The sequence below is a fragment of the Streptomyces exfoliatus genome (assembly GCF_000725545.1).
GTDB classification, from domain to species: domain Bacteria; phylum Actinomycetota; class Actinomycetes; order Streptomycetales; family Streptomycetaceae; genus Streptomyces; species Streptomyces exfoliatus.
Genome location: NZ_JNZP01000010.1, coordinates 55284 through 166142 on the forward strand (window position 1 = coordinate 55284; position 110859 = coordinate 166142).

Sequence of the window (110859 nt, forward strand, 5' to 3'; positions counted from 1 at the left end):
AGAACTTGATGTCGATGAGGACGTCGTGCTCGCCGACCGGGCGACGCGGGACGGTGGTGCGCTCCAGGGGCGCGTTGGCGGCGGGGGCGGCGTAGGCGGGGACGGTGGTCACGTTCGTGGTCATGCATCCAGGCTGCCGGAGGACGTCGGCATCACCCAGCCACCTGTTCTGCCTACGTCCAGCGTGCCTACCACTGGCAGGGACAGGAACAGACGTCCGTCCGGGCGTACGACCTGGGATAATCGGGACGCATGGATCTCAGTGCCGAACTCAGCGAATTCCTGCGCTCGCGCCGGGCCCGGCTGAAGCCGGAGGACGTGGGCCTGCCGGAGTTCGGGCGGCATCGCCGCGTACCGGGGCTGCGCCGGGAGGAGCTCGCGCAACTGGCCGGGGTGTCCGTGGCCTACTACACCCGGCTCGAACAGGGCAACGGGCGCAACGTGTCCATGGAGGTCCTGGACGCGATCGCGCGGGCCCTGCGGCTGAGCGACTCCGAGCGGGCGCATCTGACGCACCTGGCCAAGCCGACGGCGAAGAAGAGGCAGCAGCGGGCGGCGATCGCCCGCCCCCAGCAGATCCGGCCCGGTCTGCGGCACCTGCTCGACTCGATGGACGGCGTCCCCGCCCTCGTCATCGGCCGGCGGCTCGACCTCCTCGCCTGGAACCGGATGGCGCGGGCGCTGCTCGGCGACTTCGACACGATGGAGCCGGACGAGCGCAACATGGCCCGTCTCGTCTTCCTCGGGGACAACGCGCGCTCTCTCTATCTGGACTGGGAGAGCAAGGCGACCGAGGTGGTGAGCGTGCTGAGGCTGTACGCGGGCTGCTATCCGGACGATCCCGCGCTGCTTGCGCTGGTCGGCGAACTGTCGGTGAAGAGCGAGGAGTTCCGCTCGCTGTGGGCGGCGCACACCGTCGCGGACAAGGGGCACGGGACGAAGCGGCTGCGGCATCCGCTGGTGGGCGAGATGACGTTGGGCTACGAGAGCCTGAAGGTGGCGGGCGGGGACCCGGACCTGGTGCTCGTGACGTACCAGGCGGAGCCGGGGTCGCCCTCGGCGGACGCGCTGCGGCTGCTCGCGCAGTGGGGTGTCGACGAGCCGGTGGACCTTCGGCAGTAGTTCCGGCGTAGCGGAAGGCCCCCTCCCGGGAGCGGGAGGGGGCCTTCGCACGTGCTGTCAGACCGCCGAGCCGGCCTTCCAGTCCGCCCAGCTCATGTTCCAGCCGTTGAGGCCGTTGTCGGGGGCGATCGTCTTGTCCTTGGAGTTCTTGACGATCACGACGTCACCGACGATCGAGTGGTCGTACAGCCAGGCCGCCGTCTGGTTGGGGTCGCCGGCGCCCTTGACGTCGTTGAGGCCGACGCAGCCGTGGCTGGTGTTGGCCGAGCCGAAGATCGAGTCCGGGCCCCAGTAGTTGCCGTGGATGAACGTGCCCGACGTGGACAGGCGCATGGCGTGCGGCACGTCCTTGATGTCGTACTCGCCCTTGCCGTCGTCGTCGGTGAAGCCGACGGTGGCGCCGTTCATCCGGGTCTCCTTGAACTTCTCGGAGATCACCATCTGACCGTTGTAGGTCGGGTTCTCCGGGGAGCCGGCGGAGATCGGGATGGTCTTGACCGTCTTGCCGTCCTGGGTGACCGTCATGGTCTTGGTGGCGACGTCGACGGTGGAGACCTGGTTGCGGCCGATCTTGAAGGTGACCGTCTTCTGCTGGACGCCGAAGACGCCGTCGGCGCCCTCGACTCCGTCGAGCTCCAGCTTGAGGGTGACGGTCGAGCCCTCGGTCCAGTAGTCGTCGGGCCGGAAGTCGAGGCGCTGGGAGTTGAACCAGTGCCCGACGACCTCCTGGCCGGAGCTGGACGAGACGGTGATGCCGCCCTGGACGGCCTTCTTGTCGGTGATCGCCTTGTTGAAGTTGATCGAGACCGGCATGCCGACGCCGACGGTCGAGCCGTCCTCGGGCGTGAAGTTGCCGATGAAGCTGTTGGCCTTGGAGACGGTGGTGAACGAGGAGTTCTCGTGGGCCTCCAGGCCGGCCGCGTCCGTGGCGGTGGCGGCGATCTTGTAGACCGTGGCCCGCTCCAGCTGCTCGGACGGCTTCCAGCTGAGGCCGTCGGCCGCTATCTCGCCCTTGACCACGGTGCCCTCGGCGGAGGTCATGGTGACCTCGGTGAGCTTGCCCTCGGCGACGGTGACCTTGGCGTCCTTGTTGATGGACGCGTTCTGCGTGCCGCTCTTGGGCGAGATCGTGATCTGCGCCTTGGAGGTCTTGGCCGCCTCGGCCGCCTCGTCGACCTGTGCCTGTGACGGTGGGGTCGCGGATCCGGAAGCGCTGCCGCCGTCGTCGCCGTTGCACGCCGAGAGCACCATTACGCCGCCGAGCACCGCGGCCGCGACCGCCAGGCTCCTGCGGCGCTTGCCGTCCGTCATCACACGCATCTCCATCGTCGCCGATTCCTGCCCAACGCTTACCTAAATACCCACGAGACCCGGTCCGGTTCCGGAACGGGACGGATTGTGGGGAACGCCACTGATCGACACGCACAGGCGGTGCGTCCGGTTCCCCGGGCCAGGCAAAAGGCCCCGGGACGGTGTCCCGAGGCCTCCGGGCAGGGCGTCCGCCGGCCTCACGGCCGGTGGCGCTCGCCCCTACGACCGGGCGTCGTCATCCGTCTCCTCCGCGGATTCCGCGTACTCGGCGTCCTCCGCGTCCCCATCTTCCTCGTCGAGGTCCCACTCCAGCGCATCGGGGTCGTACTCGACCTCCTCACTGCTCCAGGAGGCCTGGACCATGTCGATGCCGGGGACGTCGCGGATGAGGTCGAAGGGCTCGATGAGGTAGGCGAGGGCCTCGGCGCTGTCCTCGCGGACGGCGGCGCGGGCGGGCACGCGCTCCTCCTCGGGCATGAACTCGTCGGCGCCGATCCGGGCCTCGGCGGCCTCGGCGAGTTCGGCCGGTCCGTCGACCTCCAGAACCACATCGACGCGAAGGCGTACATAGCGTGCTGTCTCAGAAGTGCTCATGGGTCGGAGCGTAAGGGGCCGGGGGGCCTCGGCTTTCCCGCGACCCGCTGTGTTCATTAGCATCGGCGCACCGACCAATTCGCGGTTTCCGCAAGGGGGATCGAAATTTCCGTGTCCGCCGCCCCACGCCCACTGCTGACCGCCATCGCCGCGGGCACGCTGCTGTGCGCCCTGTGGTTCGTGCCGTCCGCGAACGCCACCGACGAGGGGGGCGGGGCCCGCATCGGGCTGACCCAGGACGATTCCGCCGCCTCGGACGACGGGCGCGTGGCGGAGACCGGAAGCCTGGGCACCACGCCGTATCTGTTGGGCGGTACGGGGTTCCTCGGGGTCGGCGCGGGCTTCGTGGCGCTCGCACTGCATCGCAGGGGCCGGGCGGCCTGAGCGCCCCCACACGGCGGAAGCGCCCGTTGCGCGACGGAAGGGCCCGCCCGGGTGACCGGGCGGGCCCTCCGTGTCGGCGGACCGTCAGGCGAGCGGGCCGGTGACCGGCTCCACGGCGGCGACCAGCTTCCCTTCCCGTACGAAGGTGTCGGCGGCGGCCAGGTCGGGGGCGAGGAACCGGTCGGGACCGGGGCCCTCGACGCCGGCGGCGCGCAGCGCGTCGATGGCGGCCTGCGAGGCGGGGGCCGGGGTGAGGCCCTCGCGGAGTTCGACACCGCGGGTGGCGGCGTACAGCTCGACCGCGATGATCCGGTTGAGGTTGCCGATCGCGGTGCGCAGCTTGCGCGCCGCGGACCAGCCCATGGAGACGTGGTCCTCCTGCATCGCGGAGGACGGGATGGAGTCGGCGGAGGCCGGGACGGCGAGCCGCTTCATCTCGCTGACCAGGGCGGCCTGCGTGTACTGGGCGATCATGAGGCCCGAGTCGACGCCGGCGTCCTCGGCGAGGAAGGGCGGCAGGCCGTGCGAGCGGTTCTTGTCGAGGAGCCGGTCGGTGCGGCGCTCGGCGATGGAGCCGAGGTCGGCGGCGGCGATGGCGAGGAAGTCGAGGACGTACGCGACGGGGGCGCCGTGGAAGTTGCCGTTGGAGCGGACCTGGCCGTCGGCGAGGACGACCGGGTTGTCGACGGCGGCGGCGAGCTCGCGCTCGGCGACGAGGCGGGCGTGCGCCATGGTGTCGCGGCCGGCGCCGGCGACCTGCGGGGCGCAGCGCACCGAGTAGGCGTCCTGGACGCGGGGGGCCTCGCCGGCCTGGGCGTGGCCGGTGAGGCCGGAGCCCTTGAGCACGGCCAGCATGTTGGCGGCGGAGGCGGCCTGCCCGGGGTGCGGGCGGATGGCGTGCAGCTCGGGTTCGAGGACCTTCTCGGTGCCGAGGAGGGCTTCGAGGGAGAGCGCGGCGGTGATGTCGGCCGACTTGTAGAGGGTGTCGAGGTCGGCGAGCGCCATGATCAGCATGCCGAGCATGCCGTCGGTGCCGTTGAGGAGGGCGAGGCCCTCCTTCTCCTTGAGCTCGACGGGCGCGATGCCGTGGGCGGCGAGCAGCTCGCCGGCGGGCTTCAGGACGCCGTCGGGGCCCTCGGCGTCGCCCTCGCCCATGAGGGCGAGCGCGCAGTGGGAGAGCGGGGCGAGGTCGCCGGAGCAGCCGAGGGAGCCGTACTCGTGCACGACCGGGGTGATGCCGGCGTTGAGGACGTCGGCCATGGTCTGCGCGACCTCGGGGCGGACGCCGGTGTGGCCGGAGGCGACGGTCTTGAGCCGCAGGAACATCAGGGCGCGCACGACCTCGCGCTCGACGCGCGGGCCCATACCGGCGGCGTGCGAGCGCACGATGTTGCGCTGGAGCTGGGCGCGGAGTTCGTGGCTGATGTGCCGGGTGGCGAGCGCGCCGAAGCCGGTGGAGACCCCGTAGACGGGCTCGGGCTTGGCGGCGAGCGCGTCGATGACGTTCCGGGCGGCGGCGAGCGCCTGGACGGCCTCGTTCGACAGCTCGACGCGGGCACCGTGGCGGGCGACGTCGATGACGTCCTGCGGGGTCGTGCCGGACGTGCCGAGGACGACTGTCTGCATATCCATATTCAGCAGCGTACGGACTGAAGACCGACCTGTCACTAGGTGACTTTGTCACTGCCCAGCCAGGGGGCGGCCCCTTACCTGCCCGATGATCGGTTACGCGTCCCCAGTCTGCCGCCCCGGAGCGCGACGATCGGCGTGGCGGCGCGCGCGGAAGCCCTCCTGATGCGCCGAAGTCGAAGGGGGCGGCCCGGCCCCGGCTCAGCGGCCCGGGGAGGCGAAGCAGCCGGCCTTCGGCCCCGCCGATCACTCCCGGTGGAGCGAAACGGGTGGACAACTCCCCAGCAGTAGGCCGTTTTTGAGATGTGCAGTAGCGGTCCACCCGGTCCGCCGAATGCTTATCCTTGCGATCATGACTGACCAGTCTCCGGAACCCTCTGCGTGCCCTGCCCCCTCAGGAGAGCTCCGCGCCTCCCACGATGACCGTGAAGCAGTCGTGGAGCAGCTGCGTGATGCGGCAGCCGAGGGACGAATCGATCTCGATGAGCTGGATGCACGCCTGGAGCAGGCGCTGACGTCGAGGACTCAGGCCGAGTTGGCCGTCCTGACCGCCGACCTGCCGAGGCCGAATCCCGCTGGGAGTCAGTTGCCGCTGGTGCTCAAGGGCGGCATGTATGGCGCGTCTCGAGGTCCCGGGCGCTGGGAGGTTCCCGGGCACGTGATCGCTCACGGAGGCGTGGGGGGCGTGAAGATCGACTTCACCCGCGTTGAGTGCCGCCTCAAGGAGGTCGCGGTGGAGGCGTACGGGGAGACATCTGGTGTCACGATCGTCATCCCCGACGGCTGGACCGCGGAGACCAGCGGTATGGATCCCGGCGTCGGCGGCCTGACGGACAAGACCACTCCCGACCGACTCCCGGGAACTCCGCTGATCCGGCTCACCGGGTCCGGCGGCGCGGGAGGAGTGGTCATCCGCCATCCCAGCCGCCGAGAACTGCGCAAGCTGCGCAGCAACCCGACGCCGAGCTAGGAATCGCCGGCGACGCGGAGACGAACGGGCCCGGCCCGGCGACGGTCACGAGTCGCTGGGCGCGACCGGCAAGGGGCGGGTCCTTGGGGTGGCCGCGTCTGGTGGGCCTCGGGTGAGTTCGCGGTCAGGCCGTTCCCCGGCCCCTTGGGCACGGGCTTCACTCACACGAGCCCTCTTCACTCAACGTGCCCACCCCGACACGCCTCGTGCTGTACGTTCACGCAAAACGGCCCCCGCCGACGGTTGCACCCGTCTGCGAGGGCCTGAACCACCAGTGGAAGCAGCCACCTGTGATCTACCGGCACTTTAACGCGCCCTCGCGCGCCTTCACCCAGTTCTCGCACGAGCTCATCCGGCATCCTCGGCTCAGTTCCGACGCCGTCCGGCTCCTCACCTGGCAGCTCTCCCTCCCCCAGAGTGCGCGCGAGTCCCTCTCCACCTCCGCCCAACGTGCCCGGATCGGGGGACACGCCTTCACCCGCGCCAAGCGCCAACTGAAGGAAGAAGGGTTCGTGCACGAGCGGCGGGTCCAGGTCGCCCGGGGGCGCTGGGCCACCCAACAGCTCGTGTCCAACACCCCGCTGACGGCCGATCAGGCCGTCAAGCTTCTCTCCCGGACACCCGCCCCCACCTGCACCGACCCCGTAACCCCGCAGGTCCCACCGAGTACCCCCACACCGGCCGCCGGTCAGCCAACCACCCCGCCCACCGACGGTCATCCAGACAAACAGCCTGGGGAAGACACCTCCAACCTTCCGGCCCGGACGGCCGAGCCCGCCGACTCGGCGCCACCGCCTCCGCCTTCGCCTCCCTCGGAAGACGCCCGCGCCCTCATCGGCGCCCTCCCCCTGCTCTCCCCCGCCCTTCGCCACATCCCGCCCGGCATGCGTGACGAACTCGCCCACCTCGCCGCCCGATGGCTCGACGCCGGCCACACCTCCACCGACGTCCACGAGCACATCCTGCGCGGCCTTCCCGGCGCCGGGACGCCCGTCCACCGGCCCGGCGGCCTCGTCCGGTACCTCCTGCGCCGGCCGCTCGCCGACGAGACCCTGTGCCCCGAATGCGCCATGAATTCCTCCGGGGAAATCGCCGGGCGAAATCCACAAACGGAATCCGCCGGAACGGCGTCAGGGCCGCCATATCGACTCAACTGCTAAATTCCGACATTTGCGGGCGAGAACTTACCGGTTGCAGGCGCCACGCACGTATCCACGACGGTCTTTTCGCCGGCCGCCGAGCCCTTGACGCAGAGCCGCCCTCCCCTCTCCCTCAGATCGAGGAAGAAACCGGTGGTCACGCCCGTCGACCGGAGGCCGTGGATGCGCTCGTCGATGTAGCCGAGGCCGTTCAGAACCTTCCTGACCTGGCCGGGAGCGGGGTCCTTCAGCTTGAGCAGCGCCTGGGTGAGGCGCTCCTCGTGCAGGCCGCTCGCGCACAGGTCGCGCGCGCTCAGCTCCACCTCCGGACCGGCTGTCGGCGCGGTCGGCTCGATCGGGTCGGCCGGCGGCGTCTCCCCCGGCGCGATCGGGAGTTCGTCCGCGCTACTCCCAGGACTACTAGGCCGGTTGGCGGGCGCATGACCGGAAGGGCACGGTCCGGCGACCGCGTCCAGCATCACGGCGAACGCCGCGCTCCGCGCGCTGTCGACCGCGGCGCTCGCACTACCAGCCATGTCGTTCGAGGCGCGCCCACCGCCCGTCTCGCCGGCCGGACCGCCACCGCAGGCCGTGAGCGTCACGGCGGCGAGGACCGCCGCCGCGAGGGCGAGTCGCGGGCGGCCCCGCGTGCGTGCCGCCGGTCGTTCGGCCGGTCGCACGGACGGGCTGTTCGAGGCGTGGGGGCGCGTCATCCGCACAGTCTCGACCCCGATAGCTCACTCCGCATGAGTACCCCTACTCATTGCCATTTCGGCCACTGGCCGGAATTGAATGTAAATCACTTTCGCTAATTGAGCGAATTGTATTCAGCTCCTCTCAGGCTCTTGTGAACGCATCCTTCGGCGCCCTAAGGTCCGCAGCGATCGGCAAACGATCAACTCGATGCATGAGGGGGAATTCGTGCGCAGAACCGCTCTACCCGTCATCGCCGCGCTGTCCATGGCGCTGCTGCTCCCGCAGAACGCCACCGGCATCACGCCCGCCGCACCGCAGGCCGCCGGAGCCGAGATCGTCGACCCGCCGGCCGCCACCGGCGACTTCCAGGAAGTCGGCCCGGGTGTGTACTCGACCGACAGCAAGACCTTCGAGATAGCCGAGAACGACGCCGGCGTCGGCGCCATCGGCCGCAGACACAGCGTCACCGCGCAGGCGGACGGCGTCGCCAGACCCCAGTCGGCCCCCGCGAGCCGCCCCGACATGGGCGTCTTCGGTCCCGGCTGGGAGGCGGAGTTCCTCGGCGGCGAGCTCAACCAGAAGCTGGAGCAGCAGGGCGACGCCATCGTCGTCACCGACCTCAACGTCGGCGAGTCCGTGCGCTACCTGCTCAAGAGCAGCCTCGACTTCCCCGACGGCGGCGGGGTGAAGAAGTACGAGACCGCCGAGGGCGACAAGATCACCGACACCACCCGGTGGGACTCCGCCACCGGAACCCTGGTCTCCACCATGGTCGAGACCCTCAACGTGAACCTCTCGGTGGCGGACGAGGGGCAGCCCGACGGCGGCACCGAGGTCGGCGACGAGCCCGTGGCCGCCGCGAGCCTCCTGCCCACCCGTACCTGGAAGCAGGCCGCTCCCGGCGTCAACGCCTGGCGGGTCACCAGCGCGGGCAACGCGGCCTACGGCGTCTCCACCGTCTCCTACGACTCCAAGGGCCGGATCTCCACCATCACGGAGCCTGCCGTCGGGGAGGCCCTGAAGGAGACCGTGGCGATCAGCTACGCGAGCACCACCACGGCCTCGGGGACGGCGCTCGGCGACTACGCGGGCCGTGCCAAGGAGGTCAAGGTCACCACCGGTGCCACGACGCAGACCGTCGCCCGCTACACGTACGACGCCTCGGGCCTGCTGCGCTCGGTGACCAACCCGGTCCAGAGCAGCGCCGCGGTGGCGTCCTACGTGTACGACTCCACCGGCCGCGTCTCCGACATCGTCTCGCCGGACCACGGCGACTGGGACCTGACCTACCCGGCGGCGTCGGCCTCGCCGGACGTCCTGCCGACCGGGCCCGCCCGCCCGGCCGCGGACGCGCCGATCGAGGGCGCGACCGGGATCACCGACCCGAACGCCGTCGCTCCGCCGGCCACGGACATCGGCCCGGGTGAGATCTCCGACCCGGAGGCCTACCCGCGCAAGTGCAGCTGGGCCCGTCACTGGCTCTACTACTGGAAGACCGGCTGCGCCGCCTGGGCCGCGCACTACGGCTGGCACAAGCCCTACTTCAAGTACACCAAGACCGGCTACCGCGTCGTGGGCATCAACTACGACGGCTGCAGCACCCCCGGCCCGAACGTCAGCAAGCCGGGCGGCTGGAACTTCCGTCCCGCGTGCGACATGCACGACTACGGCTACGGCCTGATCGGCAACACGTACAAGGGTTACGCGTACTACCTCGACCGGCACAAGAAGGTCGCCGTGGACGACGTCTTCTACACGACGCTGCGCGACAAGGTGTGCTCGGGCTACTTCTGGAAGAGGGCCTGCCGCGCCACCGCGTGGACCTACCGCCAGGGCGTCCGCGCGGGCAACCCGAAGAACGGTGCCAACCGCACCTGATCGACGGCTCGACCGCTGACGGAGCATGCCCCGGGGCGTCAAGGGCCGGGGGGCGAACCCATCGCCGCCCGGCCCTTTCCCCTCCGCGCGCCGCGCCGCGCCCTCCACGCCGCGCCGCGCCCCGCACCCCGCGCGCCGCGTCCGGCTCTCCGTCCTCACGTTTTCGCGCCTGTGCGCTGCCACCGTCTCCACGGGCTGAGCCATGCCCTCGTTCCCACGGGCTGAGCGATGTCCTCTTTCTCTCCGAGGCCACTGTGAAGAAGAAGATTTGGGCCACGGTCATCACCGCGATGACGACCGTGTCGCTCGGCGCGATGCCGGCCCAGGCCGCCGCGCCGCTGAGCACCTCCACGACGGCCGACGCGGCCGACGGGATCATCGACCCGCCCCTGTACGACGCCACCGCCGCCGGCGGCACGGTCCGCGTCAACGTCGTCACCGAGAACCGCACGGACATCCCCGACGCGGCGACCGCGGGTGAGACGAAGCAGTCCTTCTCGACCCTGCCGGTGGTCACCCTCAAGGTCGACCGCGCCGGCCTCGACGCCCTGGCCGCCAAGCCGGGCGTGGTCAGCGTCACCGAGGACACGCCGGTGCCGCCGTCCCTGGACGGGAGCATCCCCCTGATCGGCGGTGACAAGGCCCTCGCCGCGGGCAAGACCGGCGCGGGCAGCGCGATAGCCATCCTGGACACCGGCGTCGCGACCCAGCACCCGTTCCTGAAGGGCCGCATCAAGGCCGAGGCGTGCTTCTCCCCGAGCGACCCGGACCTCGGCGCCTCCAGCCTGTGCCCCAACGGGACCGACCGGCAGGAGGGCATCGGCACCGCCGACTCCGAGGCCGGGGCGTGCGCGACCGCCTCCGGTTGTGACCACGGCACCCACGTGGCCGGTATCGCGGCGGGCAACGGCGCGGGCCTCACCGGAGCCCCGGCCCGCGGTGTGGCCCCCGGCGCCGACCTCATCGCCATCCAGGTCTTCAGCAGGTTCGACTCGGACGACTACTGCGGCGGCTCCGCCCCCTGCGTCCTGAGCTTCACCAGCGCCCAACTGGCCGGTCTGGAGAAGGTGCTGCAGCTGCGTCAGGCCGGGACGCCCGTCATCGCGGCGAACCTCAGCCTGGGCGGAGGCCGTTACACCAGCGACTGCACCGCCGACCCCCGCAAGCTGGCCATCGACAATCTGCTCGGCGCCGGTGTCGCCACCGTGGTCGCGGCCGGCAACAACGGGTACACCGACGCGGTCAGTGCCCCCGGCTGCGTCTCCTCCGCCGTGACCGTCGGCTCCACCACCCCGGACGACGAGCTGTCGGCGTTCACCAACCGGGGTCCGCTGCTCGACCTGTTCGCGCCCGGCACCGGCATCGTGTCCTCCGTCACCGGCGGCGGGTACGCCCCCAAGAACGGCACCTCCATGGCCGCACCGCACGTGGCGGGCGCCTTCGCGGTGCTGCGGCAGGCGTTCCCCACGAAGACCGTCACGGAACTCCAGGCGCTCCTGAAGTCCAGCGGCAGGAGCATCGGCTACACCGGTGCCACCACCCCGCGCATCGACCTCGGCCAGGCGCTCGCCCCGAAGAAGACCGGCATCGTCGACTTCAACGGTGACGGCGTCGAGGACATCGCCATCGCCGACCCGGCGGCCACCGTCGGCGGCGTCACGACCGCCGGTACGGTCTGGGTCACGTACGGCGGAGGCAAGGGCACCGCCGGGATCAACCAGAACCTCGACTGGGTGCCGGGCGGCGCCGAGCAGAGCGACTGGTTCGGCGAGGAACTCGCCACCGTCGACTACGACAAGGACGGCTACACCGACCTGGTCGTCGGAACTCCCTCGGAGGACGTGGGCTCCGCCGTCGACGCGGGCTTCGTCGACATCCTGTACGGCGCCGCCGGCGGTCTGGGCACCGGCACCAAGAAGAACACCCACCTCGAACAGGGCCAGGGCACCGGCGCGATCGCCGGTTCGGCCGCCGAGGCGGGCGACCGCATGGGCCACGCGATCGCGGCCGGCACCACCAGGGCGGGCGTCCCGTACCTGCTGATCGGCAACCCCGGTGAAGCCCTCGGCGCCCACACCGGCGCCGGCAGCGCCTTCTACGTCCACGGCAGCACCAGCGTCACCATCCACCAGGACAGCGCGGGCGTCCCGGGCAGTGTGGAGAAGGACGACAAGTACGGCTTCAGCGTGACCGGCGACGCCAACTTCCTCGCCATCGGCTCTCCCGGTGAGGCCATCGGCACCGACGCGAAGTCCGGCGGCGTGGCCCTCTTCGACCCCAACAAGCTCGACGCCGAGGGCAAGCCCACCCCGCTGGCGGGCCTCGACCAGGACAACGCGGCGATCTCCGGCGGCGCCGAGCCCGGTGACGAGTTCGGCTTCGCGGTGGCCATCGCCCCGTTCCGCGCGTCGACCGCCGCCACCGCGTCCGAGTCGATCCTCGCGATCGGTTCGCCCGGCGAGGGCGTGGTCGTGGACGGCGAGAACCGCCTCAACGCCGGCCGGGTCGTACAGATCCGGATCAAGCCCGACGGCACCTGGAGCTACCTGCGCGAACTCAAGCAGGGCACCGCGGACGACACGGTCTCCGGCACCTCCGAGACCGGTGACCGCATGGGCGAGACCCTGGCCGCCGTCAACACCGCCCCGGACGCCGTGAGCACCTCGGCGTCCATGCGGCTCGCCGTCGGCACGCCCGGCGAGGCCATCGGCACGGTCACCCAGGCGGGCGCGGTCCACACCTTCTCGCTCGCCGGTTCGGCCGGGACCAACGACCGCTGGATCGAGGCGGGCGACGGCGACGGCATTCCCGGCACCCCGGGCACGAAGCAGTACCTGGGCAAGAGCCTGTCGTTCACCGCCACGCGCCTGTACGTCGGCATGGCGTACGGGCCGAACGCCGGCGGGGCCCTGTACGCCCTGCCGATGTCCAACGTGACCGTCGGCGGGACGGTCGCCCCGGTGACCGCGTACAAGCCGGGGACGGGCGGCGTGTCCTCGGGCGGCGTCCGCTTCGGGTACGCCTCGCGGTAGCGGGAACCCCGCGCTCCTGAGGGAGAGAGCCCCTCGAAGACCCCACCCGGTCTTCGAGGGGCTCTCCCGTCAGGGATGGTCCGGCGGCTCCACCGGCGGCGCGTCCCTGAAGCGGCGGCGGTCGCGGGCGCCGGGAGGCGCGTCGGCGAGGCGGACGACCGTGCCGTCCCGGCCCGCCACCACCGGCTTCGCCGAACGGGCCGCCTTGGCCTGGTACTGGGCCGCGTCGGCGAGCCGGAAGAGTCGGCGCGCCGACTTCAGGGGGCCGATGGGGTCGCCGGTGGACGCCACTCCGCAGGCGACGCCCTCGCCGAGTTCCAGTTCCGCGGCCCGTACGCAGAGCTCCTCGGCGACCGCGACCACCTCGTCGGCCGTCGGGCCGACCGTCAGGAGGCAGAACTCGTCGCCGCCGAGGCGGGCGGCGAGCGCGCCGGGGAGCCTGGCGCCGCACCGGGAGAGGACGGAGCCGAAGCGTTCGAGGAGCCGGTCGCCGACGGCGTGGCCGTGGGTGTCGTTGACGCGCTTGAGGCCGTTGAGGTCGCAGACCAGCAGGCTGACGACGGAGCCGTCCGCGTGGTAGCGCTCGATGGCCTCGTCGAGGCGGGTGTCGACGGCCCGGCGGTTGGCGAGTCCGGTCAGGGGGTCGGTGAAGGCGAGTTTGCGGACCTCCTCCAGGCGTTCGGCCTGGGCGATGCCCGCCGCGACGACGGCCGCGAGCACGGTCGCGAAGTCGGCGTCCGCGCGGGTGAAAGGTTTCGTCTGGGGTGGCCTGGCCACGTACAGCTCGCCCCACGCCCGCCCGTGCAGCACGATCGGCGCCACCACGCAGCAGCCCCGGCCGCGCCGGCGCAGGCCGGTCACCCGGCCTGTCGACACCGGGTCGCCCGCGGTCTCCACCCAGGCGTCCGGCTCGCCGCCGCCCGCCCACTGCTCGTGCAGGAACTCGGTGATCTCGGGGAACTGGTGCACGGGATACGTCTCCGAGTCCGGGAACTCCTCCTCGCCCGGGGCCCGCTCCCCGGCGTTCACCAGGACCTTGAGGCGGCCGTGGTCCCGCTGCCAGACCGACAGGGCGGCGAAGCTTCCGTCGAGCCCGTCGCAGGACCCGAGCGCCGCCGCCCGCCAGAACTCGCGTGGAGTGTGCGCCGCCGCCATCCCCTGCGCCAGCGCCACTACGGCCCGCAGCCGCCCGTCCTCACCCATTCCTCCAGCTTAGGGAGGTTTGACCCGTTTTCCCTTTCGAGACGTCACCGTAAGTGACATTTAGTGCAAAATGGGAAAATTGAGTCGCTGGATCACTCGCCCGGCCAGTTCGGCTTCCGCTTCTCGTTGAAGGCCGCCACACCCTCCGCCCGGTCCCCCGAGAAGGCCACCGAACGCCAGGCCGCGTCCTCGACCTCCAGGCCCGCCCGCAGGTCGAGGCCCTGGCCGAGCCGCATGGCCTTCTTCGCCGCGCGCAGCCCGACCGGCGAGTTGGCCGCGATCCGCCCCGCGAGCTCCAGGGCGGCGGTCCGCGCGTCGTCCGCGAGGAGGTCGACGAGGCCGAGGTCGCGGGCCTCCGCCGCCTCCACCCGGCGGGCCGTGAAGACCAGCTCGGCGGCGCGCGCCGCGCCCACCCGGCGCGGGAGCAGCTGCGTACCGCCGCCGCCGGGGATGACGCCCACGGACACCTCGGGGAGGCCGACCACGGCGGTCGCGTCGGCCACGATCACGTCGCAGGCGAGCGCCAGCTCGAAGCCCCCGCCGAGGGCGAAGCCGTGCACGGCGGCGACGGTCGGCATCGGCAGCTCCAGGACGCCGGTGTAGGCGGCGCGGGCGGTCGGCCGCTGGCGGACCAGCTCGGCGTCGGTGAAGGAGTTGCGCTCCTTGAGGTCGGCGCCGACGCAGAAGGCCCGGTCGTTCGAGGAGGTGAGGACGGTGACGCGGACGGCCGGGTCGGCGGCGAGGGCCTCGCAGGCCGCGCCGAGGGAGCGGGCCATCTCGGAGGAGACCGCGTTCATCGCCTTGGGGCGGTCGAGGACCAGTTCGGCGACATGGCCCTCGCCCCCGTCGGCCCCGCCCTTTCGGACCACCACGAACTCACCGAAGCGCTGCTCGGACATGACCGCACACCCTCCCGACCAAGACCCACCTGTTAACGGCTGTTAACCGGTGCTCGTCGGAGATCCTAAGTGGGACGGCGGGTCAGGAGCCAGGGTTCGACGACGCCGAGGCCACGGACCGGGCGCTGCCACATCGGCTGGAGCGCGAAGCGGTACGTGGCGGCCTGGCGGCCCTCCTTCTCGGCGCGGGCCGCCTGCTCGGCCGCCTCCGTCTCCGAGACGGGCGCCTCGCCCGTCCTGGACAGCTCCTCGGCGAGCGCGCCGTCGACGAGGACGGCGTCCTTCGGCGCTATCGAGGTGAGGCGGCTGGCCAGGTTCACGGTGGTGCCGAAGACGTCGCCCATCCGGGTCGTCACGGTGCCGAAGGCGATGCCGACGCGCAGCGCGGGCATCGTCTCGTCGTGGCTGAGGGTCTCGATCAGGCGCAGCGCGATCTCGGCGGCCGTGCCGGCGTCGTCGGCGGCGTACAGGACCTCGTCGCCGAGGGTCTTGATGAGCCGCCCGCCGTGCGCGGCGACCAGGTCGGCGCAGGTCGTCTCGAAGGCCTCGACCAGCTCGCCGAGCTCCTCCTCCTCGAGGCGGCGCGTGAGCCGGGTGAAGCCGACGAGGTCCGCGAAGCCGACCGCGAGCCGCCGGTCGACCATCTCCTCGTCGTCGGCGGCCTGCACGAGCACCCGGCCGGTGGCGGCGGCGAGCTGCCGCCGCCAGACGTAGATGAGGAACTCCTCCAGCTCGGGCAGGAGCAGCTCGACCAGGGGGTACGTGACCTCCGTACGGGTCATGCCGGGCTCGGGCGGCTCGGTGAGGCCCTCCAGGAAGGAGTCGATCTGCCACTCGGCGAGCCGGGCGGTGGTCTGTCCGGTGGAGCGGGCGACCTGGACGGCCATCGGCTCGCTGAGCAGCCCGGCCTCGACGAGACCGGCGAGCCGGCGCAGGGCGAGGACGTCGGCCTCGGTGAGCGCCTTGGCCTGGCCGATGTCGGCGAAGCCCATGGCGCGCCAGAAGCGGGAGGCGAGCTCCATAGAGACGCCGGCGGTGCGGGCGGCCTGGAACGGGGTGTAGCGACGTTCGGCGCCGAGGATGAGCTGTTCGAGCCGGATGGCGAGGGGATCGTCGGTCGGCTCGGCCGTGTGGTCGACCTCGTGATGCGGTGTGGGGTACGTGGGAGGGCCGGGCGCGTCGCCCGTGTTCTCGTCGTCGACGGTCACCGGCCGCCTCCTGCCCGTTCCCTGCCCACTTGCCCTGCCGATCTGTCGCCTGGATCGCGCTCAACGATACGACAGGTGTGCGCTGGCTCACGCGCGAACGGCTGCCGCCTTGGTCCTGGGCCGCCCCGGCGAGGGGCTACGTCCGTAGGTGGACGATGTCGCCCGCTCCCACCGCTTCCGTGCCGCCGCCTTCCGTGGCGATCACCAGGCGGCCGTCGCCGTCGAGGGCGACCGCCTCGCCTTCCAGCATGCGCTCTCCCGGCAGGTCGGCCCTGACGCGGCGGCCGAGGGTCGCGCAGCCGGCCGCGTACGCCGCCTGCAGGCCGGAGGCCTCGGGGTCGCCGTCGGCGCGTACCCAGTCGCCGTACCACTGGGCGAGGGAGCGCAGGACGGCCCGCAGGAGGGTGTCCCGGTCGGTGGAGACCGCGTCGGCGAGGAGGAGGGAGCCGGCGGTGGGGACGGGCAGCTCGTCCTCACGGAGGGTGACGTTGATGCCGAGTCCGATGACGATGGCGTCGTCGCCGGCCCGCTCGGCGAGGATGCCGCCGGTCTTGCGTTCCTCGCCCGCGACGGAAACAAGGAGGTCGTTCGGCCACTTGAGGGACATGTCGACGCCGGCGGCCTTCGCGAGGCCGGTCGCGGCGGCCACTCCGGTGAGCAGCGGGAGCCAGCCCCAGCGGTGGACGGGCACGTCCGGCTTGAGGAGGACGGAGAGGAAGAGCCCGGAGCGTGCCGGGGCCGTCCAGCTGCGGTCGAGGCGGCCGCGGCCCGAGGTCTGCTCCTCGGCGACGAGCACGGCTCCCTCGGGCAGCTCGTGGGCGCGGGCGGTGAGGTCGTTGTTGGTGGATCCAGTGGTGTCGACCACGTCGAGCGAGGTCCACAGGCCGTCGGGGAGGACGAGGGCGCGGCGCAGGGCGGTGGCGTTCAGCGGGGGCCGGTCGAGGTCGGACCAGGGGCCGCCGGAGCCTTGGGAGGACGTCATGCAAGCCAGAGTAGGTGTGGCAAAGACCGCAGTGCCGAACCGTATCGGCGTGGATACGCTACGGCTCAGTAGCTCAGTAGTAGCCCATTCGTAGTCAACGAACCCCCCGTGACCAGGCAGGGAGCCGCATCCCGATGTCCGAGCCGGCAGAGCAGTACGAGATCGACATTCACACGACCGCAGGCAAGATCGCGGACCTCAAGCGCCGTATCGACGAGGCCACCCACGCCGGCTCGGAGCGTGCGGTGGAGAAGCAGCACGCGAAGGGCAAGCTGACCGCGCGCGAGCGGATCGCGCTGCTCCTCGACGAGGGCTCGTTCGTCGAGCTCGACGAGCTGGCCCGGCACCGGTCGACCAACTTCGGGCTGGAGAAGAACCGGCCGTACGGCGACGGTGTCGTCACCGGCTACGGCACGGTCGACGGACGCCCGGTGGCGGTGTTCTCGCAGGACTTCACGGTCTTCGGCGGCGCGCTCGGCGAGACGTACGGCCAGAAGATCATCAAGGTGATGGACTTCGCCCTGAAGACGGGCTGCCCGGTCGTCGGCATCAACGACTCCGGCGGCGCCCGCATCCAGGAGGGCGTGAGCGCGCTCGGCATGTACGGCGAGATCTTCCGCCGCAACGTCCACGCCTCCGGGGTGATCCCGCAGATCTCCCTGGTCGTCGGCCCGTGCGCGGGCGGTGCCGTCTACTCGCCCGCGATCACCGACTTCACGGTGATGGTCGACCAGACCTCGCACATGTTCATCACCGGCCCCGACGTCATCAAGACGGTGACCGGCGAGGACGTGGGCTTCGAGGAGCTGGGCGGTGCCCGGACGCACAACTCGACGTCGGGCGTGGCGCACCACATGGCGGGTGACGAGAAGGACGCCATCGAGTACGTGAAGTCCCTGCTGTCCTACCTTCCGTCGAACAACCTCTCCGAGCCGCCGACCTTCCCCGAGGTCGCCGAGACGGAGGTGTCGGACGAGGACCTGGAGCTGGACACGCTGATCCCGGACTCGGCGAACCAGCCGTACGACATGCACAAGGTCATCGAGCACGTGCTCGACGACGGCGAGTTCCTGGAGACGCAGGCGCTGTTCGCGCCGAACATCCTGACCGGCTTCGGCCGCGTCGAGGGCTTCCCCGTCGGTGTGGTCGCCAACCAGCCGATGCAGTTCGCCGGCTGCCTGGACATCGACGCCTCGGAGAAGGCCGCGCGGTTCGTCCGGACCTGCGACGCCTTCAACATCCCCGTCCTGACCTTCGTGGACGTGCCCGGCTTCCTGCCGGGCGTGGACCAGGAGTACGGCGGCATCATCCGGCGCGGCGCGAAGCTGATCTACGCCTACGCCGAGGCCACCGTCCCGCTGATCACGGTCATCACGCGCAAGGCGTTCGGCGGCGCCTACGACGTCATGGGCTCCAAGCACCTGGGCGCCGACCTGAACCTGGCCTGGCCGACCGCGCAGATCGCCGTCATGGGCGCGCAGGGCGCGGTCAACATCCTGCACCGCAGGACGATCGCCGCCGCGGAGGACCAGGACGCCGAGCGGGCACGGCTGATCCAGGAGTACGAGGACACCCTGCTCAACCCGTACACGGCGGCCGAGCGCGGCTACATCGACGGCGTGATCCTGCCCTCCGACACGCGCCCCCAGATCGTGAAGGGGCTGCGTCAGCTGCGCACGAAGCGGGAATCCCTGCCTCCGAAGAAGCACGGCAACATCCCGCTCTAAATCCACCTCCAGGACCTCGAAGGAGTCGCTGTGATCAAGGTCGTACGAGGAAACCCGACCCCGGAGGAGTTGGCCGCCGCACTGGCGGTGGTTCAGGCGCGGGCCGCGGCCACGGCGGCGGCGTCCGCCGAGAGCGGCGGCCCGGCGGTACCGGAGGGCTGGTCGGATCCCTCGCGTATCGCTCGGTCGGTACGGCCCCGTCCGGGCCCCCGGGCCTGGGCCAGGTCGTACTGGCCCGTATAGGCGTACTGGCCCGTACAGGCGTCTCAGCACGGTGAAAGGCCGGACCCCCTCGGGAGGGTCCGGCCTTTCACACGTCCCGGTCACGTACGGCGCAGGAAGACGCCGGCCAGGACGGCTCCGGCGGCGACGATCGCCGCGTTGACGAGGACCGCGAGGCCGATGCCGTCGAGGAGTACGGGCGAGGTGACGACGACGGCGCTCATGATCGGGGTGCCCATGGTGATGCCGATCTGCTGGGTCATGGTCGCGAGTCCGGTCGCCGTGCCCTGCTCGTGGTCGGGGATGCCGGAGGTGGCGGTGACCATGAAGCCGACGATCGCGAGCATGTTGCCGACGCCGCCCGCGAAGGTCGCGGCGAGCAGGAGTCCGAGGCTGCCCCGGTCGTCGCCGAGCCCGTACAGGGCGAGGGTCGCGACGGCCTGGAGGAGGCCGCCGGCGACGAGCGCGGTACGGGCGCCGAACCGGCCGATGAAGCGGGAGGCGAACACTCCGCCGATGACCGTGCCGGCGCCGAGCACGCCGAAGGAGAGCCCCGCGGCGAGCGGGGAGAAGCCCAGGACGTCCTGGAGGTAGAGCGTCATCAGGAACACGAGCGAGGTCTCGGTCGCGAAGGCGACGAGTCCGGCGAGGTTGCCCCAGACGACGGTGCGGCGCCCCAGGATCCGTACGGGCACGAGGGGCGAGGTGGACCGCCGCTCGACGAACCAGAAGGCGACGAGCAGGGCGACGCCGACGACCAGGGCCAGGGGCTCGGTGGTCAGTCCGTAGACGAGGGCGAGGAGTCCGGCGGTGACGGTGATCGCGCCGGGGACGTCGAGGCGGGGCCGGACGGCCGGGCGGCTCTCCCTCAGGACGACGGGGGCGACGAGGAGGACGGCGAGCACCACCGGCACGTTGACGAGGAAGGCCCAGCGCCAGGAGAGCAGGTCGGTGAGGACGCCGCCCAGGATCGCGCCGGTGGTGAAGCCGGCGGACATCAGCGCGCCGTTGAGGCCGAGCGCACGGGCGCGCAGCGGGCCCTCGGGGAAGGAGGAGGTGAGCAGGGAGAGCCCGGCGGGGGTGACGGCGGCGGTGGCGAGGCCCTGGGCGACGCGGGCCGCCATCAGTGTCTCGGGGCCGGTGGCGAGGCCGCCGACGAGGGAGGAGACGCCGAGGAGGGTCATGCCGCCGAGGAAGAGGCGGCGGCGTCCGACGACGTCGGCGACGCGCCCGAAGAGGAGGGTGAAGCCGGCGGCGGCGAGGGCGAAGGCGGTGGCGATCCACTGGAGGCCGCCGAGGGAGAAGCCGAGTCCCTGGCCGATGACGGGGAGGGCGACGTTCAGGATCGAGAAGTCGACGGCCAGCATGAACTGGGCGACGAGGAGGACGACGAGGACGAGCCGCATCCGGCCGGTCATGCGGTCGTCAGCGTGGTCCACGTGTTCCACGGGCTTGGGGAGATCCAGGGCAACCATGGCGTTCGACCCCTTAATGGGAGGCTGGTTCCGTTAAGATGTCCCGTACGGTAGCAGAGTCGATGGACTTAATGGAACAGGAGACCCGTTTGACCGAGAGCCAGCCGGTCCCGCACGACACCGCGGCCACCCCCGGCACCCTCCGTCCCGGCGGCCGTACCGCGAAGGTCCGCCGCGCCGTCCTCGACGCCACGCAGGACGCCCTCGCCGACACCGGCTTCCACGCCCTGAACATGGACCGGATCGCCGCGAGCGCCGGCGTCGGCAAGACGACCGTGTACCGCCGCTGGGGCTCCCCCGTCGGCCTGGTCACCGACCTCCTGCACGACATGGCCGAACAGTCCCTGCCCGCCGCCGACACCGGCGGCCTCACGGGCGACCTGCGGGCCAACGCCGAACTCGTACGGGACACCCTCACCGACCCCCGGATGGGCGCCGTCTTCCGCGCGGTCATCGCCGCGGCGGCCTGCGACGAGGAGTGCGCCCGCGCGCTCGCCGCCTTCTACCGGACCCGGCTCGCCGAATGGGCCCCCGTCGTCACCAGGGCGGCGGCGCGCGGCGAGGTCCCCGAGGGGACCGACCCTGTCGAACTGCTCCGCGCCGTCTCCGCACCGCTCTACTACCGCTTCACGATCACCCACGAGGAGCTCACCGGGGCCGTGACGGAACGGGCGGTCACGGCGGCGCTCGCGGCGGCACGGGACGGGGCGTTCCTCCGCGAATAGTCCTTCGGCACCGGGGCGCCTGAGTATCCGTACTCAGGCGCCCCGCCCGTCCCGGCCGCAGGATCGGAGGCATGCTGTGGTCCGACCCGAAGAACCAGCCGCCGAAGTTCCTGCGCGACATGCAGGCGATGCTCCGCCGCACCGGCGTCCTGCTGGCGCTCGCGATGGTCGTGGCGATGGTCGTGGTCGGCGCGCGCTAGGGTCCGCCGTCCGGATCCGCCCGGCATGATCCGAACGGGAGTCCCTTGGGCGCCCTCAGCGGCCCGCACTGGCTACGCTGCCCCCATGACTGCTGATCCGCGCCGTGTCGTGCTCGCCTCCGCCTCCCCCGCCCGGCTGGGTCTGCTCCGGCAGGCCGGTCTCGCCCCCGAGGTGATCGTGAGCGGGGTCGACGAGGACAAGGTCCACGCCCCGACCCCGGCCGAGCTCGCGCTCGCCCTCGCGGAGGCCAAGGCCGCCCATGTGGCTGCCCGGCCCGAGGTGTTCGGCGCCCTGGTCATCGGCTGCGACTCGGTGCTCGAACTCGACAAGCAGGCCCTCGGCAAGCCGGCCGACGCCGAGGAGGCCACCGCCCGCTGGAAGGCGATGCGCGGCCGGGTCGGCATCCTCCAGACCGGTCACTGCGTGTACGACACGGCCGCCAAGCGCTTCGAGTCGGCGACGGCCTCCACCGTGGTCCGCTTCGGCGAACCGACGGACGAGGAGATCGCGGCGTACGTGGCGAGCGGCGAACCGCTGCACGTGGCGGGCGCGTTCACGCTCGACGGGCGCTCGGCGCCGTTCATCGACGGCATCGACGGCGACCCGGGCAATGTGATCGGCCTGTCACTGCCGCTGCTGCGCAGGCTCCTCGCGAAGCTGGACGTACGGATCACGGACCTCTGGGTCTGACATCCGTACGCGGATCACGCGGCTGCCGGGGCCCCTTCGCCTGCCGTGGGGGCCCCGGTGACCGCGTCCGTACCGGCGGCTTCCTTGCCGTACGCCACGAGGGTGAGCACGATCAGGCCGAGGACGACCACCAGAAAGGTGAACGCGGGCCAGCCCAGCAGGCCCACCGCCACCGCGGCGAGGATTCCGTGCACGACGGCGCAGCCGACGAGCAGCCCCCGGCCCGCCCGGCCGGGGCGGCGGTCGCGGATCCCCGCCAGGAGGGCGACCAGGCCGCAGAGGGCGAGGGCGATCCCCGAGCCGATGCCAAGGGCCCACGTTCCGGTGTACATCGCGTCGGGGTCCAGGCCGTCGAGGGACATCGACTGGACCTTCACGAACCGTGCCATCACGGCGTTGATCGCGACGATGCCGGGCGCTTCGAGGAACAGCACCGCCGCCGTCACGAGGGCTATCGGTCTGCGGGCCACCTCGGCCACCCCCTGGGTTGGACTGTTACCGACAGTACGAACGACAGCGCGAAGGCTACTGGCCGGTAAACCCCTGGACAAGAGTGCGAGCGCGACCGGCGGAGGCGGACGGCGCGGCAAAGAATCGCCGACCCATTCGTAGGGACTCGACAAAGAATCCCGAATGGCGACTGGCCGTGCGAACAGAGACCTGCGCCACACCTCGGAGCTACTGTGCCGTAAAGGAACCCTGCGTACCGTGGTGCGACAAGGGAATTCACGACCCGAGCGGGCCCGGGGTCACGCTCCGTGTGGGCAAGCTCACCACTGGGGACGGGTCGAAAGGCCGTGTCGGCAGTCCCTAAACTCAGCTTGTTTCAAGGAGGGAGCCATCGTGCGCAAGGTGCTCATCGCCAACCGTGGCGAAATCGCTGTCCGTGTGGCCCGGGCGTGCCGGGACGCGGGTATCGGCAGCGTGGCCGTGTACGCCGAGCCGGACCGGGATGCTCTGCATGTCCGGGCCGCCGACGAGGCGTTCGCTCTGGGCGGTGACACTCCGGCGACCAGTTATCTGGACATGGCGAAGGTGCTGCAGGCGGCCAAGGACTCCGGGGCCGACGCGGTCCACCCCGGTTACGGCTTCCTGTCGGAGAACGCCGAGTTCGCGCAGGCCGTCCTGGACGCCGGTCTGACGTGGATCGGTCCGCCGCCGCAGGCGATCCGGGACCTGGGCGACAAGGTGGCGGCGCGTCACATCGCGCAGCGCGCCGGCGCCCCGCTCGTCGCGGGTACCCCCGACCCGGTCTCGGGCGCCGACGAGGTCGTCGCGTTCGCCAAGGAGCACGGGCTGCCGATCGCGATCAAGGCCGCCTTCGGTGGCGGCGGCCGCGGTCTGAAGGTCGCCCGCACCCTCGAAGAGGTCCCGGAGCTGTACGACTCCGCCGTCCGCGAGGCCGTCGCGGCCTTCGGCCGGGGCGAGTGCTTCGTCGAGCGCTACCTCGACAAGCCCCGGCACGTCGAGACCCAGTGCCTCGCCGACACCCACGGCAACGTGGTCGTCGTCTCGACCCGTGACTGCTCGCTGCAGCGCCGCCACCAGAAGCTGGTCGAGGAGGCGCCCGCGCCGTTCCTGACCGAGGCGCAGAACGCCGAGCTGTACGCGGCGTCGAAGGCGATCCTGAAGGAGGCCGGCTACGTCGGCGCCGGCACGGTCGAGTTCCTCGTCGGCACGGACGGCACGATCTCCTTCCTGGAGGTCAACACCCGTCTCCAGGTCGAGCACCCGGTCACCGAAGAGGTCACCGGCATCGACCTGGTCCGCGAGATGTTCCGCATCGCCGACGGCGAGGAGCTCGGCTACGGCGACCCTGCGGTGCGCGGTCACTCCTTTGAGTTCCGTATCAACGGCGAGGACCCGGGCCGCGGTTTCCTCCCGGCCCCCGGCACGGTCACCCTCTTCCAGCCGCCGACCGGCCCGGGCGTCCGTCTGGACGCCGGTGTCGAGTCGGGCTCGGTCATCGGCCCGGCGTGGGACTCGCTCCTCGCCAAGCTGATCGTCACCGGCGCCACCCGCGAGCAGGCCCTCCAGCGCGCTGCCCGCGCCCTGGCGGAGTTCAAGGTGGAGGGCATGGCCACGGCCATCCCGTTCCACCAGGCCGTCGTGGTCGACCCGGCGTTCACCGCGGACCCGTTCCGGGTCCACACCCGGTGGATCGAGACCGAGTTCGTCAACGAGATCAAGCCCTTCGCGCCGGCCGGCGCGGACGCGGACGAGGACGAGTCGGGCCGCGAGACGATCGTCGTCGAGGTCGGCGGCAAGCGCCTCGAGGTCTCCCTGCCGTCCTCCCTCGGCATGACCCTGGCCCGCACCGGCCTCGCCGCCGGTGCCAAGCCGAAGCGCCGCGCCGCGAAGAAGTCCGGTCCGGCCGCCTCCGGCGACGCGCTCGCCTCCCCGATGCAGGGCACGATCGTGAAGATCGCGGTCGAGGAGGGCCAGGAGGTCAAGGAGGGCGACCTCATCGTCGTCCTGGAGGCCATGAAGATGGAGCAGCCGCTCAACGCGCACCGCTCCGGCACCGTCAAGGGCCTGACCGCCGAGGTCGGCGCGTCCGTCACCTCCGGCGCCGTCATCTGCGACATCAAGGACTGACCGTCGCACCGAGTACGGTACGAAGGGCCCGCAGGCAGCCGCCTGCGGGCCCTTCGCCGAGGGGAGGGTGTTTCCACGCCATGCGAGCCGACGCACGCCGCAACCACGAGCGACTGCTCATCGAAGCCCGCGCCACCTTCGCCGAACAGGGCGCCGACGCCTCCCTCGAGGAGATCGCGCGCCGCGCGGGCGTCGGGATCGGCACCCTCTACCGCCACTTCCCCACCCGGGCCGAGCTGCTCAACGCCGTCTTCCAGGAGGCTCTGACGGCGCTCCTGCGCCGCTCGGCGGAGCTGGCCGGGGCCGCGGAGCCGTGCCGGGCGCTCGTGGAGTGGCTGCGGGCCCTGATCGCCCACGCGGGCGAGTACCGGGGGCTCGCGCACGCGCTGATGTCGGCCTCGTACGACCGGAGTTCGGCGCTCGCCGGATGCAGCGAGCCGCTGCGGGCGGCCGGTGAGCGGCTGCTCGGGCGCGCCCGTGAGGCGGGCCAGGTGCGCGCCGACGTGTCGATCGGCGATCTGATGCAGCTGACCAACGCGATCGCGCTGGCGGCGGAACAGCGTCCGGACGATCCGGAGTTGGCGGACCGCCTGCTCGCGCTGACGCTCCGGGGAATCAAGCACTGAGGACTCGAGGTCCGGGGAAACCGGGACTGACGTCGTCCCGGGTGTACGGGCGCCGGCGGCCCGGGACCTTTGGGGGAAGGTCCCTCGCACCCCTCAGCGGCGGCGCATGTCCGCGACGCGTGCCGTGCGCTCCAGCGTCTCCGCGGCCATTCCCCCGCCAGGCCCCCTGAACTGACCGGCCGCCATCCGCCCGCGCTGGACGGGGAGCGGCATGTCACGGCGGGGCCGGACGCCCGGGGGGTGCTGCTCACCGCCGGCCGCGCCGGGCCCGGCGCCCGTACCCGCCACGGCGATCTGCACGCCCTGGTCGGCGAGGGCCTGGAGCTCGGTGGCCGCCCGGTCGTCATGGGCGGGCGGCTCGTCGGTGACAAGGCGGGTGATGACGTCCGTGGGCACCGTCTGGAACATGGTGTCGGCGCCGAGCTTGGTGTGGTCGGCGAGGACCACGACCTCCGCCGCCGCCTGGACGAGCGCCCGGTCCACGCTCGCGGAGAGCATGTTGGAGGTGGACAGGCCGCGCTCGGCGGTCAGTCCGCTCCCGGAGAGGAAGGCGCGGGAGACCCGGAGGCCCTGGAGCGACTGCTCCGCCCCGCTGCCCACGAGCGCGTAGTTGGAGCCGCGCAGGGTGCCGCCGGTCATGACGACCTCGACCCTGTTGGCGTGGGCGAGGGCCTGGGCGACGAGCAGGGAGTTGGTGACCACGGTCAGACCGGGCACGCGGGCGAGCCGGCGGGCCAGCTCCTGCGTGGTCGTCCCGGCGCCGACGACGATGGCCTCGCCTTCTTCGACGAGGCTCGCGGCGACGTCGGCGATGGCCGTCTTCTCCGCGGTCGCGAGATGGGATTTCTGCGGGAAGCCGGATTCTCGCGTGAATCCGCCCGGCAACACCGCACCGCCGTGGCGGCGGTCGAGGAGTCCTTCTGCCTCCAGTGCCCGTACGTCTCTCCGTACGGTCACCTCCGAGGTCTGGACGACGCGGGCGAGCTCGCGGAGCGACACGGCCCCATTGGCTCGCACCATTTCGAGGATCAACTGGCGACGTTCTGCAGCGAACACGAAACTGACAGTAACGTGACTGGCCGATAGTTTTCAGCACTATGCGCCGAATTGCTGAATATGCGCATGGGCGAGGCCCCCAAGTGGTATGGGGGACCCCGCCGTTGATCGTCCGGCGCCTGGGCTATGCCCGGGCTTGCCGGGGGTTGTCCGAGTCGGCGAACCGTTCCCGCAGGCAGGGACGGGTGCCGGGCGTCCGGCTAGACCTCGCCCGCCGTCTTCCGGGTGTGCAACTGCCGTGCCACTTCCGCGATCGAACCCGACAGGGAGGGGTACACGGTGAAAGCATTTGCGATCTGTTCGACCGTCAGATTGTTGTCGACCGCGATCGAGATGGGGTGAATCAGTTCGCTCGCCTTCGGGGCGACGACACAGCCGCCGACCACGATGCCGGTGCCGGGACGGCAGAAGATCTTGACGAAGCCGTCCCGGATGCCCTGCATCTTCGCGCGCGGGTTGCGCAGCAGCGGGAGCTTGACGACCTTGGCGTCGATCTTGCCGGCGTCCACGTCGGCCTGGGTGTAGCCGACGGTGGCGATCTCGGGGTCGGTGAAGACGTTCGACGAGACCGTCTTCAGGTTGAGCGGGGCCACCGCGTCGCCGAGGAAGTGGTACATGGCGATTCGGCCCTGCATGGCGGCCACCGAGGCGAGCGCGAAGACGCCGGTGACGTCACCGGCCGCGTACACGCCGGGGGCGCTGGTGCGGGAGACCCGGTCGGTCCAGATGTGACCGGAGTCCTTCAGCTTGATCCCCGCCTCCTCCAGACCCATCCCGGCCGAGTTCGGGATCGCGCCGACCGCCATCAGACAGTGCGTGCCGGAGATGACCCGGCCGTCGGCGAGGGTGACCTCGACCCGGTCGCCGACCCGCTTGGCGGACTCGGCGCGGGAGCGGGCCATGACGTTCATGCCACGGCGGCGGAAGACGTCCTCCAGGACGGCGGCGGCGTCCGGGTCCTCCCCGGGGAGCACCCGGTCACGGCTGGACACCAGGGTGACCCGGGAGCCGAGCGCCTGGTAGGCGCCGGCGAACTCGGCGCCGGTGACGCCGGAACCGACCACGATGAGCTCCTCGGGGAGCTCCTTGAGGTCGTAGACCTGCGTCCAGTTCAGGATGCGCTCGCCGTCCGGCTTGGCGTCGGGCACCTCGCGCGGGTGGGCGCCGGTGGCGATCAGCACGGCGTCGGCGGTCAGCGTCTCCTCGGTGCCGTCGGCGGCGGTGACGACCACCTGGCGGGACCCGTCCATCGCCTGCCGGCCGGAGAGCCGGCCGCGACCGCGGAGCACGCGTGCGCCCGCCCGGGTGACGGAGGCGGTGATGTCGTGCGACTGGGCGAGCGCCAGGCGCTTCACCCGCCGGTTGACCTTGCCGAGGTCGACGCCGACGACGCGGGCGGCCTGCTCCACGTGCGGGGTGTCGTCCGCGACGATGATGCCGAGCTCCTCGTAGGAGGAGTCGAAGGTGGTCATCACCTCGGCGGTGGCGATCAGGGTCTTGGAGGGCACGCAGTCGGTCAGGACGGACGCGCCGCCGAGGCCGTCGCAGTCGACGACGGTCACCTCCGCGCCGAGTTGGGCGCCCACCAGGGCCGCCTCGTATCCGCCGGGTCCGCCGCCGATGATCACGATCCGGGTCACTGGGATCTACGCCTCGCGTCTCGTTCTGCCGGGGGGTCCCCCCGCTGGGGTGCAGTGCGTACGCCATTGTCCCGCACGCTTCAAAGTGCGTACCCCATTCTCCCGCACGCCCGGCGCGGTCTCACGCCGGGGGCCGTACGCCCGGCGGTCCCGGGACCCCACGGTCTCCACCTCGGAGTTCGGCGGACACCCCGCCCCCTCCCGTACCCTCGGTGCCATGTCGCTCTACGCCGCTTTCGCCGGCAACCTCGACGCGCGGCTGATGAGCCGCCGCGCACCGCACTCCCCGCTGCGCGGCACCGGCTGGCTGAACGGCTGGCGGCTGACCTTCGGCGGCGAACAGATGGGCTGGGAGGGGGCGCTGGCCACCATCGTGGAGGCCCCCCGCTCGCAGGTCTTCGTGGCGCTGTACGACATCGCGCCGATGGACGAGGACTCGATGGACCGCTGGGAGGGCGTCGGCCTCGACATCTACCGCCGGATGCGGGTGCGGGTGCACACCCTGGACGGCGAGGAGGCCGCCTGGGTGTACGTGCTCAACGGGTACGAGGGCGGGCTTCCCTCGGCGCGGTACCTCGGCGAGGTCGCCGACGCGGCCGAGTCGGCGGGCGCGCCGCACGACTACGTGATGGAGTTGCGCAAGCGCCCCTGCTGAGGGTGTACGAACACCCCAGGGGCGGGGACGGGGGTACCGGTGCGCCTTTTGTCGGAAACGACAAGACAACGATCGCATGTCCGTCGGCATCGTCATCTACGCGCGTAGGCAATCTCCGGCTACGCTGCTGCGCGTACCAAATCCGTCCGGGGCCCACCTCGGACCCACCCTCCCCGAGGCGAGAGAGTCAGTGAACGCAACTGCCACCCCGTACGAGGCCGCCGAGGCCGCTGCCGCCCGTCTTCGCGAGCTGACCGGAGTCGAGAAGCACGACGTCGTCCTGGTCATGGGCTCGGGCTGGGCGCCCGCCGTCGACGCGCTCGGCGCGCCCGAGGCCGAGTTCCCCGTCACCGACCTGCCCGGCTTCCCGCCGCCCGCCGTCGAGGGCCACGGCGGCAAGATCCGCTCGTACAAGATCGGCGAGAAGCGCGCGCTCGTCTTCCTCGGCCGCACCCACTTCTACGAGGGCCGCGGCGTCGCGTCCGTCGCCCACGGCGTCCGTACCGCCGTCGCCGCCGGCTGCGAGACCGTCATCCTCACCAACGGCTGCGGCGGCCTGCGCGAGGGCATGCGCCCCGGCCAGCCGGTCCTCATCAGCGACCACCTCAACCTGACGGCCGCCTCGCCGATCGTCGGCGCGAACTTCGTGGACCTCACCGACCTGTACTCGCCGCGGCTGCGCGCGCTGTGCAAGGAGGTCGACGAGACCCTCGAAGAGGGCGTCTACGTGCAGTTCCCCGGCCCGCACTACGAGACCCCGGCCGAGATCAACATGGTCCGCGTGCTCGGCGGCGACCTCGTCGGCATGTCCACCGTCCTGGAGGCCATCGCCGCCCGTGAGGCCGGCGCGGAGGTCCTCGGCATCTCCCTGGTGACGAACCTGGCGGCGGGGCTCTCGGGCGAGCCGCTGAACCACGAGGAGGTCCTCCAGGCGGGGCGCGACTCGGCCGCGCGGATGGGCGAGCTGCTGACCCGCGTCCTCGACCGGATCTGAGTTCTTCCCGCGCCCCTCACACCGTTCGGCCCCTGGGGGCCGAACGGGCCTCGGGGCGCTGCGGCGGCCTCCGACCGCCGGGGCCCCGGCCTCGGGCGTCCGCCGTCGGGGCCGCTGCGCGGGGCTTCTTCCCCACCCCGCCCCTTCCCGAACCGGGGCTCCGCCCCGGACCCCGCGCCTCGAACGCCGGCGGGCTGGATTTCCGCCCCGGCGGAAATCCAGCCCGCCCGGCGTTCGAGGGCACGGCCGAAGGCCGTACGGGGTCTGGGGGCTTGCCCCCAGTTTCGGGAAGGGGCGGGGTGGGGGAAGGCTCCGCGCAGCGGTACTCGCCCCGCCACCCCACCCTCCCGCACCCCGAAAGGCACACCGTGACCCAGGACGACCTCCTCACCCGGGCCAAGGCCTGGCTCGCCGAGGACCCCGACAGCGAGACCCGCGAGGAGCTCGCCGAGCTGATCAAGGCCGGTGACACCGACGCGCTCGCCGACCGTTTCGCCGGCACACTCCAGTTCGGCACCGCCGGACTCCGCGGCGAGCTGGGCGCGGGGCCGATGCGGATGAACCGCTCGGTCGTCATCCGGGCCGCCGCCGGCCTCGCCGCGTACCTCAGGGCGAAGGGCGAGGAGGGCGGTCTCGTCGTCATCGGCTACGACGCCCGCTACAAGTCCGCCGACTTCGCCCGTGACACCGCCGCCGTGATGACCGGCGCGGGGCTGCGCGCCGCGCTGCTCCCCCGCCCGCTGCCGACGCCCGTCCTGGCGTACGCCATAAGGCATCTGGGTGCCGTCGCGGGCGTCGAGGTGACCGCGAGCCACAACCCGCCGCGCGACAACGGCTACAAGGTCTACCTGGGCGACGGCTCGCAGATCGTGCCGCCCGCCGACGCGGAGATCGCCGCCGAGATCGACGCGATCCGCTCGCTCGACGACGTCCCGCGCCCCGAGGACGGCTGGCGGACCCTCGGCGACGAGGTCCTGGACGCCTATCTGGAGCGTACGGACGCCGTCCTGAGCCCCGGATCACCCCGCACCGCCAGGACCGTCTACACGGCCATGCACGGCGTCGGCAAGGACGTCCTGACCGCCGCGTTCGCCCGGGCCGGTTTCCCGCCGCCCGCGCTCGTCGCCGCCCAGGCCGAGCCGGACCCGGCCTTCCCCACGGTCGCCTTCCCCAACCCGGAGGAGCCGGGGGCCATGGACCTCGCCTTCGAGGCGGCCCGCGCCGTGGACCCCGACCTGGTCATCGCCAACGACCCGGACGCCGACCGCTGCGCGGTGGCCGTGCCGGACCCGGCGGTCACGGGCGGCTGGCGGATGCTCCGCGGCGACGAGGTGGGCGCGCTGCTCGCCGCGCACCTGGTCTACAAGGGCGCCACCGGCGTCTTCGCCGAGTCGATCGTGTCGTCCTCGCTGCTCGGCCGGATCGCCGACGCCGCGGGCCTCGGCTACGAGGAGACCCTGACCGGCTTCAAGTGGATCGCGCGCGTCGAGGGCCTGCGCTACGGCTACGAGGAGGCGCTCGGCTACTGCGTCGACCCGGAGGGCGTCCGCGACAAGGACGGCATCACGGCGGCGCTGCTCGTCACCGAGCTGGCGTCGGTGCTCAAGGAGCAGGGCCGGACGCTGACCGACCTGCTGGACGACCTGGCGGTGGAGCACGGGCTGCACGCCACGGACCAGCTGTCGGTGCGCGTCGAGGACCTGAGCGTCATCGCGAACGCGATGGCGGCGCTGCGCGAGCGCCCGCCGGTGTCGCTGGCCGGTCTGACGGTCGTCTCGGCGGAGGACCTGACGAAGGGGACGGAGTCGCTGCCCCCGACGGACGGGCTGCGCTACCACCTGGAGGGCGCGTACAAGGCCCGGGTGATCGTCCGCCCGAGCGGCACCGAGCCCAAGCTGAAGTGCTACCTGGAGGTCGTGGTCCCGGTCGCCGCGGCGGTCGACCTCGCTCCGGCCCGCGCGAAGGCCTCGGAGCTGCTCGTCGCCATCAAGCGTGACCTGTCGGCGGCCGCCGGACTGTGACGGCGGGATCGTCACGGAGGGCCGGTACGGGATGCGTTCCCGTACCGGCCCTCCGGCGTTCTCCACGCCCCGGGCGACCCGGGCCGTGTCTCCCCGCGGTCGGCGGGGTCGTCGGGATCAGCCCGTCGCCATGAGGATCACCAGGAGCAGCAGTCCGGCCAGCGCGGGGCCGACGATCTCGTACGCCCAGCGCACCCGCACCTCGCCGACCGCGCCGGGCGTGCCGGCGCGGCGCTCGCCGAGCTCGCGCAGCTCGGCGACGGCCTGGTCGCCGGCCGCCGCCCGCGAGCCGCCGTCGTGCGCGCCCGCGGCGACCGGGGTACGGCCGCGCGGACCGTCCTGGGAGGCGCGGGCGGCGACGCGGGCCGTCTTCTTGCGCTGGCGCAGCGAGACGGGGATGGCCCACAGCTGGTACTTGGTGCCGTCCTGGGTGAGCACCTCGCTGGAGTACCCGGCGCGGACGTCGGCGACCTTCGACCAGGGCAGCGTGATCGACCGGAAGGGGTTGCGGACCCGGAGCCGGTCGTCGTTGGCGTACACGGCGGGCCGGATGGTGAAGGCGACGATCAGCGGGACGGCGAGGACGAGGCCCGCGAGCGCGAGCCACGGCGACCGGCCCTCGCCGCGCACCAGCACGTCACCGGCGAACAGGAGCGCGAGGACCAGCAAGAACACTCCTCCGGCGATCCCCAGCGGCGACCGGTAGACACGGTCGGCGAAGGGCTTCGGCCGCCCGTCGTCGGCGGACGGCTTCGCGGGGCCCGTGGACGGCTGCTCGGGGGTCGACTCGCGGCTCGGCTCGTGGCTGGGCTCGGGGGTCGGCTCGGGGGTCGTCATGCCGCCGATTGTGCCTCAGCGGGCCGACGGAGGCTCAGGCGGCCGCCCGCGTGGCCACGAGATCCGCGTACAGAATGATGTTGTCGGGGCGGTGGCCGTCGACCAGCTCGCCGCCGCAGGTGATGACGCGCAGTTCGGGGCGCTCGGTGTCGCCGTACACCTTGGCCGTCGGGAAGGTGTCCTTGTCGACCTGCTCCAGCTCCCGGACGCGGAAGACGGCGAGGGTGCCGTCGGCGCGGGTCACGGTGATCTCGTCGCCGACCCGGACGCGGGAGACGTTCTTCAGGACGGCGGGGCCGCGCTCGGTGTCGAAGTGCCCGATGAGGACGGCGGGCCCTGTCTCGCCGGGCGTGACGCCCTTGTCGTACCAGCCGATCCGGTCGGCGTCGGCGACGGAGGGCACCTCGACGGTGCCGTCGGCGGCGAGCCCCAGTCGGAGGACGGGCCCGGCGGTCTCGGTGTCGACGCCGGCGGCGGGCAGCCGCACCCTGACGGGCAGTGACCGTGCGAGCGGCCGGACGGGCGCGGCGCTCGTGGCCGGGGTGGGCGCGGCGGTGGCCTCGGAGATCCGCGCGGGCGGGGTGACGGGCGCGGGCTCGGCGCCGGCGGAGCAGCCGGAGAGCGCGGCGAGGGCGATCAGGGCGGCCAGGGAGAGGGCGGGGGCGGTACGGGCGCGGGTACGGCGGCGGTTCACGGCGGGGCTCCGGACGGACGGGTGTGGCCGGTCGCCGCGCGGGACGCGGCGACCGGCCTGGGGTGGGGTGAGGTGCGCTCCCGCTCGGGTCAAGGGGCGGGGAGTCGGCCCGGCCTCGGGGGCCGGGCCGGATGGTGTCGGCGACGGGCGGCGGACGACCGGCGACCGCCGTCAGGCGACCGCCGTCAGGCGACCGGCGTCAGGCGACCGCCGTTTCCGCCGGCCGGCCAGGTCAGACGCGGCCCGCGGCCCGACGGCGCAGGACGACGAAGCCGAGGCCCGCGGCGGCGAGCGAGGCGGCGCCGGCGCCGGCCGCGATCAGCGCGGTGCTGTCGTCACCGGCGCCGGTCTCGGCGCCGGCCGCGACTCCGCCCTTCGGGACGACGGAGGTCTGTCCGGCGTTGTTCGGGGTGGTGCCGGTGTTGCCGGCGGGGGCCGGAGTGGTGGCCGACGGCTCCGGGGTGGTCGCCGCGGGGTTCTTCTCGCAGCCCTTGGGGAGCTTCGGGAAGGCGGTCCAGCGGTACGGCGTGTCGCCGCCCTGGGTGCGCTGCCCGAGCTGCGGGGTGGTGGTGCCCGCGTCCTTGATCGTGAGGCCCATGCCCCGGTCGGCCGGGTTCGCGCGGTCGACCGTGACGATGGCCTTGCCCTTCTCGTCCTTGAGGACGGCCTTCGGGCCCTTCTCCAGGTCGTTGGTGAGCGTCACGGTGAGCAGCGCGAAGACGGAGGGGATGTCCTGCCGGACGGTGCACTCGCCGATGGTGACGACGGGGCCGGTGGTGGGCGCGGGGGCGGGCGCGGGGGTCTCGGCCGGGACGAGCCGCGGGGCGGCCTGCCGCGTGCTGCCGTTGATGTAGGCGGCGAGACCGCCGTCGGGCTCCACGACGAGGACGGCCTTGCCGTACTGAACGACCTTGCGGGTGCCGTTCAGGGTGGTGAGGACGCGGGGCTCGGCGCCCTTCTCCGCGGTCTGGAGGGTCCAGCGGCCGAGCTTCACCACGAGCTCCACGCGGGTGCCGTTCGCGAGTTCGTACACACCGGGGCGGGCGCCCGGGAGGTAGTTGCCCCGCCAGGTGGAGGTGAGACCGGTCTCGAAGAGGACGAGGAAGGTGCCGTCGTCGTTGCCGGCGACCGGGTGGCCGTCGGCCTCCAGGGTCCCGACGCGCTGGCCCTGCTTGGTGATCTCGGCGCGGTAGTGGGTGTCGCCGAGCCGGATGATCTTGGCGATGGCGCCGTTCGGCAGGACCTGGTTCCTGACGAAGGTGCCCTCCTGCTCGCCCTTCGCGTCTGTGGACTCGCCGGCCTCGCCCTTCGCGTCCGCGGGCTTGGCGTCGGCCGGCTTCGCCTCGGTCGTGGTGACGGCCACCGGGCCGTCGGCCGCGAAGGCGGCTCCGGCGGCGAAGGCCGGGGCGGTGATCGCGACACCCGCGACGAGGGCGGTGGCGATGGCGGTGCGAAGGGCGGTGCGCATAACGACTCCTGGATTCAGGTCGATGGTCGAGGTGAGTCGCATGCCGCTTTTTCTCGGTCCGACTTGGTTCCGGTGAGGTCTGGCTGGCTGCAAGAAGAAATCTATTGATCGTCTATTCGGGACTTGTCCACTCCATGTCACGGCCGCGTGACAGGGGTCACCCCGCTCGGCGGCCTGTGACCTCGGGCTCGCGCGACCCGCTCCCCTGTACAGGTCGCTACGCGCGTAGATATGCTCGACTGGTGACCATGCCCACCACTGCACCCGCAGCTCTCGCATTCGCCGACGTGACCGCGTCCGACAGTGCGCTGCGCCGCTTCCTCCACGGGCTGCCCGGCGTCGACGCCGTCGGCCTGGAGGCGCGCGCCGCGTCCCTCGGCACCCGCTCGATCAAGACCACGTCCAAGGCGTACGCCATCGACCTGGCCATCTCCATGATCGACCTGACGACGCTCGAAGGCGCGGACACCCCGGGCAAGGTCCGGGCGCTCGCCGCCAAGGCCGTCCGGCCCGACCCGACCGACCGCACGACCCCGACGACCGCCGCCGTCTGCGTCTATCCCGACATGGTCGCCACCGCCAAGGCCACCCTCGCGGGCTCCGGCGTCAAGGTCGCCTCGGTCGCCACCGCCTTCCCGGCCGGCCGCGCCGCGCTCCCCGTGAAGCTCGCCGACACCGCGGACGCCATCGCCGCCGGTGCCGACGAGATCGACATGGTCATCGACCGTGGCGCCTTCCTCTCCGGCCGCTACCTGGAGGTCTTCGAACAGATCGCCGCGATCAAGGCGGAGTGCGGCGACCGCGCCCGCCTCAAGGTGATCTTCGAGACCGGCGAGCTGTCCACGTACGACAACATCCGCCGCGCCTCCTGGCTCGGCATGATGGCCGGCGCGGACTTCATCAAGACCTCGACCGGCAAGGTCGCGGTCAACGCCACCCCGGCGAACACGCTCCTCATGCTGGAGGCCGTGCGCGACTTCCGCGCCCAGACCGGCGTGCAGATCGGCGTGAAGCCGGCCGGCGGCATCCGCAACACCAAGGAAGCGATCAAGTTCCTGGTCCTCGTCAACGAGACCGTGGGCGAGGACTGGCTGGACAACCACTGGTTCCGCTTCGGCGCCTCCAGCCTGCTCAACGACCTGCTGATGCAGCGCCAGAAGCTGGCTACCGGCCGTTACTCCGGCCCCGATTACGTGACGGTGGACTGATCAACATGGCATCTGCATTCGAGTACGCACCGGCGCCCGAGTCCCGGGCCGTCGTCGACATCGCCCCCTCCTACGGCCTGTTCATCGACGGCGAGTTCGTCGAGGCGGCCGACGGCAAGGTCTTCAAGACCGTCTCCCCCGCCACCGAGGAGGTCCTGTCCGAGGTCGCCCAGGCGGGCGCCGAGGACGTGGACCGCGCGGTGAAGGCGGCCCGCAGGGCGTTCGAGAAGTGGTCGGCGCTTCCCGGCTCCGAGCGCGCCAAGTACCTCTTCCGCATCGCCCGGATCATCCAGGAGCGCAGCCGCGAGCTGGCGGTCCTGGAGACCCTGGACAACGGCAAGCCGATCAAGGAGACCCGCGACGCGGACCTCCCGCTGGTCGCCGCCCACTTCTTCTACTACGCGGGCTGGGCCGACAAGCTCGACCACGCGGGCTACGGCGCGAACCCGCGCCCGCTCGGCGTGGCCGGCCAGGTCATCCCGTGGAACTTCCCGCTGCTCATGCTGGCGTGGAAGATCGCCCCGGCCCTCGCGACCGGCAACACGGTCGTCCTGAAGCCGGCCGAGACGACCCCGCTCTCCGCCCTGTTCTTCGCGGACATCTGCCGCCAGGCCGGGCTGCCGAAGGGCGTCGTCAACATCCTCCCCGGCTACGGGGACACCGGCGCCGCGCTCGTCGAGCACCCGGACGTGAACAAGGTCGCCTTCACCGGCTCGACCGCGGTCGGCAAGTCGATCGCGCGCTCCGTCGCCGGCACGCACAAGAAGGTCACCCTTGAGCTGGGCGGCAAGGGCGCCAACATCGTCTTCGACGACGCCCCCATCGACCAGGCCGTCGAGGGCATCGTCAACGGCATCTTCTTCAACCAGGGCCAGGTCTGCTGCGCGGGCTCGCGCCTCCTGGTCCAGGAGTCGATCCAGGACGAGCTGCTCGACTCGCTCAAGCGCCGTCTGAACACGCTGCGCCTCGGCGACCCGCTCGACAAGAACACCGACATCGGCGCCATCAACTCCTCGGAGCAGCTGGCCCGCATCACCTCGCTGGTGGAGCAGGGCGAGGCGGAGGGCGCCGAGCGCTGGACCGCCTCCTGCGAGATCCCGTCGGCCGGTTACTGGTTCGCCCCGACGCTCTTCACGAACGTCACGCAGGCGCACACGGTGGCCCGCGACGAGATCTTCGGCCCCGTCCTGTCGGTGCTGACCTTCCGTACGCCCGACGAGGCCGTCGCCAAGGCCAACAACAGTCAGTACGGCCTGTCCGCCGGCATCTGGACGGAGAAGGGCTCCCGCATCCTCGCGGTCGCCGGCAAGCTCCGCGCGGGTGTCGTCTGGGCCAACACGTTCAACAAGTTCGACCCGACCTCGCCCTTCGGCGGCTACAAGGAGTCGGGCTTCGGCCGCGAGGGCGGTCGCCACGGCCTGGAGGCGTACCTCGATGTCTGACCGTCTTTCCGTCTTCAAGACCTACAAGCTGTACGTGGGCGGGAAGTTCCCGCGTTCCGAGAGCGGCCGGGTGTACGAAGTGCAGGACAGCAAGGGCAAGTGGCTGGCCAACGCTCCCCTCTCCTCCCGCAAGGACGCCCGTGACGCGGTCGTCGCCGCGCGCAAGGCCTTCGGCGGCTGGGCGGGCGCGACCGCGTACAACCGCGGCCAGATCCTCTACCGCGTCGCCGAGATGCTGGAGGGCCGCAAGGGCCAGTTCGTGCACGAGGTGGCGCACGCGGAGGGCCTGTCCAAGAACAAGGCGGCCGAGGTCGTCGACGCGGCCATCGACCGCTGGGTCTGGTACGCGGGCTGGACGGACAAGATCGCCCAGGTCGTGGGCGGCGCGAACCCCGTCGCGGGCCCGTACTTCAACCTGTCGACGCCGGAGCCCACGGGCGTCGTGACGGTCGTGGCCCCGCAGGACTCGTCCTTCCTCGGCCTGGTCTCGGTGATCGCCCCGGTGATCGCGACGGGCAACACGGCCGTCGTCATCGCCTCGGAGAAGTCCCCGCTCCCCGCCCTCTCCCTGGGCGAGGTGCTCGCCACCTCCGACCTGCCGGGCGGCGTGGTGAACATCCTCTCGGGCAAGGCCGCCGAGATGGCCCCGCACCTGGCGGCCCACCAGGACGTCAACGCGATCGACCTGACGGGCGCGACCGAGGGCGACCTCGCCCGCGAGCTGGAGATCGCGGCGGCGGACAACCTGAAGCGCGTCCTGCGCCCCCGTACCGAGGACTTCACGGAGTCCCCCGGCACGGACCGCATGACCGCCTTCCTGGAGACGAAGACGGTCTGGCACCCGACGGGTTCGCTGGGCGCGAGCGGCTCCTCGTACTAGCTCCGCCCCACAAGGCCCCCGGAACGCGCGATCCGCACCCGGGGGCCTTGCGCATGTCCGCGATCGAACGGAGGATCCGGTCATGCTGAGGGGATTGATCAAGGGAGACAACGCCTTCGTCCCGACGGCCGCGCTGCGCGTCGCCGTCCGGAGCGGGGTGGATGTCGCGGCGCTGCTCGTGACGGAGCGGGGCAGGGTCCGGGGGGACGCGGACATCGTGTTCGACGGCGCTCCGGCGCATCCGTCGGGCGCGGTACGGCTGACCGGCGGCGAGGACGGCACATGCCGGGTGGACGCCGACCTCACGGCCGTCGAGGAGGCGATCACCCGTGTCCTCCTCGTCGCGTCGACGGAGGACGGCGCGCTGCGGGACGCGCGCGGGCTCTCCGTGGAGGTCCACGGCCCCGACGGCTCGACGATCGTGGCCTACGAGGTGACCGACGCGGGCCCCGAGACGGCGATGGTCCTCGCGGAGCTGTACCGCCGCTCGGGCGGCTGGAAGTTCCGCGCGGTGGGACAGGGGTACGTCGACGGGCTGACCGGCCTGGCGGTGGACCACGGGGTGGACGTGGGCGAGGAGCCGCAGGAGGCCACGGACCGGATCCCGACCCCTGCCCCGGCCGAGGCCCCGCCCGCCGCCCCGGGTGAGGCCCCGGACCAGGCCCAGGCCCCGGGTAAGGCCCCGCCCGCCGCCCCGGGTGAGGCCCCGGACCAGGCCCAGGCCCCGGGTGAGGCCCCGGCTCAAGGCCTGCGCCTCACCCGGGACCAGCTCCTGGACATGACCCCGGACCAGATCCGGGCCCTGGCCCAGGCCCGGAGGCAGGCCGGAGCCGCGGCCCCGGACCAGGCGCCCCGGACGCCGTCCTCCCCGCCCGACCCGTCGGTCTGGACGTGCGGGCCCGACTTCGAGCCGCGCACCGTCACCGGCCGGGACAACGACGTGATCACCATGAAGGATCTCCCGCACGGGCCCGTCATGATCGAACTGACCGTGCGGGACGAGGGTTACTACACGGGGCTGTGGCCCCTCGACGAGTCCAACACCAAGGGGCGCTATCTCGTCAGCACCACGGAGAAGGAGTTCCGGGGCCGGGTGATCGGCTCCGTCCCCGAAAACGGGCGTCTGCGGCTGCGGCTGGAGACACAGGGCTCCTGGCAGGTGCGGATCCTGCCGCTGGCGGAGGCCCGGCGTATGACGGAGGCCAAGCTGGAGGGCTGGGGCTCCGACGTCCTGCTCCACACCCGGGGGACGGCCGACGCCACCTTCCACTTCAAGGGCAGCAGCAATTTCATCGTCCACCTCTACAGACTGGCGGGGCACACGGACCCCACCACGCTTCCGAAACACGGAAGAGCCGCCGTCAACGAGATCGGCGCACACAAGGAGACCTTGCCACTGCCCGAGGGCCCGCTCCTCGTCTGTCTGGTCGCGGCGGAAGGCCCCTGGAACGCGCGCCTGAAGGACGTGCAGCCCCACAGCGGCGGCCGGGACGCGGGCAGCCCGGCGAAGCTGCCCGAGCCCCGCAGGGCACTGGGCTGGCTGCACCGAACGAGGCGCTGAACGGAGAAGCCCTACGGAAGCAGGCTCTGCGTCAGCGGACCGGCCACCGGCAGGTCGGCCACGGCGCCGCCCTGGGTGAGGTGGTCGGTCACCAGGTTGGTGCCGACGGGCTTGAAGTCGGCGACCTGGGTACCGAGGCCGTTCTCCAGAGGGTCGACGCCCGTCTTGGCCAGCGGGTCCAGCTGGAGCCGGGTCAGCGGGCCCAGGCCGTGGGTGACGCCGCTCAGCGCGCCCGCCCCGGCCGCGGCGGCGTCCGTACGGGTCAGCGAGTCGACGGGCAGCGGCACGGGTGCGGCCGCCTGGGCGCCCGCACCGGCGCCGAGCACCGCCGCCCCCGCCGCCGTGACGGTGAGGCCTGCCTTGAACAGGGCGCTGCGGCGGGGGGTCCGGGTATCTGCGTGACGCGCCATGAGGATCCTTCCGAGGGTGATCGGGCGAACACCGACAGTAGTTGAGGTGTGATGCTCGATACCAACGGCCTTCCTCGGGGGTCCACCGCACGGGGGAATGGTTCACACTGGTGTCCCGTGAGTTCCCTACCGATCCCGACCCGTGTCGTCCTGCTCGCGGGCCCCTCCGGCTCCGGCAAGTCGTCCCTCGCCGCCGTCACCGGCCTTCCGGTCCTGCGCCTCGACGACTTCTACAAGGAGGGCGACGACCCGACCCTCCCCCTCGTCGACGGCAGCTCGGACATCGACTGGGACTCCCCACGGTCCTGGGACGCGGATGCCGCCGTCTCCGCCATCGTCGAGCTGTGCCGTACGGGTCGGACCGACGTCCCCGTGTACGACATCGCCACCAGCTCCCGGGTGGACCGGGAGCGGCTCGACATCGAGCGGACGCCGCTCTTCGTCGCGGAGGGCATCTTCGCGGCCGAGATCGTGTCCCGCTGCCGTGAACTCGACGTCCTCGCCGACGCGCTCTGTCTGCGGGGCCGGCCCTCGACGACGTTCCGCCGCCGGCTCGCCCGCGACCTCCGCGAGGGCCGCAAGTCGGTGCCGTTCCTGCTGCGCCGCGGCTGGCGCCTGATGCGCGCCGAGCGGGCGATCGTGGCCCGCCAGGCCGAACTGGGCGCCCACCCCTGCGCGAAGGCCGAGGCCCTGGGCCGGCTGGCCGCCGCGGCGGCGGGCCGCCACCGCACGCCGGCGACGAACTGACGGACCGCCGGACGGGCGGACTGGCGACCGGCCGACCCGCTGACCGGCTGACCGGCTGACCGGCTGACCGGTGAAAACGCGAAGCGGGTCGTACGAGCCCCCCGGCTCCTACGACCCGCCTCATTTCCCCCGTACCCCCGTACGGTCCCCCACCGGCCCCGTTTCCCCCGTGGGCCCGTGAGTTCTCCCCCCGGCCTCAGGCCACCAGCTCGCCGAAGGACTCCTCCTCGTCACGGCCGAAGCTCAGCACCTCGTCCTCGCGCATGCGTCGCAGCGAGCGCCAGATGCTCGACTTCACCGTGCCGACACTGATGTCCAGGATCTCCGCGATCTCCGGATCCGTACGGCCCTCGTAGTAGCGCAGCACCAGCATGGTCCGCTGGAGCTCGGGCAGCCGGGCCAGGGCCTGCCACAGCACCGCGCGCAGCTCCGTGCCGCGCATCGCGTCCGTCTCGCCGACCGTCTCCGGCAGCTCCTCGGTCGGGTACTCGTTGAGCTTGCGCCGACGCCAGGCGCTGATGTGCAGGTTGGTCATGGTGCGGCGGAGGTATCCGCCGACCGCGGCCTTGTCGCTGATCCGCTCCCAGGCGCGGTACGTGGAGAACAGCGCGCTCTGCAGCAGGTCCTCGGCCTCGAAACGGTCACCGGTGAGGTGGTAGGCGGTGGCGTACAGGGAGGCACGACGCTCCTGGACGTAAGCCGTGAACTCGGCTTCCGAGCAGTTGCGCTCCCCCGTGACCTCCCCGTACGCCGCTCCCCCGTCAGCAACGGCCACCATGTAAGGCGCCTTGCGCTGACGTCCGACGCCGCGAACGCACCCCCGCCCGTTCACACCGCCGGACTTCTCCGTGCTCCGTACGACGTCGTGGAGACGCGTGACAACTGCGCTTGAGGTGGTGCTGTGCAGTGCGTTCATCTCGCGCCCCCCGTCGGTCGGAGTGAGTTTCGGTCCGTGTGCCAAGAAGCTTGCCCACCGGACTTCATGGCGTTGTCCGCCGACTGTCACAGGCGTGTCACAGGCCCCCCGGACAGAAGCGAGCCTCCCAGCGGTCGAACTCGGACGGCCGAATGCGACAGAATGCTGCCCGTGCCTTTTCTGCTGCTGATCGAGGACGACGACGCCATCCGCACGGCCCTCGAGCTCTCCCTGTCCCGACAGGGCCACCGGGTGGCCACTGCGGCGACCGGTGAGGACGGCCTCCAGCTGCTGCGCGAGCAGCGGCCCGACCTGGTCGTGCTCGACGTCATGCTGCCCGGGATCGACGGCTTCGAGGTGTGCCGGCGCATCCGCCGCACCGACCAGCTGCCGATCATCCTGCTGACCGCGCGCAGCGACGACATCGACGTGGTCGTGGGCCTGGAGTCCGGTGCCGACGACTATGTCGTCAAGCCGGTACAGGGCCGGGTCCTGGACGCCCGCATCCGAGCCGTGCTGCGGCGCGGCGAGCGGGAGTCGACGGATTCCGCGACCTACGGGTCCCTCGTCATCGACCGGTCCGCGATGACGGTCACCAAGAACGGCGAGGACCTCCAACTCACCCCGACCGAGCTGCGGCTGCTCCTGGAGCTGAGCCGCCGGCCCGGCCAGGCGCTCTCCCGGCAGCAGTTGCTGCGGCTCGTGTGGGAGCACGACTACCTGGGCGACTCGCGGCTCGTCGACGCCTGTGTGCAGCGGCTGCGCGCCAAGGTGGAGGACGTGCCGTCCTCGCCGACGCTCATCCGTACCGTGCGCGGGGTCGGTTACCGGCTGGACGTTCCTGCGTGAGCAAGGGGATCCTCACCCGGCTGCGCCTGTCCAGCCTGCGGCTTCGGCTCGTCGTCGTCTTCGCCCTGGTCGCGCTCACCGCGGCCGTCGCCGCGTCCGGCATCGCGTACTGGCTGAACCGCGAGGCGGTGCTGACCCGTACCCAGGACGGGGCGCTCAACGACTTCCGCCAGGAGATGCAGAACCGGGCGGCGACGCTGCCGCTCCGGCCCACCCAGGACGACCTGCGGCGGACCGCCGAGCAGATGGCGTCCGGCAGCCGCGACTACGAGGTGCTGCTGATCGGCGAGCGGGACGCGGGCAAGCCGATCGTCGGCGCCTCCGACCCCGACGACTTCACCCTGGCCGACGTGCCGGTGCCGCTGCGCGACGCCGCGAACACCGAGCGGCCGGTGACGGAGGCCAACCCGTACCCGTACCACCTGTTCTGGCAGCGTACGGAGCGGAACGGGACGCCGTACCTGGTCGGCGGGACCCGGATCGACGGCGGCGGCCCGGCTGGCTACATGTTCAAGTCGCTGGCCGCGGAGAAGGCCGACCTGAACTCGCTCGCCTGGTCCCTCGGAATCGCCACCGCGCTCGCGGTGGTCGGCTCGGTGCTGCTCGCGCAGGTCGCGGCGACGACCGTGCTGCGCCCCGTGCACCGGCTGGGCGAGGCGGCCAGGCAGCTCGGCGAGGGCAAGCTCGACACCCGGCTGCGGGTCACCGGCGCCGACGAACTCGCCGATCTGTCCCGGACGTTCAACAGCGCGGCCGAGTCCCTGCAGAAGAAGGTCGCGGACATGAGCGCCCGGGAGGAGTCCTCCCGGCGGTTCGTGGCCGACATGTCGCACGAGCTGCGGACCCCGCTGACCGCGCTCACGGCCGTCACGGAGGTCCTGGAGGACGAGCAGGACTCCCTCGACCCCATGATCGCCCCGGCGGTGGCGCTCGTCGTCAGCGAGACCCGGCGCCTCAACGACCTGGTGGAGAACCTGATGGAGGTGACCCGCTTCGACGCGGGCACCGCCCGGCTCGTCCTCGACGAGGTCGACATCGCCGACCAGATCACCGCGTGCATCGACGCGCGGGCCTGGCTCGACGCCGTCGACCTGGACGCCGAGCGCGGGATCGTGGCACCGCTCGACCCCCGCAGGCTCGACGTGATCCTGGCGAACCTGATCGGCAACGCGCTGAAGCACGGCGGTTCGCCGGTCCGGGTCTCGGTGCGCACGGAGGACGACGAGCTGGTCATCGCGGTACGGGACCACGGACCCGGCATCCCCGAGGAGGTGCTGCCGCACGTCTTCGACCGTTTCTACAAGGCGAGCGCGTCCCGGCCGCGGTCCGAGGGCAGCGGTCTCGGCCTGTCGATCGCCATGGAGAACGCGCTGATCCACGGCGGTTCGATCACCGCGTCCAACTCGGTCGGCGAGGACGGGGCGGTGGACGGCGCGGTGTTCGTCCTGCGCCTGCCCCTCGACGCCTCCGGGATCACGCGCGAGGTGCAGACCCGCAGCAGCCAGGGCGAGGTGGAGGAAGCGTGAGGCGCAGCGTCTTCGGGCGTACCGGTGTCGCGGGGGCTCTCGCGGCGACCGCGCTCACCCTCCTGGTCTCCGGCTGCGGGATCCGCACCACGTCGGTCCCGGTGGACGCGGGCGCGGCCCCCTCCCGGGTGCCGTGCAGCCTGACGGAGGACGGCGCCACGGGCGCGGCGGTGCAGGGCGTGCCGGTCCGGGTGTTCCTGGTCTGCGGCTCACAGCTGGAGGCGGTGGACCGGCGGTCTCCGCTGCCGGAGAAGGCGGGCGGCGATCCGGTGCGGACGGCCACGGGGCTGCTCGCGCAGCTGCTCGCCGTGCCCTCGGAGAGCGAGCGGCGGGCCGGGTTCACGACGGCGGTGCGCGGACCGCTCGCGGTGAGCGGCGGTCGCGGGGACGACCCGGCGGGCACGCTGCGGCTGAGCCGCCAGCCGGAGGACCTGGCGCCGACGGCCCTGTCGCAGCTGATCTGCACGTTCGCCGAGAGCTCCGCGAGCGCGGGCGGCCACACGGTCCTGCTCGGCGGCCCCGGCGCGTACCCGCCGAAGCGCTACCGGTGCACGACGGAACTGCGCGAGCGCCCGGAGTCGGCGCCGCCCACGGCCCCGGCGACAGCTTCGGCATCGGCATCGGCATCGGCGACGCCCGGACCGCCTGCCGCGACGGGCTGATCACGTGGGCCGGTCGGGCGGCCTGAGCGGGTGACCGGGCGGGCGGCCTGAGCGGTCGGGGCCACCGGTCCCGCTGATCTGCGCGGCGGTCGGCGGAACCGATTCCGCTACCGCGGGCGTCTTGGGGGGCGTGCAGCGTCAAGGTTCGGGCGGCAGTGCCGCCGTGGTCGTCCGCGTGGCGGGGTTCGTCCTCGTCCTCGCGCATCTGCTGCTCGTCGCCTGGATCAGCCTGCGCCCACGGGACGTGGCCTGGGTGACCGCGCCGAACACCGTCCCCCTGAACGGCCTCCGTGCCGATCTCGCGCTCGGCACCGCCGAGGCGGTCCGGCTGATCGGCGAGGGCCTGCTGTTGCTCGCCCCGCTCGGGGTGCTGCTGCCGATGGCCGAAGGCCGGCTGCACGTCTCCCCCTGGGCCTCGCTCGCCCGTACGACGGCCGCCGGGGCGCTGGTGTCCCTTGCCGTGGAGCTGCTCCAGACGGCCGTACCGGGTCAGGTGGTGGACGTCGACTCGATCCTCCTGAACACCGCGGGGGTGGCCCTCGCACACCTTCTGTTCGTCCCGGCCGGGCGGGCCTGGCTGCGCCGCAGGTCGGACGCGGGCCGGTCGGAGTCCCCCACGGGGACCAGCCGGGGTGAGGGTTCCGCCCTGCTGCGGAACGAGGGACCTCAGGGTGCGACCCCGACGATTACCAGGGTCCCGATCGCCCGGTAGGCCGACGCCCGCGAGCCCCGTGCGGCGGCAGTATGGAGTCATCGGGAGCCCGACGGAGCGGCTCCCGGACCGAATCCGAAGGAGCCCACCATGGCCGCACTGACCCGCCCCCGTGACGGACGCGTGATCGGCGGAGTGTGCGCGGCGCTGGCCCGGCGCTTCGGCATCTCCGCGACGACGATGCGCGTGATCTTCGTGGCCTCGTGCCTGCTGCCCGGACCACAGTTCCTGATCTACCTGGCGCTGTGGGTGTTCCTGCCGGCGGAGAAGAGCGCGAGCGCTGCCTGGTAGCCGCCGCACCGTGCACGTACGCCGAAGGGGCGCGTACCCGGGAGACCGGGTGCGCGCCCCTTCGGCGTGTACGGCGTCGATCAGCCGATCGGCAGGCCGCCCAGCGGCAGGCCGCCCAGGAGACCGCCGAGCGGGGTGGCGCCGAGGCCGCCGGCGGCGGCGTCGAGCGGGAGGTTCTGGGTGGCCTGGCCGGCGGCGGCCGGGAGGGTCTTCACACCCTGGTCGAGGCCCTGGCCGAGGGCGCCCTGACCGGCACCGAGGGACTCGGAGGCGCCGTCGGGGAGCTCGGTGAGGCCGTCACCCAGCGGGACGGCCTGGGTCACCGTGCCCAGCGCGTCGGCGCCGACGGGCAGGGACGGTGCGGCGGAGGCCGTGCCGGCGGCGGCGGCGGCGAAAGCGGCACCGAGAGCGGCGACACCGAGCTTCTTGGCGGCAGACTGCTTCATCTGAAAATCTTCCTTGTGGAATCCGGGGGCTTCCGGGAAAGCCGGGCGGGGAAATCCTGGGAATGCAGAGTGGCTCTGCAACCTAACCAGGTAACGACCCCTCCGCAAACACCGGAAAGCGGCCGGGTGTCGCGCTTCCCCGGCCGCCTCGGCCCCTGCGACGGGCTGGTCCTCAGCCCGCCGTACGGGAAGACTCGCTGGTCGTGGCGGTCTGCTGGAACAGCCATTCGGACTTCAGCTCGGCATATCCGGGCTTGATGACTTCGTTGATCATGGCCAGGCGTTCATCGAAAGGAATGAACGCTGATTTCATCGCATTGACAGTGAACCACTGCATGTCGTCGAGCGTGTAATCGAATGCATCGATCAACAGCTCGAATTCCCGGCTCATGGTCGTCCCGCTCATGAGCCGGTTGTCGGTGTTGACCGTGGCCCGGAAATGCAGCCTGCGGAGCAGACCGATGGGGTGCTCGGCGATGGAGGCGGCGGCGCCCGTCTGGAGGTTCGAGGAGGGACACATCTCCAGCGGGATGCGCTTGTCGCGCACGTAGGAGGCCAGCCGGCCGAGGGCCACCGAGCCGTCGTCGGCGACCTCGATGTCGTCGATGATCCGGACGCCGTGACCGAGCCGGTCGGCGCCGCACCACTGGAGCGCCTGCCAGATCGAGGGCAGCCCGAAGGCCTCGCCCGCGTGGATCGTGAAGTGGTTGTTCTCCCGCTTGAGGTACTCGAAGGCGTCGAGGTGGCGGGTGGGCGGGTAACCCGCCTCGGCGCCCGCGATGTCGAAGCCGACGACGCCCGTGTCGCGGTAGCGGTTGGCCAGCTCGGCGATCTCCAGGGCGCGGGCGGCGTGCCGCATCGCGGTGAGCAGGGCGCCGACCCTGATGCGGTGTCCGTTCGCCCTGGCCTGCCGCTCGCCCTCCCGGAAGCCCTCGTTGACGGCCTCCACGACCTCCTCCAGGGTGAGGCCGCCCTCCAGGTGCTGTTCGGGCGCGTACCGCACCTCCGCGTACACGACGCCGTCCTCGGCGAGGTCGACCGCGCACTCGGCGGCGACGCGGAAGAGGGCCTCACGGGTCTGCATGACGGCACAGGTGTGCGCGAAGGTCTCCAGGTACCGCTCCAGGGAACCGGAGTCGGCGGCCTCGCGGAACCAGATGCCGAGCTTGTCGGGATCCGTCTCGGGGAGCTGCCCGTAGCCCTGTTTCCGGGCGAGTTCGATGATCGTGCCGGGGCGCAGTCCGCCGTCGAGGTGGTCGTGGAGCAGCACCTTCGGGGCGCGCCGGATCTGGTCCGCGCTGGGAACGCTGGGAGTCTGGCTCGTCATTTCGGCACTCTAGCCCCTACGCGCGTAGATGGCGCTCTTGACGTCGCGCCCGCTCCCGAATGTCCTCGCGTGCGAACCGCGTCAACAGCAACGCGGGGTACAGGGAGGCGCGTTCGGACCTTCGCGTATACGACTTTTTGGGCTGTTGAGACGACACGGCCTTCTCCGGTTGTGTCCGGCCTCGCCGGCTCGCGGTTACGTGGGGCACTCACGGCGGGAGCCGTATCCCGCCGAAACCAAGGAAGGACGTGGCATGCGATACATCCGTGGACTGCTCGTCGCAGTCTCGGCAGGTGCCCTGACGATCGGCATGGTCAGTGCTTCGCAGGCCCTCGGCGGCGGTGCTCCGACCGTGGCCTCCGTGCGCGGTGGAGACGACCACGGCAAGGGCGGCGACCATGTCGTCAACGACCACTCGAAGCACAACCTCAACCACAGCTGCAAGGGCACGTTCGGCTACTGCACGCAGAAGGTGAACTTCGCCCCGAAGCTCCTGGGCGACGTCGCACTCATCGGTACGTCCGGTCTCATCGGCCTGACCGGCCAGACCGGTACGACCGGGACGACCGGGACGACCGGGACGACCGGAACCACCGGGACGACCGGAACCACCGGCACGACCACCCCGCCCCGGCCCGCCGAGTGGTGCTCACCCGGCTACTGGCGGCAGCCGCAGCACCTGGACTCGTGGGTGGCCACCGGGTACAGCCCCAACGACAACTTCGAGGCCGCGGTCGGCCGTCCGGCCACTCGCTCCAACCTGGGAGTCAGCCAGGGCGCCCCGGCGGACCCGACCCTGTTCCAGGTCGTCGCCAACCCCCAGTGGTACGGCGGTGACGACACCAACGCGGTCGCCGACCTGCTGAGCGACGCCCACCCCGACATCAACTACCAGGGTGTGCGCGTCAACAACTGTCCCCTGAACTGATCGAAGCGGCGGCGGCCCGGGGGACGGGCCGCCGCCCCTAAGGAACCTGATGGAATCCTCCAGCGAACGCACCGCCGTACGCCCGGTCAGCACGGTCCCGCCGCAGAGTCCGCCTCCGCCGGGCCCGGACGACGACGGCGAACCGGCACCCCCCGCACGTGACGAGCCCCGCCGGTGGTCCCGCGTCTCGGTCGCCGCGCTGACCGCGACCGCCGTGGTGCTGGTCTGCGCCCTGGTCACACACCTGGGCATGATCTTCCTGAGCGTCGCACCGCCCAACGCCCTGAGCGTGGAACACGGTGACGCCGTCGACGCCTACGTCCAGCCGGAGTTCGGCCAGGACTGGAAGCTGTTCGCGCCGAACCCGATGCAGCGCAACGAAGCCGTCGGGGCGCGGGTGAACACCCTGGCCGCGGACGGTCGTCCCCACGCGAGCGAGTGGATCAACCTCACGGACCGGGACATCGAGACGATCCGCGGCAACCCGGCCCCCAGTCACGCCGACCAGAACATGCTGCGCCGCGCCTGGGACGCGTACATCGCCACGCACAGCGTGACGGACGACCGCCCCAAAGGCGTACGCGGGACGATGACCGGCGACTACCTCAAGCGCGTGGTGCTCCAGCGGATCGGTCGCACCTTGAACGGCGAGCGCATCGTGTCGCTCCAGGTAGGAGGCCGGTTCACGATGGTGGACCCGCCCGCCTGGAGCTCCGAGCAGCCGTCCGACACCACCGACTACCGGCTGCTGCCCTGGTGGAAGGTGACCGATCAGGACTACAGGAGCCTGTGACATGACCACCCCGACGGCCACGGCCACGGCCGCGCCCCCGGCCACCCCCACGGCCACGCGTCCCGCCGAGCGCCTCGCGCGGCTCCTCGCCGCGATCACCTCCGTCCGGGCCCCCTACCAGGCCGCCGTCTTCCGGATCGGGCTCTCCGGCGTCGCCCTCGCCTTCCTCCTGCGCGAATGGCCGAACCGCCATGTGCTGTACGGCGTTCGCAGCCCGCTCTCCTTCGATCTCGCCCAGGTCCTGATCCGTGAGGAGCGCACCTTCACCGTGCTGGCATGGGGGAACGGCGGCCTCTGGTTCGAGACCGTCTACGCCGCCACGATCGCCGCCGCGCTCGCCGTCCTCCTGGGCTGGCGCACCCGCGGCACCTCCGTGCTGCTCATGGCCGGCGTCCTGTCGGTCATCAACCGCAACACCCTCGTCGGGGACGGCGGCGACAACGTCGTGCGGATCATGGTCATCTACCTGGTCTTCACGCGCTGCGCCCAGGTGTGGTCGCTCGACGCCCGCCGAGCGCGCCGCCGACCGAAGCTGCCGGGCCTCGATCCGGTCGGTCCGTTCCTGTGGGTGGCGGCCCTGGCCGTCCTCGTCCCGTTGTCCGCCCACCCCACCCGCGGCTGGGCCCTGGCCTTCTGGACCCTGTGGGCCGTCCAGGGCCTCTGGTACGCGGCGAACCGCTGGTTCCCGAGGCACGAGGCACGGGCCGTGCTCGACGCGGCGGCCTCGATGCTCCACAACTGCGCGATGCTCGTGATCGCGGCCCAGGTCTGCCTGATCTACGCGACCGCCGGCTGGTACAAGATCCAGGGGAGCCGCTGGCAGGAGGGCAGCGCCCTCTACTACGCCCTCCACCTCGACTACTTCGCACCGTGGCCCGCGCTCTCCGGCTTCCTCGCCGGCAGCACGCTGACGGTCCTGGCGCTCAGCTACCTGACGGTCATGGTGCAGGTCGCCTTCCCCTTCACCCTGGCCAACCGCAAGGTGAAGAACGTCCTGCTGTTCGCGATGATCGCCGAACACCTGGGCATCGCCGTCGTCCTCGGCATCCCCTTCCTGTCGCTGGCCATGGTCGTCTGCGACGCCGTGTTCCTCCCCACGGCCTTCCTGATCGCACTCGGAGCCCGCTGCGGACGGCTCACCGCACGGCTGCGCCCCCCTGCCCTCGCGGGGCGTGCGGCCCCTCGTGCCGACCGGGTGAGCTCCTAAGCTGCCTGGATGACCTCTACGGCGAGCGACTCCGAACTGCCGCGCATCCACCGCTTCCTGGCCGACTTCGACCGCCGCCAGGCCGCCCGTACGGTCGACTTCCCCGGGGGCTTCGCGGCGCTCGACGACGCGTACCCGGGGTCCCGGAGGAACAACCACGTACTGGTCGACGGGGCGGCCGATCCGGCCGCGCTCGCCGGGTTCGCCGACGAGACGCTCGGGCATCTGCCGCACCGCCAGGTGTACGTCCTCGACGAGGAGCTGGCCGCGGCCTGCGCGGAGCCGCTGGCCGTGGCCGGGTACGTCCGTTCCACGTCCCTCGTCATGCTGCACACCGGCCCGGTGCCCGCGGACGGCGGGGCGCGCGCGGTGGACCTCGACGCGCTGCGCGGACCGGTCGCGGAGTCCTGGCGGCGCTTCGTGCCCGGGGTCGGGGAGGGTCTGCTCGTCGATCTGGTGGAGCGGCGGGCGGCCCGGCGGCGCGGCGCCGAGGACGTACGGTTCCTCGCCTCGCACACCGCCGAGGGCGAGGTGGCAGCCTGGGCCGACCTGTATCTGGATCCGGCGTCCGGGGTGGCGCAGGTGGAGGACCTGGTCACGGTGGAGGCGCACCTCCGGCAGGGCCACGCCGGGGCCGTTCTCGATACGGCGCTCCGGACGGCCGCCGACGCGGGCTGCGGCACCCGCTTCCTGACCGCGAACCCGGCGAACTGGCCGCACCGCTGGTACGGGCGGCGGGGCTTCACCGCCCTCGGGCACGTGACCCGGTTCGAACGGGCGCCGGGGTAAGGGGCGTTCGTCCGAGCGGCGATATGTAACGGTGACCGCGCGTACGGCTGGCGTACACCTCCGCTTCTGAGACTGTTCTGCTATGGCGCACTTCGCACTCGTGGGGCCGCCCGACGCCCGGAGACCCCGGCTCGGACGGCCTGTTGGAGGTTCCCGGACGTCGGCGGCGGTGGGCGGCGTGGTGCTGCTGCTTCCGGACGGCGAGCCGGTGTCGGGACGGCGCGCCTCCACGCGGGCCCACGCCGCGATGCTGCCGCTCGGGCGGGGCCTCGTCCGGGCGGGCCGGGCCGAGGGGCTCGTCGCCCATGTGGTCCGCTACCGGGGGCGCGGCTGGAACGGGGCCGACGCGAACCTCGCGGCGGACGCCTCCTGGGCGGTCGCGGAGTCGGTACGCCGGTACGGCGACGTCCCGCTCTGTCTCGTCGGGCACGGTCTCGGCGCCCGGGCGGCGCTGCGGGCGGCCGGACACGGCGCGGTCGACGCGGTCCTCGGGCTCGCCCCGTGGCTGCCGGAGGACGACGTGGCGGCGGAACCGGAGGCGGTACGGCAGCTGGTGGGGCGCCGGGTGCTGCTCGTCCACGGCACGAACGACGCCCGTACGGACCCGGAGCTGTCGTTCCGGTTCGCCGAGCGGGCCAAGAAGGCGAACCGGGACACCTGCCGTTTCGAGGTGCACTCGGACGGTCACGCGCTCCGCCAGTACGCGGACGAGGTCCAGGCCCTGGCCGTCGACTTCGTCCTCGGCGCCCTCTTCGCCCGCCCGGTCGCCCGCCCGGTGACCGACGCGATGGCCGCTCCCCCGCCGCTGGGCCTGCGGATGCCGCTGGCGGCGGGCTTCGGGGGTACCGCCAGGCGGTTCTAGGGGGTGTCTTGTCGATCAGGCCGGATCAGGGAGCGGTGTTCGGTGCCGTGGATCGCAAGGCGGAGGAGGGAATCAACGCGGAGCGGTGGGGATACCGCCCTGCTCGAGCGAAGCCGAGAGCTTGGGGGAGACCGACGGCGACGCGGCGAGGCGCGGTGCCAGACGCAGCGAGCCCGGCGTGATCGACAAGACGCCCCCTAGGGCAGCAGGTGCCCCCTGCGGCTCAGGAGGAACTTCTTGAAGGCGGCCACCGGGGCCGTGTCCGGGTGGCCGTCGAGCCAGGCGACGCCGATCTCGCGGACCGCTCGCGGGGCGGTCACGGTGAGTTCGACGACGCCGGGGCGGGGGACGGCCGGCGGGGGCAGCAGGGCGACGCCGAGGCCCGCCGCGACCAGGCCGCGCAGGGTCTCGGCCTCCTCGCCCTCGAAGGCGATCCGGGGCTTGAAGCCGGCCTCCGCGCACAGGTCGTCGGTGATGCGGCGGAGCCCGTACCCCGGTTCCAGGGTCACGAAGGTCTCGTCCGCGGCCTCGGCGAGGCGGACGCGTTTGCGGCCCGCGAGGCGGTGGTCGTCGGGGACGACGAGCCGGAGCCGCTGTTCGTCGAGGCGGCGGGCGACCAGGTCGGGGGCGTCCGGTACCGGGGACGTCAGGCAGAGGTCGAGGTCGCCCGCCCTGAGCCGTTCGATCATGGCCTCGCCGTAGTTCTGGACGAGGGTGAAGCGGATCCTCGGATGGTCGACGCGGAAGGCGCGGATGAGGCCGGGGACGGTCTCGGAGCCCATGGTGTGGAGGAAGCCGAACGCGACCCGGCCCGCGGTGGGGTCGGCGTCGGCCCGCACGGTGTCGGCGGCCCGTTCCACCTCGGCGAGGGCCCGCTCGGCCGCCGTCAGGAAGCGGCGCCCGGCGGGGGTGAGGGAGACCGTGCGGCCGCGCCGGGCGAAGAGCGAGACGCCGAGGTCCTGTTCGAGCCGCACCATGGCCCGCGAGAGCGTGGACTGCGGGACGCCCATCTCGGCCGCGGCGCGGGTCACGTGCTCGTGCCGGGCGACCGCGGCGAAGTACGCGAGCCGCGGCGCGAGCAGCAGTCCCATGTCTTCTTCGTTACTGTTCGGTGACAGGCGATGCTGTGATCTGTACTCATGCACCATGGGAACGATTACAGCAGTTCCGTGCATTGGACGCATGAAACGGACCGTCCTACGTTCGTGACATGCCTCCCGCCAGTACCAAGGCGGCCGCCATCCACGCGTCCGCCGACACCCGCCTCTCCCCCGGAGCCCCCGGCTACCGCCGGACGAGCCTCGCGCTCTTCGCCGCCGGGCTGGCCGCCTTCGCCCTCCTCTACTCCACACAGGCCCTCCTCCCGGCCATCTCGGCCGAGTTCGGCGCCACCGCATCCGCCGCCTCCTGGACGGTCTCGGCCGCGACCGGCGCCCTCGCCCTGTGTGTCCTGCCGCTCAGCGCGCTCTCCGAGCGCTTCGGGCGGCGCGCGATGATGACCGCCTCCCTCACGGTCGCGGTCGCCGTCGCTCTCGTCGTGCCGCTCGCCCCGAACCTGGAGTCCCTGATCGCCCTCCGCGCGATCCAGGGCGCGGCGCTCGCCGGGCTCCCCGCCTCCGCGATGGCGTACCTCGCCGAGGAGGTCCGCCCCAAGGCGCTGATCGCGGCGATCGGCCTGTTCGTGGCTGGCAACTCGATCGGCGGCATGAGCGGCCGCATCGTCACCGGCTGGGTCGCCCAGATGTGGGGCTGGCGCGCGGGTCTGGCCGCCGTCGGCCTGACCTCGCTGCTGTGCGCGCTCGCCTTCCGGGCGCTGCTGCCGAAGGCACGGCACTTCACCCCGGGCACGCTGAACCCGAAGGCGCTCGCCAGGACCGTACGGACGCATCTCGCGGACCCGCTGCTCATGCGGCTGTACGTGATCGGCGCGCTGTTCATGACGGTCTTCGGCGCGGTGTACACCGTGATCGGCTACCGCCTGGTGGAGGCGCCGTTCTCGCTGCCGCAGGGCGTGATCGGCTCGATCTTCCTGGTCTACCTGGTCGGTACGGTCTCCTCGGCCGCCGCGGGCAAGCTCGTCGCCCGGCTCGGCCGGCGCGGGGCGCTCTACCTGGCGGTCTCCACGACCGCCGCGGGCCTGCTGCTCTCGCTCGCCGACGCGCTCCCGGCGGTCCTCGCGGGCCTCGTCCTGATCACGGCCGGGTTCTTCGCGGGCCACGCGGTCGCCTCCTCCTCGGTGAGCCGTACGGCGAAGACGGGCCGCGCCCAGGCCTCGGCGCTCTACCAGTCCGCGTACTACCTCGGCAGCAGCGCGGGCGGCACGCTCGGCGCGGTCGCCTACCACGCGGGCGGCTGGTCCGGCACGGTCCTGATCGGCCTCGTCGCGGTCCTCGGCGTCGTCTCGGTCACCCTGTACGGCAGCCACAGCGCCCGCGCCGAGGCGCGGCGGCTCCAGCTCGCCGCGTCCTGCTGACCGCGGGCGGATCGCGCCCTGCTTCCCGCCTCGGATTCCGCTCGGATTCCGTCTGAAATCCACTGCAACCGAGTCGCTCCCCCGGACGTCACAAGTCATAGGACTCAAGGGGGAGTTGACGATCATGAAGAGAATCACGGGTCGCATAGGCAGAAGAGCCGGAATCGCGGCCGGCCTCACGTCGCTGGTGGTGCCGATGACGATCGCGCTCGGTGCGGCTCCGGCGCAGGCGGCGTCCTGCAACGTGACGACGGGGCCGTACCAGAAGCAGGTGGAGAAGTTCCTCGGGCGGACCGTCGACGGGCGCCAGTCACTCGGCGACTGTCAGGCCATCCAGGCCTTCCAGCGCAAGCACGGCATCACCCCGACCATGGGGTACGCCGGGCCGCTCACCTGGCGCACGATGAACACGATGATCCAGCAGAAGGCCGCCGGCACCAACCCCAACCGGGCGGGCACCTGCCCGACCAACCGGGGCCGGATCGCCTGCGTCGACCTGACCCGCCAGCTGAGCTGGATCCAGGACGGCGCCCGCCTCAAGTACGGTCCCGTGCCGGTGCGTACGGGCAAGGACGGCACCGAGACCCGTACCGGCTCGAAGAAGATCTACTGGCGGAACATCAACCACTGGTCGACGCTCTACAACGTGTCCATGCCGTACTCGCAGTTCTTCGACGGCGGCCAGGCCTTCCACTCGACCACCAAGTCCATGTGGAACCCGCCCGGCTCGGGCGGCTGCGTCAACATGCGTCCGGCCGACGCGAAGGCGTACTGGAACCTGCTCAGGAACGGCGACGACGTCTTCGTCTACGGACGCAAGCCGGGAACCTGACCACGACTGTCAGTCCGCTGCGGTACTTTCCCCTCACCGGCACCGAACGGGTTCCGGTGAGGGGTGAGTGGGGTGTGGACCCGATGAGTGACGCCGCGACCGCGACGACCGACGAACTCGACAAGTACCGCAGGGAGCTGACCGGTTACTGCTACCGGATGCTCGGATCCTCCTTCGAGGCGGAGGACGCGGTACAGGACACGATGGTGCGGGCCTGGAAGGCCATCGACACCTTCGAGGGCCGCTCCTCACTGCGGTCCTGGCTGTACCGGATCGCCACCAACGTCTGCCTGGACGCGCTGAACGCCGGCAACAGGAGAGCGCGGCCGATGGACCTCACCTCGCCGACGCCGGTCGCGCAGGCGCAGCTCGTCAAGCAGCCGGAGATCACCTGGCTGGAGCCCATCCCCGACGGGCGGGTCCTGCCCTCGGTCGCCGACCCGGCGGAGACGGCCGTCTCCCGGGAGACCGTGCGGCTCGCGTTCGTGGCCGCGCTCCAGCACCTGCCGCCCAAGCAGCGGGCGGTGCTCATCCTGCGCGAGGTGCTCGCCTGGAAGGCGAGCGAGGTCGCGGAGCTCCTCGACACCACCGTCGCCTCGGTCAACAGCGCCCTCCAGCGGGCCCGCGCGACCCTGGCGGAGCAGGCCCCGGCCACCTCCGACCCGGCGAACCCGCTCGACGAGGAGCAGAAGGCGCTCCTGGAGCGGTACGTGGCGGCCTTCGAGGGCTACGACATGAAGGCGCTGACCGCGCTCCTCCACGAGGACGCGACCATGTCCATGCCGCCGTACGACCTCTGGCTCCAGGGCCACGACGACATCGTGGGCTGGATGCTGGGCGTCGGCGAGGTCTGCTCCGGCTCGAAGCTGGTGCCGACCGTGGCCAACGGCTCCCCGGCGTTCGCCCAGTACCACCCGGACCCGGCGGGCGGCTTCGCGCCGTGGGCGCTCATCGTCCTCGAACTGCGGGACGGGAAGGTCGCGGGGATGGACTTCTTCCTGGACACCGAGCGCTGGTTCCCGCTCTTCGACCTGCCGGCCCGGCTAGAGGCCTAGGGTTCCGTCGATTCCCGTCAGGAGGAGCAGGGCCCGCAGGTCGGGCCCCGCTCCGTGGAAGCGGATCCGGTGGCCGCGGCGCCCGGCCGCGAGTTTCAGCCGGGCGAGCGCGTCGACGGCGGCGAGGTCGGCGGGCGCGAGGGCGCCGACCTCGCAGAGCACGTCACCGGGCGGGGCGGCGGTGAGCTCGGCACAGAGCCGGGCCACCTCGTCCCGGGTGGGGCGGGCGGGCAGGGTCACGACGAGCGGTTGACTGGTGTCCACGTCCGTTGAGACCGCCCCGGGACCCGGAACTCATCGCGGACCCGTTTCGCTAGGCTGCCGATCATGACTCACGAGCCTGTCGAACTGGTGATCTTCGACTGCGATGGCGTTCTGGTGGACAGCGAGCGGATCTACTGCCGTGTGGACCGTGAGGTGTTCGCGTCCCTCGGGGCGGAGTTCACCGAGGAGGAGGTCGTCGAGTACTTCGTCGGCTCCTCGCACGCCCTGCTCACCACGATCGTGGAGGAACGCCGGGGCCGGCCGCTCGGACCCGACTGGCAGGCGCCCTTCAAGCAGCGGTACGAGGACGCGCTGGACGCGGAGCTGACGGCGGTCGAGGGCGTCACCGGCGTCCTGGACGCGCTCCACGTCCCGTACTGCCTCGCCTCCAACGGCAGCCACGCGTCCATCCGGAAGAACCTGGGCCGGACCGGTCTCCTCGACCGCTTCGAGGGCCGCATGTTCAGCGCCCGCGACGTCTCCCGGGGCAAGCCGGCCCCGGACCTCTTCCTGCACGCGGCGGCGACCATGGGCGTACCGCCGGAGCGCTGCGCGGTGGTGGAGGACAGCCCGTACGGCGTGCAGGCGGCCCGCGCGGCCGGCATGCGCGCCTTCGGCTACTGCGGCGGACTGACGCGCGCCGACCGGCTGATGGGCCCGCACACGGTGGTCTTCGACGACATGCGGGAGCTGCCGGGGCTGCTCGTCAGGTGACGGTCCCACCAGGGCGAACGGGACCGGTGGTGGTCCACCGGTCCCGTTCGCCCGAAGGTGTCAGACGCATACGCGTCAGGCGATGCGGTCCAGGACGATCGGGTTCGCCGTGAACGCCGTGCCCTCCGGCGCGATGTCCCACGCCGCGTCGAGGGACTTCAGGGCGTAGTCGAACTTCTCCGGGGTGTCCGTGTGGAGCGTCAGGAGCGGCTGGCCCGCCGTCACCGTGTCGCCCGGCTTCGCGTGGAGCTCGACGCCCGCGCCCGCCTGCACCGGGTCCTCCTTGCGGGCGCGGCCCGCGCCCAGGCGCCAGGCGGCGATGCCGATGTCGTACGCGTCCAGGCGGGTCAGGACGCCCGTGGACGGGGCCGTGACGACGTGCTGCTCGCGGGCGACCGGGAGGGTCGCGTCCGGGTCGCCGCCCTGCGCCGCGATCATCCGGCGCCAGTGGTCCATCGCCGAGCCGTCGGCCAGCGCCTTCGCCGGGTCCGCGTCCTTGATGCCGGCCGCGGCGAGCATCTCGCGGGCCAGCGCGATCGTCAGCTCGACGACGTCCGCCGGGCCGCCGCCCGCGAGGACCTCGACCGACTCGCGGACTTCGAGGGCGTTGCCCGCGGTGAGGCCGAGCGGGGTGGACATGTCGGTGAGCAGGGCCACCGTCTTCACGCCGCTGTCGGTACCGAGGCCCACCATCGTCGAGGCCAGCTCACGGGCGTCCTCGATGTTCTTCATGAAGGCGCCGGTGCCGACCTTGACGTCGAGGACCAGGGAGCCGGTGCCCTCGGCGATCTTCTTGGACATGATCGAGCTGGCGATCAGGGGGATCGCCTCGACCGTGCCGGTCACGTCGCGGAGCGCGTACAGCTTCTTGTCCGCGGGCGCCAGACCGTCGCCCGCCGCGCAGATGACCGCGCCGGTGGTGTCGAGGACGTGCAGCATCTCCTCGTTGGAGAGCAGGGCGCGCCAGCCGGGGATGGACTCCAGCTTGTCGAGGGTGCCGCCGGTGTGGCCGAGGCCCCGGCCGGAGAGCTGCGGGACGGCCGCGCCGCAGGCGGCGACGAGCGGGGCGAGCGGGAGGGTGATCTTGTCGCCGACTCCGCCGGTGGAGTGCTTGTCGGCGGTGGGGCGGGAGAGCGAGTCGAAGTTCATGCGCTCGCCGCTGGCGATCATGGCGGCGGTCCAGCGGGCGATCTCCGCGCGGTTCATGCCGTTCAGGAGGATGGCCATGGCCAGGGCGGACATCTGCTCGTCGGCGACCGCGCCGCGGGTGTAGGCGTCGATGACCCAGTCGATCTGCTCCGGGCTCAGCTCGCCCTTGTCCCGCTTGGTGCGGATGACGGAGATGACGTCCATGGTGGTGCCTCTTTCTACGCGCATAGAGAGGGAAAGGGGGAGCGACCCCTCCATCGTGCCGGAAGGGTCGCTCCGAGGATTACTTCGACAGGTGGTCCGGGCCGAATGCCTGCGGCAGCATCTCGGCCAGCGTCAGGAACCCGGCGGGCGTCTCCAGGACGAGCTCGGGGCCCCCGAACTCGTACAGCAGCTGCCGGCACCGGCCGCACGGGACCAGGGACTCGCCCCGGCCGTCCACGCAGACGAAGTGGGTCAGTCGGCCGCCGCCGGTCGCCTGCAGCGCCGAGACGAGCCCGCACTCGGCGCACAGCCCCAGGCCGAAGGAGGCGTTCTCCACGTTGCAGCCGGAGACCACCCGGCCGTCGTCGACGCGGGCCGCCGCGCCGACCGGGTAGCCGGAGTACGGGGCGTACGCCCGGGACATGGCGTCCCTGGCCGTGACCCGCAGGGACTCCCAGTCGGCGTCGGAGAGCGAGGACGTCACTTGCCCTGGCCCTTCTGGTACGGCAGTCCGTCCGCCTTCGGCATCCTGAGGCGCTGCGCCGACAGGGCGAGCACGAGCAGGGTGGTGATGTACGGGGCCGCGTCGACGAACTGGCTCGGGACCTCGTCGGTCAGCCCGTACCAGAGGAAGAAGCCGGCGGAGAAGACCGCGGCGACCACGGCGGCCACGTACTTCTTCTTGTACAGCTGCCAGAGCGCGGCGATCACCAGGAGCAGGGCGACGAGCAGCAGCAGCGCGTGGACGTTCTCGGCGCCGCCGCGGAGCTTGAGGCTGTCGGTGAAGCCGAAGAGGCCCGCGCCGAGCGCCATGCCGCCGGGCATCCAGTTGCCGAAGATCATCGCGGCGAGACCGATGTAGCCGCGGCCGCCGGTCTGGCCCTCCTGGTAGATGCCGGTGGCGACGATCGCGAGGAACGCGCCGCCGAGGCCGGCGAGGGCGCCGGAGACGGTGACGGCGATGTACTTGTACTTGTAGACGTTCACGCCGAGGGACTCGGCCGCGACCGGGTTCTCACCGCAGGAACGCAGCCGCAGGCCGAACGCCGTACGCCACAGCAGCCACCAGGTGGCCGGGATCAGCAGCAGGGCGACGATCGTGAGCAGCGACAGGTTGGTGACGAGGCCGCCGAGGATGCCGGCCAGGTCGGAGATCAGGAACCAGTGCTTCTGCTGGAGGTCCTGAAGCCAGTCGGACAACCCTGGGATCGTGATCTTGGTGATCTGGTCGATGCGCGGGGACTGCTTGGAGGAGCCGCCCTCGGCCTCGGCGAACGTGAAGTTCGACAGGTACTGGGTGAAGCCGACCGCGAGGATGTTGATCGCCACACCGGACACGATGTGGTTCACGTTGAACGTGACGGTGATGATCGCGTGCAGCAGACCGCCGAGCGCGCCGCCGAGGAGGCCGAGGAGGACGCCCACCCAGGGGCCCCACTGGTAGCCGGCCCAGGCGCCGAACCAGGTGCCGAGCACCATCATGCCTTCGAGGCCGATGTTGACGACGCCCGCGCGCTCGGCCCACAGACCGCCGAGACCGGCGAGGCCGATCGGGACGGCGAGCTGGAGCGCGCCGGAGACCTGCCCCACGGAGGTGAGGTCGTCGGCGCCGGAGACGACCCGGACGAGCGAGAAGAGCAGGAGACCGGCCGCGACGATCAGCATGATCCACGGCAGGGTGAGCTTGCGGCGTCCGCCGCCCTTGGGCGCGGCGCTCGGCTTGGTGACAGTGCCGGTGCTCATGCCGAGACCTCCTTGTCGGTCTTGATGGCGCCGCCGGCGGCGAGTTCCTCGCCGACCTTCTGCTGCTGGCGACGGAGGCCGTAACGGCGGACGAGCTCGTAGGAGACGACGACCGCGATCACGATGATGCCCTGCATGATCTTGGTGATCTCCTTCGGGTAGCCCTCGGTGTCGAGGGACGAGGAGGCCTTGTCCAGGAACGCGAAGAGCAGCGCGGCGAAGAAGATGCCGACCGGGTGGTTACGGCCGAGCAGGGCGATGGTGATGGCGGTGAAGCCGACACCGACGGGGAAGTCCAGGCTGTACGTGTGGGACTCACCGAGCAGCGTCGGCATGCCGGCGAGGCCGGCGAGCGCGCCCGAGATGAGCATCGAGGTGAGGACCATCTTCTTGGCGTCGACGCCGCTGGCCTGGGCCGCGGTCTCGCTGGCGCCGGTGGCGCGCAGGTCGAAGCCGAACCGGGTGCGGTTGAGGACGAACCAGTAGACGACGCCGAGGGCGAGCGCGACGAACGTGAAGCCGTAGATGACTCCGTTGCCCTCGCCCATGTCGATGCCCGGGAACCAGCCGGACTCGGCGATCTCACCGGTGGTGAGGTTGTTCGAGCCCTCCGGCTGGAAGCCGAAGTTCTTCGGCAGGATCAGCCAGGCCACCAGCGAGGTGGCGATGGCGTTCAGCATGATCGTCGAGACGACCTCGGAGACACCCCGGGTGGTCTTCAGGATGCCCGCGATACCGGCCCAGAAGGCACCGGTCAGCATCGCGACGACCACGATGAGCAGGATGTGCAGCGGGCCGGGCAGCTCGATCGAGGCGCCGACGAGGGCCGACACCATCGCGGCGAGCCGGTACTGGCCGTCGACACCGATGTTGAACAGGTTCATCCGGAAGCCGATGGCGACGGCCAGGGCTGCCAGGTAGTAGATCCCGGTCTGGTTGACGATCAGGACCTGGATGTCCGAGAACGCCGCGTTGTCGATCATCAGCGTGATCGGCTCGATCGGGTCGAGACCCGTCGCGAGCAGCACCAGGACGGTGAGCACGAACGAGGAGACCAGCGCGAGCACCGGTCCCGCGGCGCCCAGGATCAGCTTGTCCTTGTCGAATTTCATCATCGGGCGTCACCGTCTTCGGGCTGCTCTTCGTTGCCTTCGAGGTGACCGCTGGCCGCGCCGGTCATGGCGGAGCCCAGCTCCTCGGGCGTGATGGTGGCGGGGTCGGCGTCGGCGACGAGCTTGCCGCGGTACATGACCCGGAGGGTGTCGGAGAGGCCGATCAGCTCGTCGAGGTCGGCGGAGATCAGCAGCACCGCGAGGCCCTCGCGGCGCGCGTCACGGATCGCGTCCCAGATCTGCGCCTGCGCGCCGACGTCCACACCACGGGTGGGGTGGGCGGCGATCAGGAACTTCGGGCCGTGGCTCATCTCGCGGCCGACGATCAGCTTCTGCTGGTTGCCGCCGGAGAGCGAGGCCGCGGTCACGTCGATGCCGGGGGTGCGCACGTCGTACTCGCGCACGATCCGCTCGGTGTCCTTGCGGGCGGCCTTGGGGTCGAGGATGCCGCGCTTGGAGTTGGGCGCCTCGGTGACGTGACCGAGGATGCGGTTCTCCCAGAGCGGGGCTTCCAGGAGCAGGCCGTGGCGGTGGCGGTCCTCGGGGATGTACCCGATGCCGCCCTCGCGGCGCTTGCGCACCGAGACCTTGGAGATGTCCTGGCCGTCGAGGCTGATGACGCCCGCGTCGGGGGTGGACATGCCCATGAGCGCCTCGATGAGCTCGGTCTGTCCGTTGCCCTCGACGCCCGCGATGCCGAGGATCTCGCCCTTGTGGATCGTGAGGGAGATGTCGTCGAGGAGCTTGCGGCCGCCCACGACCTCCTCGTGGACGGTGGCGCTCTTCGACGGGTCCGGCGGGGCGGCGGTCGTCAGCGGGGCGGCCGCGACTCCGCTCTCGACCAGCGTCAGGTTCTCGACCTTGAGCATGGGGACGGTGGTGACCGTCGACTCGCGGGTCTCCGGCGAGGGCAGCTCGCTGCCGACCATCAGCTCGGCGAGCTGCTTGGTGGTGGCGGTCCTCGGGTCGGCGGTGCCGACGGTGGTGCCCCGGCGGATGACCGTGATGTCGTCGGCGACCTTCAGGACCTCGCCCAGCTTGTGCGAGATGAAGATGACCGTCAGGCCCTCGGACTTGAGCTCGCGCAGGTTGTCGAAGAGCGCGTCGACCTCCTGCGGGACGAGCACGGCGGTCGGCTCGTCGAGGATGAGGATCCTGGCGCCGCGGTAGAGGACCTTGAGGATCTCCACGCGCTGGCGGTCGGCGACTCCGAGGTCCTCGACGAGGGCGTCGGGGCGGACCCCGAGGCCGTACGCGTCGGAGATCTCCTGGATCTTCCGCCGCGCCTTGGCGCCGATGCCGTAGAGCTTCTCGCCGCCGAGGACGACGTTCTCCAGGACGGTGAGGTTGTCGGCGAGCATGAAGTGCTGGTGCACCATGCCGATGCCGCGCGCGATGGCGTCACCGGGGCTGGAGAAGGTGACCTGCTCGCCGTCGACGGCGATGGTGCCCTCGTCGGGCTTCTGCATGCCGTAGAGGATCTTCATGAGGGTCGACTTGCCGGCACCGTTCTCGCCGATGAGGGCGTGCACGGTGCCCTTGCGGACCGTGATGGCGATGTCCTTGTTGGCGACGACGCCGGGGAATCGCTTGGTGATGCCGTGCAGTTCTACGGCAGGGGGGCTGGACGCGTTGATGACGCACTCTCCTTGGCCGGAAGGAGTGGGAGCGGGAGGGCAGGGCGGGGCGAAGTTATCGTGCCAGGGAGACATCTACACGCGTAGCGCTGCCGGAAAGTGAAAACCTGTACGGGAATGGGGCCCGGCAACGGTGGGGGTCCCACCGTTGCCGGGCCCTGAGGTCAGTGACCCGCGTTCCTTACGGAGCGGTCTTGACCGTGATCTTGCCGTCGATGATGTCCTTCTTCGCCTTGTCCACCGCGGCGATGAGGTCCGTCATCTTCTTGTACTCCGGGTTGGAGTCGGCCAGGCCGACACCGTCCGTGGCGAGGCCGTAGCGGACCTCACCGGTCTGCGGCTTGCCGTCCTTGACCGACTTGATCAGGTTGTAGACGGAGTCCGAGACGTCCTTGGTGACCGAGGTCAGGATCTTGGCCTTGTACGAGGCCAGACCCGCCTGGTTGTACTGGTCGGAGTCCACACCGATGGCCCACTTGCCGGCGGTCGCGGCGGCCTCGATCGAGCCGGAACCGGCCAGACCGGCGGCGGCGTAGATCACGTCGGCGCCCTTGTCGAGCTGGCCCTGCGCGGCGGCCTTGCCGAGGTCGGGCTTGGCGAAGCCGTCGAAGTTCGGCGGCTGGGTCAGGTACTGGACGAGCACCTTCGCCTTGGGGTTGGTGTCCTTGACGCCCTGCGCGAAGCCCGCCTCGAACTTCTTGATCAGCGGGACCTCGACACCACCGATGAAGCCGACCGTGCCGGTCTTGGACGCCTTGGCGGCGGCGACGCCGGCCAGGTAGGAGCCCTGCTCCTCGTTGAAGACGAGGTTGGCGATGTTCTTGCCGGTCTTCGACGTGTCGTCGATGAGGCCGAACGTGGTGTTGGGGTACGACTTGGCGACCTTCTCGATCGCCGGCGCGTAGGCGAAGCCGACGCCGATGACCGGGTTGTTGCCGGCGCGGGCGAGCGCGGTGAGGCGCTGCACCTTGTCGGCGTCGCCCTCACCCTCGGAGGGCTCGGCCTCGGAGCCCTTGACTCCGAGCTCGTCCTCGGCCCTCTTGAGACCCGCGTAGGCGGCGTCGTTGAAGGACTGGTCGCCACGGCCGCCGATGTCGTACGCGATGGCGGCCTTGGCGGCCTTCGAGTCCGTCTCGGAGCCGGAGTCGTTCGAAGACTTGCCACACGCGGTGGCGGAGAGAGCGAGCGCCGCGGAGGCGATGCCCACGGTCGTGATCCTGGTGATCCGGCGCAAGAGGAGGGTCCCTTCAAGACTGACCGAAAGCGCCTCTTCCGGCGCTGGTTTCGCGGCGATCGTAACGCGCGTAGATGTCAGTTAAAGACCCGTTCATGAGTCGTTATCGGATCGTCGCGAACCGGCCAGTCGAGGCGACCGGGGGCGTTCGGCCCGGTACGGCCGGTTATACCGCCACCGAGGGGTGACGGGCCAGGGGCCCGGAGGCGCCACGCCGGGCGGTGGGCCGAAGGGGGGACGGCGGTCGGCCGGACGGACGAGGAGGTCCGTCCGGGGGCGGCGCGGCCAGGGACGCGTGGTCGGGGGGCCGCGCGAAAGGGCCCCCTCGTCAGGCGCCGCCCGTGGTCAGGGGCGCGTGTCGGCGTCGGTCAGGACCGCGGCCGTGAAGAGTTCCACCGCGGTCTCGATGCACCGCTCGTCCACGTCGAAGTCTCCGGCGTGCAGATCGCGGACGCGGGTGTCGCCCGGGGTGCGGACGCCGAGGCGGGCCATGGCGCCGGGCACGTGTTCCAGGTACCAGGAGAAGTCCTCGCCGCCGAGACTCTGCTCGGTGTCCTCGATCGCATGCGTTCCGCGGCGCGCGGCCATCGCGTCGTGGAGCAGCTCGGTCACGGCAGGGTCGTTGACGACCGGGGGGACGCCCCGGACGTAGTTCACGGTCGACTTGGCCCGGTGCAGGGTCGCGATCTCGTCGATCGCCGCGTGCACCAGGTCCGGGGCCTCGCGCCAGGTCGGCAGGTCGAGGCAGCGGACGGTGCCGGAGAGCTCCGCGTGCTGGGGGATGACGTTGGGCGCGTGGCCGGACTCGATGCGGCCCCAGGTGACCGAGAGGCCGGAGCGGGCGTCGACCCGGCGGGCCAGGACGGCGGGGACGTCGGTGGCGACCCGGGCGGCGGCGGTGACGAGGTCGGTGGTGAGGTGCGGGCGGGCGGTGTGCCCGCCGGGCCCGTCGAGGGTGACTTCGAGACGGTCGCAGGCGGAGGTGATGGGGCCGGCGCGGAGCCCGATCTTTCCGGCGTCCACCCTGGGGTCGCAGTGGAGGGCGATGATCCGGCCGACTCCGTCCAGGACTCCGGCGGCGACGGCGTCGGCGGCGCCGCCGGGGAGGACCTCCTCGGCGGGCTGGAAGAGCAGCCGGACGGCGTGGGGCAGCAGGCCCTGCCGGTGCAGATCGGCGAGCACGAGCCCGGCGCCGAGGACGGTGGTGGTGTGGACGTCGTGTCCGCACGCGTGCGCGCGGTTGGCCACCGTGGAGCGGTAGGCGACGGTCTTGACGTCGGGGATGGGCAGCGCGTCGAGGTCGGCGCGGATCGCCAGCATGGGCCGGCGGACGTCCGGCGTACCGATGTCACAGATGAGTCCGGTGCCGCCCGGCAGGACCTTCGGTACCAGGCCGGCCGCCTCCAGGCGGGCCTTGAGCACGGCGGTCGTACGGAACTCCTGGTTGCCCAGCTCGGGGTGCATGTGCAAGTCCCTGCGGAAGGCGCTCAGTTCGGCGCGCAGGGGTTCGGACAGCGTTCCGGGCAGGGTGACGGAGCCTGGCTCACGGGACTTCAACTGGTTCACCTTTTGAAGGGTAGGCCTTCAGACAGGTCAACTGCCCGTTGATCACGAAAACTTCAGCCCGTTAGGGGAAAGAATCTCGGTTTGCCAGGCATGAAGGGCCTTCCGTGTGGGTACGCTCAGCCGAATTCGAGCCGGTCGGTGGGGGCCGCCGCCCGCGCGGTGAGCCGGTCGACCTCGTGGGCCGCCGTGCCCGCCACTCCGGACAGGAAGCCCTGGGCGCGCGGTGAGGCGCTCTCCCGCAGCCACTCGGGCGCGATCTCGCAGACCGCGACCTTCACCCCGGTGCCGGCGAGGGCGAGCGGCAGGGTGTGCACGACCGTGGACGGGAAGCTGACGATCGTACGGCCGACGGGGCCGCGCCGGGCGATCAGCTCCAGCGGCAGCTCGGGCCGGACCACCTGCAGGCCCGTCTCGACCGCGATCCGGTGCAGTTTCTCCGCGCTCTCCCTGCGGTGCGCGAAGTAACGGGTGGCTCCGTGGGCGCGGGCGAGCTCCGCCACCACCCGGTCGTAGTGGCCGGCGTCGACGACCCCCGTCTCGACCAGCGAGGTGCCCACCAGGTCCGCGCCACCGGTGAGCAGCGGCGGCCCGAAGCGGGTCCGGGTCCAGGCGAAGGAGTTGTCGGTGACCGTGACGCCCTCGGGCGCCTCGACGGGCAGCGAGGTGAAGATCTCGACCGTACGGCCGCGGGCCGGGGCGAGGCGCCGCTTGGCCAGCGAGGTCACCGGCGCGAGGACCAGCTCGCGCGGGCCGAGGCTGCCCTTGCGGTGCCAGCGCACCAGGCGCTCGCCGCGGCCGAGCTGGGCGGCGAACTCCATCGTGGCCGTGCCGTCGTCGACGACCGTCAGGTGCCGGGGACCGAAGAGGGTCAGGAGGAGCTGGACGTACCGGGAGAACGGGTCCCCGATGATCACCCGCTCCGCCGAGCGCAGCGGCCGGGCCAGCTCGCGCAGGGTGCGGGCGAGCGAGCCCCGGCCGCCGCGGGCCTCCTGCCAGTGGACGGTGAAGCCCTCGTCGCGGGCCAGCTGGGCCATCCGGCGCAGCTGGCCACGCGACATGGGATCGGTCGGCGAGAGGACGACGATCGTGAGGGGCGGTGCGGCGGCTGCCGCACCAGGGGTGGCGTCCGTCGCGTGAACCGCCCGCACGGACGCGCCGGCGTCCGTCGGGCCGGCCGCACCCGCGGGTGCGGCGGCGGGCGCTTCCCCGGCGGCTGCCTGGGTGTGCGCCCATTCCAGGACGTTGAGGAGCTGGACCGGGCTCTCGACGAACGCCAGCTGCCCGGTCATGCGGCGACGAGCCCCTGGACCCGGCGGAGCTTCTTCATCGGGCCGAGCTCCGACTCGTAGACCTTCTTGACGCCGTCGCCGAGGGCGGCCTCGATGGTGCGGATGTCGCGGACCAGGCGCTGCAGGCCCTGCGGCTCGACGGAGGCGGCCTGGTCGGAGCCCCACATGGCGCGGTCGAGGGTGATGTGGCGCTCGACGAAGGTGGCGCCGAGGGCGACGGCAGCGAGGGTGGTCTGCAGGCCGGTCTCGTGGCCGGAGTAGCCGATCGGCACGTTCGGGTACTCCTCCTGGAGCGTCTGGATGACGCGCAGGTTGAGCTCCTCGGCCTTGGCCGGGTAGGTCGAGGTGGCGTGGCAGAGCAGGATGTTCGCGCTGCCGAGGACCTCGACGGCGTGGCGGATCTGCGCCGGGGTGGACATGCCGGTGGAGAGGATGACCGTACGGCCGGTGGCGCGCAGCGAGCGGAGCAGCTCGTCGTCGGTGAGGGAGGCCGAGGCGACCTTGTGGGCGGGGACGTCGAACTTCTCCAGGAAGGCGACGGCCTCGGTGTCCCACGGGGAGGCGAACCAGTCGATGCCGCGCTTCTTGCAGTGCTCGTCGATGGCGCGGTACTGGGTCTCGTCGAACTCGACGCGGTGACGGTAGTCGATGTACGTCATCCGGCCCCAGGGGGTGTCGCGCTCGATGTCCCACTGGTCGCGCGGGGTGCAGATCTCCGGGGTGCGCTTCTGGAACTTCACGGCGTCGCAGCCGGCCTCGGCGGCGACGTCGATGAGGGCGAAGGCGTTGTCGAGGTCACCGTTGTGGTTGATGCCGATCTCGCCCGTGATGTAGACGGAGTGGCCCGGTCCTGCGGTCTTGTCGCCGAGGGTGCGAAGTCGGGTGTTCATGGTGCCGATCCTTAGGAGTTGGGGGTGTTGAGCTCGGGTCCGAGGAGCCAGGCGGCGATCTCGCGGATCGCGCCCGAGCCACCCGGGGTGACGGTGACCGCGCGGGCCGCGGCCCGTACGGAGTCGTGGGCGCTGCTCACCGCGACGGGCCAGCCGACGAGGTGGAAGCAGGGCAGGTCGTTGACGTCGTTTCCGGCGTAGAGCACGCGCTGCGGGTCGATGCCCTCGGCGTCGCACCACTCCTTGAGCGCCCGGTCCTTGCGGTCGATGCCGTGCAGGACGGGGATCTTGAGCTTGCGGGCGCGGGCCGCGACGACGGCGTTCTGCTCGGTGGAGAGGATGAGGACGGGGAGTCCGGCGCGGCGCAGGGCGGCGATGCCGAGGCCGTCGCCGCGGTGCGCGGAGACGAACTCGCGCCCCTCGGAGTCGAGATGGACCCGGTCGTCGGTCTGGGTGCCGTCGAAGTCCAGGACCACCGCGTCGATGTCGGCGAAGCCGGGGGTGGCGGGGGTGTCGAGCAGCGGCGCGAGGGCGCGGGCGCGGGCCAGGTCGTGCGGGTCGTCGATCTCCAGGACCCGGGCGGGGTCGGTGACGACGAGCGCGGTGCGGCCGAAGAAGCGGTGCCGGTGGCTGCGGAAGCCGGTCGCGTCCATGGCGTAGACGGCGCCGGTCTCCAGGTACTCGGGCTCCCGGTCCTGCCGGCGGGGGCGGTGCGCCTTGTCGTGGTTGACGCCCTCGGCGCCCCGCAGGGTGTCGCGCCAGAGGAAGCCGTGCGACGGGGCGGCCGTGAAGGCCGTGTCGGCGGCGCCCGAGGTGATGCGCTCGGCGGTCTCGGCGACCTCGGCGGAGCCGAGGAAGGGGCTCGTGCACTGGACGAGGAGGACGACGTCGGCCGGACGGCCGTGGGTGGCCTCGAAGGCGTCCATGGCGTGCAGGACCGCGGCCTCGCTGGTGGCGGTGTCGCCCGCGATCTCGGCGGGGCGCTGCACGGCCTCCGCTCCGGCGGTGCGGGCCGCCGCCGCGATGGCGGCGTCGTCGGTGGAGACCACGACGTGGGTGACGGGGCGGGCGCCGAGGCAGGCGTGGACGGCGCGGGCCACCAGGGGGACGCCGGCCACCGGCGCGAGGTTCTTGGCGGGCACGCCCTTGGAGCCGCCCCGCGCGGGGATCACGGCGAGCACGGTCGGGGTGCTCGGATTCGTCGTCGGCATCACAGTTCTCCCAGGCGGCGGATGACGGGCGCGACGCGTTGCACGCCGTGGCGGTACGCGCCCCGCGCCGCGTCCCGGACGATCCGGCGGAGGCCGCTCTCGCGGGGCTCCGGCGCGGTGACGTCCAGGCGGTGGCGGGCGAGGATCCCCGGCAGGTAGCCGGGGGCCGTCTCCGCGGTGTAGTAGGGGGTGATCGGGGGCAGTGCGGGGAGCGCCAGGAGGGCGGTGACCCGGTCGCGGGCGGCGTCGAAGGCCGCCTCGTACGAGCCGTCGGACGCGACGCCCTGCCGGGCGAGCCAGGTCTCGTCGGGCGTCGGGGCGAGCCCCTTGTCGAGCCGGTCGAAGGAGGCGAGGAGGCCGGAGCCGACGAAGTGGTGGTTGCCGAGCGCCTCGCGGACCCCTAGGTCGGTGAGGATCGCGGTGGGGACGCGCCGGTGGAGGGCTTCGAGGGCGGCCGTGGAGGAGACGGTGACCAGGAGGTCGGTGCGGTCGAGGACCTCGCCCATGTGCCCGTACACCAGGCGGAAGTTGGCGGGCGGTTCGAGTTCGCGGACCAGCTTCTGGAAGGGGAACTCCTCCAGGTGCGTGGTGTGTTCGCCCGGCTTGGAGCGGAGCTTGAGGAGCACCTCGCGGTGCGGGTGGAGCCGGGCGTGCTCGATCAGCCGCCTCAACACGTAGGCGCGTTCGGTGCGGGTCGCGGGCACGGACGGCTGGGCGGCGAAGACCAGGGTGTCGCGGCCGGCCTCGGGGGTGTGCGGGGCGCCGCCGAGGAACGGCAGGGCGGCCTCGACGACCGAGTCGGCTCCGGCGCCCACTCCCTCGTACACCGCGCGGAAACGCTCGGCGTCGTGGCGGGAGTTGGCCAGGACGACATCGGCGCCGTGGCGGAGCAGCAGGCCGTCGGTGAGCTTCTCGTAGACGACGCCGACGTAGCCGGTGACGATCACCGGGCGCCGGTCGAGGTCCAGATCGGCCAGGCCCTGGAGGACGGCCCGGACGGTGCCGCCGACGAGGGCGAGCACGACGACGTCGTATCCCTCGCCGCGCGCCTCCGCGTCCCGTACCGCACGCAGGAAGTCCGCGCCCGTCACCTCGCGCGGGGTGGTCGTGGACACCCCTGTCTCGGCGAGCTGGCGCGCGGTGGGCGTCGCCCGTCCGCGCAGGACGAATCCGGTGGGTTCGGCGGTCGCCGTGGTGATGCGGCGCGCCGTGAGGGCGCCCCATTTCCACCGGGTGTCGGAGTCGGCGAGTACGGCGACCCGTACCGCTTCTCTGTTACTTCCTTGCACGTCGAGGACGCTAGAAGGGCATTCCGCTTTCCGGCCCAACTGGACCACAACAAACGGTGAACAGAGCCTCTCCGCAGGTTGAAGTGGCCCGCGATACGGACTTTCCGTGGCCGATTTCCCTTGCCGGTAAAGGCGGTTAATCGTCCCGCCGCTTGGTGTTCACCGAACGGCTGCCCGCCGGTCGGTGGGAATGCCGGGGCGGCGCCTAGCGTCGGCCGGGTGGTCAAGCTCTCCGTCGTCGTGCCGTTCTTCAACGTGCAGACATACGCCCCCGACACCCTCACCAGCCTGCGGGCCAACGCCCGCGAGGACTTCGAGTTCCTCCTTGTCGACGACTGCTCGTCGGACGGGACTCCGGAGCTCCTCGAACGGGCCGCGCGCGAGATCCCGGGTGCCGTCCTGATCAGGCACGCGCACAACGAGGGCCTCGCCACGGCCCGCAACACCGGCCTCGACGCCGCCCGCGGCGAATACCTCACCTTCCTCGACGGGGACGACTGGCTCGCCCCCGGCTACTACGCCCGCCTGGTCGCCGCCGCCGAGGAACTCGGCTGCGACTTCCTGCGCACCGACCACGTCTCCGTCACCGGCAGGAACCGCGGGATCCGCCGCGCGCCGGTCGCCCGCCGCGGCGAGGTGCTGAACCCGCGGGACGCGATCCTGCCGGCGCACCGGACGACCTCGGTCGACTACCCGTACGCCTGGGCGGGGATCTATCACCGCCGGCTCCTCGACCGCGGCCTGCTGCATTTCCCGCACGGGCTGCGGACGGCCGAGGACCGGCCGTGGATCTGGAAACTGCACCGTGAGGCGGAATCCTTCGCGGCGATCGGCGAACTCGGCGTCTTCTACCGGCGCGGAGTGGCGACCTCGCTCACCCAGATCGGCGATGTACGGCAATTGGATTTCATTCGCGCATTCGACCAGGTGATCGAGGAAACGGCGAGGGACGCGGACGCCGACCTTCTTCTCCCGAAGGCCGTCCGCACCTATTGCGCGGTGATCTCCCATCACATCGGTTCCATCGAACGGTTCGAGCCGGACGTGGCACGTCAGCTGAAGGCGATGAGCGCGGGCGCGCTGCGCAGGATGCCGCAGGGGGTCCTCGACGAGGCGCTCTCCGCGATGGGCGGGGACCGCGCGACGATGCTGCGCAAACTGCGCCGCCGCCGCCCGGCGCCGCCGCCCTCGGCCCCGGACCAGGGCCCCGGCGACCGCTCCGGCGCGGAGTCGGAGGTGGCCGCGTGAGCACCCGCCGGACCACCCAGATCTTCTGCGCCTCCACCCTCTACGGAGCGGTGACGATCGCCGCCGCCCTCGACAGCGGCTGCTTCCCCACCGCCGACCGCCGGATCCTCCTCGTCACCAACAACGCCGCCGTACCGGAGACGACCCCGCCGCTCGACGAGGCCGAGGGATTCGACCGGCTGCGCGGCCGCTTCGACTCCGTCCTGTCGTGGAACGAGACGATCTCCCCGCTCCACCCGGGCGGCTGGACCCCGCGCCCCAGCGACCTGCCGCTCCTCCAGCGCCATCTGCGCAAGCTCTGGGACCTCGGCGACGACCGCGTCGAACTCGCCCTGGAATCACCCCAGGTGACACCCGCGCTCGCCATCGCCCAGCTGCTGCCCGACGCGCCCATCACCGTGTACGCGGACGGCCTGATGAGCTACGGACCGACCCGCAACAAGATCGACCCGCTGATCGGCGGACGCGTCGGCCGGCTCCTCCACCTGGACCTCGTCCCCGGACTCGCGCCGCTGCTGCTCGCCGAGTTCGGGGCGGTGGCCGAGACCGTACCGACGGAGGCGTTCACCAAGGTCGTCGGCGAACTGACGGGCCCCGCGGCCGCGGGGGACGGGCCCGCGCTGCTCCTCGGCCAGTACCTGGCGGCGCTCAACCTGCTCACCGCCGCCGAGGAGGAGGAGCTGCACCTGCGGATGGTCAGGGGCGCCATCGCCCTGGGCCACCGGCGGCTCGTCTTCAAGCCGCACCCGACGGCCCCCGACGCCTGGTCACGGACGCTGGTGCGCGAGGCGGCGGACCTCGGCGCCGAACTGACCGTCGAGGACCGGCCGGTGCTCGCCGAGGTCCTCTACGGCGAGCTGCGGCCCGCGCTCGTCGTCGGCTGCTTCTCGACGGCGCTGCTCACCGCGCGGACCTTCTACGGGCTGCCGGTCGCCCGGGTCGGCACCGGCACCCTCCTCGAACGGCTCACCCCGTTCCAGAACAGCAACCGCATCCCGCTCACCGTCGTGGACGCCGTCGTACCGCCCCTGGAGGACGGCGAGGCCGCCGCCGCCGAGATCGGTACGGACCAGCTGAACGACCTGGTCGCGGCGGTCGGCTTCGCGATGCAGCCGAAGATACGGCCCGAGCTGCGGGAGCCGGCGGTACGGCACCTGTCGGGCCCGCTCGCCGAGCGCACCCGGCACCACTTCACCCGCCGCCGCCTCACCGTCCTCGACCTGCCCGGCGGCATCCCGCTCCCCCGCCACCCCAAGGTCCGCCGCCTCGCCCGGCGCGCGCTGCGACTGCGCAGGGCGCTGAAGAGGTAGCGGTGACGACGGCGGGCCCGGGACCCGTGCGGGGGTCCCGGGCCCGCGGGCGCGTGCGCGCTCAGGCGCGGGCGACGGGCTCCTGGATCTCGGCGACCCAACCGGCCGGGTCCTCCGGGCACTCCAGGTACAGCTCACGGGCGTAGCCGGCCGACCGGTAGCCGTTGGTGTCGAGCCACGCGGCCAGGTTCTGCACGGTCGGCAGGATCTCCTCCATCGATCCCCGGTGGACGATGGTGGCCGCCTCCTCGATGGCGGGCAGGACGCGCACCTGGACGCCCTCCACGGCCGTCCCCTCCGGCACGGTCATGCCGGCGTGGACGACGACCGAGCCGTCGCCCTTGCCCGCGTCCTCGTAGTACGCGATCCCCGGGCCGAACCCGGTGACCCCCGCGGCCTCGAGCCGGCCGCACAGCCGCTCGTACAGCGGTCCGATGACCGGGGAGATGTCCTGCGGGCCGAAGCTCGCGGCGACCCCGTCCAGCTCGGCGATCCGCACGGCGGGAATCCTCTTCACGACGACGTCCTGGGTGGACATGCGTCCCTCGCTCTCGATGGCTCGGAGCCGCGCGCCGACCTGGGCGAGCCGGGCCCGCGCCTCCGCCATGGCCGCTTCCAGCTCGGCCTGGCGCATGCGCAGCATTCCCCGCAGCTCGTCCGCGTCGATCCGCTCGCCGAGGATCGCCCCCACCTGTTCGAGGGTGAAGCCGAGGTCCTTGAGCGCGATGACGCGGTTGAGCCGGGCGAGCTGGTCCGCCGTGTAGAAGCGGTAGCCCGTGTGCGGGTCGACCCGGGCCGGGCGCAGCAGTCCGATGGCGTCGTAATGGCGCAGCATCCGGACCGACACCCGCCCGTGCCGGGCGAAGTCTCCGATGGTGAACATGACGATCCCTACGGAACGGCCTCACACGGTGTGAGGGTCAAGCGGCGCTGCTGAGGGAGAGTTTCGCGGCGAAGCCGAGGAAGAGGGCGCCCGCGGCGGAGGTCGCGCCGGCCGAGAGGCGCCTGCGGCGCCGGAAGGTGGCGGCGAGCCGGGTCCCGCCGAATATCAGCATCGTGAGGTAGAGGAAGCTGCCGATCTCCAGGAGCGTGCCGAGGACGAGGAAGGACAGCGCCGGGTAGGCGTAGCCGGGGTCCACGAACTGCACGAAGAAGGAGATGAGGAAGAGGATCGCCTTCGGGTTGAAGAGGCTGATGATCAGGGCGCGGCGGTACGGGTTCTCCCCCGCGGCCGTCGGAGCCTGCGCCGTCTCCTCCGCCTGTGTGTCGTGCCGCTCGCGCCACATCGACCAGGCCGCCCGCAGCATCCCGTACGCCATCCAGGCCAGGTAGCCCGCGCCCGCGTACTTCACGATCATGAAGAGCAGCGGGGTGGTCTGGAGCAGTGAGGCGGCGCCGAGCGCGGCAAGGGTCATCAGGACGGCGTCGCCGGTGAAGACGCCGGCGGCGGCCTTGTATCCCGTGCGCGTGCCCTTGCGGGCGGCGACGGACAGCACGTACAGCGAGTTCGGCCCCGGCAGGAGGATGATGAGGACGAGGCCCACGAGGTAGGTCGGAAGGTCGGTGACACCCAGCATGAGGCGGATCCTCGCACACGGGTACGACAATCCGCCTCAGGGTTCCGCATACCGGAAGATCAGAAGGCGTCGGTGGGGACGTACGTGCCCCAGACCTCGCGCAGCGCGTCGCAGACCTCGCCGACGGTGGCGCGGGCCCTGAGGGCGTCCTTCATGGGATGGAGGACGTTGTCGGTGCCCTGGGCCGCCTTCTTCAGCGCGGTCAGTGCCGTGTCGACGGCCGCCTGGTCGCGTTCGGCCCGCAGTCGCGCGAGCCGGGCGGCCTGCTGGGCCTCGATGGCGGGGTCGACGCGGAGGGGTTCGTAGGGTTCCTCGACGTCGATCGTGTAGCGGTTGACGCCGACGACGACCCGTTCGCCGCTGTCGGTCTCCTGGGCGATGCGGTAGGCGGAGCGTTCGATCTCGCTCTTCTGGAAGCCGCGCTCGATCGCACCGACCGCGCCGCCCATCTCCTCGACCCTGCCCATCAGCTCCCGTGCGGCCGCTTCGACGTCGTCGGTCATCTTCTCGACGACGTAGCTGCCGGCGAAGGGGTCGACGGTGGCGGTGACGTCCGTCTCGTAGGCGAGGACCTGCTGGGTGCGCAGGGCGAGGCGGGCGGACTTGTCCGTCGGCAGGGCGATGGCCTCGTCGAAGGAGTTGGTGTGCAGCGACTGCGTGCCGCCGAGGACGGCCGCGAGGCCCTGCACGGCGACGCGCACGAGGTTGACCTCGGGCTGCTGGGCGGTGAGCTGGACGCCCGCGGTCTGGGTGTGGAAGCGGAGCATCAGCGACTTGGGGTTCTCCGCGCCGAACTCCTCCTTCATGACCCGTGCCCAGATCCGGCGGGCGGCCCGGAACTTGGCGACCTCCTCCAGGAGCGTGGTGCGGGCCACGAAGAAGAAGGAGAGCCGGGGGGCGAAGTCGTCGACGTCCATGCCGGCGGCGACGGCGGTGCGGACGTACTCGATGCCGTCGGCGAGGGTGAACGCGATCTCCTGCGCGGGCGAGGCTCCCGCCTCGGCCATGTGGTAGCCGGAGATCGAGATGGTGTTCCACTTCGGGATCTCGGTCCGGCAGTACTTGAAGATGTCCGCGATGAGCCGCAGGGAAGGCTTCGGCGGGAAGATGTACGTGCCGCGGGCGATGTACTCCTTGAGCACGTCGTTCTGGATCGTGCCGGTCAGCTGGTCGGCAGGGACGCCCTGCTCCTCGCCGACGAGCTGGTAGAGCAGGAGGAGCAGGGCGCCGGGGGCGTTGATCGTCATCGACGTGGAGACCCTGTCGAGCGGGATCCCGTCGAACAGGACGCGCATGTCCTCGATCGAGTCGATCGCGACACCGACCTTGCCGACCTCGCCGGAGGCGATCGGCGCGTCGGAGTCGTGGCCCATCTGCGTCGGCAGGTCGAAGGCGACGGACAGGCCCGTCGTGCCGTTCGCGATCAGCTGCTTGTAGCGGACGTTCGACTCGGCGGCGGTGCCGAAGCCCGCGTACTGCCGCATCGTCCAGGGCCGGCCCGTGTACATCGACGGGTACACGCCACGCGTGAAGGGGTACGCGCCCGGCGCGCCCAGCTTCTCCGCGGGTTCCCAGCCGGCCAGGGCGTCCGGGCCGTAGACCGGCTCGATGGGGAGTCCCGACTCCGACTCGCGCGCCATGTGCTGCCTCCCTCTAGACCTGTGTTCCTCACAGGATGCTCGGTTCCTGGTCAGCGCGCGCAACCACACGCGCCCGGGAAGCATCCCTAGGTGTACACGACACGTCCCGGGGGGCAACGATGAAGCGGTCTTCTTCCGTCATACGCAGAGCAGTACTGGCCGCGGCCTCGGTCGCCCTCGCGACCGCCTGTACGGCCCAGGCGGCCGGCGGCGGCGGCTCCGCGAGTCCGACGAAGACGCCCGCGACCACCGCCCCCGCGCCGACCACCCCCGTGCCGACCGCCACACCGTCCGACGACGGCAAGGCCCCCTCCGCGTCCACCACGCCGACCAGCGAGGCGTCGCCCACGGAGGCGCCGACCACCGAGGCGCCGAGCCCCGAGGTCATGATGCGTGACGGGGACGAGAGCGAGCAGGTCCGCGAGCTCCAGGCGCGGCTGCGGCAGCTCGACCACTTCGACCGGGCGCCCACCGGTTTCTACGGGACGATGACGGCCCGTTCGGTCAAGGCCTTCCAGAAGACGCAGGGCCTGCCGGAGAGGGGCTGGGTCGACGCGGCGACCTGGCGGAAGCTGCTCGGGGCGAGCCGGAAGCCGACCGCCGACGAGCTGAAGCCGTCGACGACCAACCAGCTGGACACGCCCGACGCCCGGTGCATGACCGGCCGGGTGCTGTGCATCAGCAAGGAGAGCCGGACCCTCGCCTGGATGATCGACGGCAAGGTCGTCTCCGCCATGGACGTCCGCTTCGGTTCGGAGAACACCCCGACCAGGGAGGGCACGTTCAGCGTGGGCTGGAAGGCCCGCGAGTGGACGTCGACGATCTACCACACGCCCATGCCGTACGCGATGTTCTTCAGCGGCGGCCAGGCGGTGCACTACTCGTCGGACTTCGCGGCCCGCGGCTACAACGGGGCTTCGCACGGCTGCGTCAACGTCCGGGACCGGGCCAAGCTCGCGACCCTCTTCGACCAGGTGAAGGTCGGCGACAAGGTCGTCGTCCACTGGTGATCCGGGAGGGAAGAAGAGAGGGCGCGGGTGGGACCGGGGGAACGTGTCCCACCCGCGCCGGGTGCGCGGAGCCGTAGGTACGGGGGGAACCCCGGCTCACCGCGCGGCCGATGACCAGTCGGCTCACTCCATACTGCGCCGTCGCGCCGAGAAGTGTTACACCGGCAGCGGAACACGTGCGGTGGCCGTCGATTCCACCGTCGAATCCGCTGCCGTTTCGGCCGCCGGTTCCGCCGCCGTCGAGCGGACGGTGCCGCGGGTGTCCGGGACGGTGTTCCCGGTCCGGTCGCTGCCGCCGCCGCGCTCGTCGTCCCGACCGCCGCCGTTGTGGCCGCCCGGCCGGTCCTGGTTCCGGTCGTCGTCGGGGTCGGGGTCGGAGTCGCCCTTGGCGCCGTCCGTGGCGCCGTCGCCGCTCTTGCCGCCGCCGTCGGGCGTGCCCGTACCGCCACCGCCGCCGAGGATCCGGTCGCAGTATCGGCGGAGGGTCTCGCCGCCGCGAAGGTTGTTCGTGAGCTGCCTCCGGCCGGTGGCGTCCAGCCGTCCCGCCCGGTACTCCCGGCAGGCCTGCGCGGCCCGCTCAAGGGAGGTCGTACCGCCCGGGCTCACGCCCGTACCGCCGGGGCCCGAAGCGTCGCCGCCCGGGTCCTTGGCCGGGCCCGACGTGCTCCTGCCCGGCTTCGGGGTGCCCAGGTCCGGGACGCCGGTGCCCTGCCCGTCGGGGCCCGGGGTCGGCGCCGTCGTGGAGCCGGTGCCGGCGGACGGGGAGACTCCGGGGGCGGGTTCGCCACTGCCGCCCGGGGCCGTCGGAGGTGCCTCGGGGTCCGTGCGTATGCCGGGTTCCTTCGAGACGAGCGGGTCGGGTGTCTCCCCCGCCGTGACGGAGCTGGCGGGCGCCGGACCGACCAGGGGCAGCACACCTGTTCCAGCGGCGACGGCGACCCCTCCCACGGTGACGGCGGCCACCGCGGCGGCGATTCCGTACCGCAGGGAGCGTCCCCAACGACGGGCCGGCGCGACGACGGGCGCGAGCCGGACCCGGCCCAGATCCGCGTGCTCGGTGCGGGCGGCGGCGGGCGCGGCGGTCGCCGCGCGGGCGCCCGCGCCGACGGCGGCGCGCTCGGCGGCGGCCTTCCGGAAGGCGGCGAGCGCGGCGGCCTCGCCGGGCAGTTCGGTGCGCCCGGCAGCCACGACGGCCTGGGCGCGGGCCGCGTCGAGGGCTCCGGCGAGGCGTTCGGCCTGCGTGCGGGCATGGTCGCCGACGGCCTCGACCGGCTCACCGCGGAGCAGCCGCTCCGCGGCCTCCTGATCGAGCCACTGGTACCGCTCGTCGGCCATCACATGTCCTTCTGCGTACGCGGACGTGATTGCGTCACACCGCGGGGGGTCACGGCCCCCGGCGCACGGCCGCGTTGCGGAGGCACACCGTCCAGTGAGACGACGGGCTCACCCGTGCCGTCCGGTCCGTCCGTGCCCGCGCCGGCACCGAGGAGTTCGGCGAGCTTCTTGAGGCCCCGGTGGGCGGCGGTGCGCACGGCACCGGGGCGTTTGCCCAGGGTGTCGGCGGCGGTCTTGGCGTCCAGGCCGACGACGACGCGCAGGACGACGGCCTCGGCCTGGTCCTGCGGGAGCTGGGCGATCAGCCGCATGGTGTCCCCGGTGGCCAGGGCCTCCAGGGCCTCGCCCACGGTGTCGGACGCGGCGGGCTTGTCGGTCAGTTCGGTCTCGTCGGCGCCGACGGCCGGCCGCCGGCCGCGCATCCGTATGTGGTCGAGGGCGCGGTTGCGGGCGATCCGGGCGGCCCAGCCCCTGAAGCGGTCCGCGTCGCCGTCGAAGCGGTCGAGGTCGCGGGCTATCTGCAGCCAGGACTCGGAGGCGACGTCCTCGGCGTCGGTGTCGCCGACCAGTGTCCGTATGTAGCCGAGCAACCGTGGATGCACGGCGCGATACACAGTACGGAAGGCGTTCTCGTCCCCGTCCTGCGCAGCGAGCACCGCGGCCGTCAGCTCCGCGTCGTCCCCCAGCACTCCCCAAACCCTGTTCGTCGGTCGCGTCGGTCGCTTCATCGCGGCTGGTCACCACCGCCCACGCCGCCTCGCGCATGTGCACGCTACGTCGTGTTCCGGCGCCGCGTCCACGCGATCCGGGGTCTTTGTGCAACTTGCAACCTCTGGGTGATGACGTGCTCCTCGGGTGCCGGACGCGGGGAGCGGTCGCGGTGTGACAGAAAACGCAGCCTCGGCGCTGAATGGAGTACGGAGCCGTGCTGCGGCTCCGTGGACGACGACCGGGGCCTCTCCTGTGGGGGGTGGCGGCCCCGGTCGTCTCCCATTTCCCCTCCCTTTTCCCAGCCTTCTCCCCTGTCATGGGCGCACTCTGTCCACCCACTGTCAACGACTGGTTGACAGTGGGTGGGTGTCAACCTAGGGTTGCACTCATGACGAATCCAGTCGTTCCGACCGTTCCCGTCCGCCTCGACGAACTCATCGACGCGATCAAGAAGGTCCACCCCGACGCCCTGGAGCAGCTCTCCGGCGCCGTCATCGCGGCGGACCACCTCGGCGACGTCGCCGACCACCTCATCGGCCACTTCGTGGACCAGGCCCGGCGCTCCGGCGCCTCCTGGACCGACATCGGCCGCAGCATGGGCGTCACCCGCCAGGCGGCCCAGAAGCGTTTCGTCCCCAAGGAGCCGGACGCGGAGAAGATGGACGCGAACGCGGGGTTCAACCGCTTCACCACCCGGGCCAGGAACGTGGTCATGGCCTCCCAGAACGAGGCGACGGCCGTCGGCAACGCCGAGATCACCACCGCCCACCTGGCGCTCGGCCTGCTCGCGGAGCCCCAGGGGCTCGCGGCGTTCTGGATCACGTCCCAGGGCGTGACCCTGGACCAGGTCCGCGAGGCCGTCTCGGCGACGCTGCCGCCGGCCGTCGAGGAGCCGCCCGCTCTCGTCCCGTACGACGCGGCGGCGAAGAAGGTCCTGGAGCTGACGTTCCGCGAGGCCCTGCGCCTCGGGCACAACTACGTCGGCACCGAGCACATCCTGCTCGCCCTCCTGGAGCACGAGGACGGGCAGGGCGTCCTGAGCGGGCTCGGCCTGGACAAGGCCACGGCGGAGCGGGAGATCTCCGAGACGATCGCCTCGGTCGCGATCCAGGCCCCGGAGTCCCCTCAGGAGTCCTAGGCCGGACACGGCCTGGAGGAATCAGGCGGTGCGGGCCCGGCGCGAGACGACCGCGCGCAGCACCCGGCCGCCCTCGACGGAGAGTTCACGGGCCCGGCGCAGACCGGTCGGGCCGTGGGCGGCCGATTCGAGGACGGCCTGCTGGCGGCGGAGTTCCCCGGCGAGCAGCGGGCCCGCACCCTCCGGACTCCCCGCCCGGCAGCGCTCGACGAGGCCGTCGGACACCTCGGCGGCGTCGTACCGGCCGTGCAGGACGAGGGCGGTGACGGAGCATGCGCCGGCCCAGGCGCGGAGGGCGTCCGCGGTCCAGGCCTCGGGAGCGGCGGCCAGCATCCCGCGTACGGCACCGGCGTCCTCCGCGCCGTCGGCGCCGAGTTCGGCGCGGGCCTTGGCGACTGCCTCGCCCCAGGCCTGTCCGTCGCCGCGCGCGACAGCCGCCCACACGGGCCGCAGGACGTCGCCGCGGTCGGCGGCGAGCAGCGGGAGGCAGCGGTCGAGGCAGGCGAGGCCGGCCGCGGCCAGCCCCCGCTCGTCGGCCCCGTCGATCAGTTCCAGCAGGCTCCGGCCGTTCCCCGACGTCATGGACGCCTCCTCGCCACCCGATGCGGACGCAGTACTTCCACTACTGCGCCGAGGGGCGCTTTTTCGTCACTGCGCGGCCGGAATCATCCCAGTGGCGCGGCGCGCTGCATAGAGGCCGGACAGCCGCCTACGACGCCCCGTGCGTCTTCTCGTTGAAGACCTCCACCGGACACTTGGCCCGAGTGGCGCGAGCGCCGTCCCTGATCCGGCCGTCACTCGTCACCAGCGGCACGTCGTACCCCTCGGCGAGCGCCACGTACACGGCGTCGTACGCGCTGAGGTTCGCGTACAGCTCCCGCACGCGTGGCAGCAGGAACAGGTGCTCCGACCTGCGCAGCGGTAGTTCGGCGAACGCGGCGCAGGCATCGTCCAGCTCGCGGTCGGTCAGCTTGCCGCCCCGGTGCCTGCCCAGGAGTGCGGACGTCACCTCGACATCCACCAGGTAGGGGGCGAGGAGCCGCTCGCCCTTCACCCGCTCCCTCACCGCGACGCCGACCGGTCCCGCGTCGGAGAGCAGCATGACCAGCGCGCCGGCGTCCATGACGATCACTCGCGCCGCCTTCCCCGGTCGATCTCGTCGCGCACGTCCTCGGTGGAGAGTCGCGCCGTGACGCGCCCCTGAATGCGTGCGATCACGTCGTCAAGCGACGGGGTCGCGGCTTCCTGCTCCAGCAGGGTCCGCGCGTACGCCTGAAGGGACTGCCTGTTGCGGGCGGCCCTTATCTTCAGCTCGGTCAGCGCTTCCTCGGACAGGTCCCGCACGTAGAGAGTGGCCATGCGACAACTTTAGGCGCATTGCAAGCACTCTGCTAGCAGTTGCCTCTCAGCGCACCTTCGCCGCGAGCGCCTGGAACTGCGCCCAGGTCAGCGTCGGTTTCGTCGGGTTCCAGACCTTCTGGGACAGTGCCGTCAAGGGCATCCGGATGCCCTCCGCCACCTGTGCCTGGGTCTGCGCGCGGGACAGGTCGCACCAGACCGCGAAGCGGGCGCCCAGGATCTGGGAGTCGTACCGCGCGGGGACGGGGGTCGTGCCGCGCAGGACGAGCGGCGTCCACTGTTCGTAGATGCGGCGGCCGGTGGGGTACGTGAACTGGTTCGGCTCGCCGAGGACGTAGTAGAGGTACTCGTCGTTGAGGTTCACGACCTTGCGGCCCTCGGCCAGGTACTCGGCCGGCGGCCTGGCCCCGATCTCCTTGCCGGTCCAGTACTCGACCTCGATGCCCTTGTCGGCATGGACGACGCCGCCGCGGAAGAAGCCGTCGTTCCAGGCCTTCGCCGTCTTGCCGGTGCCGCGCACCACCGCCGCGCGGTCGTTCAGCCAGCCCTCCGCCAGGTCCTGGACGCGCGCCTGGGAGCCGTACTTCTGCCGGGCCGCCGTGGCGAGCTGCGGATAGGAGGCCTCGGGCGAGCGGACGGTCAGCGCCTGGTACTCGTCGGCGCCGACGTGGAACCAGCCGCCGGGGAAGAGGGCGGCGTACTCGCGCAGCAGCTCGTCGACGAGCCGCGCGGACGCCGGCTTGGAGATGTCGATCGCGCCCTGGCGCGGGACCCCCTGGACGTTGCGCAGCTGGAGGTCCGGGTACGCGCGCAGGACGGCGCCGAGGTGTCCGGGCGAGTCGATCTCGGGCACGACGGTGATGTGCAGGCTCCGCGCGAGGGCGAGGATCCGGCGGATCTCGGCCTTGGTGAGGTGCTGGGCCGAGACGATCTCGGGGTGGGTGTCCGAGGCGATCCGGAAGCCCTGGTCGTCGGAGAAGTGCAGACCGAACTGGTTGAGCTTGAGGTCGGCCATCTCCCGGAGCCGCGCCTCGATCCACTCGGCGGTGAAGAACTTGCGGGCGATGTCGAGGTTCAGTCCGCGCTGCGGCTTCGCGGGGGCGTCGGTGACGGTGCCCTCGGGCATCGCGCCCGAGCCCTTCACCGACTGCTTGAGGGTGCGGGTGCCGTAGAAGACGCCGGCCTCGTCGGGGCCGCTGATCCGGACCCGGTTGTCGCGGACGGTGAGGGTGTACGACTCGGGGGCGCCGCCCTTCGCCCCGAGGGCCAGCTCGACGTCCCCGGGTCCCGCGGCGACGGCGCCGCGGTAGGGCATGCCCAGCTCCCCGGCGAGCAGCCTCCCCTCGTCGGCGAGGGCCGCGCTGTCCGCGGCGACGACGACCCCTGCGGTCGCCGCGGGCTTCCAGCCGGGCCCGCGCGCGGCCTCGTGGGCGCGGACGGCGGGGACGGTGCGGGGTGCGGTGGAGAGGGGGTGGGTACGGGTGGGCGTGGGCGTCGGGCTCGGCGGGGCGCTGGTGGGCGCGGCGCTCGTCGACGTACCGCCGGACGATGTCCCGGGCGAGGGGGGACTGGGGGGTCCGCTCGGCGATCCGCCGGAGCAGGCCGCCACGGTGGCCAGTGCCACCGCGGTCGCCAGGAGTGCGGGGCCCTTGTGGGGCGCCCGTATGGAGTACCGCATCATTCGGAATCCTCCCGTACGGCGGACGGTCCGGCCAATCGGGGGAACGGACCCGCTCATCCGTCACTCATACATACAGTCCGTCCCCGTCCATCTGTCACTCGTCACGGAACCGGATCTTCCGTCACTTGTTCCGAAACTCTCCCTTCCGGGTGAAATTCGCGCATCCGTCGGACACTTCCCTCGTCCCGTCGATAACGTTGAGTCACGCCCACCCCACCCGTCCCGGAGTACCGGAGCCCACGCTGACCAGCGACACCCACGTCCCCCGCCGGAAGCCGGGCTCCACGGACACGTCCGCCACCGCGGTCATACCCGCTCAGAACAAGGGCCCGGCCGCCCACGGCCCCCTGCGCGGGCTCACCGGCTTCAACGCCGCCGCGCCGGTCGAGGCCGAGGCACTGCTCCTCTCCTGCTGCCACAGCCTCCGTTGGGCCGAACGGGTGGCGGCGCACCGCCCGTACCCCACCCTGGACGCCCTGCTCGCCGCCGCCGACGAGGCCGGGTACGACCTGTCCCGCGCCGATCTCGACGAGGCCCTGGCCGCCGAGTCCTCCGCGCTGCCGCACCCGGACGCCCCACCGGCGGCCCGGACGGCGCTGCGGGCCGCCCACGCCGCGTACGAGAGCAGCTTCGGACACGCGTTCGTGATCAGCCTCGACGGAGTGCGTCCCGGCGAGCGGCTCGACCAGGTTTTGGCAGGCATCCGGTCACGTCTCGGCAACGAAGCGGAGGAGGAACGGGTGATCGCCGCCGACGAACTGAGGCGGCTCGCCCGCGCCCGGCTGGCCTTCCGGCTCACCGAAGGGCTCACAGCCCGACACTCCGGACCGTGAATCCGTCCGGAATGCGGCGATTCCGGTCTCCGCGATAGCCCGTCCGTGCCTGTTTGATCACACCGATGGACCCCGCGCGAGCGAACCGACAAGTCGTCGCTACGATGACCGGGGCCGGTGGACCGTACCCGGCCGGGTCAGACCGACACTGAAGCCGGCCGACCCTGATCCCCGCTCCCGGAGGGTTTTTCCGTGCCGGCTGGAACGCTGTACCGCGGCCGGGAAGGAATGTGGAGCTGGGTGGCTCATCGAGTCACCGGCGTCCTCATCTTCTTCTTCCTGTTCGTACACGTGCTGGACACCGCTCTCGTCCGCGTCTCCCCCGAGGCGTACGACGAGGTCGTCGCGACCTACAAGACGCCGATCGTCGCTCTCCTCGAGTACGGCCTCGTCGCTGCCATCCTCTTCCACGCGCTGAACGGCCTCCGGGTCATCGCCGTGGACTTCTGGTCCAAGGGCCCGCGCTACCAGAAGCAGATGCTCTGGACCGTCGTGGGCATCTGGGTCGTGCTGATGGCGGGCTCGCTGTACCCGATCCTCGGCCACGCCGCACGTGAACTGTTCGGGAGCTGACGCCAGATATGTCTGCTGACACCACCTCCTCCACGATCGGCCCCGTCGAGGGCGGCGCCGTCTACGACGTGGACAACCCCGCGCCGTACATCGAGGCCCCCCGCAAGCGCACCGGCAAGACGCCCAAGGCGACCCGCGGCAACTTCGAGATGGCCGCGTGGCTCTTCATGCGCCTCTCGGGCATCGTCCTGGTCGTCCTGGTCCTCGGCCACCTGCTGATCCAGCTCTTCCTGGACGGCGGCGTCTCCAAGATCGGCTTCGCCTTCGTGGCCGGCCGCTGGGCGTCCCCGTTCTGGCAGGTCTGGGACCTGCTGATGCTCTGGCTCGCCATGCTGCACGGCGCCAACGGCCTCCGTACCGTCATCAACGACTACGCGGAGCGGGCCAACACGCGCCTGTGGCTCAAGGGCCTGCTGTACACCGCCACGGTGTTCACCATCCTTCTGGGCACGCTGGTGATCTTCACCTTCGACCCGAACATCCGCTAGGCACGGGGCTGAGGTAATCCACGTCATGAAGATCCACAAGTACGACACCGTCATCGTCGGCGCCGGTGGCGCCGGCATGCGCGCCGCCATCGAGTCGACGAAGCGCAGCCGCACCGCCGTGCTGACGAAGCTCTACCCCACCCGCTCCCACACGGGCGCCGCGCAGGGCGGCATGGCCGCCGCGCTCGCCAACGTGGAGGAGGACAACTGGGAGTGGCACACCTTCGACACGGTCAAGGGCGGTGACTACCTGGTCGACCAGGACGCCGCCGAGATCCTGGCGAAGGAGGCCATCGACGCCGTCCTCGACCTGGAGAAGATGGGCCTGCCGTTCAACCGCACCCCGAACGGCACCATCGACCAGCGCCGCTTCGGCGGTCACTCCCGCAACCACGGCGAGGCCCCGGTCCGCCGGTCCTGCTACGCCGCGGACCGCACCGGCCACATGATCCTCCAGACGCTGTACCAGAACTGCGTCAAGGAGGGCGTGGAGTTCTTCAACGAGTTCTACGTCCTGGACCAGCTGATCACCGAGATCGACGGTGTGAAGCACTCCGCGGGCGTCGTCGCCTACGAGCTGGCCACCGGCGAGATCCACATCTTCCAGGCCAAGGCCGTGATCTACGCGTCCGGCGGCACCGGCAAGTTCTTCAAGGTGACCTCCAACGCGCACACCCTGACCGGTGACGGCCAGGCCGCCTGCTACCGCCGCGGTCTGCCCCTGGAGGACATGGAGTTCTTCCAGTTCCACCCGACGGGCATCTGGCGCATGGGCATCCTTCTCACGGAGGGCGCCCGCGGTGAGGGCGGCATCCTCCGCAACAAGGACGGCGAGCGCTTCATGGAGAAGTACGCGCCGGTCATGAAGGACCTCGCGTCCCGTGACGTCGTCTCGCGCTCCATCTACACGGAGATCCGCGAGGGCCGCGGCTGCGGTCCCGAGGGCGACCACGTCTTCCTGGACCTGACGCACCTTCCGCCGGAGCAGCTCGACGCCAAGCTCCCGGACATCACCGAGTTCGCCCGTACGTACCTCGGCATCGAGCCGTACACGGACCCGATCCCGATCCAGCCCACCGCGCACTACGCCATGGGCGGCATCCCGACGAACGTCCAGGGTGAGGTCCTCTCGGACAACACCACGGTCGTCCCGGGCCTGTACGCGGCCGGCGAGGTCGCCTGCGTGTCGGTGCACGGCGCCAACCGCCTCGGCACCAACTCGCTGCTCGACATCAACGTCTTCGGCAAGCGCTCCGGCATCGCCGCCGCCGAGTACTCCGCCAAGCACGACTACGTCGCGCTGCCGGAGAACCCGGAGTCCCTCGTCGTCGCGCAGATCGAGAAGCTGCGCAACTCCACGGGCAACGAGCGGGTCGCCGACCTGCGCCGTGAGCTCCAGGAGACGATGGACGCCAACGTGATGGTGTTCCGTACGGAGCAGACCATCAAGACGGCCGTCGAGAAGATCGCCGAGCTGCGCGAGCGCTACGAGAACGTGTCCATCCAGGACAAGGGCAAGCGCTTCAACACGGACCTCCTGGAGGCCATCGAGCTGGGCAACCTGCTCGAACTGGCCGAGGTCATGGCCGTCTCGGCCCTGGCGCGCAAGGAGTCCCGCGGCGGTCACTACCGCGAGGACTACCCCAACCGCGACGACGTCAACTTCATGCGCCACACCATGGCGTACCGCGAGGTCGGCGAGGACGGCTCCGAGACCGTCCGTCTCGACTACAAGCCGGTCGTCCAGACCCGCTACCAGCCGATGGAGCGTAAGTACTGATGGCTACCCCCGTACTGGACAAGGTGGAGAAGGACTCCGCGGCCTCCCCGTACATCACGGTCACGATGCGGATCCGCCGCTTCAACCCCGAGGTGTCGGACGCGTCGGTCTGGGAGGACTTCCAGATCGAGATCGACCCGAAGGAGCGTGTGCTCGACGCCCTCCACAAGATCAAGTGGGACGTCGACGGCACGCTGACCTTCCGTCGCTCGTGCGCGCACGGCATCTGCGGCTCGGACGCGATGCGGATCAACGGCAAGAACAGGCTCGCCTGCAAGACGCTGATCAAGGACATCAACCCCGAGAAGCCGATCACGGTCGAGGCCATCAAGGGCCTGACGGTCCTCAAGGACCTCGTCGTGGACATGGAGCCGTTCTTCCAGGCGTACCGGGACGTCATGCCGTTCCTGGTCACCAAGGGCAACGAGCCGACGCGCGAGCGTCTGCAGAGCGCCGAGGACCGCGAGCGCTTCGACGACACGACCAAGTGCATCCTGTGCGCCGCGTGCACGTCGTCCTGCCCGGTCTTCTGGAACGACGGCCAGTACTTCGGTCCGGCCGCGATCGTCAACGCGCACCGCTTCATCTTCGACTCGCGTGACGAGGCGGGCGAGCAGCGCCTGGAGATCCTGAACGACAAGGACGGTGTGTGGCGCTGCCGCACGACGTTCAACTGCACCGACGCGTGCCCGCGTGGCATCGAGGTCACGAAGGCCATCCAGGAGGTGAAGCGCGCGCTGATCACGCGTCGCTTCTAGCCTTCGGGCCTTCGGGCCTTCCGGCAGATGGCTGGGCCCCGCTTCCCTCACGGGAGGCGGGGCCCTTCGCCGTGTGCGGGCCGGTCAGCCGCCCCAGTGGCGGACGTTGTCGCCGCTCTCCGCCTCGACCATGACCCGGCGCAGCAGGTCGTTGAGGAGGACGCGCTCCTCCGGGGCGAGGACGCCGAGGAGGCGCTCCTCCTCGTGGCCGAGGACGTCCATCGCGCCGAGCCAGGTCTCGCGGCCGGCGGCGGTGAGTTCGACGACGACCCGGCGCCGGTCGGTCGTCGACTGGGTACGGCGGACGAAGCCGCGCTTCTCCAGTGCGTCGAGGCGGCCGGAGACGGAGGCGGGGGCCAGGTCGAGGTCCTGGGCGAGTTCGGAGGGCGCGGCGCTGCCGCCACGGCCGGCGATCTTGTGGAGCGTGTCGAACTCGTGGCGCTCCAGGTCGAAGTCGACGAGGGACTGCTCCCTGACCCGGCGGAGGTGGACGGAGAGCTTCTTCATCCGGGTGACGGCGCCTTCGACGACGGGGTCGAGGCCGGGCAGCACGGGCTGCCAGCGGGCGACGTGGTCGTCGGTCCAGTCGCGCGGTTCGCGTGGGGTACGCGGTTCCTCGGGGGGCGTCGCCATGAGCTGATCGTACGTCGGTGGGGGCCGGGCTTCCTCGGGAGGCGGCGGCGGTCCGCCGGAGCGGAGGCCACATGTATTTCGTTGACGAATTATTCGTTACCGAAATAGTCTCCGTGGCATGCCTGCCGTCAGCACCGTCCCGCCCCCGGCCGTCCCCCACCCCCTCCGCACCCGCTCCTTCCGGCTGCTCTTCACCGGCCGCACCCTCTCCCTGCTCGGCGACGCCGCCATCCCCGCCGCGCTCGCCCTCGCCGTCCTCGACGCCACCGGCTCCACCTCGGCCCTCGCCCTCGTCCTCGGCTGCGCCATGATCCCCAGGCTGCTCCTGCTGCCGCTCGGCGGAGTCGTCGGCGACCGCTTCGACGCCCGTACGGTCGCGCTCACCACCGACCTCGTACGCTGCGCCACCCAGCTCCTCGTCGGCGTCCAACTGCTCGGCGGCGCCCCGAGCCTGGCCGTCCTCGCGGTCGCGGAAGCCCTCGGCGGCGCGGCCGGAGCCTTCGCCATGCCGACCGGCTCGCCGCTGGTCAAGGGCACCGTGGCACCCGAGGCCCTGCACCGCGCCAACGCCGCCATGGGGATCGCCCGGAGCGCCACCCGGCTCGGCGGGCCGGCGCTCGCGGGCACCCTGGTCCTGACCGTGGGACCGGGTTGGGCGTTCGTCCTCGACGCGGCCACCTTCGCGCTCAGCGCCCTGCTCCTCACGGCCGTACGGGTGAACCGCGTGCCGATCCCCCGCCGCTCGCTCCGCGCCGACCTCAAGGAGGGCTGGCAGGAGGTCCGCTCCCGCGACTGGTACTGGACCAGCCTGATCGGACACAGCGCCTGGAACGGCGCCGCCGCCGTCCTGATGACCCTCGGGCCCGCCGTCGCCGTGCAACGGCTCGGTGGCGGCGGGACCTGGGTCGTCCTGCTCCAGGTCGGCGCCTTCGGCTTCCTCGGCGGCGCGCTGCTCGCCCACCGGGCCCGGCCCCGGCGACCCGTCCTGACGGCGAACCTCGGACTCGCCACGTACGCCCTGCCGCTGGTCCTGCTCGCGGTCGCCGCACCCGCCCCGCTGACGATCGCCGCGTACGGCCTCGCGCAGGCGGGACTCGGCTTCCTCTCCCCCGTGTGGGAGACCGCCGTCCAGCGGGCCGTGCCCGACCACGCGCTCGCCCGGGTCACCTCGTACGACTGGCTGCTCTCCCTGGCCGCCATGCCCCTGGGGTACGCCCTGGCCCCGCTCGCCGCCTCCGCCTGGGGGCCCGAGGTGCCACTGCTCGCGGCGGCGGTGCTGGTGGGCGGCTGCTGCCTCGGCACCGCCCTGGTGCCGGGGGTGAGGCGGTTCACGTAGGGCTCTGTCAGTGGGGGCCCACCGTCCCGCGCCACCGGGCGGTGGCGGAAGGAGTCGGCCGCGCGGCTCGCGGAGGCCGGGGCCGGGCGGAGGTGGTGCGGCGGCTGCTGGAGGGGATCGCCGCACAGCCCGCGCACCGGGTGAACGACCCGGATCCGTACGGGACGGGGACGCCGACCCTGGCCTAGGCGGCCAACACCTCGCCCGTCCGGGGCCTCCGAAGGGGGCCGCCGGGGCGCTGGGGGCTGTCACCGGCCGGGCGGGGCGTTGTCGGCGACGCCGAGGTCGCCGACGCCGAGGTCGCCGACAGCGCCCTTCTAGCGGCCGGCGGCCGTCACCGCGCGGACGCGCCCTGGCTGAGCACCGACACCTCGGCGAGGAAGTCCGCGATCAGGCGGGTGGTGTCCTCCGGGCGCTCGAGGGCGGGGAGGTGTCCGGCCCAGTCGAGGTCGACGCGGCGGGCGGCGGGGAGGAGCCGGCCGAGGTCGTCGGCGACCGCCTGGAAGTCGGGCACGTCATGGGCGCCGGACACCACCAGGGCGGGCACCTCGATGCCGGCGATCTCCTCCGTCGTGACCCCGGGGTTGACGGGGTGGCACTCCTCGGGAGCGGCGAGCTGGACCTCGAAGGCGTGCCGCTGCATCTCCCGCACGAGGGCGCGGGCGTCCTCTCCGGCCTCGGGGCCGAGCCAGGTGTCGACGTTGAGCTCAACGGCGCCGTCGAGGTCGCCCGCCTCGATCATCGCGTCCTCGCGGGCGCCCCAGGCCCGCAGTTCGTCGCTCGGCTGCATGACGGGGGTGCCGGAGGCGAGCAGGGCGAGGGCGGAGACATGGCCGGGGTGGCGGGCGGCGAGTTCCAGGGCGACCCGGCCGCCGAAGGAGGAGCCGACGACGACGGCCCGCTCGATGCCGAGGTGGTCGAGGAGGTCGCGGACGTCGTCGGCGTGGGTGTGCGCGGCATCCATGGGGCTTTCGCCGAAGCCGCGGAGGTCGCAGCGGACGACCCGGTGCCCCGCCTCCGAGAGTGCGTGGAACTGCGCGTCCCACATGCGGCGGTCACAGACCCCGGAGTGCAGCAGGAGAACGTTCGAGGTGCCGGTGCCGGCCGTGTCATGAGAGAGCGTCATTCGGCTGACCCTAGGCGGCGGGAGGAGTTTTGGCCATCGCCTTTCCGAACGTCACGCGACCACCACTTGAACACGTTCAAAGAGAGGTCTACAGTCATGACTGCCAGCTTTTGAACGCGTTCAAGGGAGGGTGGGGCATGGACCTCACTGTCATCGCGTACATCGTCTACCTGCTGATCAGCGTGGCCCTGACCATCTGGGTCGCCCGCACACTCAGCCGCAACGGAAGGATCTTCCTCGCGGACGTCCTGCACGGGAACGAGAAGCTCGCCGAAGCGGTCAACCACCTCCTGGTGGTCGGCTTCTACCTCGTCAACTTCGGCTTCGTCGCCCTCTACCTGAGCCAGGACGAGGCCGTCCTCGACGCCCGCGCCCTCTTCGAGGCGCTCTCCGTCAAGCTCGGGGTCGTCCTGCTCGTCCTCGGCGTGATGCACCTCGGGAACGTGTACGTCCTCAACAAGATCCGTCGCCGCGGCGTCATGGAGCGCGAGCAGGTGCCGCCGGTCGGCCCGCAGGGCTGGACCACCACGCCCAAGGCGGGCCCCTGGGCCCCGCCCGCACCCCAGGGCTGACCCGCCGTGCCGGCCCCGACCGCGCCGACGACCCCCGTGGGACGTCTGACCGTGCTGTACGACGCCGACTGCCCGCTCTGCGTGCACCTCAGGCACTGGCTGCTGCGGCAGCGGCAGCTCGTCCCGCTCGACCTCGTACCGGCCGGGTCGCAGGAGGCCAGGCGCCGCTTCCCGGACCTCGACCACACCGCCACGCTGCGGGAGATCACCGTGGTCGGGGACCGGGGCCAGGTCTACCGGGAGACCGCCGCCTGGATCGTCTGCCTCTGGGCGCTCGCCGAGCACCGGCCCAGGGCCCACTGGCTCGCCACCCCCGCCGGACAGCCCTTCGCCCGGATCACCGTGCTCGCGGCGGCGAAGTGGCGCGCCGCCCTCAAGGGGCCCGGCTGCGAGGACGGGCACTGCGAGGTGCCCGGCCCGCCCGGCTAGGCTCGGCCCCGTGAAGGACGTGAAGGAAGAGAAGCAGGCCGACGAGAAGAAGGCCCCCAAGAGCGAGCAGACCCGCACGCTCATCCTCGAGACCGCGCTCCGGCTGTTCAAGGAGCGCGGTTACGACAAGACGACGATGCGGGCCATCGCCCAGGAGGCCGGGGTCTCCGTCGGCAACGCGTACTACTACTTCTCCTCCAAGGAGCACCTCGTCCAGGGCTTCTACGACCGGATCGCCGAGGAGCACCAGGCGGCCGTCGAGCCCATCCTGACCGGCGCCGACAAGGACCTCACGGCGCGGATCCGCGGGGTCTACCTCGGCTGGCTCGACATCGCGGAGCCGTACCACGAGTTCGCGGCCCAGTTCTTCAAGAACGCCGCCGATCCGGACAGTCCGCTCAGCCCCTTCTCGCCCGAGTCCGAGGGCCCGCGCGAGGCGGCGATCGAGGTCCACCGGCGGGTCATCTCCGGCGCCTCGGTGAAGGTCGACCCGGAACTGGCCGAGGCGCTGCCGCGGTTGCTGTGGCTCCAGCAGATGGGCCTGGTGCTGTTCTGGGTGTACGACCGCTCGGAGGGCGCGGTCAACAGCCGCCGCCTGGTGGAGCGGCTCGCGCCGGTCACCGCCCGCGCGATCTCGCTCTCCCGCTTCCGGGTCCTGCGCCCGCTCGTGAAGGAGACCCACGAGCTGCTCTCGGACTTCATGCCGACGGCAGCGGGGATGGCGGCCTCGGGCAAGCCCAAGAAGCGGGCCGACCCGAAGCCGTCGAAGACGTCGAAGACGCCTGATACGCCTGAGGATTCGTGAACTAGATCCAGCTCAGTTCCCACAGGCGCCAGATGCCCGTGCCGTCCGTCAGGTACTGGGAGCCGGCGACGGCCTCCGTGGACAGGACGTAGTCCTTCTTCTGCCACAGCGGGACGAGCGGGACCTCGGCCGCGACCTCGCTCTGGATGTCCTTGAAGTCGGACGTCGCCCGGGACCGGTCGCTGAACTGCTGCGTCGAGGCGATCAGGGCGTCGATCTTCTTGCTGGAGAACCCGTTGTGCAGGGTGTTCCCGGTGCCGACGAGCGGTGCGGTGAAGCTGTCGGAGTCGGGGAAGTCGGGGAGCCAGCCGACGGTGTACGCGTCGTAGGCGCCGCTCGCGTACGCCTTCTGGAAGGCCTGCCACTCGGCTTCGACGGTCTCGACCTCGAAGAGGCCGGACGCCTCCAGCTGCCGCTTGATCTCGGCGGTCTCGGCGGCGTAGGTGGCGTCCTTGCGGTAGCCGAAGGTGAACTTCACCGGGGTCTTGATGTCGGCCGCCTCCAGGAGCTGCTTCGCCTTCTTGGCGCTCGGCTCCGGATTGACGTCGTAGAACGCGGTGCTGTGCCCGATGAAGCCCTGCGGGATGAGCGAGTACAGCGGCTCGACCGTGCCCTTGAAGGGGCCGGTGGTGATCGCCGGGCGGTCGAGGACGGCGGCGACGGCCTGCCGCACGGCCTTGTCGGCCATGGGCGAGCCGGGCCGGACGTTGAGGTTGAGGTTGCGGATCTCCGCGCTCTCCGCCTCGGTGACCCGGATCCCGTCGGTGTTCAGGGTCGAGACGAACTCCGGCGGGAGCTGCCGGTGCGTCACCTGGACGGCCCCGGTCTTCCAGGCGTTCGCGAGGTCCGCGGACTGGCCGAAGTACTTCACGAGGACCGGGCGGCCGGCCTTGGTGACGGCGCCCCGGTACTTCGTGTTGGGCTCCAGGAGGGCGGACTCGCCCTCCTTGTACTCCTTGAGGACGTACGGACCCGAGCCGTCCACCGCCGAGCCCGTACGCAGCTTGTCGGCCGGGTACTGGTCACGGTCGACGATCGAACCGGCGCCCGTGGCCACCTTCAGCGGGAACGTGGCGTCCCTGCCGCTCAGGTGGAAGGTGACGGTGCGGCCCGAGGCCGTGACGCTCTTCAGCGTCGGGAAGAGGGCCTTGGGGCCGACGTCCGTCTTGATGCGCAGCATCCGCTCGAAGGAGTACTTGACGTCCTCCGCGGTCACCTTGCGCCCGTTGGAGAAGGCGAGGTCGTCGCGGAGCTTGCACTCGTACGTCGACAGCTTGGCGCCCGTGAACTTGCAGCTCTCCGCCGCGTCCGGGACGGGGGTCGTGGACCCCTCCTTGAACGTCAGCAGCGACTGGAAGATGTTGCTGTACATGGCCCAGGAACCGGCGTCGTACGCGCCGGCCGGGTCCAGTGAAGTGATCTCGTCGGTTGTGCCGACACTGATCGGATCGGTCCGGCCGTCGTCGGAGGGCAGGAGTTGCCAGCCCCCCACTCCGGCGGCCACCAGTACTCCACAAATGATGAGGATCCGCAGACGGACCGTCGACCGCATTGCCGTGCTTCCTTTTTTCGTCCACCCCAGCTGCGACGGCCCCCGGAACGCCGCGATGCCCGTCATCCCATCACACGGTTTTCACAAGGGGAAGAGGAAACTTTTACACGACAGGTATATGTCCGGGAAATGCGAATTTAAGTCGATGAGCAGCCCGTATCGACCTCTGCGCGGGGAGTGACCGGCCCCGGTTACGCCTGTTTCGAGGCGAGTTCGACCAGGGTGATGTCCGAGGGCGCCCCGACCCGTACGGGAGGTCCCCAGGCGCCCGCGCCCCGCGAGACGTACAGCTGGGTGTCGCCGTACCGTTCGAGCCCCGCGACGGTCGGGTTGGCCAGTTCGGCCAGGTAGTTGCCGGGCCAGAGCTGGCCGCCGTGGGTGTGGCCGGAGAGCTGGAGGTCCACGCCGTGGCGTACGGCGTCGTGGACGACGATCGGCTGGTGCGCGAGGAGGACCGCGGCGCGGGCCCGGTCGCGGTCGCCGAGGGCCCGTGCGAAGTCGGGGCCCTGGCCCTCGCTCTCCCCCGCGATGTCGTCGACGCCCGCGAGGTCGAAGCCGGCCGCGATCTCCAGCCGCTCGTTGCGCAGCGGGCGCAGGCCGAGTTCGCGGACGTGGTCGACCCAGGCGTCGGCGCCCGAGAAGTACTCGTGGTTGCCGGTCACGAAGAAGGAGCCGTGGCGGGCGCGGAGCCGCGCGAGGGGCTCCGCGGCGGAGCCGAGGTTCTCCACGGTGCCGTCGACGAGGTCGCCGACGACCGCGATCAGGTCGGGCTGGGTGGAGTTGATCGCGTCCACGATGCGCTGGGTGTGGGCGCGGCCCAGGATCGGGCCGAGGTGGATGTCGGACACGACGGCGATCCGGTAGCCGTGCGCGGCGCGCGGCACCTTGGCGAGCGGGACGGTGACCCGCTTGATCCGGGGGCCGCGCAGCACGCCGTACGCGCCGTATCCCACGGTCGCCGCGGCGACGGCGGCGGCGGTGCCGCCGACGACCCGGGAGACGAAGAGCCGCCGGGAGACCTCGGCGGGTGCGGACACGGACGCGGACGCGGGCTCGGCCGGCCCGGCGGGCGGCTCGGCGGGGGTCTCCGCGGGCGTCTCCACGGCGGGTGCGGCCTCGGGGACGAGGACCGGCACGGGAGCGGCCGCCGGCGCGGCGGCCGTCGCCGGCACGGGAGCGGTTGTCAGTGCGGCGGTCGCCGGCGTGGCGGCCGTCGCCGGCGCCGCCGCCCTCGCGTCCCGGCGGGCGAGCCAGGCACGCAGGGCGGGCCGGACGGCCTCGCCGACGGCCAGGGCGAGCGTCACGTACAGGAGCAGGGCGAGCCAGAGGAAGCCCGGCCAGGCGACCGCCTGCTGGAGCACGAAGGGGGCTCCGGCCCGGGCGGAGCCCAGGGCCGCGAACGACAGCAGGGGCAGCACCACGACGGCGACCGTGCCCAGGCGCCGGGGAAGGCTCCCGCGCGTCGTGACGTCACGCACGAGGCGCCGCCACACGTACCAGTGGACCGCGCCGAGCAGCGCGAGAACCACGATCAGGACCAGCAGGAACACGACCACGCCCCGAAACCCCTCTTCTCAGTCAGTCGATCGATCGGCGCGCGGCGCGCACCCCACGCAACCCGAGCACCCCGATCACCGTCCCCAGGACAAAGGACGTGACGGCGAGCAGCAGGTGAACCCAGAAGTAGGCCGTCGGGTCGCCGGCGTCGTCGAACGCGAGGCCGCTCCCGTCCTGCCACAGGTTCTTGACGAAGGTGACCCAGATGAACCAGCTCCACACCCCGAACGCGAGCAGGAACCAGGAGACGCGGCGGCTGAGCTTCATGACCCCAGTATCACCGTGCGCCTCCCGGCCCCCGCGTCCGGGTGGACGAGCCGGGTCGAAGCGCCAGCCGGGGTTCGGATCCCTGTTCCGTACCTGTACGTTCACGACCGTGTCTGCTTCGAAGAAGGCCGCTTGGGCGGTCGCCGCTGCTGTGTTGCTGCCGCTTGCCGTCGCCGTGCCCGCCCACGCGGACACGAAGGACGAGAAGGACAAACAGCCCAAGCCGCCCGCCACGATGTCCTCGCTCGGCGGCCCCCTGCTCGGCAGCCCCGGCACCCAGGTGAAGTTGGGCCCCGGCGCCCCGGTGCTGCCGAAGGACCTGTCGGGCCGTGCCTGGATCGTCGCCGACGCGGAGAGCGGCCAGGTCCTCGCCGCGCACAACGCGCACTGGCCGCTCGCCCCGGCCTCCACCCTCAAGATGCTCTTCGCGGACACCCTGCTGCCGAAGTTCCCCAAGACGCAGAACCACCTGGTCACCAACGCCGACCTGGCGGGGATAGGAGCGGGCTCCAGCCTGGTCGGCATCAAGGAGAAGCAGACCTACAGCGTCCACGACCTGTGGCTCGGCGTCTTCCTGCGCTCGGGCAACGACGCCGTGCACGTCCTGACCAACATGAACAACGGCCTCCGGCAGACCGTGAAGGACATGAACGCCCGCGCGCGCGAGCTCCAGGCGCTCGACACCCAGGTGGTCTCCCCGGACGGTTACGACGCCCCGGGCCAGGTCTCCTCCGCGTACGACCTGACGCTCATCGCCCGCAGCGGCATGCAGAACCCCGACTTCCGCGCGTACGCCGCCACGCCCAGGGCCGTCTTCCCCGGCGAGCTGAAGCCGGGCGGGAAGAAGCGCGAGACGTTCGAGATCCAGAACACCAACCGGCTGCTCACGGGCGACTTCGGCGTCGCCCCCTACCAGGGCATCGCCGGGGTCAAGAACGGCAACACCACGCACGCGGGCGCCACCTTCACGGGCGTCGCGGAGCGCAACGGCAAGGTCCTCCTCGTCACGGTGATGAACCCGTCGTCGAAGGAGCAGCACGCGGTCTACCGCGAGACCGCCCGGCTGCTGGACTGGGGCTTCGCCGCGGCGGGCAAGGTGACCCCGGTCGGCGAGCTGGTGCCGCCGCTGTCCGCGCGTACGGGGACGACCGTGCCGGCCGACGGTTCGGCGCCCGCGCCCGGCAAGAACGCCACCGCGGACACCGTCCGGGCCGCGGCCACCGACGAGAAGTCCGGTGGCGTGGGGATCGCGCTCGCCGTGGCCGGCGGGGTGCTCGTACTCCTCGCCGGGGCCGTCTTCCTGGTCAACCGGCGCTGGCCGCTGTCGGCGTCGGCGGGGCGGCGTCGACACCCTCAGCCGGATCCCGACGTGAATCCGTAGCCGTCCAGGCGGCACAGAACAGCAGGAGCTTCGCGGTGAAGTTGATCCAGAGCATCAGGGCGATCGGAACGCCGAACGCCCCGTACATCGACTTCCCCGCGACGTCCCTCATGTAGCCGCCGAGCAGCAGCTTGAGCAGCTCGAAGCCGACCGCCCCCATGAGCGCGGCGATCACGAGCGCGCGGCGGGGCGGGTGCACGCCGGGCAGCAGCGTCAGCACGTACAGCAGGATCAGGAAGTCGGCGACGACGGCGACGAGGACGGCGGCGGCCTGGAGGAGGACTCCACCAGCCCCTTCGCCGGAGACGCCGACCTGGTCCGCGCTCCAGCCGACGGCGGTGGAGCCGAGCCAGGACGCGGCGAGCGAGCCGACGGCGACGCCGCCGAAGCCGACGAGGATGAGCGCGTCCTTGCCCTTTAGCACGACCGGGTTGCCCTCGTCCACGTCGTCGAGCTTCCACACCGCGCGCAGACAGTCCCGCATGGAGCCGACCCAGCCGATGCCGGTCACGAGGAGAAGCGCGCCCGCGACGAGTCCGACGGTGCCGGCGTTGGCGACCAGGCCGCCGATGTCGAGCTGCTCGGAGATCCCCGGGACCTGATCGGCGATCTTCTCCTCGATCCGGTCGAGCTGCTCCTGGGAGAGGAGCGCGGCGCCGATCGCTGCGGCCAGGGTGATCAGCGGGAAGAGGGCCAGGAAGGAGAGGAAGGTGATCGCGGCGGCGAGCCGGCTCCAGTGGACCTCGTCGAGGGTCTCGTACGCGCGCCAGGCGTGGGTGCGCATGAGGCGGACGACCCAGGGGCCGATGACGGGGATCTTGGTCAGCCAGTCCATGTGCGTAGCTCTACCCGCACCTCCCCGCTCGATCCGCGCGCTGCTCCGGGGTGTTTTCGTGACACTCCTTTAATCACCCATTTCGCCGAATCGCCATGCCGCACTTCAATACCGGCATAAGCGACAGAGACGGCTATACGGTCACCCTCATGGCTGTCGAGACCCACGTCCTTGACGACGACTGCGTCGCACTCAGCGGCTGGGGGCGCACCGCCCCGACCCTCGCGCGCGTGTACCGGCCCCGCGGCCACGCCGAGGCGGCCGAGGCCGTCCGCGCCCACGGGGCACGCGGCACGATCGCCCGCGGCACGATCGCCCGCGGTCTCGGCCGCGCGTACGGGGACGCCGCCCAGAACGCCGGCGGCACCGTCCTCGACATGACCGGCCTCGACCGGATCCTGGCCGTCGACGCCACCACCGGCCTCGTCGTCTGCGAGGCGGGGGTCAGCCTGCACCGGCTGATGGCGGCGCTGCTGCCGCTCGGCTGGTTCGTCCCCGTCACCCCCGCCACGCGGTACGTCACCGTCGGCGGCGCCGTCGCGTCCGACGTCCACGGTACGAACCACCAGGTCGTGGGCTCCTTCGCCCGGCACGTCACCGCCCTCGAACTCCTCACCGCCGACGGCGGCGTCCGGACCGTGCCGCCCGGCACCCCGCTCTTCGACGCCACCACCGGCGGCATGGGCCTGACCGGCGTGATCCTCTCCGTCACCCTGCGGCTGCTGCCCGTCGAGACCTCGCTGATGAGCGTGGACACCGAACGCGCCCGCGACCTCGACGACCTGATGGACCGGCTCGGCTCCACCGGCCACCGCCGGAGCCACTCCGTCGCCTGGATCGACCTGCTCGCCCGGGGCGCCGCCACCGGCCGCGCCGTCCTCACCCGCGCCGACCACGCCCCCTACGACGCGCTGCCCCGCCGCCACCGGGCCCGCCGTGAACCCCTCGCCTTCCGCCCCGGACGGCTGCCCGCCCCGCCGCCGTACGTCCCCGGCGGGCTGCTGAACCGGACCACCGTCGGACTCCTCAACGAGCTCCGGTACCGCCGGGCCGCCCGCGCGAGCACCGGCCGGCTCCAGCCGCTCACGGCCTTCTTCCATCCCCTCGACGGCATCCCGCACCGGAACAGGGTCTACGGGCGCGAGGGCGTCGTCCCGTACCGCTTCGTCGTCCCGTACGGACAGGAGGAGGCCCTGCGGAGGGTGGTCCTGCGGATCGCCGCGCGCGGCTGCCCCTCCTCCCCCGCCACCCTCAGGCGCTTCGGCGCGGGCGGCCCCGGCTGGCTCTCCTTTCCCCGCCCCGGCTGGGCCCTCGCCCTCGACCTGCCCGCCGGGCTCCCCGGGCTCGGCGCCTTCCTCGACGCGCTCGACGAGGAGGTCGCGGGCGCGGGCGGCCGGGTCTGCCTCGCCCAGGACTCGCGGGTACGGCCGGAGGCGCTGGCCGCGATGTATCCCCGGCTCGACGAGTTCCGCGCCCTGCGCGCCGAGCTCGACCCCCGCTCCACCTTCACCTCGGACCTCTCCCGCCGCCTCGCCCTCTAGGAGCCCCCATGAAGGACGCCTTCGGCGCACCGCAGTCCCTGCTCGTCCTCGGCGGCACCTCCGAGATCGGGCTCGCCACCGCCCGGCGGCTGATCGCACGGCGGACCCGTACCGTCTGGCTGGCCGGGCGCCCCTCCCCCGCGCTGACCGCCGCGGCCGACTCGCTGCGCGCGCTCGGCGCCGACGTGCACACCGTCCCCTTCGACGCGCTCGACACCGAGTCGCACGAGGAGCGGCTCGGCAAGATCTTCACGGAGGGTGACATCGACATGGTGCTGCTCGCCTTCGGGGTCCCCGGCGACCAGGCGCGCGACGAGTCCGACCCCGTCGCCGCCGTCCGCGTCGCCCAGACCAACTACACCGGCGCCGTCTCCGCGGGACTGGTGTGCGCGGGCGCGCTCCAGGCGCAGGGGCACGGCTCGCTGGTGGTGCTCTCCTCGGTGGCGGGCGAGCGGGCCCGCCGCGCCGACTTCATCTACGGCTCCTCGAAGGCGGGGCTCGACGCCTTCGCCCAGGGCCTCGGGGACGCGCTGCACGGCACGGGCGTGCACGTCATGGTCGTACGGCCCGGATTCGTGCGCTCGCGGAGGACGGCCGGGCTCGCGGAGGGGCCGCTCCCGACCACCCCGGAGGCGGTCGCGAGCGCGATCGAGCTGGGGCTGCGGCGCCGCTCGGAGACGGTGTGGGTGCCGGGGGCGCTGCGGATGGTGATGGCCGCGGTGCGGCACGCGCCGAGGCCGCTGTTCCGGCGGCTGCCGGTGTGAGGTGCTGGGGGGCGGGGCGGAGGCGTCAGCCGGTGGGGGTGGCGGAGGTCAGCCCGTAGGGGTGGCGGTCGGCGCATCGCACGGGCTGACGCCCTGCGACGGGACGGCCGGCACCGGACGGCCGCTGCCGAACATGTAGTCGCACAGCTTCCGCCAGACGCCGTCCGGACCCTGCTCGTACAGAGCGAAGGAGCGGCAGGTCCAGGCCGCCTCGTAGCCGGCGAGCTCCTCGAACGCCCGGTCCATCCCCTCCTCGGAGATGCCGTGCGCCACGGTGACGTGCGGGTGGTACGGGAACTGGAGCTCGCGCACCAGCGGCCCCGTCTCGTCCCGGATCAGGTGCTGGAGGCGGCGGCAGGGCGAGTCGCCCTCCTCCACCTTCACGTAGACGACCGGGGAGAGCGGACGGAAGGTCCCGGTGCCCTTCAGGCGTACCGGGAAGGGCTGGTGGCCGGCGGCGACACCGGCGAGGTGCGTCTCGATCTCCGGCAGCCGCTCCTCCGGGACCTCGGTCGGCGGGACCAGCGTGACGTGCGTGGGGATGCCGTAGGCGGCCGGGTCCCCGAAGCCGGCGCGCCGCTCCTGGAGCAGGCTGCCGTAGGGCTCCGGGACCGCGATCGAAACGCCGAGCGTTACGGTCCCCACGTCGTTCTCCTCCGTCGTGCTTCGACTGGTGTGCGGTGGTGGCTTGTCTGCGGTGGTGGCTCGTGTGCGGTGTGGCGCGGGGTGGTGCAGCCGCCAGTGTGCGGCCTGCACCACCCTTATGGCCAGAGTCGTCCGCCTCGGTGCCCGCTGGGCGGAAGGTCCGTGCCCGGCGGGCAGGACGTCAGTGCTTGGCGGGCAGGAAGCCCATCCGGTCGTACGTCTGCGCCAGCGTCTCGGCGGCGACCGCGCGGGCCTTCTCGGCTCCCTTGGCCAGGACAGAGTCCAGCGTCTCCGGGTCGTCCAGGTATTCCTGGGTGCGGGTCCGGAACGGCGTGACGAAGTCCACCATGACCTCGGCGAGATCCGTCTTGAGGGCGCCGTACATCTTGCCCTCGTAGCTCTTCTCCAGGTCCGCGACGGAGGTGGAGGTGAGCGTGGACATGATCGTCAGCAGGTTGGAGACGCCCGCCTTGTTCTCCGGGTCGAAACGGATCACCGTGTCGGTGTCGGTGACCGCGCTCTTGACCTTCTTCGCGGTGACCTTCGGGTCGTCCAGGAGGTTGATGAGGCCCTTCGGCGTGGACGCCGACTTGCTCATCTTGATCGTCGGGTCCTGGAGGTCGTAGATCTTCCCGGTCTCCTTGACGATGTACGGCTTGGGGACGGTGAAGGTGTCGCCGAACCGGCCGTTGAAGCGCTCCGCGAGGTCGCGGGTCAGCTCGATGTGCTGGCGCTGGTCCTCGCCGACCGGGACCTCGTTGGCCTGGTAGAGCAGGATGTCCGCGACCTGGAGGATCGGGTACGTGAAGAGGCCGACGGTGGCGCGGTCGGCGCCCTGCTTCGCGGACTTGTCCTTGAACTGGGTCATGCGGGAGGCCTCGCCGAAGCCGGTGAGGCAGTTCATGACCCAGCCGAGCTGCGCGTGCTCGGGGACGTGGCTCTGGATGAAGAGGGTGCAGCGGTCCGGGTCCAGGCCGGAGGCCAGCAGCTGGGCCGCGGCGAGGCGGGTGTTCGCCCGGAGCTCGGCGGGGTCCTGCGGAACCGTGATGGCGTGCAGGTCGACGACCATGTAGAAGGCGTCGTGGGTCTCCTGCAGTGCGACGTACTGGCGGATCGCACCGAGGTAGTTGCCGAGGTGGAACGAGCCCGCCGTGGGCTGGATTCCGGAGAGCGCGCGAGGTCGGTCAGAGGCCATGCACATCATTCTCTCAGGTGTGGGAACCGATCCCCGACTGCCGGTGTATCAAGAGTGTGAGGACGCGGGAGGGGGGCCTGGTCGACGACGAGGCCGCGGTGATCGAACGGGTACGCGCCGGGGAGCCGGAGGCGTACGCGGCACTGGTTCGCGCGCACACGGCGGTCGCTCTGAGGGCGGCGGTGGCGTGCGGCGCGGGCGCGGAGGCCGAAGACGTGGTGCAGCAGGCCTTCTTCAAGGCGTACCGCTCCCTCGGCCGGTTCAAGGAGGGCTCGGCGTTCCGGCCGTGGCTGCTGCGGATCGTCGTCAATGAGACCAGGAACACAGTGCGCTCGGCGGGTCGGCAGCGTGCCGTCGCCGGCCGGGAGGCGGACCTGCTCGGGGGCGAGCCGCGGATACCGGAGTCCGCGGACCCGGCGGTCGCGGCAGAGGAGCGGGAGCGGAGGCGGCGGCTGCTCGGCGCCTTGGACGGGCTCACCGAGGACCACCGGCAGGTGGTGATCCACCGCTACCTCCTGGAGCTGGACGAGACGGAGACGGCCCAGGCGCTCGGCTGGCCGAGAGGGACGGTGAAGTCCCGGCTGAGCCGGGCGCTGAAGAAGCTGGGGCTCGTGCTGAAGGAAGGCCCGGAGGAGCGGGAAGGAGGTGGGGAGCATGGCTGACGAGGATCTGCCGGAGGAGCTCAGGGCGCTGGGCCGGCGGCTGCGGGTGCCGGACGTGGACGGCGAGACGATGGCCGAGCGGGTGCTCGCCCAGCTCCTCGCCGAGCGGGTGCCGGTGCCGGTGCCGGGGGCTGGGCCGGAGCCGGTGCCGGAACGGGAGCGGGAGCCGGTGCGTCCCGGTCGGTCGGCGGCGGCGTCGGCGTGGGTGCGCGCGCGGTGGCGGGCGCTGGTGGCGGGGCTGACCGGGGTGCTGATCGTCCTGGTGCTCACCCCGCCGGTGCGGGCGGCGGTGGCGGACTGGTTCGGCTTCGGCGGGGTCGCCGTGGAGCACGACCCGGGCGGCCGCCCCGCGCCGCCCGGCGCGGGGGTGCCGGGGTGTCCGCGGCCGGTGCCGTTGGCGGAGGCCGGGCGCAGAGCCGGCTTCGAGCCGCTGATACCGGAGGCGCTCGGCGTGCCGGACGCGGTCGCGGTGACGGGCTCCGCCGAGCGGGGCCGGGCGGTGATCAGCCTGTGCTGGCGCGACGGGGAGCGGACGGTCCGGCTCGACGAGTTCCCGGCCCGCCTGGACATCGGCTTCGCCAAGCAGGTCAGGACGCAGCCGGAGTGGGTCGACCTGCCGGACGGCGCGCAGGGCTACTGGTTCGCGGCCCCGCATCTGCTGACGTTCCCGATGGCGGACGGGGCGGGCTCGGTGTGGACCCATGAGGTCCGCACGGCGGGCCCCACGCTCCTCTGGACGAGGAACGGGGGCACGCGCACCTTCCGCCTGGAAGGCATACCGGACCGCGAGGAGGCCCGCCGGACGGCGGAGTCGACGGGCGGGTAGGTGCCGGGGAGCGGGAGGCGAGGCCGGGCCCTGCCGGGAGCACTCCCCGGCCGGGCGCTCCCCGGCCGGGCGTGGTCGGTCAGACCGGGAGGCCCGGGGCCGGGTACGCGGCCATCAGGGCGGCGACCTCGGCGCGGACGGTGCCGAGGGCGTCCTCGTCGCCCGCGCCGGCCGCCGCGACTCCGCGGTCGATCCACTCGGCGACCTGGTCCATGTGGTCCGGGGTGAGGCCGCGGGAGGTGAGGGAGGGGGTGCCGATGCGGATGCCGGAGGGGTCGAAGGGCTTCCGGGAGTCGTAGGGGACGGTGTTGTAGTTGACGACGATGCCCGCCCGGTCGAGGGCCTTCGCGGCGATCTTGCCGGGGACCTGCTTGGGGGTCAGGTCCATCAGGATCAGGTGGTTGTCGGTGCCGCCGGAGACCAGGTCGAAGCCGCGGGCGAGCAGCGCCTCGGCGAGGGCCTTGGCGTTGGCGACGACGGCGTGGGCGTAGTCGCGGAAGGAGGGCTGGGAGGCCTCGCGGAGGGCGACGGCGATGGCGGCGGTGGTCTGGTTGTGCGGGCCGCCCTGGAGGCCGGGGAAGACGGCCTTGTCGAGGGCCTTGGCGTGCTCCTCGCGGGACATGAGCATGGCGCCGCGCGGGCCGCGCAGGGTCTTGTGGGTGGTCGTGGAGATCACGTCCACGTGCGGGACCGGGGACGGGTGGGCGCCACCGGCGATGAGGCCGGCGATGTGGGCGACGTCGGCGACGAGCACGGCACCGGCCTCACGGGCGATCTCGCCGAAGGCGGCGAAGTCGATCGTGCGGGGCAGCGCGGTGCCGCCACAGAAGATGACCTTCGGGCGTTCCTTGAGGGCCAGCTCGCGGACCTGGTCGAAGTCGATGAGCCCCGTGTCCTGGCGTACGCCGTACTGGACGCCGCGGAACCACTTGCCGGTGGCGGAGACGCCCCAGCCGTGGGTGAGGTGGCCGCCCATGGGCAGGGCCATGCCCATGACGGTGTCGCCGGGCTCGGCGAAGGCGAGGTAGACGGCGAGGTTGGCCGGGGAGCCGGAGTAGGGCTGGACGTTGGCGTGGTCGACGCCGAAGAGGGCCTTGGCGCGCTCGACGGCGAGGGTCTCGACCTGGTCGATGTTCTGCTGGCCCTCGTAGTAGCGGCGGCCGGGGTAGCCCTCGCTGTACTTGTTCTGGAGGACGGTGCCGGAGGCTTCGAGGACGGCGGCGGAGACGTAGTTCTCGCTGGGGATCAGGCGCAGGGTCTCGGCCTGGAGGCGTTCCTCGGCGCCGACGAGGGCGGCGAGTTCGGGGTCGGCGGTGGCGAGTGCGGGGTGCTGGGGGGCGTGCTGCGGGGCGCTCATGGCGGGTCCTCCGGGCGTCGGTGGGTCCCGGGGCACTGCGTGGGAGGCGCGGCGCCACGCGGGACTTCGGTCCCGTGACGCCCAGGCGGGCGGCGTCTCGTGTGGTCTGCCGCGCACGGCTCCCCCGGGGTCGCTTCCCCGTACGCCAGTCGCCGTGCGTGTTTTCAGAGTAGCGGGCGCGCCGCGCGGGAGGTTTCCCGGTCCGGCCTGCGAGCGACGATAGAAAGCAGGGGCCATACCCCTTCGGCGGGTCCATCCCGCGAGCCGCAGGACGAACGGAGATCCCGTGTCGAGCACACAAGACGCGATCGCTTCGGCGGAGGCGCACAGCGCACACAACTACCACCCCCTGCCGGTCGTCGTCGCTTCGGCGGACGGCGCCTGGATGACCGATGTCGAGGGGCGCCGCTATCTCGACATGCTCGCCGGATACTCGGCGCTCAACTTCGGGCACGGCAACCGGCGTCTGATCGACGCGGCGAAGGCCCAGCTGGAGCGGGTGACGCTCACCTCGCGCGCCTTCCACCACGACCGGTTCGCCGAGTTCTGCACGCGGCTCGCGGAGCTGTGCGGCAAGGAGGCGGTGCTGCCGATGAACACGGGCGCGGAGGCCGTCGAGACGGCCGTGAAGACCGCCCGGAAGTGGGGGTACGAGGTGAAGGGCGTGCCGGACGGGCACGCGAAGATCGTGGTCGCGGCGAACAACTTCCACGGCCGGACGACGACGATCGTCAGCTTCTCCACGGACCACGAGGCGCGGGACCACTTCGGCCCGTACACGCCGGGGTTCGAGATCGTGCCGTACGGCGATCTGACGGCGATGGAGGCGGCGGTCACCGAGAACACGGTGGCGGTGCTGATCGAGCCGATCCAGGGCGAGGCGGGCGTCCTGGTCCCGCCGGCCGGGTATCTGGCGGGGCTGCGGGAGCTGACGCGCCGGCGGAACGTGCTGTTCGTGGCGGACGAGATCCAGTCGGGCCTGGGCCGGACGGGGCGGACGTTCGCGTGCGAGCACGAGGGGGTGGTGCCGGACGTGTACATCCTGGGGAAGGCGCTGGGCGGCGGGGTGGTGCCGGTGTCGGCGGTGGTCGCCGACCGTGACGTGCTCGGGGTGTTCCGGCCGGGTGAGCACGGTTCGACGTTCGGCGGGAACCCGCTGGCCTGCGCGGTGGCCCTCGAAGTGATCGCGATGCTGCGGACGGGCGAGTTCCAGGAGCGGGCGACGGAGCTGGGCGAGCACCTCCACGCGGAGCTGGGCCTGCTCGTGGGCGGCGGTGCGGTGGAGGCGGTGCGCGGGCGCGGGTTGTGGGCCGGGGTGGACATCACGCCGTCCCGGGGCACGGGCCGGGAGATCTCGGAGAGGCTGATGGAGCGGGGCGTCCTGGTGAAGGACACCCACGGTTCGACGATCCGGATCGCGCCGCCGCTGGTGATCTCGAAGGAGGACCTGGACTGGGGTCTGGAGCAGTTGAGGGGGGTGCTGTCGGCCTGAGGGCGTAAGACCTGGACTTCCCCTGGCGGTGCGGCCGAGAACCGCCCGCGAGGGGGCATCGGCAGGATCAGATGCCTGGGCGGTAGCAGGAAGTGCTCGATCAGCCTGCCCGGACGCTGTTCTGCGGGCCGGCCGTCACCGTCGTGAAGGTCTGACGTCGGGCCGGTGACGGCTAAAGGATCACGTGCGGGAGGAAGCGGGCGTACTCGTCGGTGACGAGGCCCGACGACTCCCGGATCCCGAGTCCCGCCGCCTCGTCCTCGACGACCCACGCGCCGAGCACCACCCGGTTGCCGTCGAAGTCGGGCAGCGGGGCCAGTTCCTGGTAGCAGCAGGGGTCCCCGTCCCGTACGAACGGCTCCGTGCCCGCCTCGTGCAGGGTGACGCCCGCGCCCTCGCGGCCGAGCAGCGGTTTGGCCACCCAGCCGGTGGTCGCGGCGAGTTCGCGCGGTCCGTCGAGGTAGGCGGGGAGCAGGTTGGGGTGGCCGGGGTACAGCTCCCACAGGATCGCCAGGAGCGCCTTGTTGGAGAGCAGCATCTTCCAGGCGGGCTCGATCCAGCAGGTGGTGCCCGTGCCGCCGCCGTTGTCGAGGGTGTCGAGGACGTACCGGCCGAAGCGGTCGGTGGTCAGCCACTCCCACGGGTAGAGCTTGAAGCAGCTGCGGATGAAGCGGAGCCGGTCGTCCACGAAGCGGCGGGAGAGCCGGTCCCAGCCGATCCGTTCGACGGAGAGGGCCTCGGTCTCCAGACCGGCCTGCTGGGCGGTCTCGCGCAGGTACGCGACCGTCATCAGGTCCTCGCCGAGTTCGTCGCCGTCGGAGTGGACGAAGTGGACGGGTCCCGGCGGCAGCAGTCGGGCCTGCTTGCGCCAGGCGTCGACGAGCCGTTCGTGGAGGGAGTTCCACTGGTCGGCGCCGGGGAACCGCTCCTCCATCCAGAACCACTGCGGGCTCGCCGCCTCCACGAGCGACGTGGGGGTGTCGGCGTTGTACTCCAGCATCTTCGCCGGGCCCGAACCGTCGTAGTGCAGGTCGAAACGCCCGTAGAGGGAGGGGAGTTCGTCACGCCGGCGCCAGGACTCGGCGACCCGGGCGACGAGCTTCGGGTCTGTGATGCCGAGCTCGGCGAACCGGTCCCGCTCGACGATGTGCGCGGCGGCGGCCAGGCACATCGCGTGGAGCTCCTCGACGACCTCCTCCAGGGCCTCGACCTCGGGGAGGGTGAAGGAGTAGTACGCGCTCTCGTCCCAGTAGGGGCGCAGCGAACCGTCCGGGTAGCGGGTCAGCGGGTAGACGAGCCCCTGCTCCTCCACCGTCTCCTGCCAGCCGGGCCGGGGCTCGATGGTGTGCCGTTCCATGTGCCGGGCCCTCTCAGCCGCCGCCGGAACCGGAGCAGCCGAAGCCGCCGGTGTCGACGGCGGTCTTGTCGAAGCTGCCGCCGCTCACCCGGTTGTCGCGGACGGATCCGCCGTAGTAGTACGAGCCCCGCTGGGTCGTGCCGCCGTCGTCGTCGTCATCGCCGCCGCCGCTCTCGCATCGGTAGCGCGGCAGTTCCTCCCGGGTCAGCGGGTCCACACACCGCTGGTCCGGCTCGGAGCCGCACGCGGTGATCGTCGCCGCGAGCACACCCATCCCGCCGAGCACCACCGTGCTCGACCTCAGCCTCCGCATGTCCGTCTCCCCTTCACGGTCGCGACGCCCCACGGGCACGCTTGTCGCGTTCACGTCTGTCGCGACCGCACAGTGTAGGCCGGTGGTTTCCGGCCGCACGCCCTAGAGTCATTTCGTGCTGCTCGGGATGATTTGTGCGCTCGCTTCGTCGGTCTGCTTCGGCGCGGCCTCGGTTCTGGAGGCGATGGCGGCCCGTGCCGTGACACCGGGGACCGGCGGTGGGGTCGACGTCGCGCTGCTGTGGCGGGCGCTGCGGCAGTGGCGGTACGCCGCCGGTCTCGGCCTGGACGGTCTGGGCTTCGTCCTGCAGGTCGTGGCCCTGCGGACGCTGCCGATCTACGTGGTGGGCGCGGCGACCGCCGGGAGCCTGGCGGTCACGGCGGTCATCGCCTCCCGGCTGCTGCGGGTGCGGCTGAGCCGGACGGAGTGGACGGCCGTGGCCGTGGTCTGCGCCGGGCTCGCGCTGCTCGCCCTCACGTCGGGAAAGGAAGGCCACCGCGACGGTCCGGAAGCACTGCGCTGGGCACTGCTCGTGGCCTCCTTCGGGGTGCTGCTGCTCGGCGTGGTCGGCGGCCGGCTGCCGGACCGGCCCCGTGCGCTGGTCCTGGGTCTCGGGGCGGGCTTCGGGTTCGGGGTGGTGGAGGTGGCGGTCCGGATGTTCGACGGCGTCGACTTCACCGATCCGGCCTGGTACGCGCTCCTGATCGGCGGCGGGGCCGCGTTCGTGCTGCTGACCTCGGCGCTCCAGCGCGGCTCGGTGACCACGGCGACGGCGGGCACGGTGCTGGGCGAGACGATCGGGCCGGCGGTGGTCGGAGTGGTCTGGCTCGGCGACACCACGCGGGAAGGCCTCGGCTGGCTCGCGTTCGTGGGCTTCGCGGTGGCGGTGGCGGGCTCCCTGACCCTGGCCCGCTTCGGCGAGGCCCCGGTGGTGGACCCCGAGGGGGACCTGGGGGACGCGGCGGTCACGGAGGCGAAGGAAGGGCCCTAGGGCCTGTCCGGCGGATCAGGGTCGGATAGTCCGCGGCGGCTGGTGCGGTGCCTCGCAAGGCGCCGGAGCGTCCTCATAGCGGAGCTATGCGGGCGTTTCGGCAACGCGACGAGGTGCCGTGCCAGGCGTCGCGGACCCGGCCATGATCCGCCGGACAGGCCCTAGTCCGGACGACCTAGCCCCCGCGCCGCGGTGTCGCGTGCGTGGCGTCGAGGATCAGTGCGAGGAGCCGGTCGGGGCGTGCGGTGTCCTCGTCGTGACTGGTGGACAGGGCGACACCGACGACGAGTTGGAGCAGGTCGTCGGCGGTCAGGTCGGGGCGCGCCGTTCCGTGCCGCTGGGCGCGGTCGAGGAGGCCGGTCGCCGCGTCCAGGATCAGCCGGTGGCAGTCGAGGCCGGGCACGCCGGGCTCCTCGACCATCAGGGCGCTGCCCATGCCGTGGTTCAGCCGGGCGTGGGCCAGGAAGGCGCGCAGCCACCGCGCCAGGGCGTCGTCGGCGGAGTGCGAGGCGGCCAGGGTCTCCGCCTGCCCGCACAGCGTCTCGATGCGGTCCTTGAGGACGGCGGTCAGCAGGGCCTGGCGGTTCGGGAAGTGCCGGTACAGGGTCCCGGGGCCCACTCCGGCGCGGCGGGCGATCGCGTTGAGCGAGGCTCCGGGGCCCGCTTCGGCGAACACCTCCCGCGCCACCGCCGTCAGGCGTTCGCGGTTGAGGCGGGCGTCGGTGCGCCGCGGTGGCTGAGCGGGGGTGCCGCCCGGCGTGTTCGTCATCGTCCCGTCCTTCGGTCGCCTCCCGGTATGGCCAACCGGAGAGGTTCTCCGTATCGTACCGGGCAGCGGAACCGGAGAACCTCTCCGGTTCTCCTCGGGGAAGAGGAATGAGGAGCACC

Annotated in this window: 109 protein-coding genes and 1 riboswitch (1 of these 110 cut by a window edge); of the genes, 55 read left to right on the forward strand and 54 right to left on the reverse strand. The window is 71.9% G+C overall.

Going from position 1 to position 110859, the window contains the following annotated elements:
* Nucleotides 1–124: the start of an NAD(P)-dependent alcohol dehydrogenase gene (locus tag IO20_RS0112345; protein WP_030548892.1), read on the reverse strand. The gene continues 929 nt to the left of window position 1, outside the view; only the first 124 of its 1053 coding nucleotides appear in the window; it begins with the start codon at nucleotides 122–124; the stop codon falls past the left edge of the window.
* Between the two features lie 128 nt (nucleotides 125–252).
* Between IO20_RS0112345 and IO20_RS0112350 the strand changes: the two genes are divergently transcribed.
* Complete coding sequence (locus IO20_RS0112350) at nucleotides 253–1122, forward strand: helix-turn-helix domain-containing protein (RefSeq protein ID WP_030548894.1); 870 nt, start codon at nucleotides 253–255, stop codon at nucleotides 1120–1122.
* 57 nt (nucleotides 1123–1179) lie between these two features.
* Here IO20_RS0112350 and IO20_RS0112355 read toward each other — a convergent pair whose 3' ends face one another.
* Complete coding sequence (locus IO20_RS0112355) at nucleotides 1180–2448, reverse strand: L,D-transpeptidase (RefSeq protein ID WP_030548897.1); 1269 nt, start codon at nucleotides 2446–2448, stop codon at nucleotides 1180–1182.
* A gap of 204 nt (nucleotides 2449–2652) precedes the next feature.
* Complete coding sequence (locus IO20_RS0112360; RefSeq protein WP_030548898.1) at nucleotides 2653–3027, reverse strand: hypothetical protein; 375 nt, start codon at nucleotides 3025–3027, stop codon at nucleotides 2653–2655.
* A gap of 111 nt (nucleotides 3028–3138) precedes the next feature.
* Here IO20_RS0112360 and IO20_RS0112365 point away from each other — a divergent pair, with 111 nt between their 5' ends.
* Nucleotides 3139–3411, forward strand: a complete 273-nt coding sequence (locus IO20_RS0112365) for a hypothetical protein (RefSeq protein ID WP_030548899.1) — start codon at nucleotides 3139–3141, stop codon at nucleotides 3409–3411.
* An 84-nt stretch (nucleotides 3412–3495) separates the two neighbouring features.
* Here the strand turns inward: IO20_RS0112365 and hutH are convergent, their stop codons facing one another.
* Nucleotides 3496–5037, reverse strand: a complete 1542-nt coding sequence (hutH, locus tag IO20_RS0112370) for a histidine ammonia-lyase (protein WP_030217784.1) — start codon at nucleotides 5035–5037, stop codon at nucleotides 3496–3498.
* A 355-nt stretch (nucleotides 5038–5392) separates the two neighbouring features.
* On the opposite strand from hutH, the gene IO20_RS0112375 reads away from it, so the two are divergent.
* Nucleotides 5393–6010 carry a DUF1707 SHOCT-like domain-containing protein gene (locus tag IO20_RS0112375; protein WP_030548901.1) on the forward strand — a complete coding sequence of 206 codons (618 nt, stop codon included), beginning with the start codon at nucleotides 5393–5395 and terminating at the stop codon, nucleotides 6008–6010.
* 290 nt (nucleotides 6011–6300) lie between these two features.
* Entirely contained in the window at nucleotides 6301–7170 is an 870-nt protein-coding gene (locus IO20_RS40270) for a hypothetical protein (RefSeq protein WP_051894187.1), read from the forward strand.
* On the opposite strand, the gene IO20_RS41325 is transcribed toward IO20_RS40270, so the two are convergent.
* Nucleotides 7167–7751 (reverse strand): hypothetical protein, encoded by a 585-nt coding sequence (locus IO20_RS41325; RefSeq protein WP_245684933.1) that lies wholly within the window; start codon nucleotides 7749–7751, stop codon nucleotides 7167–7169. The genes IO20_RS40270 and IO20_RS41325 overlap by 4 nt on opposite strands.
* Nucleotides 7752–8070: 319 nt before the next feature.
* On the opposite strand from IO20_RS41325, the gene IO20_RS0112390 reads away from it, so the two are divergent.
* Together IO20_RS0112390 and IO20_RS41330 are read left to right on the forward strand one after the other, a co-directional pair.
* The gene (locus tag IO20_RS0112390; protein ID WP_037635289.1) at nucleotides 8071–9723 is read left to right on the forward strand and encodes a phospholipase A2; all 1653 of its coding nucleotides are present in this window, start codon (nucleotides 8071–8073) and stop codon (nucleotides 9721–9723) included.
* A gap of 290 nt (nucleotides 9724–10013) precedes the next feature.
* A complete protein-coding gene (locus tag IO20_RS41330) occupies nucleotides 10014–12755 on the forward strand; it encodes a S8 family peptidase (protein WP_245684935.1) in 2742 nt (913 codons plus the stop codon).
* A gap of 69 nt (nucleotides 12756–12824) precedes the next feature.
* On the opposite strand, the gene IO20_RS0112405 is transcribed toward IO20_RS41330, so the two are convergent.
* From IO20_RS0112405 to IO20_RS0112420, 4 genes are all read right to left on the reverse strand, one after another.
* Entirely contained in the window at nucleotides 12825–13958 is a 1134-nt protein-coding gene (locus IO20_RS0112405; protein WP_030548909.1) for a GGDEF domain-containing protein, read from the reverse strand.
* Nucleotides 13959–14050: 92 nt separating this feature from the next.
* A complete protein-coding gene (locus IO20_RS0112410) occupies nucleotides 14051–14857 on the reverse strand; it encodes an enoyl-CoA hydratase/isomerase family protein (RefSeq protein ID WP_030548911.1) in 807 nt (268 codons plus the stop codon).
* 65 nt (nucleotides 14858–14922) lie between these two features.
* On the reverse strand, nucleotides 14923–16065 hold the full coding sequence (locus IO20_RS0112415) for an adenylate/guanylate cyclase domain-containing protein (RefSeq protein ID WP_030548913.1): 1143 nt from the start codon (nucleotides 16063–16065) through the stop codon (nucleotides 14923–14925).
* A gap of 136 nt (nucleotides 16066–16201) precedes the next feature.
* The gene (locus tag IO20_RS0112420; protein ID WP_030548915.1) at nucleotides 16202–17047 is read right to left on the reverse strand and encodes a biotin--[acetyl-CoA-carboxylase] ligase; all 846 of its coding nucleotides are present in this window, start codon (nucleotides 17045–17047) and stop codon (nucleotides 16202–16204) included.
* A gap of 134 nt (nucleotides 17048–17181) precedes the next feature.
* On the opposite strand from IO20_RS0112420, the gene IO20_RS0112425 reads away from it, so the two are divergent.
* Both IO20_RS0112425 and IO20_RS38475 read left to right on the forward strand, forming a co-directional pair.
* Nucleotides 17182–18774 (forward strand): acyl-CoA carboxylase subunit beta, encoded by a 1593-nt coding sequence (locus tag IO20_RS0112425; RefSeq protein ID WP_030548917.1) that lies wholly within the window; start codon nucleotides 17182–17184, stop codon nucleotides 18772–18774.
* A gap of 30 nt (nucleotides 18775–18804) precedes the next feature.
* Entirely contained in the window at nucleotides 18805–19017 is a 213-nt protein-coding gene (locus IO20_RS38475) for an acyl-CoA carboxylase subunit epsilon (RefSeq protein ID WP_030223749.1), read from the forward strand.
* Between the two features lie 80 nt (nucleotides 19018–19097).
* Here the strand turns inward: IO20_RS38475 and IO20_RS0112430 are convergent, their stop codons facing one another.
* Nucleotides 19098–20471, reverse strand: coding sequence for an MFS transporter (locus tag IO20_RS0112430; RefSeq protein ID WP_030548919.1), 1374 nt, complete (start codon nucleotides 20469–20471; stop codon nucleotides 19098–19100).
* A gap of 71 nt (nucleotides 20472–20542) precedes the next feature.
* Here IO20_RS0112430 and IO20_RS0112435 point away from each other — a divergent pair, with 71 nt between their 5' ends.
* From IO20_RS0112435 to IO20_RS0112445, 3 genes are all read left to right on the forward strand, one after another.
* The gene (locus IO20_RS0112435) at nucleotides 20543–21196 is read left to right on the forward strand and encodes a TetR/AcrR family transcriptional regulator (protein ID WP_051874379.1); all 654 of its coding nucleotides are present in this window, start codon (nucleotides 20543–20545) and stop codon (nucleotides 21194–21196) included.
* Nucleotides 21197–21267: 71 nt separating this feature from the next.
* Nucleotides 21268–21396 (forward strand): morphogenic membrane protein MmpB, encoded by a 129-nt coding sequence (gene mmpB, locus IO20_RS41985; RefSeq protein ID WP_281181607.1) that lies wholly within the window; start codon nucleotides 21268–21270, stop codon nucleotides 21394–21396.
* Between the two features lie 85 nt (nucleotides 21397–21481).
* Nucleotides 21482–22087, forward strand: coding sequence for a nucleoside triphosphate pyrophosphatase (locus IO20_RS0112445; protein WP_030548923.1), 606 nt, complete (start codon nucleotides 21482–21484; stop codon nucleotides 22085–22087).
* Between the two features lie 14 nt (nucleotides 22088–22101).
* Here IO20_RS0112445 and IO20_RS0112450 read toward each other — a convergent pair whose 3' ends face one another.
* Nucleotides 22102–22557: a hypothetical protein gene (locus IO20_RS0112450; protein WP_030548925.1), complete on the reverse strand. Its 456-nt coding sequence runs from the start codon at nucleotides 22555–22557 to the stop codon at nucleotides 22102–22104.
* 373 nt (nucleotides 22558–22930) lie between these two features.
* Here IO20_RS0112450 and IO20_RS0112455 point away from each other — a divergent pair, with 373 nt between their 5' ends.
* Together IO20_RS0112455 and IO20_RS0112460 are read left to right on the forward strand one after the other, a co-directional pair.
* Nucleotides 22931–24685 carry an acetyl/propionyl/methylcrotonyl-CoA carboxylase subunit alpha gene (locus IO20_RS0112455; protein ID WP_030548927.1) on the forward strand — a complete coding sequence of 585 codons (1755 nt, stop codon included), beginning with the start codon at nucleotides 22931–22933 and terminating at the stop codon, nucleotides 24683–24685.
* 80 nt (nucleotides 24686–24765) lie between these two features.
* On the forward strand, nucleotides 24766–25311 hold the full coding sequence (locus IO20_RS0112460) for a TetR/AcrR family transcriptional regulator (protein WP_030548929.1): 546 nt from the start codon (nucleotides 24766–24768) through the stop codon (nucleotides 25309–25311).
* Nucleotides 25312–25404: 93 nt separating this feature from the next.
* Here IO20_RS0112460 and IO20_RS0112465 read toward each other — a convergent pair whose 3' ends face one another.
* Both IO20_RS0112465 and IO20_RS0112470 read right to left on the reverse strand, forming a co-directional pair.
* Nucleotides 25405–26331, reverse strand: a complete 927-nt coding sequence (locus tag IO20_RS0112465) for a DeoR/GlpR family DNA-binding transcription regulator (RefSeq protein WP_030223760.1) — start codon at nucleotides 26329–26331, stop codon at nucleotides 25405–25407.
* 236 nt (nucleotides 26332–26567) lie between these two features.
* Nucleotides 26568–28007 (reverse strand): NAD(P)H-quinone dehydrogenase, encoded by a 1440-nt coding sequence (locus IO20_RS0112470; protein ID WP_030548931.1) that lies wholly within the window; start codon nucleotides 28005–28007, stop codon nucleotides 26568–26570.
* Nucleotides 28008–28224: 217 nt separating this feature from the next.
* Here IO20_RS0112470 and IO20_RS0112475 point away from each other — a divergent pair, with 217 nt between their 5' ends.
* From IO20_RS0112475 to IO20_RS0112485, 3 genes are all read left to right on the forward strand, one after another.
* Nucleotides 28225–28662, forward strand: coding sequence for a gamma-glutamylcyclotransferase family protein (locus IO20_RS0112475; protein ID WP_030223764.1), 438 nt, complete (start codon nucleotides 28225–28227; stop codon nucleotides 28660–28662).
* A gap of 190 nt (nucleotides 28663–28852) precedes the next feature.
* Nucleotides 28853–29656, forward strand: a complete 804-nt coding sequence (locus tag IO20_RS0112480; RefSeq protein ID WP_030223766.1) for a purine-nucleoside phosphorylase — start codon at nucleotides 28853–28855, stop codon at nucleotides 29654–29656.
* Nucleotides 29657–30024: 368 nt separating this feature from the next.
* Nucleotides 30025–31677: a phospho-sugar mutase gene (locus tag IO20_RS0112485; protein ID WP_030548933.1), complete on the forward strand. Its 1653-nt coding sequence runs from the start codon at nucleotides 30025–30027 to the stop codon at nucleotides 31675–31677.
* Between the two features lie 117 nt (nucleotides 31678–31794).
* Here the strand turns inward: IO20_RS0112485 and IO20_RS0112490 are convergent, their stop codons facing one another.
* The 3 genes from IO20_RS0112490 to IO20_RS40275 all read right to left on the reverse strand — a co-directional run bounded on the left by IO20_RS0112490 (nucleotide 31795) and on the right by IO20_RS40275 (nucleotide 34676).
* Entirely contained in the window at nucleotides 31795–32514 is a 720-nt protein-coding gene (locus IO20_RS0112490) for a PH domain-containing protein (protein WP_030548934.1), read from the reverse strand.
* Nucleotides 32515–32548: 34 nt separating this feature from the next.
* On the reverse strand, nucleotides 32549–33208 hold the full coding sequence (locus tag IO20_RS0112495) for a class F sortase (protein ID WP_030548936.1): 660 nt from the start codon (nucleotides 33206–33208) through the stop codon (nucleotides 32549–32551).
* A 232-nt stretch (nucleotides 33209–33440) separates the two neighbouring features.
* Nucleotides 33441–34676: a hypothetical protein gene (locus IO20_RS40275; protein ID WP_051874380.1), complete on the reverse strand. Its 1236-nt coding sequence runs from the start codon at nucleotides 34674–34676 to the stop codon at nucleotides 33441–33443.
* Nucleotides 34677–34924: 248 nt separating this feature from the next.
* On the opposite strand from IO20_RS40275, the gene deoC reads away from it, so the two are divergent.
* The 4 genes from deoC to IO20_RS0112520 all read left to right on the forward strand — a co-directional run bounded on the left by deoC (nucleotide 34925) and on the right by IO20_RS0112520 (nucleotide 39767).
* On the forward strand, nucleotides 34925–35884 hold the full coding sequence (gene deoC, locus IO20_RS0112505) for a deoxyribose-phosphate aldolase (RefSeq protein WP_030548940.1): 960 nt from the start codon (nucleotides 34925–34927) through the stop codon (nucleotides 35882–35884).
* Between the two features lie 5 nt (nucleotides 35885–35889).
* Nucleotides 35890–37326, forward strand: coding sequence for an aldehyde dehydrogenase family protein (locus tag IO20_RS0112510; protein ID WP_030548943.1), 1437 nt, complete (start codon nucleotides 35890–35892; stop codon nucleotides 37324–37326).
* Nucleotides 37319–38206, forward strand: coding sequence for an aldehyde dehydrogenase family protein (locus IO20_RS0112515; RefSeq protein ID WP_030548944.1), 888 nt, complete (start codon nucleotides 37319–37321; stop codon nucleotides 38204–38206). Before IO20_RS0112510 ends, IO20_RS0112515 begins: the two co-directional genes overlap by 8 nt.
* 82 nt (nucleotides 38207–38288) lie before the next feature.
* Nucleotides 38289–39767 (forward strand): TerD family protein, encoded by a 1479-nt coding sequence (locus IO20_RS0112520; protein WP_037635295.1) that lies wholly within the window; start codon nucleotides 38289–38291, stop codon nucleotides 39765–39767.
* Nucleotides 39768–39778: 11 nt separating this feature from the next.
* On the opposite strand, the gene IO20_RS0112525 is transcribed toward IO20_RS0112520, so the two are convergent.
* Nucleotides 39779–40177: a hypothetical protein gene (locus IO20_RS0112525; RefSeq protein ID WP_030548947.1), complete on the reverse strand. Its 399-nt coding sequence runs from the start codon at nucleotides 40175–40177 to the stop codon at nucleotides 39779–39781.
* Between the two features lie 51 nt (nucleotides 40178–40228).
* On the opposite strand from IO20_RS0112525, the gene IO20_RS0112530 reads away from it, so the two are divergent.
* Nucleotides 40229–40924 carry a uridine kinase family protein gene (locus IO20_RS0112530; protein ID WP_078945936.1) on the forward strand — a complete coding sequence of 232 codons (696 nt, stop codon included), beginning with the start codon at nucleotides 40229–40231 and terminating at the stop codon, nucleotides 40922–40924.
* Between the two features lie 196 nt (nucleotides 40925–41120).
* Here IO20_RS0112530 and IO20_RS0112535 read toward each other — a convergent pair whose 3' ends face one another.
* Nucleotides 41121–41840 (reverse strand): SigE family RNA polymerase sigma factor, encoded by a 720-nt coding sequence (locus IO20_RS0112535; protein WP_030548951.1) that lies wholly within the window; start codon nucleotides 41838–41840, stop codon nucleotides 41121–41123.
* Nucleotides 41841–42011: 171 nt separating this feature from the next.
* Between IO20_RS0112535 and afsQ1 the strand changes: the two genes are divergently transcribed.
* From afsQ1 to IO20_RS0112565, 5 genes are all read left to right on the forward strand, one after another.
* The gene (gene afsQ1, locus IO20_RS0112540) at nucleotides 42012–42689 is read left to right on the forward strand and encodes a two-component system response regulator AfsQ1 (protein WP_017239746.1); all 678 of its coding nucleotides are present in this window, start codon (nucleotides 42012–42014) and stop codon (nucleotides 42687–42689) included.
* On the forward strand, nucleotides 42686–44215 hold the full coding sequence (locus tag IO20_RS0112545) for a sensor histidine kinase (protein ID WP_030548956.1): 1530 nt from the start codon (nucleotides 42686–42688) through the stop codon (nucleotides 44213–44215). The genes afsQ1 and IO20_RS0112545 overlap by 4 nt, the downstream gene beginning before the upstream one ends.
* Nucleotides 44212–44877, forward strand: coding sequence for a hypothetical protein (locus IO20_RS0112550; protein ID WP_051874381.1), 666 nt, complete (start codon nucleotides 44212–44214; stop codon nucleotides 44875–44877). Before IO20_RS0112545 ends, IO20_RS0112550 begins: the two co-directional genes overlap by 4 nt.
* A gap of 130 nt (nucleotides 44878–45007) precedes the next feature.
* A complete protein-coding gene (locus IO20_RS0112560) occupies nucleotides 45008–45589 on the forward strand; it encodes a VanZ family protein (protein WP_030548958.1) in 582 nt (193 codons plus the stop codon).
* Nucleotides 45590–45679: 90 nt separating this feature from the next.
* Nucleotides 45680–45880 (forward strand): PspC domain-containing protein, encoded by a 201-nt coding sequence (locus tag IO20_RS0112565; RefSeq protein WP_030548960.1) that lies wholly within the window; start codon nucleotides 45680–45682, stop codon nucleotides 45878–45880.
* Between the two features lie 80 nt (nucleotides 45881–45960).
* On the opposite strand, the gene IO20_RS0112570 is transcribed toward IO20_RS0112565, so the two are convergent.
* Both IO20_RS0112570 and IO20_RS0112575 read right to left on the reverse strand, forming a co-directional pair.
* The gene (locus IO20_RS0112570; RefSeq protein WP_030548962.1) at nucleotides 45961–46326 is read right to left on the reverse strand and encodes a hypothetical protein; all 366 of its coding nucleotides are present in this window, start codon (nucleotides 46324–46326) and stop codon (nucleotides 45961–45963) included.
* 172 nt (nucleotides 46327–46498) lie between these two features.
* Nucleotides 46499–47653, reverse strand: coding sequence for an adenosine deaminase (locus tag IO20_RS0112575; protein ID WP_030548964.1), 1155 nt, complete (start codon nucleotides 47651–47653; stop codon nucleotides 46499–46501).
* A gap of 253 nt (nucleotides 47654–47906) precedes the next feature.
* Between IO20_RS0112575 and IO20_RS37575 the strand changes: the two genes are divergently transcribed.
* The 5 genes from IO20_RS37575 (at nucleotide 47907) to IO20_RS0112600 (ending at nucleotide 52232) form a co-directional block, all read left to right on the forward strand.
* A complete protein-coding gene (locus IO20_RS37575) occupies nucleotides 47907–48581 on the forward strand; it encodes a hypothetical protein (RefSeq protein WP_030548966.1) in 675 nt (224 codons plus the stop codon).
* Between the two features lie 49 nt (nucleotides 48582–48630).
* Nucleotides 48631–49374 carry a DUF5819 family protein gene (locus IO20_RS0112585; RefSeq protein ID WP_051874382.1) on the forward strand — a complete coding sequence of 248 codons (744 nt, stop codon included), beginning with the start codon at nucleotides 48631–48633 and terminating at the stop codon, nucleotides 49372–49374.
* A 1-nt stretch (nucleotide 49375) separates the two neighbouring features.
* Nucleotides 49376–50581, forward strand: coding sequence for an HTTM domain-containing protein (locus IO20_RS0112590; protein ID WP_051874383.1), 1206 nt, complete (start codon nucleotides 49376–49378; stop codon nucleotides 50579–50581).
* Nucleotides 50582–50590: 9 nt separating this feature from the next.
* Nucleotides 50591–51370, forward strand: a complete 780-nt coding sequence (locus tag IO20_RS0112595) for a GNAT family N-acetyltransferase (RefSeq protein ID WP_030548969.1) — start codon at nucleotides 50591–50593, stop codon at nucleotides 51368–51370.
* 82 nt (nucleotides 51371–51452) lie between these two features.
* Nucleotides 51453–52232 (forward strand): alpha/beta hydrolase, encoded by a 780-nt coding sequence (locus tag IO20_RS0112600; RefSeq protein WP_078945937.1) that lies wholly within the window; start codon nucleotides 51453–51455, stop codon nucleotides 52230–52232.
* A 197-nt stretch (nucleotides 52233–52429) separates the two neighbouring features.
* On the opposite strand, the gene IO20_RS0112605 is transcribed toward IO20_RS0112600, so the two are convergent.
* Entirely contained in the window at nucleotides 52430–53380 is a 951-nt protein-coding gene (locus tag IO20_RS0112605; protein ID WP_030548973.1) for a LysR family transcriptional regulator, read from the reverse strand.
* 62 nt (nucleotides 53381–53442) lie between these two features.
* Between IO20_RS0112605 and IO20_RS0112610 the strand changes: the two genes are divergently transcribed.
* The 3 genes from IO20_RS0112610 to IO20_RS0112620 all read left to right on the forward strand — a co-directional run bounded on the left by IO20_RS0112610 (nucleotide 53443) and on the right by IO20_RS0112620 (nucleotide 56592).
* Entirely contained in the window at nucleotides 53443–54705 is a 1263-nt protein-coding gene (locus IO20_RS0112610; RefSeq protein WP_030548974.1) for an MFS transporter, read from the forward strand.
* Nucleotides 54706–54829: 124 nt separating this feature from the next.
* The gene (locus tag IO20_RS0112615) at nucleotides 54830–55537 is read left to right on the forward strand and encodes a L,D-transpeptidase family protein (protein ID WP_030548976.1); all 708 of its coding nucleotides are present in this window, start codon (nucleotides 54830–54832) and stop codon (nucleotides 55535–55537) included.
* Between the two features lie 83 nt (nucleotides 55538–55620).
* Nucleotides 55621–56592, forward strand: coding sequence for a sigma-70 family RNA polymerase sigma factor (locus IO20_RS0112620; RefSeq protein WP_030548977.1), 972 nt, complete (start codon nucleotides 55621–55623; stop codon nucleotides 56590–56592).
* Here the strand turns inward: IO20_RS0112620 and IO20_RS0112625 are convergent.
* Nucleotides 56581–56856, reverse strand: a complete 276-nt coding sequence (locus IO20_RS0112625; RefSeq protein WP_030548978.1) for an STAS domain-containing protein — start codon at nucleotides 56854–56856, stop codon at nucleotides 56581–56583. The genes IO20_RS0112620 and IO20_RS0112625 overlap by 12 nt on opposite strands.
* A 63-nt stretch (nucleotides 56857–56919) precedes the next feature.
* Between IO20_RS0112625 and IO20_RS0112630 the strand changes: the two genes are divergently transcribed.
* The gene (locus IO20_RS0112630) at nucleotides 56920–57570 is read left to right on the forward strand and encodes an HAD family hydrolase (protein ID WP_030548979.1); all 651 of its coding nucleotides are present in this window, start codon (nucleotides 56920–56922) and stop codon (nucleotides 57568–57570) included.
* A gap of 75 nt (nucleotides 57571–57645) precedes the next feature.
* Here IO20_RS0112630 and IO20_RS0112635 read toward each other — a convergent pair whose 3' ends face one another.
* From IO20_RS0112635 to IO20_RS0112685, 11 genes are all read right to left on the reverse strand, one after another.
* The gene (locus IO20_RS0112635; protein ID WP_030548980.1) at nucleotides 57646–58923 is read right to left on the reverse strand and encodes a thymidine phosphorylase; all 1278 of its coding nucleotides are present in this window, start codon (nucleotides 58921–58923) and stop codon (nucleotides 57646–57648) included.
* Nucleotides 58924–59002: 79 nt separating this feature from the next.
* Nucleotides 59003–59407, reverse strand: coding sequence for a cytidine deaminase (locus IO20_RS0112640; RefSeq protein ID WP_030548981.1), 405 nt, complete (start codon nucleotides 59405–59407; stop codon nucleotides 59003–59005).
* Nucleotides 59404–60666: an ABC transporter permease gene (locus IO20_RS0112645; RefSeq protein ID WP_030548984.1), complete on the reverse strand. Its 1263-nt coding sequence runs from the start codon at nucleotides 60664–60666 to the stop codon at nucleotides 59404–59406. Before IO20_RS0112645 ends, IO20_RS0112640 begins: the two co-directional genes overlap by 4 nt.
* A complete protein-coding gene (locus IO20_RS0112650) occupies nucleotides 60663–61781 on the reverse strand; it encodes an ABC transporter permease (RefSeq protein ID WP_030548985.1) in 1119 nt (372 codons plus the stop codon). Before IO20_RS0112650 ends, IO20_RS0112645 begins: the two co-directional genes overlap by 4 nt.
* A complete protein-coding gene (locus IO20_RS0112655) occupies nucleotides 61778–63490 on the reverse strand; it encodes an ABC transporter ATP-binding protein (RefSeq protein ID WP_037635302.1) in 1713 nt (570 codons plus the stop codon). The genes IO20_RS0112650 and IO20_RS0112655 overlap by 4 nt, the downstream gene beginning before the upstream one ends.
* A 106-nt stretch (nucleotides 63491–63596) precedes the next feature.
* Nucleotides 63597–64649 (reverse strand): BMP family lipoprotein, encoded by a 1053-nt coding sequence (locus IO20_RS0112660; protein WP_030548989.1) that lies wholly within the window; start codon nucleotides 64647–64649, stop codon nucleotides 63597–63599.
* A 345-nt stretch (nucleotides 64650–64994) separates the two neighbouring features.
* A complete protein-coding gene (locus IO20_RS0112665; protein ID WP_030548992.1) occupies nucleotides 64995–66215 on the reverse strand; it encodes an amidohydrolase in 1221 nt (406 codons plus the stop codon).
* Between the two features lie 116 nt (nucleotides 66216–66331).
* Complete coding sequence (locus tag IO20_RS0112670; RefSeq protein ID WP_030548994.1) at nucleotides 66332–67504, reverse strand: hypothetical protein; 1173 nt, start codon at nucleotides 67502–67504, stop codon at nucleotides 66332–66334.
* Nucleotides 67501–68394: an N-acetylneuraminate synthase family protein gene (locus tag IO20_RS0112675; RefSeq protein WP_030548996.1), complete on the reverse strand. Its 894-nt coding sequence runs from the start codon at nucleotides 68392–68394 to the stop codon at nucleotides 67501–67503. Before IO20_RS0112675 ends, IO20_RS0112670 begins: the two co-directional genes overlap by 4 nt.
* Before the next feature lie 11 nt (nucleotides 68395–68405).
* A complete protein-coding gene (locus tag IO20_RS0112680; RefSeq protein ID WP_030548998.1) occupies nucleotides 68406–69605 on the reverse strand; it encodes an acylneuraminate cytidylyltransferase in 1200 nt (399 codons plus the stop codon).
* Nucleotides 69605–70894, reverse strand: coding sequence for a DUF6716 putative glycosyltransferase (locus tag IO20_RS0112685; RefSeq protein ID WP_030549001.1), 1290 nt, complete (start codon nucleotides 70892–70894; stop codon nucleotides 69605–69607). Before IO20_RS0112685 ends, IO20_RS0112680 begins: the two co-directional genes overlap by 1 nt.
* Nucleotides 70895–71113: 219 nt before the next feature.
* On the opposite strand from IO20_RS0112685, the gene IO20_RS0112690 reads away from it, so the two are divergent.
* Nucleotides 71114–72142 carry a glycosyltransferase family 2 protein gene (locus IO20_RS0112690; protein ID WP_030549003.1) on the forward strand — a complete coding sequence of 343 codons (1029 nt, stop codon included), beginning with the start codon at nucleotides 71114–71116 and terminating at the stop codon, nucleotides 72140–72142.
* Nucleotides 72139–73452: a polysialyltransferase family glycosyltransferase gene (locus IO20_RS0112695; RefSeq protein ID WP_030549005.1), complete on the forward strand. Its 1314-nt coding sequence runs from the start codon at nucleotides 72139–72141 to the stop codon at nucleotides 73450–73452. The genes IO20_RS0112690 and IO20_RS0112695 overlap by 4 nt, the downstream gene beginning before the upstream one ends.
* Before the next feature lie 61 nt (nucleotides 73453–73513).
* Here IO20_RS0112695 and IO20_RS0112700 read toward each other — a convergent pair whose 3' ends face one another.
* The 3 genes from IO20_RS0112700 to IO20_RS0112710 are packed head-to-tail and all read right to left on the reverse strand — an operon-like array spanning nucleotide 73514 to nucleotide 76669.
* On the reverse strand, nucleotides 73514–74335 hold the full coding sequence (locus IO20_RS0112700) for a MerR family transcriptional regulator (RefSeq protein ID WP_030549007.1): 822 nt from the start codon (nucleotides 74333–74335) through the stop codon (nucleotides 73514–73516).
* Between the two features lie 37 nt (nucleotides 74336–74372).
* A complete protein-coding gene (gene leuE, locus IO20_RS0112705) occupies nucleotides 74373–75029 on the reverse strand; it encodes a leucine efflux protein LeuE (protein ID WP_030549008.1) in 657 nt (218 codons plus the stop codon).
* Nucleotides 75030–75088: 59 nt separating this feature from the next.
* Entirely contained in the window at nucleotides 75089–76669 is a 1581-nt protein-coding gene (locus IO20_RS0112710) for an acyl-CoA mutase large subunit family protein (protein WP_030549010.1), read from the reverse strand.
* A 119-nt stretch (nucleotides 76670–76788) separates the two neighbouring features.
* Between IO20_RS0112710 and IO20_RS0112715 the strand changes: the two genes are divergently transcribed.
* Nucleotides 76789–77679 (forward strand): L,D-transpeptidase family protein, encoded by an 891-nt coding sequence (locus tag IO20_RS0112715; protein WP_030549011.1) that lies wholly within the window; start codon nucleotides 76789–76791, stop codon nucleotides 77677–77679.
* Between the two features lie 156 nt (nucleotides 77680–77835).
* Here IO20_RS0112715 and IO20_RS0112720 read toward each other — a convergent pair whose 3' ends face one another.
* Together IO20_RS0112720 and IO20_RS0112725 are read right to left on the reverse strand one after the other, a co-directional pair.
* Nucleotides 77836–79014 (reverse strand): hypothetical protein, encoded by a 1179-nt coding sequence (locus IO20_RS0112720; protein ID WP_051874384.1) that lies wholly within the window; start codon nucleotides 79012–79014, stop codon nucleotides 77836–77838.
* A complete protein-coding gene (locus IO20_RS0112725) occupies nucleotides 79014–79703 on the reverse strand; it encodes an RNA polymerase sigma factor (protein WP_030549016.1) in 690 nt (229 codons plus the stop codon). Before IO20_RS0112725 ends, IO20_RS0112720 begins: the two co-directional genes overlap by 1 nt.
* Before the next feature lie 410 nt (nucleotides 79704–80113).
* On the opposite strand from IO20_RS0112725, the gene IO20_RS0112730 reads away from it, so the two are divergent.
* On the forward strand, nucleotides 80114–80863 hold the full coding sequence (locus IO20_RS0112730) for a Clp protease N-terminal domain-containing protein (RefSeq protein ID WP_030549019.1): 750 nt from the start codon (nucleotides 80114–80116) through the stop codon (nucleotides 80861–80863).
* A 21-nt stretch (nucleotides 80864–80884) separates the two neighbouring features.
* Here the strand turns inward: IO20_RS0112730 and IO20_RS0112735 are convergent, their stop codons facing one another.
* The 4 genes from IO20_RS0112735 to IO20_RS0112750 form a co-directional block, all read right to left on the reverse strand.
* On the reverse strand, nucleotides 80885–81445 hold the full coding sequence (locus IO20_RS0112735; RefSeq protein ID WP_030549021.1) for a hypothetical protein: 561 nt from the start codon (nucleotides 81443–81445) through the stop codon (nucleotides 80885–80887).
* A gap of 127 nt (nucleotides 81446–81572) precedes the next feature.
* Nucleotides 81573–81986, reverse strand: coding sequence for a type II toxin-antitoxin system VapC family toxin (locus IO20_RS0112740; RefSeq protein WP_211270366.1), 414 nt, complete (start codon nucleotides 81984–81986; stop codon nucleotides 81573–81575).
* A 5-nt stretch (nucleotides 81987–81991) separates the two neighbouring features.
* A complete protein-coding gene (locus tag IO20_RS0112745) occupies nucleotides 81992–82222 on the reverse strand; it encodes a FitA-like ribbon-helix-helix domain-containing protein (protein WP_030549025.1) in 231 nt (76 codons plus the stop codon).
* A gap of 46 nt (nucleotides 82223–82268) precedes the next feature.
* On the reverse strand, nucleotides 82269–83903 hold the full coding sequence (locus IO20_RS0112750; RefSeq protein WP_051874385.1) for a beta-N-acetylhexosaminidase: 1635 nt from the start codon (nucleotides 83901–83903) through the stop codon (nucleotides 82269–82271).
* Between the two features lie 197 nt (nucleotides 83904–84100).
* Here IO20_RS0112750 and IO20_RS36460 point away from each other — a divergent pair, with 197 nt between their 5' ends.
* The 5 genes from IO20_RS36460 to IO20_RS0112775 all read left to right on the forward strand — a co-directional run bounded on the left by IO20_RS36460 (nucleotide 84101) and on the right by IO20_RS0112775 (nucleotide 88335).
* The gene (locus IO20_RS36460) at nucleotides 84101–84736 is read left to right on the forward strand and encodes a 2-oxo-4-hydroxy-4-carboxy-5-ureidoimidazoline decarboxylase (protein ID WP_106978555.1); all 636 of its coding nucleotides are present in this window, start codon (nucleotides 84101–84103) and stop codon (nucleotides 84734–84736) included.
* 192 nt (nucleotides 84737–84928) lie between these two features.
* Complete coding sequence (gene sdhC, locus IO20_RS0112760) at nucleotides 84929–85309, forward strand: succinate dehydrogenase, cytochrome b556 subunit (protein WP_073809812.1); 381 nt, start codon at nucleotides 84929–84931, stop codon at nucleotides 85307–85309.
* 8 nt (nucleotides 85310–85317) lie between these two features.
* Complete coding sequence (locus tag IO20_RS0112765; RefSeq protein ID WP_030220568.1) at nucleotides 85318–85797, forward strand: succinate dehydrogenase hydrophobic membrane anchor subunit; 480 nt, start codon at nucleotides 85318–85320, stop codon at nucleotides 85795–85797.
* A 25-nt stretch (nucleotides 85798–85822) separates the two neighbouring features.
* A complete protein-coding gene (sdhA, locus tag IO20_RS0112770; protein WP_030549035.1) occupies nucleotides 85823–87577 on the forward strand; it encodes a succinate dehydrogenase flavoprotein subunit in 1755 nt (584 codons plus the stop codon).
* Entirely contained in the window at nucleotides 87577–88335 is a 759-nt protein-coding gene (locus IO20_RS0112775; RefSeq protein WP_015035718.1) for a succinate dehydrogenase iron-sulfur subunit, read from the forward strand. Before sdhA ends, IO20_RS0112775 begins: the two co-directional genes overlap by 1 nt.
* An 84-nt stretch (nucleotides 88336–88419) precedes the next feature.
* Here the strand turns inward: IO20_RS0112775 and IO20_RS0112780 are convergent, their stop codons facing one another.
* The gene (locus IO20_RS0112780) at nucleotides 88420–88968 is read right to left on the reverse strand and encodes a MarR family winged helix-turn-helix transcriptional regulator (RefSeq protein ID WP_030549037.1); all 549 of its coding nucleotides are present in this window, start codon (nucleotides 88966–88968) and stop codon (nucleotides 88420–88422) included.
* Between the two features lie 118 nt (nucleotides 88969–89086).
* Between IO20_RS0112780 and IO20_RS0112785 the strand changes: the two genes are divergently transcribed.
* The gene (locus IO20_RS0112785; protein WP_030549039.1) at nucleotides 89087–90304 is read left to right on the forward strand and encodes an MFS transporter; all 1218 of its coding nucleotides are present in this window, start codon (nucleotides 89087–89089) and stop codon (nucleotides 90302–90304) included.
* Between the two features lie 334 nt (nucleotides 90305–90638).
* On the opposite strand, the gene IO20_RS0112795 is transcribed toward IO20_RS0112785, so the two are convergent.
* A complete protein-coding gene (locus IO20_RS0112795; protein ID WP_030549041.1) occupies nucleotides 90639–91430 on the reverse strand; it encodes an alpha/beta fold hydrolase in 792 nt (263 codons plus the stop codon).
* A 137-nt stretch (nucleotides 91431–91567) separates the two neighbouring features.
* Between IO20_RS0112795 and IO20_RS0112800 the strand changes: the two genes are divergently transcribed.
* Genes IO20_RS0112800 through IO20_RS0112810 form a run of 3 tightly spaced genes read left to right on the forward strand, consistent with a single transcriptional unit; the run spans nucleotide 91568 to nucleotide 93236 of the window.
* Complete coding sequence (locus IO20_RS0112800) at nucleotides 91568–92002, forward strand: hypothetical protein (protein ID WP_030220548.1); 435 nt, start codon at nucleotides 91568–91570, stop codon at nucleotides 92000–92002.
* A gap of 36 nt (nucleotides 92003–92038) precedes the next feature.
* Entirely contained in the window at nucleotides 92039–92431 is a 393-nt protein-coding gene (locus tag IO20_RS0112805; RefSeq protein ID WP_037635346.1) for a thiol-disulfide oxidoreductase DCC family protein, read from the forward strand.
* Nucleotides 92432–92441: 10 nt separating this feature from the next.
* Complete coding sequence (locus tag IO20_RS0112810; RefSeq protein ID WP_037635306.1) at nucleotides 92442–93236, forward strand: TetR family transcriptional regulator; 795 nt, start codon at nucleotides 92442–92444, stop codon at nucleotides 93234–93236.
* A 1-nt stretch (nucleotide 93237) separates the two neighbouring features.
* On the opposite strand, the gene IO20_RS0112815 is transcribed toward IO20_RS0112810, so the two are convergent.
* The 3 genes from IO20_RS0112815 to IO20_RS0112825 form a co-directional block, all read right to left on the reverse strand.
* Nucleotides 93238–94788 (reverse strand): ABC transporter substrate-binding protein, encoded by a 1551-nt coding sequence (locus tag IO20_RS0112815; protein ID WP_030549048.1) that lies wholly within the window; start codon nucleotides 94786–94788, stop codon nucleotides 93238–93240.
* A gap of 191 nt (nucleotides 94789–94979) precedes the next feature.
* On the reverse strand, nucleotides 94980–96344 hold the full coding sequence (locus IO20_RS0112820; protein WP_030549050.1) for a metallophosphoesterase: 1365 nt from the start codon (nucleotides 96342–96344) through the stop codon (nucleotides 94980–94982).
* 22 nt (nucleotides 96345–96366) lie between these two features.
* Nucleotides 96367–96612, reverse strand: a complete 246-nt coding sequence (locus tag IO20_RS0112825; protein WP_030549052.1) for an SCO4848 family membrane protein — start codon at nucleotides 96610–96612, stop codon at nucleotides 96367–96369.
* A gap of 109 nt (nucleotides 96613–96721) precedes the next feature.
* Here IO20_RS0112825 and IO20_RS0112830 point away from each other — a divergent pair, with 109 nt between their 5' ends.
* On the forward strand, nucleotides 96722–97993 hold the full coding sequence (locus IO20_RS0112830; RefSeq protein WP_030549054.1) for a D-alanyl-D-alanine carboxypeptidase family protein: 1272 nt from the start codon (nucleotides 96722–96724) through the stop codon (nucleotides 97991–97993).
* Here IO20_RS0112830 and IO20_RS0112835 read toward each other — a convergent pair.
* On the reverse strand, nucleotides 97917–98828 hold the full coding sequence (locus IO20_RS0112835; RefSeq protein WP_030549055.1) for a YihY/virulence factor BrkB family protein: 912 nt from the start codon (nucleotides 98826–98828) through the stop codon (nucleotides 97917–97919). The genes IO20_RS0112830 and IO20_RS0112835 overlap by 77 nt on opposite strands.
* 149 nt (nucleotides 98829–98977) lie before the next feature.
* On the opposite strand from IO20_RS0112835, the gene dprE1 reads away from it, so the two are divergent.
* Nucleotides 98978–100369 carry an FAD-binding oxidoreductase gene (gene dprE1, locus IO20_RS0112840; protein WP_030549056.1) on the forward strand — a complete coding sequence of 464 codons (1392 nt, stop codon included), beginning with the start codon at nucleotides 98978–98980 and terminating at the stop codon, nucleotides 100367–100369.
* Between the two features lie 8 nt (nucleotides 100370–100377).
* Nucleotides 100378–101133, forward strand: coding sequence for a decaprenylphospho-beta-D-erythro-pentofuranosid-2-ulose 2-reductase (dprE2, locus tag IO20_RS0112845; protein WP_030549058.1), 756 nt, complete (start codon nucleotides 100378–100380; stop codon nucleotides 101131–101133).
* Nucleotides 101134–101181: 48 nt separating this feature from the next.
* Here the strand turns inward: dprE2 and IO20_RS0112850 are convergent, their stop codons facing one another.
* Both IO20_RS0112850 and trpS read right to left on the reverse strand, forming a co-directional pair.
* Nucleotides 101182–101778 (reverse strand): 2'-5' RNA ligase family protein, encoded by a 597-nt coding sequence (locus IO20_RS0112850; RefSeq protein WP_030549061.1) that lies wholly within the window; start codon nucleotides 101776–101778, stop codon nucleotides 101182–101184.
* 181 nt (nucleotides 101779–101959) lie between these two features.
* Nucleotides 101960–102973 (reverse strand): tryptophan--tRNA ligase, encoded by a 1014-nt coding sequence (gene trpS / locus IO20_RS0112855; protein ID WP_030549063.1) that lies wholly within the window; start codon nucleotides 102971–102973, stop codon nucleotides 101960–101962.
* A gap of 56 nt (nucleotides 102974–103029) precedes the next feature.
* Between trpS and IO20_RS0112860 the strand changes: the two genes are divergently transcribed.
* On the forward strand, nucleotides 103030–103635 hold the full coding sequence (locus IO20_RS0112860) for an RNA polymerase sigma factor (RefSeq protein ID WP_030549065.1): 606 nt from the start codon (nucleotides 103030–103032) through the stop codon (nucleotides 103633–103635).
* Entirely contained in the window at nucleotides 103628–104461 is an 834-nt protein-coding gene (locus tag IO20_RS0112865) for a hypothetical protein (RefSeq protein WP_030549068.1), read from the forward strand. The genes IO20_RS0112860 and IO20_RS0112865 overlap by 8 nt, the downstream gene beginning before the upstream one ends.
* A gap of 79 nt (nucleotides 104462–104540) precedes the next feature.
* Here the strand turns inward: IO20_RS0112865 and IO20_RS0112870 are convergent, their stop codons facing one another.
* Nucleotides 104541–105818, reverse strand: a complete 1278-nt coding sequence (locus tag IO20_RS0112870) for a serine hydroxymethyltransferase (protein WP_030549070.1) — start codon at nucleotides 105816–105818, stop codon at nucleotides 104541–104543.
* A 72-nt stretch (nucleotides 105819–105890) separates the two neighbouring features.
* Nucleotides 105891–105981: riboswitch (ZMP/ZTP riboswitch) on the reverse strand.
* Nucleotides 105982–106104: 123 nt separating this feature from the next.
* Here IO20_RS0112870 and rocD point away from each other — a divergent pair.
* Nucleotides 106105–107310, forward strand: a complete 1206-nt coding sequence (gene rocD, locus IO20_RS0112875; RefSeq protein ID WP_030549072.1) for an ornithine--oxo-acid transaminase — start codon at nucleotides 106105–106107, stop codon at nucleotides 107308–107310.
* 172 nt (nucleotides 107311–107482) lie between these two features.
* Here rocD and IO20_RS0112885 read toward each other — a convergent pair whose 3' ends face one another.
* Together IO20_RS0112885 and IO20_RS0112890 are read right to left on the reverse strand one after the other, a co-directional pair.
* The gene (locus tag IO20_RS0112885; protein ID WP_030549074.1) at nucleotides 107483–108667 is read right to left on the reverse strand and encodes a glutathionylspermidine synthase family protein; all 1185 of its coding nucleotides are present in this window, start codon (nucleotides 108665–108667) and stop codon (nucleotides 107483–107485) included.
* 13 nt (nucleotides 108668–108680) lie between these two features.
* On the reverse strand, nucleotides 108681–108980 hold the full coding sequence (locus IO20_RS0112890; protein WP_030211309.1) for a hypothetical protein: 300 nt from the start codon (nucleotides 108978–108980) through the stop codon (nucleotides 108681–108683).
* 127 nt (nucleotides 108981–109107) lie between these two features.
* On the opposite strand from IO20_RS0112890, the gene IO20_RS0112895 reads away from it, so the two are divergent.
* Nucleotides 109108–109971 (forward strand): DMT family protein, encoded by an 864-nt coding sequence (locus tag IO20_RS0112895; protein ID WP_051874404.1) that lies wholly within the window; start codon nucleotides 109108–109110, stop codon nucleotides 109969–109971.
* 175 nt (nucleotides 109972–110146) lie between these two features.
* On the opposite strand, the gene IO20_RS0112900 is transcribed toward IO20_RS0112895, so the two are convergent.
* A complete protein-coding gene (locus tag IO20_RS0112900) occupies nucleotides 110147–110740 on the reverse strand; it encodes a TetR/AcrR family transcriptional regulator (RefSeq protein WP_030549078.1) in 594 nt (197 codons plus the stop codon).
* Nucleotides 110741–110859 lie beyond the last annotated feature (119 nt).

Excerpts from the sequence above, each read along its gene's own strand:
- IO20_RS0112350 (WP_030548894.1), top strand. The coding sequence starts at position 253 with ATGGATCTCAGTGCCGAACTCAGCGAATTCCTGCGCTCGCGCCGGGCC.
- IO20_RS0112355 (WP_030548897.1), bottom strand. The coding sequence starts at position 2,448 with ATGGAGATGCGTGTGATGACGGACGGCAAGCGCCGCAGGAGCCTGGCG.
- IO20_RS0112360 (WP_030548898.1), bottom strand. The coding sequence starts at position 3,027 with ATGAGCACTTCTGAGACAGCACGCTATGTACGCCTTCGCGTCGATGTG.
- hutH (WP_030217784.1), bottom strand. The coding sequence starts at position 5,037 with ATGCAGACAGTCGTCCTCGGCACGTCCGGCACGACCCCGCAGGACGTC.
- IO20_RS0112375 (WP_030548901.1), top strand. The coding sequence starts at position 5,393 with ATGACTGACCAGTCTCCGGAACCCTCTGCGTGCCCTGCCCCCTCAGGA.
- IO20_RS41330 (WP_245684935.1), top strand. The coding sequence starts at position 10,014 with ATGACGACCGTGTCGCTCGGCGCGATGCCGGCCCAGGCCGCCGCGCCG.
- IO20_RS0112405 (WP_030548909.1), bottom strand. The coding sequence starts at position 13,958 with ATGGGTGAGGACGGGCGGCTGCGGGCCGTAGTGGCGCTGGCGCAGGGG.
- IO20_RS0112410 (WP_030548911.1), bottom strand. The coding sequence starts at position 14,857 with ATGTCCGAGCAGCGCTTCGGTGAGTTCGTGGTGGTCCGAAAGGGCGGG.
- IO20_RS0112420 (WP_030548915.1), bottom strand. The coding sequence starts at position 17,047 with ATGACGTCCTCCCAAGGCTCCGGCGGCCCCTGGTCCGACCTCGACCGG.
- IO20_RS0112425 (WP_030548917.1), top strand. The coding sequence starts at position 17,182 with ATGTCCGAGCCGGCAGAGCAGTACGAGATCGACATTCACACGACCGCA.
- IO20_RS0112430 (WP_030548919.1), bottom strand. The coding sequence starts at position 20,471 with ATGGTTGCCCTGGATCTCCCCAAGCCCGTGGAACACGTGGACCACGCT.
- IO20_RS0112435 (WP_051874379.1), top strand. The coding sequence starts at position 20,543 with ATGGAACAGGAGACCCGTTTGACCGAGAGCCAGCCGGTCCCGCACGAC.
- mmpB (WP_281181607.1), top strand. The coding sequence starts at position 21,268 with ATGCTGTGGTCCGACCCGAAGAACCAGCCGCCGAAGTTCCTGCGCGAC.
- IO20_RS0112445 (WP_030548923.1), top strand. The coding sequence starts at position 21,482 with ATGACTGCTGATCCGCGCCGTGTCGTGCTCGCCTCCGCCTCCCCCGCC.
- IO20_RS0112460 (WP_030548929.1), top strand. The coding sequence starts at position 24,766 with ATGCGAGCCGACGCACGCCGCAACCACGAGCGACTGCTCATCGAAGCC.
- IO20_RS0112465 (WP_030223760.1), bottom strand. The coding sequence starts at position 26,331 with ATGGTGCGAGCCAATGGGGCCGTGTCGCTCCGCGAGCTCGCCCGCGTC.
- IO20_RS0112475 (WP_030223764.1), top strand. The coding sequence starts at position 28,225 with ATGTCGCTCTACGCCGCTTTCGCCGGCAACCTCGACGCGCGGCTGATG.
- IO20_RS0112490 (WP_030548934.1), bottom strand. The coding sequence starts at position 32,514 with ATGACGACCCCCGAGCCGACCCCCGAGCCCAGCCACGAGCCGAGCCGC.
- IO20_RS40275 (WP_051874380.1), bottom strand. The coding sequence starts at position 34,676 with ATGCGCACCGCCCTTCGCACCGCCATCGCCACCGCCCTCGTCGCGGGT.
- deoC (WP_030548940.1), top strand. The coding sequence starts at position 34,925 with ATGCCCACCACTGCACCCGCAGCTCTCGCATTCGCCGACGTGACCGCG.
- IO20_RS0112510 (WP_030548943.1), top strand. The coding sequence starts at position 35,890 with ATGGCATCTGCATTCGAGTACGCACCGGCGCCCGAGTCCCGGGCCGTC.
- IO20_RS0112515 (WP_030548944.1), top strand. The coding sequence starts at position 37,319 with ATGTCTGACCGTCTTTCCGTCTTCAAGACCTACAAGCTGTACGTGGGC.
- IO20_RS0112520 (WP_037635295.1), top strand. The coding sequence starts at position 38,289 with ATGCTGAGGGGATTGATCAAGGGAGACAACGCCTTCGTCCCGACGGCC.
- IO20_RS0112525 (WP_030548947.1), bottom strand. The coding sequence starts at position 40,177 with ATGGCGCGTCACGCAGATACCCGGACCCCCCGCCGCAGCGCCCTGTTC.
- IO20_RS0112530 (WP_078945936.1), top strand. The coding sequence starts at position 40,229 with ATGCTCGATACCAACGGCCTTCCTCGGGGGTCCACCGCACGGGGGAAT.
- IO20_RS0112535 (WP_030548951.1), bottom strand. The coding sequence starts at position 41,840 with ATGAACGCACTGCACAGCACCACCTCAAGCGCAGTTGTCACGCGTCTC.
- IO20_RS0112565 (WP_030548960.1), top strand. The coding sequence starts at position 45,680 with ATGGCCGCACTGACCCGCCCCCGTGACGGACGCGTGATCGGCGGAGTG.
- IO20_RS0112570 (WP_030548962.1), bottom strand. The coding sequence starts at position 46,326 with ATGAAGCAGTCTGCCGCCAAGAAGCTCGGTGTCGCCGCTCTCGGTGCC.
- IO20_RS0112575 (WP_030548964.1), bottom strand. The coding sequence starts at position 47,653 with ATGACGAGCCAGACTCCCAGCGTTCCCAGCGCGGACCAGATCCGGCGC.
- IO20_RS37575 (WP_030548966.1), top strand. The coding sequence starts at position 47,907 with ATGCGATACATCCGTGGACTGCTCGTCGCAGTCTCGGCAGGTGCCCTG.
- IO20_RS0112585 (WP_051874382.1), top strand. The coding sequence starts at position 48,631 with ATGGAATCCTCCAGCGAACGCACCGCCGTACGCCCGGTCAGCACGGTC.
- IO20_RS0112590 (WP_051874383.1), top strand. The coding sequence starts at position 49,376 with ATGACCACCCCGACGGCCACGGCCACGGCCGCGCCCCCGGCCACCCCC.
- IO20_RS0112595 (WP_030548969.1), top strand. The coding sequence starts at position 50,591 with ATGACCTCTACGGCGAGCGACTCCGAACTGCCGCGCATCCACCGCTTC.
- IO20_RS0112600 (WP_078945937.1), top strand. The coding sequence starts at position 51,453 with ATGGCGCACTTCGCACTCGTGGGGCCGCCCGACGCCCGGAGACCCCGG.
- IO20_RS0112605 (WP_030548973.1), bottom strand. The coding sequence starts at position 53,380 with ATGGTGCATGAGTACAGATCACAGCATCGCCTGTCACCGAACAGTAAC.
- IO20_RS0112610 (WP_030548974.1), top strand. The coding sequence starts at position 53,443 with ATGCCTCCCGCCAGTACCAAGGCGGCCGCCATCCACGCGTCCGCCGAC.
- IO20_RS0112615 (WP_030548976.1), top strand. The coding sequence starts at position 54,830 with ATGAAGAGAATCACGGGTCGCATAGGCAGAAGAGCCGGAATCGCGGCC.
- IO20_RS0112620 (WP_030548977.1), top strand. The coding sequence starts at position 55,621 with ATGAGTGACGCCGCGACCGCGACGACCGACGAACTCGACAAGTACCGC.
- IO20_RS0112630 (WP_030548979.1), top strand. The coding sequence starts at position 56,920 with ATGACTCACGAGCCTGTCGAACTGGTGATCTTCGACTGCGATGGCGTT.
- IO20_RS0112635 (WP_030548980.1), bottom strand. The coding sequence starts at position 58,923 with ATGGACGTCATCTCCGTCATCCGCACCAAGCGGGACAAGGGCGAGCTG.
- IO20_RS0112645 (WP_030548984.1), bottom strand. The coding sequence starts at position 60,666 with ATGAGCACCGGCACTGTCACCAAGCCGAGCGCCGCGCCCAAGGGCGGC.
- IO20_RS0112650 (WP_030548985.1), bottom strand. The coding sequence starts at position 61,781 with ATGATGAAATTCGACAAGGACAAGCTGATCCTGGGCGCCGCGGGACCG.
- IO20_RS0112655 (WP_037635302.1), bottom strand. The coding sequence starts at position 63,490 with ATGTCTCCCTGGCACGATAACTTCGCCCCGCCCTGCCCTCCCGCTCCC.
- IO20_RS0112670 (WP_030548994.1), bottom strand. The coding sequence starts at position 67,504 with ATGACCGGGCAGCTGGCGTTCGTCGAGAGCCCGGTCCAGCTCCTCAAC.
- IO20_RS0112675 (WP_030548996.1), bottom strand. The coding sequence starts at position 68,394 with ATGAACACCCGACTTCGCACCCTCGGCGACAAGACCGCAGGACCGGGC.
- IO20_RS0112680 (WP_030548998.1), bottom strand. The coding sequence starts at position 69,605 with ATGCCGACGACGAATCCGAGCACCCCGACCGTGCTCGCCGTGATCCCC.
- IO20_RS0112700 (WP_030549007.1), bottom strand. The coding sequence starts at position 74,335 with ATGTTCACCATCGGAGACTTCGCCCGGCACGGGCGGGTGTCGGTCCGG.
- leuE (WP_030549008.1), bottom strand. The coding sequence starts at position 75,029 with ATGCTGGGTGTCACCGACCTTCCGACCTACCTCGTGGGCCTCGTCCTC.
- IO20_RS0112710 (WP_030549010.1), bottom strand. The coding sequence starts at position 76,669 with ATGGCGCGCGAGTCGGAGTCGGGACTCCCCATCGAGCCGGTCTACGGC.
- IO20_RS0112715 (WP_030549011.1), top strand. The coding sequence starts at position 76,789 with ATGAAGCGGTCTTCTTCCGTCATACGCAGAGCAGTACTGGCCGCGGCC.
- IO20_RS0112720 (WP_051874384.1), bottom strand. The coding sequence starts at position 79,014 with ATGGCCGACGAGCGGTACCAGTGGCTCGATCAGGAGGCCGCGGAGCGG.
- IO20_RS0112730 (WP_030549019.1), top strand. The coding sequence starts at position 80,114 with ATGACGAATCCAGTCGTTCCGACCGTTCCCGTCCGCCTCGACGAACTC.
- IO20_RS0112735 (WP_030549021.1), bottom strand. The coding sequence starts at position 81,445 with ATGACGTCGGGGAACGGCCGGAGCCTGCTGGAACTGATCGACGGGGCC.
- IO20_RS0112740 (WP_211270366.1), bottom strand. The coding sequence starts at position 81,986 with ATGGACGCCGGCGCGCTGGTCATGCTGCTCTCCGACGCGGGACCGGTC.
- IO20_RS0112745 (WP_030549025.1), bottom strand. The coding sequence starts at position 82,222 with ATGGCCACTCTCTACGTGCGGGACCTGTCCGAGGAAGCGCTGACCGAG.
- IO20_RS0112750 (WP_051874385.1), bottom strand. The coding sequence starts at position 83,903 with ATGATGCGGTACTCCATACGGGCGCCCCACAAGGGCCCCGCACTCCTG.
- IO20_RS0112765 (WP_030220568.1), top strand. The coding sequence starts at position 85,318 with ATGTCTGCTGACACCACCTCCTCCACGATCGGCCCCGTCGAGGGCGGC.
- sdhA (WP_030549035.1), top strand. The coding sequence starts at position 85,823 with ATGAAGATCCACAAGTACGACACCGTCATCGTCGGCGCCGGTGGCGCC.
- IO20_RS0112775 (WP_015035718.1), top strand. The coding sequence starts at position 87,577 with ATGGCTACCCCCGTACTGGACAAGGTGGAGAAGGACTCCGCGGCCTCC.
- IO20_RS0112780 (WP_030549037.1), bottom strand. The coding sequence starts at position 88,968 with ATGGCGACGCCCCCCGAGGAACCGCGTACCCCACGCGAACCGCGCGAC.
- IO20_RS0112785 (WP_030549039.1), top strand. The coding sequence starts at position 89,087 with ATGCCTGCCGTCAGCACCGTCCCGCCCCCGGCCGTCCCCCACCCCCTC.
- IO20_RS0112795 (WP_030549041.1), bottom strand. The coding sequence starts at position 91,430 with ATGACGCTCTCTCATGACACGGCCGGCACCGGCACCTCGAACGTTCTC.
- IO20_RS0112800 (WP_030220548.1), top strand. The coding sequence starts at position 91,568 with ATGGACCTCACTGTCATCGCGTACATCGTCTACCTGCTGATCAGCGTG.
- IO20_RS0112815 (WP_030549048.1), bottom strand. The coding sequence starts at position 94,788 with ATGCGGTCGACGGTCCGTCTGCGGATCCTCATCATTTGTGGAGTACTG.
- IO20_RS0112825 (WP_030549052.1), bottom strand. The coding sequence starts at position 96,612 with ATGAAGCTCAGCCGCCGCGTCTCCTGGTTCCTGCTCGCGTTCGGGGTG.
- IO20_RS0112835 (WP_030549055.1), bottom strand. The coding sequence starts at position 98,828 with ATGGACTGGCTGACCAAGATCCCCGTCATCGGCCCCTGGGTCGTCCGC.
- dprE1 (WP_030549056.1), top strand. The coding sequence starts at position 98,978 with ATGGCTGTCGAGACCCACGTCCTTGACGACGACTGCGTCGCACTCAGC.
- dprE2 (WP_030549058.1), top strand. The coding sequence starts at position 100,378 with ATGAAGGACGCCTTCGGCGCACCGCAGTCCCTGCTCGTCCTCGGCGGC.
- trpS (WP_030549063.1), bottom strand. The coding sequence starts at position 102,973 with ATGGCCTCTGACCGACCTCGCGCGCTCTCCGGAATCCAGCCCACGGCG.
- IO20_RS0112865 (WP_030549068.1), top strand. The coding sequence starts at position 103,628 with ATGGCTGACGAGGATCTGCCGGAGGAGCTCAGGGCGCTGGGCCGGCGG.
- IO20_RS0112870 (WP_030549070.1), bottom strand. The coding sequence starts at position 105,818 with ATGAGCGCCCCGCAGCACGCCCCCCAGCACCCCGCACTCGCCACCGCC.
- IO20_RS0112885 (WP_030549074.1), bottom strand. The coding sequence starts at position 108,667 with ATGGAACGGCACACCATCGAGCCCCGGCCCGGCTGGCAGGAGACGGTG.
- IO20_RS0112890 (WP_030211309.1), bottom strand. The coding sequence starts at position 108,980 with ATGCGGAGGCTGAGGTCGAGCACGGTGGTGCTCGGCGGGATGGGTGTG.
- IO20_RS0112895 (WP_051874404.1), top strand. The coding sequence starts at position 109,108 with ATGATTTGTGCGCTCGCTTCGTCGGTCTGCTTCGGCGCGGCCTCGGTT.
- IO20_RS0112900 (WP_030549078.1), bottom strand. The coding sequence starts at position 110,740 with ATGACGAACACGCCGGGCGGCACCCCCGCTCAGCCACCGCGGCGCACC.